The organism is Streptomyces sp. NPDC012794, from assembly GCF_042901085.1.
Taxonomy (GTDB): Bacteria; Actinomycetota; Actinomycetes; order Streptomycetales; family Streptomycetaceae; genus Streptomyces.
In genome coordinates this window covers 113118-214993 of sequence record NZ_JBIBCI010000013.1, presented here as the reverse complement: position 1 = coordinate 214993, position 101876 = coordinate 113118, and the positions used below count along the sequence as shown (strand labels likewise).

Annotated in this window: 90 protein-coding genes, 1 tRNA gene, 14 pseudogenes and 1 riboswitch (1 of these 106 only partly in view); of the genes and pseudogenes, 49 read left to right on the top strand and 56 right to left on the bottom strand. The window is 69.3% G+C overall.

Annotated features, from left to right (window positions below; genetic code table 11):
- Positions 1-2007 precede the first annotated feature (2007 nt).
- A pseudogene (locus ACFY7H_RS24025) lies at positions 2008-2375 on the top strand (transposase); the annotation flags it as partial.
- 349 nt (positions 2376-2724) lie between these two features.
- Here ACFY7H_RS24025 and ACFY7H_RS24020 read toward each other — a convergent pair.
- Positions 2725-3594, bottom strand: coding sequence for an RICIN domain-containing protein (locus tag ACFY7H_RS24020; RefSeq protein ID WP_388941253.1), 870 nt, complete (start codon positions 3592-3594; stop codon positions 2725-2727).
- A gap of 737 nt (positions 3595-4331) precedes the next feature.
- Here ACFY7H_RS24020 and ACFY7H_RS24015 point away from each other — a divergent pair.
- The gene (locus ACFY7H_RS24015) at positions 4332-4793 is read left to right on the top strand and encodes a hypothetical protein (protein ID WP_388941237.1); all 462 of its coding nucleotides are present in this window, start codon (positions 4332-4334) and stop codon (positions 4791-4793) included.
- 127 nt (positions 4794-4920) lie between these two features.
- On the opposite strand, the pseudogene ACFY7H_RS24010 reads toward ACFY7H_RS24015, so the two are convergent.
- Both ACFY7H_RS24010 and ACFY7H_RS24005 read right to left on the bottom strand, forming a co-directional pair.
- Positions 4921-5241: pseudogene (locus ACFY7H_RS24010) on the bottom strand (hypothetical protein); the annotation flags it as partial.
- Between the two features lie 258 nt (positions 5242-5499).
- A complete protein-coding gene (locus ACFY7H_RS24005) occupies positions 5500-6075 on the bottom strand; it encodes a hypothetical protein (RefSeq protein WP_388941234.1) in 576 nt (191 codons plus the stop codon).
- Between the two features lie 189 nt (positions 6076-6264).
- On the opposite strand from ACFY7H_RS24005, the gene ACFY7H_RS24000 reads away from it, so the two are divergent.
- Positions 6265-7109 (top strand): IS5 family transposase gene (locus tag ACFY7H_RS24000; RefSeq protein ID WP_388941232.1). Its coding sequence is split into 2 segments (ribosomal slippage): positions 6265-6595 and positions 6595-7109, totalling 846 coding nucleotides; the frame shifts between segments, so codons are not numbered across the junction.
- A gap of 16 nt (positions 7110-7125) precedes the next feature.
- Here ACFY7H_RS24000 and ACFY7H_RS23995 read toward each other — a convergent pair.
- Positions 7126-7860 (bottom strand): hypothetical protein, encoded by a 735-nt coding sequence (locus ACFY7H_RS23995; RefSeq protein WP_388941229.1) that lies wholly within the window; start codon positions 7858-7860, stop codon positions 7126-7128.
- Positions 7861-8001: 141 nt separating this feature from the next.
- Between ACFY7H_RS23995 and ACFY7H_RS23990 the strand changes: the two are divergent.
- Positions 8002-8785 (top strand): annotated as a pseudogene (locus ACFY7H_RS23990) (IS5 family transposase).
- Positions 8786-8876: 91 nt separating this feature from the next.
- Here the strand turns inward: ACFY7H_RS23990 and ACFY7H_RS23985 are convergent.
- A complete protein-coding gene (locus ACFY7H_RS23985) occupies positions 8877-9449 on the bottom strand; it encodes a hypothetical protein (RefSeq protein WP_388941227.1) in 573 nt (190 codons plus the stop codon).
- Between the two features lie 545 nt (positions 9450-9994).
- On the opposite strand from ACFY7H_RS23985, the gene ACFY7H_RS23980 reads away from it, so the two are divergent.
- Entirely contained in the window at positions 9995-10165 is a 171-nt protein-coding gene (locus tag ACFY7H_RS23980) for a hypothetical protein (protein WP_388941224.1), read from the top strand.
- A gap of 116 nt (positions 10166-10281) precedes the next feature.
- Here the strand turns inward: ACFY7H_RS23980 and ACFY7H_RS23975 are convergent, their stop codons facing one another.
- From ACFY7H_RS23975 to ACFY7H_RS23930, 10 genes are all read right to left on the bottom strand, one after another.
- Positions 10282-11328: a hypothetical protein gene (locus tag ACFY7H_RS23975; RefSeq protein ID WP_388941221.1), complete on the bottom strand. Its 1047-nt coding sequence runs from the start codon at positions 11326-11328 to the stop codon at positions 10282-10284.
- 30 nt (positions 11329-11358) lie between these two features.
- Entirely contained in the window at positions 11359-13848 is a 2490-nt protein-coding gene (locus tag ACFY7H_RS23970) for a tyrosine-type recombinase/integrase (RefSeq protein ID WP_388941218.1), read from the bottom strand.
- A gap of 225 nt (positions 13849-14073) precedes the next feature.
- Positions 14074-14727 (bottom strand): hypothetical protein, encoded by a 654-nt coding sequence (locus tag ACFY7H_RS23965; RefSeq protein ID WP_388941215.1) that lies wholly within the window; start codon positions 14725-14727, stop codon positions 14074-14076.
- Positions 14724-17141 (bottom strand): site-specific integrase, encoded by a 2418-nt coding sequence (locus ACFY7H_RS23960; RefSeq protein ID WP_388941213.1) that lies wholly within the window; start codon positions 17139-17141, stop codon positions 14724-14726. Before ACFY7H_RS23960 ends, ACFY7H_RS23965 begins: the two co-directional genes overlap by 4 nt.
- The gene (locus ACFY7H_RS23955; protein ID WP_388941210.1) at positions 17138-17479 is read right to left on the bottom strand and encodes a helix-turn-helix domain-containing protein; all 342 of its coding nucleotides are present in this window, start codon (positions 17477-17479) and stop codon (positions 17138-17140) included. The genes ACFY7H_RS23960 and ACFY7H_RS23955 overlap by 4 nt, the downstream gene beginning before the upstream one ends.
- The gene (locus ACFY7H_RS23950; protein ID WP_388941208.1) at positions 17479-18633 is read right to left on the bottom strand and encodes a tyrosine-type recombinase/integrase; all 1155 of its coding nucleotides are present in this window, start codon (positions 18631-18633) and stop codon (positions 17479-17481) included. Before ACFY7H_RS23950 ends, ACFY7H_RS23955 begins: the two co-directional genes overlap by 1 nt.
- Positions 18634-18663: 30 nt before the next feature.
- Complete coding sequence (locus tag ACFY7H_RS23945; RefSeq protein WP_388941205.1) at positions 18664-19860, bottom strand: tyrosine-type recombinase/integrase; 1197 nt, start codon at positions 19858-19860, stop codon at positions 18664-18666.
- A gap of 44 nt (positions 19861-19904) precedes the next feature.
- Complete coding sequence (locus ACFY7H_RS23940; RefSeq protein WP_388941202.1) at positions 19905-20285, bottom strand: hypothetical protein; 381 nt, start codon at positions 20283-20285, stop codon at positions 19905-19907.
- Positions 20286-20479: 194 nt separating this feature from the next.
- Complete coding sequence (locus ACFY7H_RS23935) at positions 20480-21658, bottom strand: hypothetical protein (protein WP_388941200.1); 1179 nt, start codon at positions 21656-21658, stop codon at positions 20480-20482.
- A gap of 249 nt (positions 21659-21907) precedes the next feature.
- Positions 21908-22069, bottom strand: a complete 162-nt coding sequence (locus ACFY7H_RS23930) for a hypothetical protein (protein ID WP_388941197.1) — start codon at positions 22067-22069, stop codon at positions 21908-21910.
- Positions 22070-22335: 266 nt separating this feature from the next.
- Between ACFY7H_RS23930 and ACFY7H_RS23925 the strand changes: the two genes are divergently transcribed.
- The 4 genes and pseudogenes from ACFY7H_RS23925 (at position 22336) to ACFY7H_RS23910 (ending at position 25330) form a co-directional block, all read left to right on the top strand.
- Positions 22336-22638 carry a DddA-like double-stranded DNA deaminase toxin gene (locus ACFY7H_RS23925; protein ID WP_388941194.1) on the top strand — a complete coding sequence of 101 codons (303 nt, stop codon included), beginning with the start codon at positions 22336-22338 and terminating at the stop codon, positions 22636-22638.
- A complete protein-coding gene (locus ACFY7H_RS23920; RefSeq protein WP_388941191.1) occupies positions 22635-23132 on the top strand; it encodes an Imm1 family immunity protein in 498 nt (165 codons plus the stop codon). The genes ACFY7H_RS23925 and ACFY7H_RS23920 overlap by 4 nt, the downstream gene beginning before the upstream one ends.
- 196 nt (positions 23133-23328) lie before the next feature.
- Positions 23329-23925: pseudogene (locus ACFY7H_RS23915) on the top strand (transposase); the annotation flags it as partial.
- Between the two features lie 367 nt (positions 23926-24292).
- Positions 24293-25330 (top strand): hypothetical protein, encoded by a 1038-nt coding sequence (locus ACFY7H_RS23910; protein WP_388941251.1) that lies wholly within the window; start codon positions 24293-24295, stop codon positions 25328-25330.
- Between the two features lie 736 nt (positions 25331-26066).
- Here ACFY7H_RS23910 and ACFY7H_RS23905 read toward each other — a convergent pair.
- Positions 26067-27566, bottom strand: coding sequence for a hypothetical protein (locus tag ACFY7H_RS23905; protein WP_388941188.1), 1500 nt, complete (start codon positions 27564-27566; stop codon positions 26067-26069).
- A gap of 230 nt (positions 27567-27796) precedes the next feature.
- On the opposite strand from ACFY7H_RS23905, the gene ACFY7H_RS23900 reads away from it, so the two are divergent.
- The gene (locus ACFY7H_RS23900; RefSeq protein ID WP_388941185.1) at positions 27797-27994 is read left to right on the top strand and encodes a hypothetical protein; all 198 of its coding nucleotides are present in this window, start codon (positions 27797-27799) and stop codon (positions 27992-27994) included.
- Positions 27995-28026: 32 nt separating this feature from the next.
- Here the strand turns inward: ACFY7H_RS23900 and ACFY7H_RS23895 are convergent, their stop codons facing one another.
- The gene (locus ACFY7H_RS23895; protein WP_388941182.1) at positions 28027-28560 is read right to left on the bottom strand and encodes a CbrC family protein; all 534 of its coding nucleotides are present in this window, start codon (positions 28558-28560) and stop codon (positions 28027-28029) included.
- Positions 28561-29268: 708 nt separating this feature from the next.
- On the opposite strand from ACFY7H_RS23895, the gene ACFY7H_RS23890 reads away from it, so the two are divergent.
- The 3 genes from ACFY7H_RS23890 (at position 29269) to ACFY7H_RS23880 (ending at position 32473) form a co-directional block, all read left to right on the top strand.
- On the top strand, positions 29269-29694 hold the full coding sequence (locus tag ACFY7H_RS23890) for an IS5 family transposase (protein ID WP_388941179.1): 426 nt from the start codon (positions 29269-29271) through the stop codon (positions 29692-29694).
- An 862-nt stretch (positions 29695-30556) separates the two neighbouring features.
- Positions 30557-31711: a hypothetical protein gene (locus tag ACFY7H_RS23885; protein WP_388941176.1), complete on the top strand. Its 1155-nt coding sequence runs from the start codon at positions 30557-30559 to the stop codon at positions 31709-31711.
- A 129-nt stretch (positions 31712-31840) separates the two neighbouring features.
- Entirely contained in the window at positions 31841-32473 is a 633-nt protein-coding gene (locus ACFY7H_RS23880) for an IS5 family transposase (RefSeq protein WP_388941174.1), read from the top strand.
- Between the two features lie 356 nt (positions 32474-32829).
- Here the strand turns inward: ACFY7H_RS23880 and ACFY7H_RS23875 are convergent.
- Positions 32830-33483 (bottom strand): annotated as a pseudogene (locus ACFY7H_RS23875) (DNA polymerase III subunit alpha); the annotation flags it as partial.
- 137 nt (positions 33484-33620) lie between these two features.
- Between ACFY7H_RS23875 and ACFY7H_RS23870 the strand changes: the two are divergent.
- The 3 genes from ACFY7H_RS23870 to ACFY7H_RS23860 all read left to right on the top strand — a co-directional run bounded on the left by ACFY7H_RS23870 (position 33621) and on the right by ACFY7H_RS23860 (position 35901).
- On the top strand, positions 33621-34136 hold the full coding sequence (locus tag ACFY7H_RS23870) for a M23 family metallopeptidase (protein WP_388941171.1): 516 nt from the start codon (positions 33621-33623) through the stop codon (positions 34134-34136).
- 805 nt (positions 34137-34941) lie between these two features.
- Positions 34942-35376 carry a hypothetical protein gene (locus ACFY7H_RS23865; RefSeq protein WP_388941168.1) on the top strand — a complete coding sequence of 145 codons (435 nt, stop codon included), beginning with the start codon at positions 34942-34944 and terminating at the stop codon, positions 35374-35376.
- A gap of 186 nt (positions 35377-35562) precedes the next feature.
- Positions 35563-35901: a hypothetical protein gene (locus ACFY7H_RS23860; RefSeq protein ID WP_388941165.1), complete on the top strand. Its 339-nt coding sequence runs from the start codon at positions 35563-35565 to the stop codon at positions 35899-35901.
- 29 nt (positions 35902-35930) lie between these two features.
- Here ACFY7H_RS23860 and ACFY7H_RS23855 read toward each other — a convergent pair.
- A pseudogene (locus ACFY7H_RS23855) lies at positions 35931-36383 on the bottom strand (ATP-binding protein); the annotation flags it as partial.
- Positions 36384-36671: 288 nt separating this feature from the next.
- Between ACFY7H_RS23855 and ACFY7H_RS23850 the strand changes: the two are divergent.
- The 3 genes from ACFY7H_RS23850 to ACFY7H_RS23840 all read left to right on the top strand — a co-directional run bounded on the left by ACFY7H_RS23850 (position 36672) and on the right by ACFY7H_RS23840 (position 38847).
- Positions 36672-36866 (top strand): hypothetical protein, encoded by a 195-nt coding sequence (locus tag ACFY7H_RS23850; RefSeq protein ID WP_388941162.1) that lies wholly within the window; start codon positions 36672-36674, stop codon positions 36864-36866.
- 239 nt (positions 36867-37105) lie between these two features.
- Positions 37106-37627, top strand: a complete 522-nt coding sequence (locus tag ACFY7H_RS23845) for a GNAT family N-acetyltransferase (RefSeq protein ID WP_388941159.1) — start codon at positions 37106-37108, stop codon at positions 37625-37627.
- Positions 37628-37755: 128 nt separating this feature from the next.
- The gene (locus ACFY7H_RS23840) at positions 37756-38847 is read left to right on the top strand and encodes a transposase family protein (protein WP_388941156.1); all 1092 of its coding nucleotides are present in this window, start codon (positions 37756-37758) and stop codon (positions 38845-38847) included.
- Between the two features lie 523 nt (positions 38848-39370).
- Here ACFY7H_RS23840 and ACFY7H_RS23835 read toward each other — a convergent pair.
- Both ACFY7H_RS23835 and ACFY7H_RS23830 read right to left on the bottom strand, forming a co-directional pair.
- Positions 39371-39907 carry a hypothetical protein gene (locus tag ACFY7H_RS23835; RefSeq protein WP_388941153.1) on the bottom strand — a complete coding sequence of 179 codons (537 nt, stop codon included), beginning with the start codon at positions 39905-39907 and terminating at the stop codon, positions 39371-39373.
- Positions 39908-39915: 8 nt separating this feature from the next.
- On the bottom strand, positions 39916-40617 hold the full coding sequence (locus tag ACFY7H_RS23830) for a hypothetical protein (RefSeq protein WP_388941150.1): 702 nt from the start codon (positions 40615-40617) through the stop codon (positions 39916-39918).
- Positions 40618-40736: 119 nt separating this feature from the next.
- On the opposite strand from ACFY7H_RS23830, the gene ACFY7H_RS23825 reads away from it, so the two are divergent.
- Both ACFY7H_RS23825 and ACFY7H_RS23820 read left to right on the top strand, forming a co-directional pair.
- The gene (locus tag ACFY7H_RS23825) at positions 40737-41957 is read left to right on the top strand and encodes a sensor histidine kinase (RefSeq protein ID WP_388941146.1); all 1221 of its coding nucleotides are present in this window, start codon (positions 40737-40739) and stop codon (positions 41955-41957) included.
- A 4-nt stretch (positions 41958-41961) separates the two neighbouring features.
- A complete protein-coding gene (locus tag ACFY7H_RS23820; RefSeq protein WP_388941143.1) occupies positions 41962-42669 on the top strand; it encodes a response regulator in 708 nt (235 codons plus the stop codon).
- A gap of 409 nt (positions 42670-43078) precedes the next feature.
- Here ACFY7H_RS23820 and ACFY7H_RS23815 read toward each other — a convergent pair whose 3' ends face one another.
- From ACFY7H_RS23815 to ACFY7H_RS23805, 3 genes and pseudogenes are all read right to left on the bottom strand, one after another.
- Positions 43079-43303, bottom strand: a complete 225-nt coding sequence (locus ACFY7H_RS23815) for a hypothetical protein (protein WP_388941140.1) — start codon at positions 43301-43303, stop codon at positions 43079-43081.
- A gap of 670 nt (positions 43304-43973) precedes the next feature.
- Positions 43974-45053, bottom strand: coding sequence for an NAD-dependent epimerase/dehydratase family protein (locus tag ACFY7H_RS23810; protein ID WP_388941248.1), 1080 nt, complete (start codon positions 45051-45053; stop codon positions 43974-43976).
- 543 nt (positions 45054-45596) lie between these two features.
- A pseudogene (locus ACFY7H_RS23805) lies at positions 45597-46356 on the bottom strand (transposase).
- Positions 46357-46895: 539 nt separating this feature from the next.
- Between ACFY7H_RS23805 and ACFY7H_RS23800 the strand changes: the two are divergent.
- Positions 46896-47198 carry an ArsR/SmtB family transcription factor gene (locus tag ACFY7H_RS23800; RefSeq protein WP_388941137.1) on the top strand — a complete coding sequence of 101 codons (303 nt, stop codon included), beginning with the start codon at positions 46896-46898 and terminating at the stop codon, positions 47196-47198.
- Entirely contained in the window at positions 47195-47587 is a 393-nt protein-coding gene (locus ACFY7H_RS23795) for a VOC family protein (RefSeq protein WP_388941134.1), read from the top strand. The genes ACFY7H_RS23800 and ACFY7H_RS23795 overlap by 4 nt, the downstream gene beginning before the upstream one ends.
- 1999 nt (positions 47588-49586) lie before the next feature.
- Here the strand turns inward: ACFY7H_RS23795 and ACFY7H_RS23790 are convergent.
- Entirely contained in the window at positions 49587-49904 is a 318-nt protein-coding gene (locus ACFY7H_RS23790; protein WP_388941132.1) for a hypothetical protein, read from the bottom strand.
- Positions 49905-50436: 532 nt separating this feature from the next.
- On the opposite strand from ACFY7H_RS23790, the gene ACFY7H_RS23785 reads away from it, so the two are divergent.
- The 4 genes from ACFY7H_RS23785 to ACFY7H_RS23770 all read left to right on the top strand — a co-directional run bounded on the left by ACFY7H_RS23785 (position 50437) and on the right by ACFY7H_RS23770 (position 53753).
- Positions 50437-50721, top strand: coding sequence for a hypothetical protein (locus tag ACFY7H_RS23785; RefSeq protein ID WP_388941130.1), 285 nt, complete (start codon positions 50437-50439; stop codon positions 50719-50721).
- A gap of 95 nt (positions 50722-50816) precedes the next feature.
- Entirely contained in the window at positions 50817-52139 is a 1323-nt protein-coding gene (locus tag ACFY7H_RS23780) for a UDP-glucose dehydrogenase family protein (RefSeq protein WP_388941127.1), read from the top strand.
- A 60-nt stretch (positions 52140-52199) separates the two neighbouring features.
- Entirely contained in the window at positions 52200-53198 is a 999-nt protein-coding gene (locus tag ACFY7H_RS23775; RefSeq protein WP_388941124.1) for a glycosyltransferase, read from the top strand.
- A gap of 87 nt (positions 53199-53285) precedes the next feature.
- Positions 53286-53753, top strand: coding sequence for a DUF5959 family protein (locus ACFY7H_RS23770; RefSeq protein WP_388941121.1), 468 nt, complete (start codon positions 53286-53288; stop codon positions 53751-53753).
- On the opposite strand, the pseudogene ACFY7H_RS23765 reads toward ACFY7H_RS23770, so the two are convergent.
- The 6 genes and pseudogenes from ACFY7H_RS23765 to ACFY7H_RS23740 form a co-directional block, all read right to left on the bottom strand.
- Positions 53733-54515 (bottom strand): annotated as a pseudogene (locus tag ACFY7H_RS23765) (IS5 family transposase). The gene ACFY7H_RS23770 and the pseudogene ACFY7H_RS23765 overlap by 21 nt on opposite strands.
- Positions 54516-54569: 54 nt before the next feature.
- Complete coding sequence (locus tag ACFY7H_RS23760) at positions 54570-55118, bottom strand: GNAT family N-acetyltransferase (protein ID WP_388941118.1); 549 nt, start codon at positions 55116-55118, stop codon at positions 54570-54572.
- 107 nt (positions 55119-55225) lie between these two features.
- Positions 55226-56028, bottom strand: a pseudogene (locus ACFY7H_RS23755) (IS5 family transposase).
- Positions 56029-56401: 373 nt separating this feature from the next.
- A complete protein-coding gene (locus ACFY7H_RS23750) occupies positions 56402-56800 on the bottom strand; it encodes a hypothetical protein (protein WP_388941116.1) in 399 nt (132 codons plus the stop codon).
- A 481-nt stretch (positions 56801-57281) separates the two neighbouring features.
- Positions 57282-57434, bottom strand: a pseudogene (locus ACFY7H_RS23745) (CBS domain-containing protein); the annotation flags it as partial.
- A gap of 190 nt (positions 57435-57624) precedes the next feature.
- Positions 57625-58026 carry a hypothetical protein gene (locus ACFY7H_RS23740; protein ID WP_388941113.1) on the bottom strand — a complete coding sequence of 134 codons (402 nt, stop codon included), beginning with the start codon at positions 58024-58026 and terminating at the stop codon, positions 57625-57627.
- A 197-nt stretch (positions 58027-58223) separates the two neighbouring features.
- Between ACFY7H_RS23740 and ACFY7H_RS23735 the strand changes: the two are divergent.
- A pseudogene (locus ACFY7H_RS23735) lies at positions 58224-58715 on the top strand (transposase); the annotation flags it as partial.
- A 10-nt stretch (positions 58716-58725) separates the two neighbouring features.
- Here ACFY7H_RS23735 and ACFY7H_RS23730 read toward each other — a convergent pair.
- The 3 genes from ACFY7H_RS23730 to ACFY7H_RS23720 all read right to left on the bottom strand — a co-directional run bounded on the left by ACFY7H_RS23730 (position 58726) and on the right by ACFY7H_RS23720 (position 61437).
- Complete coding sequence (locus ACFY7H_RS23730; protein WP_388941110.1) at positions 58726-59655, bottom strand: GNAT family N-acetyltransferase; 930 nt, start codon at positions 59653-59655, stop codon at positions 58726-58728.
- 132 nt (positions 59656-59787) lie between these two features.
- Positions 59788-60738 (bottom strand): EamA family transporter, encoded by a 951-nt coding sequence (locus ACFY7H_RS23725; RefSeq protein WP_388941105.1) that lies wholly within the window; start codon positions 60736-60738, stop codon positions 59788-59790.
- A 57-nt stretch (positions 60739-60795) separates the two neighbouring features.
- The gene (locus ACFY7H_RS23720; protein ID WP_388941102.1) at positions 60796-61437 is read right to left on the bottom strand and encodes a disulfide bond formation protein DsbA; all 642 of its coding nucleotides are present in this window, start codon (positions 61435-61437) and stop codon (positions 60796-60798) included.
- A gap of 259 nt (positions 61438-61696) precedes the next feature.
- Here ACFY7H_RS23720 and ACFY7H_RS23715 point away from each other — a divergent pair, with 259 nt between their 5' ends.
- Together ACFY7H_RS23715 and ACFY7H_RS23710 are read left to right on the top strand one after the other, a co-directional pair.
- A complete protein-coding gene (locus ACFY7H_RS23715; RefSeq protein WP_388941099.1) occupies positions 61697-62572 on the top strand; it encodes a LysR family transcriptional regulator in 876 nt (291 codons plus the stop codon).
- A 407-nt stretch (positions 62573-62979) separates the two neighbouring features.
- Positions 62980-63112, top strand: a pseudogene (locus ACFY7H_RS23710) (IS5/IS1182 family transposase); the annotation flags it as partial.
- 59 nt (positions 63113-63171) lie between these two features.
- Here ACFY7H_RS23710 and ACFY7H_RS23705 read toward each other — a convergent pair.
- Entirely contained in the window at positions 63172-63582 is a 411-nt protein-coding gene (locus tag ACFY7H_RS23705; RefSeq protein ID WP_388941096.1) for a VOC family protein, read from the bottom strand.
- 218 nt (positions 63583-63800) lie between these two features.
- Between ACFY7H_RS23705 and ACFY7H_RS23700 the strand changes: the two genes are divergently transcribed.
- The 4 genes and pseudogenes from ACFY7H_RS23700 to ACFY7H_RS23685 form a co-directional block, all read left to right on the top strand.
- The gene (locus ACFY7H_RS23700; protein ID WP_388941093.1) at positions 63801-64511 is read left to right on the top strand and encodes a DUF4241 domain-containing protein; all 711 of its coding nucleotides are present in this window, start codon (positions 63801-63803) and stop codon (positions 64509-64511) included.
- Between the two features lie 624 nt (positions 64512-65135).
- The gene (locus tag ACFY7H_RS23695; RefSeq protein WP_388941089.1) at positions 65136-65870 is read left to right on the top strand and encodes a dienelactone hydrolase family protein; all 735 of its coding nucleotides are present in this window, start codon (positions 65136-65138) and stop codon (positions 65868-65870) included.
- Positions 65871-67545: 1675 nt separating this feature from the next.
- Positions 67546-68061, top strand: a complete 516-nt coding sequence (locus ACFY7H_RS23690; protein ID WP_388941086.1) for an RICIN domain-containing protein — start codon at positions 67546-67548, stop codon at positions 68059-68061.
- Positions 68062-68114: 53 nt separating this feature from the next.
- A pseudogene (locus tag ACFY7H_RS23685) lies at positions 68115-68512 on the top strand (transposase); the annotation flags it as partial.
- Between the two features lie 1879 nt (positions 68513-70391).
- Here ACFY7H_RS23685 and ACFY7H_RS23680 read toward each other — a convergent pair.
- Entirely contained in the window at positions 70392-71504 is a 1113-nt protein-coding gene (locus tag ACFY7H_RS23680) for an ROK family protein (protein WP_388941083.1), read from the bottom strand.
- Positions 71505-71559: 55 nt separating this feature from the next.
- On the opposite strand from ACFY7H_RS23680, the gene ACFY7H_RS23675 reads away from it, so the two are divergent.
- Together ACFY7H_RS23675 and ACFY7H_RS23670 are read left to right on the top strand one after the other, a co-directional pair.
- A complete protein-coding gene (locus ACFY7H_RS23675; protein WP_388941079.1) occupies positions 71560-72675 on the top strand; it encodes a Gfo/Idh/MocA family oxidoreductase in 1116 nt (371 codons plus the stop codon).
- A gap of 109 nt (positions 72676-72784) precedes the next feature.
- On the top strand, positions 72785-73990 hold the full coding sequence (locus ACFY7H_RS23670) for an ALF repeat-containing protein (RefSeq protein ID WP_388941075.1): 1206 nt from the start codon (positions 72785-72787) through the stop codon (positions 73988-73990).
- Between the two features lie 92 nt (positions 73991-74082).
- On the opposite strand, the gene ACFY7H_RS23665 is transcribed toward ACFY7H_RS23670, so the two are convergent.
- The 4 genes from ACFY7H_RS23665 to ACFY7H_RS23650 all read right to left on the bottom strand — a co-directional run bounded on the left by ACFY7H_RS23665 (position 74083) and on the right by ACFY7H_RS23650 (position 77100).
- Entirely contained in the window at positions 74083-74940 is an 858-nt protein-coding gene (locus ACFY7H_RS23665; RefSeq protein WP_388941072.1) for a fumarylacetoacetate hydrolase family protein, read from the bottom strand.
- 140 nt (positions 74941-75080) lie between these two features.
- Positions 75081-75728 carry a YidC/Oxa1 family membrane protein insertase gene (locus tag ACFY7H_RS23660; protein WP_388941069.1) on the bottom strand — a complete coding sequence of 216 codons (648 nt, stop codon included), beginning with the start codon at positions 75726-75728 and terminating at the stop codon, positions 75081-75083.
- A 110-nt stretch (positions 75729-75838) separates the two neighbouring features.
- Entirely contained in the window at positions 75839-76186 is a 348-nt protein-coding gene (locus ACFY7H_RS23655) for a DUF6412 domain-containing protein (protein WP_388941066.1), read from the bottom strand.
- A 74-nt stretch (positions 76187-76260) separates the two neighbouring features.
- A complete protein-coding gene (locus ACFY7H_RS23650; RefSeq protein WP_388941059.1) occupies positions 76261-77100 on the bottom strand; it encodes a class E sortase in 840 nt (279 codons plus the stop codon).
- A gap of 74 nt (positions 77101-77174) precedes the next feature.
- On the opposite strand from ACFY7H_RS23650, the gene ACFY7H_RS23645 reads away from it, so the two are divergent.
- Genes ACFY7H_RS23645 through ACFY7H_RS23635 form a run of 3 tightly spaced genes read left to right on the top strand, consistent with a single transcriptional unit; the run spans position 77175 to position 79523 of the window.
- Complete coding sequence (locus tag ACFY7H_RS23645; protein ID WP_388941056.1) at positions 77175-78191, top strand: SEC-C metal-binding domain-containing protein; 1017 nt, start codon at positions 77175-77177, stop codon at positions 78189-78191.
- Positions 78188-79087, top strand: coding sequence for a NaeI family type II restriction endonuclease (locus ACFY7H_RS23640; RefSeq protein ID WP_388941052.1), 900 nt, complete (start codon positions 78188-78190; stop codon positions 79085-79087). The genes ACFY7H_RS23645 and ACFY7H_RS23640 overlap by 4 nt, the downstream gene beginning before the upstream one ends.
- The gene (locus ACFY7H_RS23635) at positions 79077-79523 is read left to right on the top strand and encodes a very short patch repair endonuclease (RefSeq protein ID WP_388941049.1); all 447 of its coding nucleotides are present in this window, start codon (positions 79077-79079) and stop codon (positions 79521-79523) included. Before ACFY7H_RS23640 ends, ACFY7H_RS23635 begins: the two co-directional genes overlap by 11 nt.
- On the opposite strand, the gene ACFY7H_RS23630 is transcribed toward ACFY7H_RS23635, so the two are convergent.
- The 4 genes from ACFY7H_RS23630 to ACFY7H_RS23615 all read right to left on the bottom strand — a co-directional run bounded on the left by ACFY7H_RS23630 (position 79520) and on the right by ACFY7H_RS23615 (position 84865).
- Positions 79520-80716 (bottom strand): DNA cytosine methyltransferase, encoded by a 1197-nt coding sequence (locus ACFY7H_RS23630; RefSeq protein ID WP_388941046.1) that lies wholly within the window; start codon positions 80714-80716, stop codon positions 79520-79522. The two genes, ACFY7H_RS23635 and ACFY7H_RS23630, sit on opposite strands and share 4 nt — an antisense overlap.
- A 121-nt stretch (positions 80717-80837) precedes the next feature.
- Positions 80838-82676 (bottom strand): DEAD/DEAH box helicase, encoded by a 1839-nt coding sequence (locus ACFY7H_RS23625; protein ID WP_388941043.1) that lies wholly within the window; start codon positions 82674-82676, stop codon positions 80838-80840.
- Positions 82673-84088 carry a transcriptional regulator gene (locus ACFY7H_RS23620; RefSeq protein ID WP_388941040.1) on the bottom strand — a complete coding sequence of 472 codons (1416 nt, stop codon included), beginning with the start codon at positions 84086-84088 and terminating at the stop codon, positions 82673-82675. The genes ACFY7H_RS23625 and ACFY7H_RS23620 overlap by 4 nt, the downstream gene beginning before the upstream one ends.
- A 93-nt stretch (positions 84089-84181) precedes the next feature.
- On the bottom strand, positions 84182-84865 hold the full coding sequence (locus ACFY7H_RS23615; protein WP_388941037.1) for a hypothetical protein: 684 nt from the start codon (positions 84863-84865) through the stop codon (positions 84182-84184).
- 301 nt (positions 84866-85166) lie between these two features.
- On the opposite strand from ACFY7H_RS23615, the gene ACFY7H_RS23610 reads away from it, so the two are divergent.
- Positions 85167-85940: a hypothetical protein gene (locus ACFY7H_RS23610; RefSeq protein WP_388941035.1), complete on the top strand. Its 774-nt coding sequence runs from the start codon at positions 85167-85169 to the stop codon at positions 85938-85940.
- On the opposite strand, the gene ACFY7H_RS23605 is transcribed toward ACFY7H_RS23610, so the two are convergent.
- Positions 85877-86938, bottom strand: a complete 1062-nt coding sequence (locus tag ACFY7H_RS23605; protein ID WP_388941032.1) for a hypothetical protein — start codon at positions 86936-86938, stop codon at positions 85877-85879. The genes ACFY7H_RS23610 and ACFY7H_RS23605 overlap by 64 nt on opposite strands.
- A 29-nt stretch (positions 86939-86967) precedes the next feature.
- Entirely contained in the window at positions 86968-87507 is a 540-nt protein-coding gene (locus ACFY7H_RS23600; protein WP_388941029.1) for a GNAT family N-acetyltransferase, read from the bottom strand.
- 158 nt (positions 87508-87665) lie between these two features.
- On the opposite strand from ACFY7H_RS23600, the gene ACFY7H_RS23595 reads away from it, so the two are divergent.
- Positions 87666-87833, top strand: a complete 168-nt coding sequence (locus tag ACFY7H_RS23595; protein WP_388941027.1) for a hypothetical protein — start codon at positions 87666-87668, stop codon at positions 87831-87833.
- Positions 87834-87895: 62 nt separating this feature from the next.
- Positions 87896-88195 (top strand): hypothetical protein, encoded by a 300-nt coding sequence (locus tag ACFY7H_RS23590; RefSeq protein WP_388941024.1) that lies wholly within the window; start codon positions 87896-87898, stop codon positions 88193-88195.
- A 388-nt stretch (positions 88196-88583) separates the two neighbouring features.
- Here ACFY7H_RS23590 and ACFY7H_RS23585 read toward each other — a convergent pair whose 3' ends face one another.
- The 3 genes and pseudogenes from ACFY7H_RS23585 to ACFY7H_RS23575 form a co-directional block, all read right to left on the bottom strand.
- Positions 88584-89945: a DUF445 domain-containing protein gene (locus ACFY7H_RS23585; RefSeq protein WP_388941021.1), complete on the bottom strand. Its 1362-nt coding sequence runs from the start codon at positions 89943-89945 to the stop codon at positions 88584-88586.
- A gap of 126 nt (positions 89946-90071) precedes the next feature.
- On the bottom strand, positions 90072-90839 hold the full coding sequence (locus ACFY7H_RS23580) for a DUF1707 domain-containing protein (protein WP_388941018.1): 768 nt from the start codon (positions 90837-90839) through the stop codon (positions 90072-90074).
- A gap of 131 nt (positions 90840-90970) precedes the next feature.
- A pseudogene (locus ACFY7H_RS23575) lies at positions 90971-91505 on the bottom strand (ABC transporter permease); the annotation flags it as partial.
- A gap of 249 nt (positions 91506-91754) precedes the next feature.
- On the opposite strand from ACFY7H_RS23575, the gene ACFY7H_RS23570 reads away from it, so the two are divergent.
- Positions 91755-94214, top strand: a complete 2460-nt coding sequence (locus ACFY7H_RS23570; protein WP_388941015.1) for a transglycosylase domain-containing protein — start codon at positions 91755-91757, stop codon at positions 94212-94214.
- A gap of 29 nt (positions 94215-94243) precedes the next feature.
- Here ACFY7H_RS23570 and ACFY7H_RS23565 read toward each other — a convergent pair whose 3' ends face one another.
- The 3 genes from ACFY7H_RS23565 to ACFY7H_RS23555 all read right to left on the bottom strand — a co-directional run bounded on the left by ACFY7H_RS23565 (position 94244) and on the right by ACFY7H_RS23555 (position 95449).
- Positions 94244-94564 (bottom strand): multidrug efflux SMR transporter, encoded by a 321-nt coding sequence (locus tag ACFY7H_RS23565; protein ID WP_030158619.1) that lies wholly within the window; start codon positions 94562-94564, stop codon positions 94244-94246.
- A 32-nt stretch (positions 94565-94596) separates the two neighbouring features.
- Positions 94597-94671: riboswitch (guanidine-III (ykkC-III) riboswitch) on the bottom strand.
- A gap of 50 nt (positions 94672-94721) precedes the next feature.
- Positions 94722-95063 carry a GroES family chaperonin gene (locus tag ACFY7H_RS23560; protein WP_388941012.1) on the bottom strand — a complete coding sequence of 114 codons (342 nt, stop codon included), beginning with the start codon at positions 95061-95063 and terminating at the stop codon, positions 94722-94724.
- 68 nt (positions 95064-95131) lie between these two features.
- Positions 95132-95449, bottom strand: a complete 318-nt coding sequence (locus ACFY7H_RS23555; RefSeq protein WP_388941009.1) for a DUF3618 domain-containing protein — start codon at positions 95447-95449, stop codon at positions 95132-95134.
- 116 nt (positions 95450-95565) lie between these two features.
- On the opposite strand from ACFY7H_RS23555, the gene bcp reads away from it, so the two are divergent.
- The 4 genes from bcp (at position 95566) to ACFY7H_RS23535 (ending at position 97754) form a co-directional block, all read left to right on the top strand.
- Positions 95566-96033 carry a thioredoxin-dependent thiol peroxidase gene (gene bcp, locus ACFY7H_RS23550; protein WP_388941006.1) on the top strand — a complete coding sequence of 156 codons (468 nt, stop codon included), beginning with the start codon at positions 95566-95568 and terminating at the stop codon, positions 96031-96033.
- Positions 96034-96174: 141 nt separating this feature from the next.
- Positions 96175-96801 carry an HNH endonuclease gene (locus ACFY7H_RS23545; RefSeq protein WP_388941003.1) on the top strand — a complete coding sequence of 209 codons (627 nt, stop codon included), beginning with the start codon at positions 96175-96177 and terminating at the stop codon, positions 96799-96801.
- Entirely contained in the window at positions 96798-97667 is an 870-nt protein-coding gene (locus ACFY7H_RS23540; RefSeq protein WP_388941001.1) for an HNH endonuclease, read from the top strand. Before ACFY7H_RS23545 ends, ACFY7H_RS23540 begins: the two co-directional genes overlap by 4 nt.
- Before the next feature lie 12 nt (positions 97668-97679).
- Positions 97680-97754, top strand: a tRNA-Leu gene (locus ACFY7H_RS23535).
- 56 nt (positions 97755-97810) lie between these two features.
- On the opposite strand, the gene rdgB is transcribed toward ACFY7H_RS23535, so the two are convergent.
- The 4 genes from rdgB to ACFY7H_RS23515 form a co-directional block, all read right to left on the bottom strand.
- Positions 97811-98413: an RdgB/HAM1 family non-canonical purine NTP pyrophosphatase gene (gene rdgB / locus ACFY7H_RS23530; protein WP_388940998.1), complete on the bottom strand. Its 603-nt coding sequence runs from the start codon at positions 98411-98413 to the stop codon at positions 97811-97813.
- A 7-nt stretch (positions 98414-98420) separates the two neighbouring features.
- A complete protein-coding gene (locus ACFY7H_RS23525) occupies positions 98421-98807 on the bottom strand; it encodes a hypothetical protein (protein ID WP_388940995.1) in 387 nt (128 codons plus the stop codon).
- Positions 98808-98904: 97 nt separating this feature from the next.
- A complete protein-coding gene (gene rph / locus ACFY7H_RS23520; protein ID WP_388940993.1) occupies positions 98905-99639 on the bottom strand; it encodes a ribonuclease PH in 735 nt (244 codons plus the stop codon).
- A gap of 105 nt (positions 99640-99744) precedes the next feature.
- Positions 99745-100053 carry a glucose PTS transporter subunit EIIB gene (locus tag ACFY7H_RS23515; RefSeq protein WP_388940991.1) on the bottom strand — a complete coding sequence of 103 codons (309 nt, stop codon included), beginning with the start codon at positions 100051-100053 and terminating at the stop codon, positions 99745-99747.
- 157 nt (positions 100054-100210) lie between these two features.
- Between ACFY7H_RS23515 and ACFY7H_RS23510 the strand changes: the two genes are divergently transcribed.
- Positions 100211-101512, top strand: a complete 1302-nt coding sequence (locus ACFY7H_RS23510) for a PTS transporter subunit EIIC (protein WP_388940988.1) — start codon at positions 100211-100213, stop codon at positions 101510-101512.
- Between the two features lie 241 nt (positions 101513-101753).
- A protein-coding gene (locus ACFY7H_RS23505) for a PTS transporter subunit EIIC (protein WP_388940986.1) crosses the window boundary here: on the top strand, positions 101754-101876 show its beginning. It continues 1134 nt past the right edge of the window; only the first 123 of its 1257 coding nucleotides appear in the window; its start codon is at positions 101754-101756; its stop codon lies off the right edge, out of view.

Sequence of the window (101876 nt, the reverse complement as noted above, 5' to 3'; positions counted from 1 at the left end):
CCAGAGCCGGCCCTTCGGGCCGGAGTCCTGCGCTTCGCTCCGGACAGGTTCGGGTTCCGCTGCGCTCCACCCGAACGGCCCGCTTCGCGGGCCTAGTTGACTCCGTTCCACGGCGTCCGAACCTTCGGCTCGTTGGGGTGTCCGCTCCGCTCCCACCCCAGGCCCGCTCCGCGGGCGGCCAGCAGCAGTAAAAGGGGCTCTGTCTCTGCTGCCCGGGGACGGTCGATCGGTCCAGGCAGCCTCGCCCCAGGACAGTGCGAGCTGCTCCATGGCGCGGCCGGCTGTGTGAACAGGCACGCCCAAGACAGACAGCCATGATCACTACTTCCACTCCCGTCCTGACGCCAATCCAGCGCCCGCCACCACACCCGTCCACAGGCGCCTTCCGATGCCCGCTGCGCGGGAGCCCGCCCGCTGACCTGCGGAACATTCCCTAGCGTTGCTTTTCAGCAAGAACTACTAGGACCCCGAGATGCCACACACATGCCACAGTGAGAACCTAGCCATGAGGGCCGTCACATAGTGGCCCGACGCGAGGCCTGAGGCCGCGACGTAGTGCGATGAAACCCAGGTCACCAGCAGGCCCCTTCGAGGCGTGCGACGCCGGGACCTGAACCCGCAGACTCCGCTGACTGAAGGACGGTGGGAAGCATGGCTGCACTGGTACTACGACGGATGACGATAGTGCTCGCCTCCTGCGCCGTTGCCGCCGGAGGCCTGATGGCGCCGACGGTCACCGATGTCGCTGCGCGAGGGTGCTACGTGGATGCCTACCCGCCTGGTGGCGGCACGAACATCGGCGGATCTCCAAACAGGTACAAGTGGGCTAACACGCCTTATATCGGAGCACGGTACGACCGGTGCACCGGGCGGGTCTCTGTCATCTACGGCGGGTACCGCGCCACGCACTACAACGTCCGCTGGGTCGCGCCGAATGGACCTTGGGAGCAGGGCGAGCTGGATGCAGGGAAGGGATTGTGGTCGTGGCCTGCCCGCCACGGCGACTACAACCTCACGATCCAGGCGTGCACCCGCCAGACCTTCGCACCCTCGAAATGCACCAAATGGGCTCCGCAGCTCTACCTCAACACGCGGTGACGGCCTAGGCGCTGTCGGCGAGGCTGGCCAGAGCGTGGACCCCCACCGAGCCAAACGCACTCGGTTCGGTTAAAGACCAGCGGCCTCGGGGTGGGCGTCGGCCTCGTCGACGCGCTGGCGGCGATAGGTGATAATCAAGGCCGCCGCAGAAATGTTCACCACCAGCGAGCTCCGGTTCGCTCCTGCGCGCAGGAGCGAACCGGAGCTCGCTGCGCTCGGCTGGCTCGGCTTCGCCGAGCCAGGGCCGGCCCTTCGGGCCGGTGTCCTTCGCTTCGCTCCGGACGGTTCGGGGTTCCGCTTCGCTTCGCCCCGAATGGCCTGCTCCGCAGGCCTGGGTGACCCCGTTTCACGGGGTCCGGGCCTGCGGCCCGTTGGGCGGGTCCGCTCCGCTCCCCCACCCGGTCCTTCCGGCTCCGCCCTTCAGGACCAGCCCGCTCCGCGGGCGGCCAGCAGGGTGGGGGGTGGCCTCGGAACGCTCCTGCTTGCGGGGCTGTCCCTGGGCTGGTCAGGGGCGGGGGCTCTCCGCGTGGCTGGTACTGCCGCTTGGATGGCGAGGTCCCCTGTCGTCCGCATGCCGATTCCTGTCAGTCGGGTGACGAGCATCCTGGGGTGGGCGCTGCAGTCTCGTGGTTCATGGAGGTCGGCCGGTTCCTTCTGCTTCATTCTGGTGGCTGGATTGAAACTGGATCTAGGGGTATCCCGCGCTGGTGCCTGGCTCTCCGAGTGGACTTCGCTTGACGGTGTCAGCGAGGGAGCCGTATATGACCATTGTTCAGCCTGCTACCGGTAGTGGGCAGTTCCACCGTAGGACATGCCCAAGGCCGCCGAGAGCTGCTTGACGTCGAGTTCGTCGGCAAGGGTGAGCAGCCGTGGGGAGCGCAGGATCCGCGGGAGGAGGCCGACCGGTGCGAGGCAGTCCTCGGCCGATCCCGAGGAGGCCTGACCAGCAAAATCTACCTCGCCTGGGCCGGCCCCGATGCCGCCCGGATCACGTGATCGCCGACAAGGCCTACAGTTCACGCGGATTCCGCTCCTACCTGCGGCGACGCGGTATCGGGCACACGATCCCGGAGAAGAACGACCAGAAGCAGCACCGCCGCAACCGAGGTCGGCGAGGCAGTCGGCCCACAGGATTCGACCGCGAGATCTATCGCCGCCGCAACACCGTCGAACGCTGCTTCAACCAGCTCAAAGGCTTCCGCGGCATCGCCACCCGCTACGAGAAGACCGCCACCTCCTTCGAAGCAGCGGTCACACTCGCATCACTACTGCTCTAGGCAAGATCAATTTGAAGACGGACCCGAGAGGTGCCCCGACGAGCATCAACACCCAAGAGAGTCACTGTCTCTCACCCCACCACCCCCAAACCGAGAGATCGCAGCCGACGCCGCCGCATCCTCGGGTAGGCCGGATACATGAGCGGGTCCGCCGGTTCGGTGGACGAAGCACCGTGTCAGGGCGTGGACCGCCCGCCCTACCCATGTACGGCCCGACCGTCCTACCGCGTGGAGTACGTGGCTCAGCAGGCGGCCCTGTGTCGGGGCATTGAGCGTCAGGACGAAGGCTGCGGGGCTGCCGCTCCGTCACCCCACCGCGTTCGTCCAAGCGGCAGCTCTTGCTGGCGCGTCACATCAGGATGCGCCAGGCCTGATTCTTGTTGCCGAGGCAGGTCCACTGCTGAAGATAGGTTCCTTGCGGAGGGGCATTTTTTACGTCCGGGTTGTGAGCATCTAGGCACTTGTCGCTGTTCCAGTTGCGAATCTGCCACTTGTTGTCTGCGCGGCGCTCAAGATACCACCGCTGATTTGTATTACCAGTGCAACCATACTCAACGACCCTAGCCCCGTCATTAGTCCGAGCCCCCACCACGTCCAGGCACTTCCCGCTACCCGCTGCCACAATCTCAAATCTGTTTCGGAAGGCGCTCCCGTCCCACGTGCGCTGCGTCCTAAATCGATATCGAGTGTGATGCGATGCCGAAGGTGAAAGAATCACACTTGCCGCATCCCCGAATCGTCCTCCAGTGTCCACCGCAAGTCTGCGCTGACCATTTCCTTCACGAGTGTAGTCACTGTGAATCGAATAGACCCTGTCCCACACGAACGGGATCGGGACAAGGTTTCCCCAAATGACACGATCTGCCGTTGCCCGCCAGTTACTGGGTGCCCGTTCGGCATCCCGTTGGTTTTCATCCCGCTCAACAGGCGTGACGCAGACCTTGTCGCCAGGCACTGCATCACGGGGCACATAGCCCGCCTTACATCCGTTGCTGGTACTCGCATCGCGTCGGAATGGGCCCAGATAGTTTTCCCAACCGAAGAAGGTTTGCCGTGACGCCCCGATGCAGACATGATCGACGGGCGTGCTCAGCCTCCATTTGGTTCCCTCTACACAGGTGTCGGGCCCGCGCGCAGGCCGACTGCCAGCTGATGATGTTGAGCCTGCAGCATCGCTCCATGGAGCGACTGCAAGGGAAGTGGCCCCTGCCAGGAGCATGAAATACTTAACCGGGGACCGAAGGGTGAAGGAGTTCCCCTTCTGCTTATTTCCCGTCATAACTATACCTACTATATGACTTCCGGCCCGTGAGGGCGGGTAAGACTGGAAAACAAGTCGCGCGAGGGACTGCAAGGCTTTGGTCACATCGGTGCGACTGAGCTTGCATGGGTGAAGCATGTTTGCCTGGGGGATAAGCAGGTGCTCGGCCGACGAAAGTCGGCCACGCAGTAGAAGTGGCCCTTTACCTCGCCCGGCAATGGACCTTCACGGGAGCACGTGGACCATCATTGGTCGGACTCCTCATGAGTCCGGGCCACTTCCAGAGTCTCACTTCATGCCGACTTCGCAAGTCTGCATTGAAATCACTCGGATCCCATTCGGCTCACCTTCGCCAACCGGGTCGACAACCGCAGCAGCATGCCCGGCCATTCCAGTCGCTCACCATGCGTTTCAGGGTACCCGGCCACCAGCTCGTTGACCGGTCCACATTGTAGTGTATTTATCATTGAAATGTGTCCGATTCGAGGTCTCCTGCACTTGCGATCAGGATCCAGGAGTGCTGGTCTTGAATAGGCGGCGGCAGGCGGCGATGGCAACGGCAAAGACCCGAACGCGTAGCGTTCGGCTGCGAAGGGGAATGAATGCTGCGCCCTCCCGTGGCCCGTCAGTAAAGGTGGCCGGACGCGTCGTGATCGCTAGACCCCGTGTGCTGCCGCCCGCTAGGGAGGTACACGATGACACACGTCTCTTCTGCCGGCAGTCCACTGCGCCGGATTATTGCCTTGTTCGTAACGGCCGCCTTGACGCTTTCCCTCTCGGTCACGGTTACGTTCGTCTCGGCGGAACAGGCATCCGCCCTGTGTGTCGCAAACAATTTCTCGGGAAGGTGGCGTTCATCCGATGGCAGGCTGAGCCGTATCGATGTGTGGCATGGAGAGAACTGCCAGCTATACGCGAAAGCCTGGTCCCGCTGCAAAGGCGACCCGTCCCGCGACTGTAGCTGGGACAGGAGGGGGAAGGTGCTGCAAGCCACCCCGGACAGGAACTTCCGGTTCTTCTCTTACGAGTGGAACGACGCGACCGAGGTGGTGCAGCTGCGCCTGAAGGACAGGTCCCACTTGGCGGCGTGGGACCACACGGATTACAACTCCGGTAAGAAGGAAAGCTTCTGGGTGCAGATGGTCAAAGACCGCTGATCGTGCCTGACAGACCGAACATTCCTGCAGCAGGGCCTCGGACCGTGATTGGGCGGGGCCCTTCACCGTGTGTCCCGGCAGGATCGGCGCGCCCGCACCTCCGGCTCCGCGGCCGGCCATGCCCGGTCTACCCCCGCATCGGCCGGGAGCACTCCTCGTCGTAACCATCGAGGCAGTACGGCTCCGGTCCATCCCCGCGTCGGCGGGGAGCATACCTCGCGGCCCCTCCTATCTCAGACGGTCGGTCACGGCCAGCGCGGCTTCCGCCAGCCTGGCGGCCCAGCATGTTCGTCGGATGACAGTGGGAAAGCCACACCTCGAGCTGCCGGGCCGTCTCCAGGTGCCCGAGATACTGGCAGGAGGCTTCGTCGTCACGCCACGCGATCACGAAGTCGCCATCGTCCGGTGTCCCGAAGCCGCCGCTGAGGCAGTCAGCGAATGCATCGAGCGGTGGCATTCCAGCGGTGGAACGCGAGTGCGACCCCGCCTGTGAGGAGGCCGCGATCGCGCTCGAAGACGGCGATCTGCCTGTTCGCCGAGGCGGACACTCCACGAATCACGGGGGTCCGCCGATGCCGTTGTGGCGTCGCGGCAGCTACGCTCTGATCTCGCCCGGTGACCGGCGAGGCATGAACACTTCCAGGAGAAAGACGCTGAGGCGTCCGACCCTAGGAGCTCGTAACACGATCTTGATGGGGCGCTCTGGTCAGCCGTGACCGGTGTGACGATTCGGCCGTTCATGATGGTGTGAGTACTCGGCCGTGGCCCTCCTGGCGGGCGGTGCGCGCCTTGCGGACATCGTTCCGGGGGTGACATGGCACGCGAGGACATCGGCCGGTGGACGGCCACACAGCGCAGTGACTTCCGCCGACTGAACGAGGAGCAGCAACGCCGCCTCGCCGAACTCGGGGTGAAGCCCGCGCGAGCCGTACGGGCCCGCACGGCCGCCGCGGAGCCGGGCACGACCACCACGTCCGGGCGCGGTGCGGAAGCCTTCCACAAGGGCGTCCAGGCCCTCACGCAGTACATCAAGCGGGAAGGCGGCCTGCCCGGACGGGCACACGTCGAGCACCTCCCCGACGGGACCGATCACCGTACCGGCGTGTGGATCGCCAACCAGAAACAACGCCGCGAGCGGCTCGGCCAAAACCAACTCGCCGCCCTGGCCGCCCTCGGGGTGGAGCTTCGCGCGCTCGGATGCATGCTGCTCCGGAGTCACGTGGTAGGGGCACGGCTCCTCCCGGGTGAGCCAGCCGCATGGGGAGCCGTCCTTCTTCGGCATTCCGCACCGGTCTGGGTTCCATCGCCACCGTCCCAGAGCCGTTCCTTGCTCCCACGGCCTGGTGTACGGGGACTCGCAGCAGGAGCACACTGGCGTCGCCTCGGGGCCGAGCGGTACTGCGGAGTACTGGTAGCCGCCGATCAAGACGACTAGGGCGTTTCCTTCGGATCATCTGATCGTTGGTCTGGGGTGTCGTTGACTGATGCCCAGTGGGCGAGGATCGAGCCGTTGCTGCCGGACCGGACACCTCGGCGGGGTGGGCGGTGGCGTGATCACCGGCAGGTGATCGACGCGATCGCTTTCAAGTACCGCACTGGGACTCCGTGGATGGACCTGCCCGAGCGCTTCGGGTCGTGGAAGGGGGCCCACAACCGGCTGCGGAAGTGGGCGGCCGACGGGACGTGGGAGAAGGTCTCTACCGCTCTGCTCGCCCAGGCCGACGCCGAAGGCGACCTCGACTGGGTCGTTTCGGTCGACTCCACGATCGTCCGGGCTCATCAGCACGCCGCCGGGGCTCGTCAAAAGGGGCTCCGGCCGGCGAGCCGGACCATCATGCCCTTGGACGGTCCCGCGGCGGGCTGACCACCAAGATCCACCTCGCCGCCGATAGCCGCTGCCGCCCGCTCGCGTTCGTCCTCACGCCCGGCCAGGCCGGCGACGCACCGGCATTCCCCGAGGTCATGGCCCGCTTGCGGGTGCCGCGGCCGATCGGCCGGCCCAGGACCACACCGGAGGCGGTCCTGGCCGACAAGGCCTACTCGTCCCGCGCGATCCGGACCCATCTTCGACGGCGCGGAATCCGGGCGGTGATCCCGCAGCCCGCCGACCAGACCGCCAACCGCAAGCGACTTGGCAGGCTCGGTGGCCGACCGCCGGCCTTCGACCGCGAGGCCTACAAGCAGCGCAACACGGTTGAGCGGTGCATCAGCAAGCTCAAGCAGTGGCGCGGTCTGGCCACCCGATACGACAAGACCGCCACCATCTACCTCGCCGGACTCCACATCGCCTCCATCTTCACCTGGTCGGCAAGATGATCGTCAGAAGCGGCCTTCAGCTGCAGTCCCACATGAACCGGCCTTCAAGGTAGTCGGAGCTGAGGAAGAGGAAGCCACTCCCGTAGCCGAAATTGAGGAAGAACGGGTCTGACTCCGCCTCGCCCCGGTCCTCGAACTGGCAGAGGAACAGCCAAGAGGAATCGATGCCGAAGACCCGATGGTTTGGGTAAAGGGCCTCGCCCCCCAGGAAGTCCTTGGGTCGCTCCTCGTAGGGGTATTCGACCTCTGGTCCCTCGCTTCGCAGCCACCGGGACCAGGAAGCGGCCTGGCTCGCCGCCTCGTCGAGTTCCGGTGGCATCGGCGTCAGGTCCGTCAGCCATTCGACGGGAACCTCCGTATCGTCCGGACCCCAACGCCACAGGGTTCGTCCCTGAGTGCTGGGAGACCCGATCGACGCGAAGGACGGTATCCGCCCGCCCGGCTGGACCAGAACGACGGCCTCACCGTCCTCTGCTGCGTTGCCGCTCATGTCCATGCCTTCCTCGTGCAGGAACAAGTAGGCGAGGCGTACCTCGTTCCCTGGCACCCGGAACTGGCCGATGAATACAAGCGGCTCTCCCGCACGCGGATGCACCGGCCACGCCGGACCGTCCAGCCACACCGGCTGCCCGCCGAACTTCGACACCGGATCCGTGACCGGCTCGGGTGCAGCCCGAAAGGACATACGCAGCCGCGGCAGGAAGGCTGCATCGTAGGGGCCCTTGGCCTGGCTCGTCGGCTCGGAGATCATGCTGCCGACGCTACGGCACCCCACCGACAGGAACCCAGCTTGGGCCGTCTTCTTTGCATCCTGCCTGACCTACAAAGATCCGGAAGAGACGGCCTAGGGTCTGTTGCGAAAGTGGATCTTGTTCGTTGATGATCATGTCCTGTGGGACGTGGGGATCTGACGAACGGGCAGTGGGCCCGGCTGGAGCCGTTGCTGCCGGCGGGCATCAAGCCGGGTCGTCCGCAGGTGTGGGCGCGGCGGCAGCTGATAGACGGCATACGGTGGCGGACGCGGACTGGTGCCCCGTGGCGGGACGTGCCCGAACGCTATGGGCCTTGGGAGCGGGTCTATGACCTGTTCCGGCGCTGGCAGCGGGACGGCACCTGGGCGAGGATCCTCATCGAGCTGCAGGCCGAGGCGGACGCGAAGGGGCTGATCACCTGGGACGCCAACGTCGACTCCACCCTCTGCCGGGCTCACCAGCATGCCGCCGGGGCGGCGAAAAAGGGGATCTCCAGAAGGAACCGCCCGGCGGGTCTTCGTCGAGCCGGCCGATCACGGCCTTGGGTGCTCGCGCGGCGGACTGACCAGCAAAATCCACCTTGCGGTCGAGCAGGGGCAGAAGCCCTTGTCCGTGGTGATAACGGCTGGGCAGCGGGGTGACTCGCCGCAGTTCGAGACGGTCCTGGAAGCTATCCGGGTGCCGAGGCTGGGGCTCGGCAGGCCGCGCAAGCGACCGGACCGGGTGCGGGCCGACAAGGCGTACGACTCCCGCAAGAACCGCTCCTACCTGCGCAGACGCGGGATCAAGGCCACCATCCCCGCTCCGGCGGACCGGGTCCGTAACCGCCTCAAGCGCCACCGTGCGGTTGCTACGAGATACGACAAACTCGCCGTCCGCTACGAAGCGACAGTGCTGATCGCAGCTATCAACGAATGGCTGTGACCAGCACTGTCGCAACAGGCCCCGGCCGGGGACCCGCTCGCAGCCGGCACCCTGGATGCGGGGAGGGATCGTGCAGTCGGTTCTCGGCGGCTCAGGCTTCGAACTGTACCCAGGTGTCGCCGCCGCGGATCCAGAGAACACCATCGCGGCCCTGGACGCAGCGCCTGGTCACCGACTCCGGTAGTAGCAGTTGTTCCTGAGAGGTGATCACCCAGGCATCGTCGACGAGTTCCGCGCGGTTCAGTTCGACGCCGGGCCGGTTGTGGAACTGGTGGCTGAGAAGCATCCGGGTGCCGCGGACGGCAATGCCATCGGTGTTTCTCAAGGGGTGGCGGTAGCTGGTGATGCTGCCGGCGGCGGGATCGACCCGAGACAGGAAGGAACCTTCATGGCTGTACCAGCCGAGCCAGACCACGTCCTCCTCGGTCGCGCCCGCAATCCCGCCGAGGGGCAGTACAGGGAGTCGTTCTCGTCCCAGAGGGCCCCAGGTCTGGCCACCGTCGGTGTTCCAGCGGGCCAGGCCCTCACTGGACGCAGGATGGCTTCCATAAATGCCCTCGTCACCGTGCGAGGTCCAGATGCCGCCGTCGCGGTCGGTGATGATGTAGTCGATGTCATCGCCGATACAGATATGACTTATCGGGTATCCCCCCGGGGAGTACACAACCGCGTTGCTCTCCCAGGTCCCGGTCCCGTCCCGGGATGTACGGTATGACGCCAGCAAGAACCGTGACCACGAGAGTAGGGCCAGGTGGCCAGTACTCGCGGTTATGCCGGTGACCGGAGTGCGGTGTTCCGCTCCGTCCGAGATCACAACCAATACGCCGTCGCACGGAGCCGCGACGCGCCACCCGACCCATCCTCTGATGTACGGGGAGCGGTAAAGGTTTCGTTTGTGGACCAGCATCACCGCGAGTTCGTTGCTCGGTCCGACGGTCCACCAGAGGGCCCGCCATCCGGCTCGGGCGTCCTCGGGGGGCAGGCTCCACACGACAGGCAGTTCACCAGGCGTCATCGGCATACCTTTTGGACTCCAGGCCCCAACGGTGCCCGAAGAAACGTACGTTACCGAACGGTGGCTGCAGTGCTTTAACAGCCCTGTGCCGGATGCACTCAGCAGGCCGACGCGCTACTTGCGGACGGCCCGGCTTGATGTCTGCGGCTCACGCCGGGCTACCGGCAATTTGTCAGGATCACATCCCGCAGGACGTGATCCTGACCGAACAAGATCCGTTTTCGCAACAGACCCTAGCCGGCTGCGGGCAGGACCGGGTGATCGATGTGGTGGTGCTCGACCTCGACGCCGCACTCCCCGCCCCATGCCATCCAGACCCGACGGGCGACCGCCTCCGCGACCGCCACGCACCTTTTCCGGACTAAGAGAACGATCAAGGTTCAGTCCTCGACATGAAAGCGGCCCCGTCTGTGACGGGGCCGCTCGTTGTGACATTGGTGTTGGGGCCCGTAGGGGTCGTGCGGAGGACTTCCGCACGCGCTCACTGGAGCAGTTCGAAGTGGGGGTGGTAAGGGGAAGACGGGCAGACGTGGAGCTGCAGGTTGTTGCCGCCGGTGATGTCGATCAAGGTGAAGTTGCCGTCCCGGGCGCCCAGGGGCGGCGGGCCCGGGGTCGGCCGGTCCTCCGTGGCGATCCAGGTTGTGCTGCCGCCGTCCCATTCCGATGAGGCGATGGTGAGGAGCGGGACCGCCTCGGTGCCGCACTCCGGGCAGGCGCGGTCGACGGGGTCGGTGGGGCTCCAGCGGGTCCAGCCGCCGGTCTTCCAGCCGGGGGCGGTGCAGAGGTTGTTCAGGTAGAGCTCGCCCGGATCGTAGGCGTACGCGTTGTACTGCGCGGGGTTGATCGTCTCCCAGCGGCTCCTGTCGTCCAGCTGGTCCCGGATCTCCTTGTCCAGTTCCAGGGGGTTGGGAAACTCGGTGACCTGCTCCGGGGAGAACAGGCAGGGCTCCGGGAGGTACCAGCCGTCCTGGACGATCGGCGGCTGGGGCGGTGCGTCGAGGACGTCGAGGACGGTGGCGGAGGACCGCCAGAAGAGGGCGGTCTTCGGGTGTGCCATCTCGTGGTCGAAGGGGCACCACAGGACTTGGAGCAGGTCCGCGTCTGGCGGGCAGGGGAAGGGGATGTCGCGGGCGTGCAGCTGGGCGACGGGCACGAGAGGGATCGGGCCGTCGAACCATGGGCGGCCGGCCCTGATCAGATCCAGGCTCTCCTGTTCCTCGGGGGTCTGTTCGGGTGCCTCGGGGTCGAGGTGAAGGCGCTCGGCCGCTGCGGCGAGGACACGGCGCTGGAGGCGGATGTCGTCCGGGGAGTTGATCCTGAGCGCCGCATGCCTGTCGTGCGGTTCTTCGCAGTACGGCCACGGCTCGTCGGCGGGCCACAGGAGCGGCCCGCCGACGGAGCTGTCGTGCACGGTCGGCGACCCGGGCCGCGGGTGCAGCCGGGTCGCCGTGCGCGCCAGCGGGGCCAGCTGAGGGAAGAGCGCGGTGACGTCGAACGGCCGCGGTGGGGTGGCAAATATGGCGTTCATAGCTGTGATGCTGCCAGCAGCCACTGACGGTCAGTCTTGGAGTCCGGGCTCACCCATGTCCGGACACGGTGACGGTGCGTCGTCGGTGAAGACGGGAATGCCAAGGTCGACCAGTTGGGGACGCCCGTCGGTGCGGCTGTTCTTGAGGCTGTTGAGCTTGGCCATCGCGGCGTCGAAACTGACCTGGAGTCCTTCGACCTCGCCGAGCCAGCCGTTCCCGCGGGCTTCGGTGATGCGCTCGCGGAGGTTCTGGATGATCTCGATGAGGCGGGGCCGCTGGCGGGGGTCCAACTGGAGAACAGGGCAGCGAATGCAGGCATGTTCGTGCTTGCAGGGGGTGCCGTAGGGGCGCCCGCAGGTGCCGAGGGAGACCTTGCGGAGCTCAAAGTGCTGCTGGAAGTCGTGCCACTCCGCCGCGGTCGGCTCGCGATATTCATCTTGGGGGCGATCGGCCCGGCGCCGGTCGAGGAAGCCTCGGTAGGTGCGTACCAGGTCGTCCTGGAAGACGGCGAGGTATGCCTGGGTGGTGGTTAGTGTTTTGTGGCCGAGGATGCGGGCTGCGATGTGAACGGGCAGTCCGCCGGTGACGGCCTCGGTCGCGAACATCCGTCGGAAGTCGTGCGGTGTGTAGCGCAGTGGCTCGCCGGCCTGGTCGCGGAGTCCGGTGGCCTCCAGGGTCCGGTCCAGGGCGCGCTTGATGCCGGCCTCGCTCATGACCTGCGGCTGCCAGTAGGGGCGGCGCTGGAACAGGTGCGGCAGCTGGGGGCCCGTGATGCGCTCGTGTGAGTCGTAGCGGGAGATCAGCGGGACTTTGCCGCCGTTGGCGTCGCGCAGGCGCTTGATGATCGTGGCCAGGACGCTGGCCAGTTCGGGGCTGACCAGCAGTAGCCGTTCCTCGTTGCTCTTGGAGGGAACGATCTGGAGGAGCGGGACGACTTCGTTGGTGTCGGCCAGTTTGTAGGAGACCAGCGCGAGGTGGGTGAGCTCGGTCAGTTCTTCGGCGCGAACTCCGGTGTGCCGTAGCGTCTCGATGATCGCCCAGGCCCAGAATGCGTCATCCTCCACGAGGCTCTGGTTGATCCTTCGTTCGGTGCTGTCGACCTCCTTGATGAAGACATGCCGTGAGCCGTGATCGAGGCGGCTGGGCACCTGGTTCACCTTGGGAAGGACCCGCAGGTAGCGCGTCTCGCCGTGCTCGAAGGTCTCGTTGAACGGTGTGGCGCGGGCGGCCTCCAGTAGAGCGACGGCCTCTCGGTGTACTCGCCCGGCTGTCTCCAGCAGCACGGGAAGATGGGGCAGCCGCTCGCGGACTCGCTGGTGCATCCGGGAGGTGGTCTGCTTGTAGATCTTGTAGTTCCCGGCGCCGTCGCCCCGGGTGATCGGGCTCGGTACTGCCCACTGGACCCAGAACGGGTCGTCGTGAGCCCACTCCTGAATGTCGAGGTAGAAGCCGCGCACCCGCATCATGACGTCGATGCGCGAGCGGCGCTCTTTGACCTCTCCGCTCTTGTTGACATAGGTGACCAGGCGTTGTTTCCAGCCGTCGACGACCTCGTCGGGCAGACGGAGGGTGTCGATGCCGGGGTGGTGTGCCTCGATGTCCGCCCAGAACACGCCGGCCAGTTCGCGTACCAGTCCTCGGAAGGTGCCGTAGTCGATCCCGGGGCGGCGTTCTTCGAGGTAGCGGACGAGCAGGTTGCGGACCTGCGTGGACTGGATGTTGTAGGCGTCGACCAGCTCGGCGGTGGGCCGTTGCCCGTGCCGCAGCGCGTCCCTGAGGGTGTCCTTCGAGTCGATGACACCGGCGCCCCGCAGCAGGTCCCAGGCGCTGTGGGTGCCCACGTATGCCTCACCGGTCTCGCGCCGTCCGACGGCCCGCAGGTAGAAGACGTCCTCGGCGGTGAGCTGAGCGAGGTCCCGGCCCGTGTGCAGGGTGATCGAGGAGATGACTCGCAGGCCCTCGTCGATGTGTCGAGGCGTCATGCCGATCTCGGCACCGAAGTCGCGCATTCGGTCCAGCTGCCCGGCGGGGAACATCTGCTGGACATCCTGGAAGAGCCGCATCGCCTTGTAGCCGCGCAGGAAGACGTAGCGCGGGAGGACCACCCGGCTGATGAGCAGGCTGTTGAGGCCCATCATGAGCTCGTTGCGCCTGGACTCCTCGCAGCGCGGATCGTCCTGGTTCAGGGCCAGGATCAGCTCTTTGCCCTGGTCCGCCCCGGATGCCAGCCACCGTCCCTGCCACCCGTCTTCGGGGAAGGTCAGCAGCCAGTCGAGGATCTTGGCTGCCCCCGCGAGCCGGATGGTTCCGGGCCACATGCCGCGGCTGTACGTTCTCTGCGGCCAGAGCAGCGAGGTCGGCAGCAGGGCCAGAACCTCCTGTCGGGTGAGGTGGTCGTGCGGGCCGACGCGTTCCTTGTCCGCTTTGAGGTCGTGCTCGATGAACAACGGCTTCGCCGGCGCGGGGCCGGTTCCGGCCCGGCGGACGGAGTTGGCTCGGCGGCTTCCTTGTCGCGTCACGCCTGGCCACCTCCGAACAGCACGGCCAGGTCGCTTGCCGCGTAACCGGTCGCGACGGCGGTCGGCACGGGGTGCTTCGCGCGTTCCTCACGGTCGGCGAGGTACTCCTGAACCCGGGCGATGACCTGCTCTTCTTCCTCGACTAATGGTGACGTCGGGTATTGGAACTGTCTGAATGTCTGCCTCGCTGATCGCCACCACCGGGCCGTTCGCAGTGGCTGGAGCTCATGAGTTCCACTGGTCGCAGTACTCGATGTGGATCTCCCGGGCGTCGCCGAGGATGCCGTCGTTCGAGTGCAGCTCTGTGCAGAAGTGCGGGTAGCTGGGGTGCACTGGGACGTAGCCCGGTCCCTTGCGGGCGACATCGAGGAAGTGCCGCGCGGTCTCTCGGAACACCTTCGTGCTGCCGGTCATGAACAGCGTCTCGGCATGAAGGTGCTGGTGAAACAGGTCACGGTTCTCCCGGTAGTGACGTGACGCGTAGTCGGCCACCGCAGCATCGTCATGTTCTGCCTCGGGCAAGCTCACGGTCTGGGGGCGGCCGGGGCCGAGGCGGCCTCGCACCTGCTTCCAGTGTGAGGGAGCGAACTGCAGCGAATGGTGCAGGAGCACGAGGTCGAGCTGGACGCCGACGTCGTCAGGCACCTCCCGGGCCGGCGGGTGGTTGGCTCGCATGGGCAGATGAATCAGCGAGCGCGGCGAGCGTGCAGCGAGCATCCACAGTCCGGCAATGCTTCGGGCGGCGTCCTGGTCGAGGTAGGCGTCCAAGTGCCGGTCGTGGTCGATGAGCACGGCACGGGTCAACGGCTGGGCAGGTCGGATGACCCTGAACTCATCGACTCCCAAGCGGGCCCGGTGTATGACGACAGGCAGCTTCATGGTTTCTCCGTTGCGGTGCGGCGGCTGACTTCGTTGGCGTAGGTGGTCCAGTCGCCGGCGGAAAGACGTTGCCAGGCGACGGCGACGTCGGTGTGGATGCCGAGGGTGCGGGCGAGGATCGCGGCGGGGATCTCGGTGGCGAGCTGGAAGAGAGCGGTGCTACGGGCCTGGTTGGGCCGGATCCGGAGCTGGTTCAGGCGCTGGGTCAGCTGCGTTGTGCTGATCGGGCGTCCGGGCTGGCCGCCGGGGAAGAGCCATCGAGACGGAGCCAGGGCGCCGATGGTGGCGTGCCCCTTGCGGTTCGCGGCGACGGTGCGGGCCAGCTGGGCGACGGGCTCGGGCAGCTGAACGGGTGCATTACCGAGGTGGAGACGTACCTCTTGAGCGCCGACCTCGACGTCCTCGATGGTCAGTCGGTGGATTGCCGATGGCCCTTGTGCGTAGAGGAGGAGAAGCAGTCCTGCGAGGCGGTCTTCGGGCTTGAGGGTGTCGTCGTGGAGGAGCCGGCGTGCGACGTTCCACCGGTGTTCGTCATCGAGTGGCTGGGTGGGGCCGTGCCAGCGGATGGCGGGGACGTGGACGGTGGTGAGCTTGTTGGTGCGAGCCCAGCGGACGAAGTGCCCGGCTGTGTGGCGGTAGGTCGCGGAGTCGTCGGTGAGCCACTGGTCGAGGTTGGCCTGTCGGCACGTCTCCAAGGTGAGGTCGTGAGCCTGAAGCCAGGTAAGGAAGGCGACGGCTGCGTGGGTGCGTTGACGCGCGGATGCGAACTGCTGCGGGGTCAGGGGGCGGCCGTTGCTGCGTCGGCGTAGTCGACGGACCAGGTGCCATATCGCGTACTGGTGCAGAACTTTGCGCTGTTCGGGGTCCGGCTGTGATGCGAGAAGGCTGGTGAGGAAACGTTCGAGTCGGACCATGTACTCGTCTCGCTCGGGCAGGGCACCGACGCCGACGAGTACTTGGCGGAGGTGGGCGAGGGGCGGGCTGTCGGGCAGCTCGTCGAGGGCCTCGTGAGTCAGGGCTCGTCTGCCGGCCGCGAGGTCGGCCAGGACCGGAGACACGGACGGTTTGTTCAGCCACCGGTTGGCGGTGAGTGGGTGCTCGGTGGTGGCGATGTTGTTTCGCAGGGCTTGGAGACCGGGGTGGAGGGCATCGGACGGAGGGCCCAAGAGCTCGTTGAGGCGCCGGTTGATGAGACAACGAGCGCACTGACCAGGGTGCGGGTAGTCGGGATCGCTGCAGGTGGGGCAGGTGTGCCAGACCTCAGGCGCGGTGCAGCCCAGGCAAAGGGGCTGGTCGAGAGTGCCGGAGACGATCGCCGCGACGATGCCGCAGGCCGAGCACGGCGCGGAGTGACCCTGGCAGTCCAGGCACCACGGCCGACCCGTGGCCCGGGAAGTGCCGCAGGGTTTCGTCGCGTCGCAGATACTGCAAGTCGCGGTGGGCAAGGAGGGGCAGCCTTGGCAGAGCGGGCCGTCCGGTGTGCGGGTGTTCACGACTCTTCGTCGGCCGCAGTTGATGCAGGTCTCCAGGTTCGTCGGGTCACTGACCAGGCAGTTCGAACACACTGGCCTGCCTTGGTCGTCGCGGGTGGCGGGCTCTCGGCGTGCTCCGCATCCCGAGCACTCCTCGATGCGGGAGTGGGAGATGCACATGCGGCAGACCCGCTTTCCATCCAGAGGCTTGTCGATGCGTACGACTCTGTGGCAGCCGGGGCAGGACGGCCGGACGATCCCGGCGATGCCAGCCTCGTGCAGCAGGTCGATCAGCTTGAGGACCGCGGGGTGGGGTGCGAGGTGACCGTCGCCGGTCAGCAGAGCTGGGTGGGATTCCAGGGCCCAGGCAAGTTTCCGCTGGTAGGAGGGACCAGGTGCCGATCGGCGGACCGCGTCGGTGACCGTCTCCCGTTCGGCCTGCGGATCCAGTGCAGCGATCAGGGCGCCGATCACGGTGATGGGGTCGCGTCCGTCGTCGTCCGGGCACTTGGCGCATCGCGGCCGCCCGGTCCGGTCGCGTGAAGTGATCCGACGGGTGTTTCCGCAGGCAGCACATGGTTCGGGCTGTGGCCGCCCGCAGTTCCAGCAGTACCAGTCCTGGCCGCGGCGCTGGAGCGTTCGTATCTGCCTGCCGCATTCGGCGCAACATGGCGGCGAGACCGTCTGGGCCCCGGCCTCACGCAGGGCGATGAGCAGGTCGCCGACGGCCCTGGGCGCCGGCGAGCGACCGTCGTTCAGCACGCGAGGATGCTCAGTGAGATGTGCCGCGAGGAGGCGTGACTTCGAGCGTCCGCCCGCGACGCTGGCGACCACGGCACAGATCCGGTCCGGCTCCAGCTGATGTTCGATGGCCGCGACCAGGTCCGCAATGAGCCCGATCGGGTCGGAGACGGCCCGCTCGGGGCGCCCGGGTGCGGTCACGGCCGCTCGAAACCACGGATGCGGGCTCGCTTGGGTCGCAGGTCACCGACACCTGCCTCGGCCCCGACAGCCTTCTTCGTTCGGGTAGCGGTTCCGGCACTCGCCGCGGCGGTCGGCTCGATGAGGTCGTTCATGGTGCAGTCGAGGATGTCGAGCAGGGCCATGAGGATCTTCAGGCTGAGCCGCTCGGGGCGCTCGACGACGAGCCGGTAGACCTGGCTGGACGACAAAGTGATGCCCCGCTTGTCCAGTAGCGGAATGAGGTCGGTGGTGGAGAAGAGCCCCCGGTCGGCCATGACCTTGCGCAAGTGCCAGTGGTAGTCGAGCTTCGCGGCCATCAGCGGTCCTTGTTTGCGGGGAGCGGGGCGAGCGCGGGCGTGAGTGCTCTGTGCAGCATGGTGTTCATGAAGTCGTCGCTAACGTGGGTGTAGATAGCGGTGGAACTGTCATTCTCGTGACCGACTTGCTGCTGGAGAAACCGGCGGTCAACCCCGTCCTCTGTGAGGTGGGTGACGTAGGAGTGGCGAGCGGAGTGAACGGTCAGCGCCTTCGGGAGCTTGAGCGCGTCGCGGTAGGCGACGAACCGGGCGTTGATCTCGGCAGGCTTGACCCGGCCGCCCCGCTCGGTCACCCACAGGGCGGGGTGATCCTGGCAGCCGAACCGCGGCCGTACGTTCTCCACGTAATCGGCGACCGCGTCCACCGCCCAGTCCATCACCGACAGCACGTTCCGACGGCGCGGCGGCTGCCCTTTCTTCGCTTTGCCGTAGCGGACGTTGAGGGTGCCATACCGGCCGAACTGCGGCGCCTTCGCGTTCCGCCCGAAGTCGACCACATCCAGTTTCGACGCCTCCGTCCGGCGCAGACCCCACCCATAGATGACCTTGAAGAGGGTGGCATCGCGGTAGGCGGCGAGGGCTCCCTTGCGCTTGGCCCGGACCGCTCGATCGACCTGGTCGTCGGCGTAGTCGAGGAAGCGCTGGATCTCCTCGCGGGTGAACGGCCTCGCCTCGGGACGCCCCTCGTAGTCGTTGAGGTGTGCGATGGTGTTCCACTCGTGGCAGATAGCCACAGGGTGAGTGCCGAAGGCGTCCTCGCAGGCCACCGACCAGCCGTAGCGGCCGTCGGTCAAGAACTCGCTGAACAGGCGCAGGCTGCCCTGGTAGCTGCGGATCGTGGACGGCGCGAGGTGCTTCTCGCTGGTCAGCCAAAGTGACCACTCGTCCACGTGGCCTGGCGTCCAGGCCCACGGATATTCGTTGGTGTGCTCCAGAAACCGCCGTACGAGCCGTTCCCGGGCGGTGACCGTGTCCTCACGGAGCCCGCGAGCGGTTTGTTGGGCCCGCCAGCCCCGCACCATGGCTTCGACCATCGCGTCCTGCGGACGCAGCTGGGTCACCCCGGAGACCAGTTCCAGGTGAGCTGCCCCCGCTAGGTCGGCGCGTCGCTGTAGACCCACTTCACCCTCCCCTTCAGAGGGCAAATCCTGCATCAGATGGGATCTGATCGCCAAACTCCCAGCTCAAGCCGCCAAGCCGCAGGAGGGTAGAGTCCTCGTCGAACCCTGGCCTGACCTCGTGACCTGCAGTTTCTCGCCCGTCTGATGCAATTCCTGAGAGTTGAGATACACGTCGGCGGTGGTGCTCAGGTTGGCGTGACCGAGGATGGTCTGCACGTCCCGCAGCGACAGCCGCTTGTCCCGGGACATCCGCAGCGCGGCGGTGTGCCGCAGGTCGTGCATCGACCAGTTCGTGCCCAGCAGGGTGTTGGTCCGGCGGAACACCGCGCGCAGGGCCTCGTAGTTCATCGGCTGGTAGGCCAGCCCGGCGCCGTGGTCACGACGCCGGAGCGTCCACCACAGCGGGGCCTGTGGGTCCAGGGGCGGGCCCTCACTCTGGTAGAGCCGCAGCCAGATGAACGACTCGGGGCTGGAGGGAAGCCACTGTTCGGCCTGGGATCCTTTGCGTTCGACGCGTACCAGCTGGTCGCCCCAGTCGACGTCGACGCCGCGGACTCCGAGGAGCTCGGAGGCGCGGGCGGCGTTGCTGATGCCGAGGGCGAGGATCGCCCGGTCCCGGTTTGAGCGCAGGGCCGCGAACAGCTCGTTCCATCGCTCGTCCGGCATCTGCCGTGGGCGCCGGCGTGGAACCTTGGGGTTGTAGCGCAGTCGGCCCTCGCCGCCGTAGGGATCCAGCGGGTTTTGATGGGCGTGCGGGCGGCGCCTCGCGCTCCGGGCCAGCGGCACCGGGTTGACCAGCGGGCCGCTGCCCGACTCGATCCAGAATTCGTAGAAGCTGCGGAGTACGGCGTTGCTGTGCCGGATCGTGCGCGGCTTGTAGAGGTCGTCCAGGTACGGCTTCTTCGTGATCGTGTTGATCGTCCCCGCGGTCGCCGCCGAGTGCGTCCGCGCCGACGTCCGAGGTTTCGTGGTGACCCGCAGCCACAGCACGAAATCGCGCACCTCCGCGGACGTGGCCCGGTCCCATTCGACCTGGACCACGCGAAGCCATCGCCACCAGCGCAGGAGATCGAAGGCGTAGCTGCGGACGCTGCCCGGCCGGTTGTCCCGAGCGACGAAGTCGATCAGGAACCTGCGAATCGGCTCCACCGCTCTTCCCTCCTCATCGAAGACCAGCCAGGGCACCGCCCCGGCTCCCACGGCTACCCGCCCCCATCGCGGCAGGCGGATCAACTGGATGTCACGAGATGCTGCGTCCAACTTCGTTGCGCTCCTTCGTCGTGCGGATACGCAACGTCTATCGACTAGGCCATGCGGGGGATGCGCTCACGTCCGGCGTGTCGTGCGGTAGTCCGGTCAACACCTCGATGCCTCCCCCCTTGACACGCCACGGTCAAACGGACCAGCCGGCCCGCCTGGACCTCATCCGCCAACGCGCGCAGCTGAACGGCGGTCCGGGCAACCAACTCCCTGGCCCCGGGGGTCGCAAGGACGTGGGCGTACACCTCGGCGTCCAGCCCGGTCCGAAAGCGCATCCCCGGGTCGGCGGCCGGATTGTGCAGAGCCTTCCGCAGGTCGAGATACAGCCCGTCAGTGACGAGCTGGTGCGCGCCATCATGACGTACGCCGATCGAGCGGATGACTGCGGTGACGGGACCCAGCCCGTCCAGGTGTGTGATCTGCATGCCCACCACGATCCCGCCCCCGCCCACGCGGCGGAAGGAGTTGTCCGTTGCGTATCTGCACCCCGCCTCACCCCCTGCCGAGGCTTCTACGAGCCAGCCGCCGCCTGCCGCTCCTGCGCCTGGCCCAGCGCGCGTACGCGGGCCCAGGGCGCCCCGGGCACGCGTGCAGGACTGCGTGGTCAGCCAGTCCGGCCCTACCGGATGGCGGTGCCCCGCAGGCCGGCAGGCCAGGCCAGCGTCACCCGCAGACCACCCGACCCCGAACGGAACCGCTCCACCACCCGCACCCGACCTGCCACCGTCAACGGCACCGAGCCCGGCACCGTCAGCCGGCCCACCGCCGCCCCCGACTCCCCCGCCATCAGCACCGCCAGTTCGTCAGCGTCCTCATCGGTGGACCACCCCGACAACTCGTCCTCCCCCTCGGCGTCCTCGGCGAGGACCAGGTGCGGACCGTCGAGCCGGAACGTACGGCGCCCGGCACCGGCAACGGTCAGCGACGCCGACGGCATCCCGATAGGCACCTCGATCTTGTCGTGAGCGAGCAGCCACGCCACCACCTCCGCCCGGTCGAACAGCGGGCGCACCTCCGTACCGCCGGCCGGGGCGGGGAAGTCGGGGTGCCTGCGGCGCCAGTTCACCACCGCGGCCCGGCCCACCCAGGCCATCCGCGCCACGTCACCGAGCTGCACCCAGTCGCGGCCCGGGACAACCGGGGCGAGACCGGCGAGCGGGGAGCGGGCGCCCGCCGGGGCGGCGTACACCGCCCGCCAGTCCACAAAGGGCCGCACGACCGGGAGCAGGGCGACGTCCTCGGCGGAGTACAGCGGGACCGTGGTGACGCCGCCCTGTCGCTTGTAGTCGATCTCTACCGAGCCAATCGAGGAGACCCAGCCGAGGCGCACAACGGCGTCGAAGTCGGTGCGGCGGACGCCGAGGCGGCGGGCGGCCTGGTCCGGGCCGAGGGGAACGTGCCGGTCAAGCAGCACCGGCAGGTCCCGGCGGCGCGCGAGGGCGTCCACCTGGTCCGGGTGGACGTCGGGGAACTCGGGTGCTCCGCCGAGGTAGACGAGGAAGCCGGCGCGGACGAGGTGGCCGACTGCCGAGGCGGTCACCCGCGGCCGGCACCGCAACGGCTCCCCCAGGGCCGCCGTCAGCCGGTCCGCCGCCACCCCCGCGCCCATCGGGCCCCGCAGCGCCGCGCGGACCTGCTCCGGGTCGGCGGCCTCCACCGCCGCCCGCGACCACCGCCCCGGCCCGGCGTCCGCCGGCGGGACCAGGCCGGTACCGGCCGCCCACCGCCAGGCCGCCACCGGCACCCGCAGCCGGCCCGCCACCGCGTACTCGTCGTAGACCTCACGCCGCACAGCCATCACCAATCGCACCCCAATCGCACATCGGCGCGGCCCGCCGATCGGACCACGCCCGAAACATGCTGAAAGATCCAGTTCGCTGTCAATAGCCGCAATTCTGGGGCGAGTTGGGGGCGCACCGCACAAGCCGCGTACGCGTACGCGAGGCACTCGCATCACCCGGAGGGGTGAACAGCGGCCCCCTCGGGGGCGTCTCGGCGCCCCGGGTCCCGGCCGGCCCCGCGGGGCCGGCCGGGACCCGCAGGGCCGCTAGCCGCGCGGGCGGCCGCTCCGGCGACGATCCAGGGCGGCGTACGCGGCGCTCGCGAGGAACCCGGCGGCCTCCGACCACTGGGGCGCCCACACCGACACCACGGCCCGGACCCCCTCGACTGCGAGCGTCTCGACCGCCCAGCCCGCCAGCCGGCCCACGACCGGGCTCCGGCGGCGCGGGACAGGCTCGCCGGAATGGAGGTGCTCATCGCGGAGGCGGTGGAAGCGCCGGAGGTCGGGCCCCCTGGGTATCCGGCATCCAAGACCAGCTGCCTAAGTGGACCAGAACTAACGCAAGTAAAGCTGACAAGACTGTGGGACAGCTCCGCGCTCCGGACGGAACTCACTTCCCTAATATCCCGAAAGAGCTCCGCGAAGTAATCAGCGGGGAAGTCCTTCCGGACGGCAGTCCTGACCCTTGGTACATGAAGGCCAAGAAATTGATTTACACTTCGGATGCCGGTGACTTCAAGAGGCCCAGCAAGGTCATCCCAGGGTATCCGCCAGCATCGCACGTGGAAGGAAAATACGCGGCCTGGATGGCAGAAAACGGAATCAGCGAAGCGTCCGTCGTGATCAATAACAGCGAAGGTGTCTGCAATAAGGCTCTCAACTGCAGCATGGCGATCGAGGCGATCCTGCCCGACGGACACAAGCTGCACGTGTACTACCCTGGCGACAACTCGCCCAAGACACTGGTCGGCAAGAGAAAGAATCCGGTGCGATGATCTTGTTTATTCATGTCGATGAACCCCTCGTCCTTGCTGACGAGCCCGAGGCGCTCGAGGCGGTCAACCGTGTGCTGACGGAACGGATCAGCAGTCTCGGCTGCGATACCGCCTCCTTCCTCTACAGGGAGGAGACCAACCTGTCACGCACTGAAGCTTCACTTACCGTATCGGTGAACCACGAAAACGGATACGGCGGCCTTGCCTGGTTTGCCGACGGAAACACCGCCAAACGCTTGATGGATACCAAGGGCGAAGAGTTCGCTGATTCCATCTGGGTCTCCATGAACCCCACCCCCCCAGAGTTCGATCCGGAGATTCTTAGCGACCCCTGGGCGCCAACATACATTCATCGAATCAGCGCTCTCCCGATCCCGACGCTACGTGCAGCTTTGGAAGAATTCTGCAAGGCCGGGACCGGCGATCGACCGGAGTGCGTCAATTGGGTGGAGGGCAACTTCAATGGGACACTGCTCAATCCTCCCGTTGAATAGCTCAAATCCTGTGGCTTGAGTTAGATGCGGGGAGCCGCCTCGGTGGCGGTACCCCGCACGCGTGTCTACCGCAATCAGATGAGTTCCAATCCTCTTCGGGCCACCGGCCGTCTAGTGCTGCGACCGCATAGGTTCACCGGGTTGCTCGTTGTGCTGGTTGGAAGCGATCTCGCTTCCAACCAGCAGGGGAGGCGGGATGGCACCACCGGTCAAGGTCCGGAGGCTGACAGAGCAGGAGGGGCAGAAACTCCAGCAGATCGTTCGGCGGGGCAGTACGAGCTCGGTGCGGTTTCGGCGGGCGATGATGCTGCTGGCCTCGGCCGACAACAGCACGGTCCCGGTGATCGCGCAGCTGGTCCAGGCGGACGAGGACACCGTCCGAGACGTGATCCACCGCTTAAACGAGATCGGGCTCGCAAGCCTCAACCCTCAGTGGGCGGGAGGCCGTCCCCGCCTGCTAAGCAGTGACGACGAGGACTTCGTCATCCAGACGGCCACCACCCGCCCGACCGTGCTGGGCAAACCCTTCACCCGCTGGTCGGTCCGCAAACTTGCCGACCACCTGCGCCGGAACATAGCCAGGCCCGTCCGGATCGGCCGCGAGGCCTTGCGGTGCTTACTGGCCCGCCGGGGGATCACTTTCCAGCGAACAAAGACCTGGAAGGAGTCCCCGGACCCAGCATCCGACGCCAGGCTGGCCCGGATCGAGTACGCGGTCAGCGAGCGTCCAGACCGCACGTTCGCCTTCGACGAGTTCGCGCGTATCTCACGTTCAACGCCTACCAAGCCGTGGTGCCGCTGTCGCGCAGGAGGGCATTTGGGCGCTGGTCAAGCGCGACATCGGCAACCTCGCCGCAGCCGACGTGGGCCAGATCACACGGGTCGTGAAACGTCGGCTCAAGCAGATCCAGTACCGCCCGGACCTGGTCGACGGCTGTCTCGCCAGCACAGGCCTGATCATGGACGGCTGACCGACGGTACGAATCACTTCAGCGGCTCAGTCGGACGCGGCTTCCGGCTTCCTGAGGCTGCGACCGGGACGTCGAGGCCCGCTCTGCCTATCGGTGGGGCGTTTGGCGTCGTCTGAAAACCCCTTGCTCCCCGATCCGCTTGCTTGGTGGGATGCAGGGGCTTCGACGGCGGGAGGGGACAGCTTGGCGGTGTTCGGGTGCTCGGGCTGCGGTGCGGTCCTGACGGCGGCGGTGTCGAAGGTGGCGTTGCCGATCCACCTGGCCGACACCCACTGGGAGACGCTGCACCCGCCACTGCTGGAGGCCGGGTCCTACGCCGTCGACCCCGCGCCGTACGGGCCGCCGTGGCGGCAGTGGGACGAGGTCGGGGCGCGCGAGGCGGCGGAGCGGGGGCGCTTCGCGCCGTCCGGCGCGCTGTCCAACGGACCGTCGGACACCATCCTCCTCGCGCCCGGCGATATGCGTGGCACCAGGCTGATCCTCGAGCGGGCCGGCGGCTACTGCATGGGGATCGACGGGAGGGACGGGCCGAACCTTGCCTGCCTGGGCTGCGATCTGCCGGTCGGAACGAGGATGGACGACTGCGGGTGCTGGCAGGTCGTCCGGCTCGTCCCGCAGGCGGTAGTGCGGCTGCCCGGCCCGCCAGAACGGCCGATCATGGACTGGGCGGAGCTGCTGGCGACCGGCGCGCTGTGGCACCGGCTGAGCGAGTACCGGGACATCCCGGCGGGCGTGGCACTCGCCCAGGTGGTGGTGGCCGCCGGGGGCGCTCCGGTCGAGGTGGCGCCCGGGCCGGTCGCGGAGCTCCTCGGCCGGGCACTCGGCGCGCTGCTGCCCGCCGGGGAAGGTGCGAAGCGGCTGAACCTGGCGGGACCGGGGTTCGGCGAGCCGGCCACTGACCTGGTGCTGGTGCCGGTCCATCCGCAGACCGGAGACATGTGGCAGCCGCGCGCCGGGGCGGTGCCGGTACCTATGGATGCCGCGCTCTGGGCCGAGCTCGCCTTCCCGCCACATCGCACCCGGCTGCCGGTGGTCGGCGGGCTGCCGGTGGTCGGCGGGCTGCCGGTGGTCGGCGGGCTGCCGGCAGGTGTGGAGCGGGACGACCCGCTGCCGCCGCACCCGTGGTACCCGTTCCAGCCGTCCAGGGAGGCGTTTCGGTACACGCTCGCGCGGACGCCCGCCGTCAGGGAACCATGGCTGCGGGCGATCTACGACCGAGGATGCTGACCCGTCAGGGGTAGTGCGGACCCAGATGTTGGGCTCGACGTAGACGGCGTAGTCATGGACCGAGTCGTGACCAGGGACGCTCTCTGATCACACATGGCTGACCGACATCACACATTCAACTTCAGTAGTAGTCGCCAGTTCTCTCACAGCCGACGTCAGCCAATCCTGCCCCTTGGTGTGCCGTGGTAGTAGCGGCGGGCTGCGTCGAGGTCGGTGGTGAGGGATTAGTCGGCCTGCAGGGCCGGGTTCAGGGCGGCGGGAACGCTCCACCACCCGCACCCGGCCTGCCACCGTCAACGGCACCGAGCCCGGCACCGTCAGCCGGCCCACCACCGCCCCCGACTCCCCCGCCGCCAGCGCGGCCAGCTCGTCGGCATCCTCATCAGTGGACCACCCCGACAGCTCGTCCTCCCCCTCGGCCATCCTCAGCGAGGACCAGGTGCCGACCGTCGAGCCGCAACGTACGACGCCCGGCACCGGCCACGGTCAGCGACGCCGACGGCATCCCGATAGGCACCTCGATCTTGTCGTGAGCGAGCAGCCACGCCACGATCTCGTCCAGCGCGCAGCGGGCGGTCACCCGGCCGTTGGCCCCGGGGGCGGCCCGGTGGTACTGCCCCCAACACGCTGGGCACAGGGCCTCACCCGTACACGCCCTGTCGGTACGGGCTACCCGCACCCTACGGGTGCGGGCCCAGGCCCGGAGGGCCGGCTGCGTCTAGGAGCGCGTCGTCTCTCAGTGTCCGCCCGACGGCAAGGTGGCGGCGCCGTTCAGGCAGCGGTCGAGGAGTGAGTGCATGCGGGGGACGGGGAGGGACGGGTTGGCCGCGGCGCCCTCTGCGGTGCGGGGGTCGGCGAGGAGGGCCTCCAGGCGGTCCGGTGTCAGGGTCGGGTTGGCGGCGGCTGCCCGGCGCACCGACTCGTCGGGGTCTTCGACCGGGGGTGCGGGCAGGGTGGGGTCGGCTGCGGCCAGGGCGCGCACCTCGGGGTCCGGGTGGCCGATGAGGTGGATCCGGCCGGTGCGGGGGAACGCGGGCAGGGTCAGCAGGTGCGGACGGTGGGCCGGGCGAGTGACGAACACGTCCAGGAGGAGGTGTGGCGGAGCCAACGGGTGGTGGCAGGCCAGCCGGATCCGTACCTCCTCGTCCTCGTCCTGTGCGAGTGCTTCGACGAGTTTGGCGGGCAGGCCGGGCCAGCTCGCGGCGACCCGGCGGAGCACCGGTTCCTCGGACGCTGCGCAGGCGGCGAACCAGTCGGGGGCCGGCTCGGTGGCGAGCTCGGTGATTGGACAGGTGCAGTCCGAGCCATGCCCGAAGACTCTGTCAATCGCCCAGTACTCGGCCCACGTCCGGGGGAAAGGGTGCAGGCGTGCACGGAGCCGTACGAACTCGTCAGGGTCCTCGCTCAGCTCCGCCACCAGGTCCGCTCCCAGGTCGGGTCGGGCGGCGACCATCTCGCGGACCTTTGCATCGGGGTGGTGGGCGAGGCGGGCGACGGCGTAGGGCGGGGTATGGCGGTTGCGGGTCAGGGGGTGCACTGTGCCGTCCGCGAAGCACTGCTCCACGAGGGCGGCAGACACGGCGCACGTACCGAGCACGAACGGCTTGCCGTGGGAGCCGATGGACGGCAGCTTGGCCTCCACCGCTTCCGGGTCCAGCTCCCAGCAGCTCTCCCGGGCCGCTTCCCGTACGGCAGGCTCGGGGTCTTCGAGCAGGGCCTCCCGCTGCGCGGGGGTGAGCGACTGCCACCTGTAGGTGGCCTGTACTCGGAGCTCGGGACGCTCGTGCCCGGCCAGGGAGCGGTAGAAGGACAGGGGGATCTGCCTGGAGAAGCTGAGCTCCTGGACGATCTCATTCTCGGTAACCACGCCGTCCTCGCCCCCGTTCTGAGCGGTCAGGAAGGTGACCAGGATGTCGTTCGGCAGCGGGCGGACCCATCGGGGACTGGGCCAGAGACCGCCGGCGAGTTGCGCGCGGACGATCCCCGACGGGTCGGTTGCCAGGGGAGCAAGTCGTGCGGGGTCGAGGTGCAGGTTACCGGCGAGCGCGTGGCGGATGCGCACGGCCGGGTGACGGAGAGCTTCGTCGATGACGGCGTCGGGCAGGTCACGGCCCTCGCACATCAATAGGGCGGCCGCGCCAGCCGCGCGATCCAGCAGGCGTATCAGTACGTCGGGGGGCGCCGCCGGATTGAAGGCGATGCCGAGCAGCCACGGTTCATGCAGAGAGTCGGACACCGTGTCATCCTGCCACCGCGGTCTTGGACCGGGCCGCCGCCCGACGGCTACCTATTCGGCACTGACCGACGTCTCCGGCCGCAGGACTTTGGGACTATGTAGCGAGGGCCTTGCTTAGGCCTTGTCAGGCTGTGCGGTCCAAGCCGGCAGGTCAGGGCGCGGCCGGCTCAAGTCAGGTGGTACGCGGCGGTTGCGATCGGCCGGCCGGGCCCACGGCTTACGGCGCGGGCGTGAATTCCACCGTGCCCGCCACAGCGCGCCGTGATGTCCAGCAGCCGCTCCCGCTCCAGTTCGTCGACGGCCCGCCGTCGCCGGATGCGCTCTGCCGGTACGGCGCGGAGTGGACCGCGACGAAGCTGCGCTGGAGACTGCAGCGTCTCGTCAGCCTGGTCGATCATGACCATCAGCCGCGGGTGCGGTTCCTTTGAAGGGAGAGGGCGTGTGCTGAGCTGGGCCGTGACTATGAAGCGTCGGCGTAGGCGAGGTGGGTGCCGCAGACGGTGCAGCGGAAGAGCATGGCGCTTGCCCCCTGGCCGAGGTGGATCAGGAAGCTCTGGAGCTGGGATGTGTCGTGCCAGCCGCCCATCCGGAGGTCGAGTCGGAGCTGGTCGAGTGCCTCGGGGTGGGCCGCCAGCTCGGTGTATCCGACCTCGCCGATGAAGGCGGCCGCGTCGTTGCAGTGGACAAGCCAGTGCGGATCCTGCCAGGCGCGGAAGCCGGGGGTGCGGCGGGTGACCTGCACCAGGGTCTCCTCGCTGACGCCGTCGAGCCCGTGCGTGTCGGTGAATTCACCTTCGAATCGTTCAGCAGCACTGCCATCAGCGATGCACCAGGGGCAGAATCTCCCACCGACATCCTGGGCCGTGTAGAAGGTGGCGGTGTAGATCCACCCAGTTCTGCGGTTGCAGCAGACGCAGGTCTCGGCGCTCTCGCGGACGGACCCGCTTGCAGCGGGGTCGGGGTGGTAGCGGAATTGGGGCAGGTCGGTAGTCACTGGTGCGCCTGCCGGGGCATGCGGAGGTCCGCTTCGGCGCCGGTGGCCTGTGCGTCGGCGGGCATGCTCCTGGACCTCATGAGTCGAAGTCTGTCCGCAAGCAGTCTCGTGATTAAGCGGTGAGGCTGAAGTCCTGCTGGTCCGGGGTGGGGTAGAGGCGCTCGTGCCCGCGGGCGGTGTGGTAGCCCCAAGAGCCTGAGCAACCGCACGCGCGTGCTCCGTGGCAACTCTCCCCGGGAATCGAGGGGCTCAGCTGATAGGTGTGCTTGATGTGGGTCCAGGCCCTTGGACTCGTAGGTGAGGACGGGATTCTGGCACAGATTTTGGGGAGCGATCACGGATCGCGACGAAGCAAGATGTGCCGATGTCAGCGGGCCCACGTAGCTTTCGGTTGACCGCCCGGCCGGGTGGCGAGGAGGGAGTCAGACATGGAGTGGGTCGGGGACGCGCGGCTGGCAGCCGGGCCTGAGGCCACCTGGTACTTGGATGCGGCCTTTACGCCCGGTGCTCACCTTGGGACGGTGTACGACGATCCGACGACGCCGGTAGTCGTGACCGGCATCGAGGAGCTGAGGACGATTCGCGTACCGAGCGGCCGGCTCGTCGTCGATGCGCCATGGCACGACGACCAGGTCTGGGAGTACCAGGAGGGGCTGCCGGCTAGGGTCTGTTGCGAAAGTGGATGTTGTTTGTTGATGATCATGTCCTGTGGGACGTGGGGATCTGACGAACGGGCAGTGGGCCCGGCTGGAGCCGTTGCTGCCGGCGGGCATCAAGCCGGGTCGTCCGCAGCTGTGGGCGCGGCGGCAGCTGATAGACGGCATACGGTGGCGGACGCGGACTGGTGCACCGTGGCGGGACGTGCCCGAACGCTATGGGCCTTGGGAGCGGGTCTATGACCTGTTCCGGCGCTGGCAGCGGGACGGCACCTGGGCGAGGATCCTCACCCAGCTGCAGGCCGAGGTGGACGCGAAGGGGCTGATCACCTGGGACGTCAACGTCGACTCCACCGTCTGCCGGGCTCACCAGCATGCCGCCGGGGCGGCGAAAAAGGGGATCTCCAGAAGGAACCGCCCGGCGGGGTCTTCGTCGAGCCGGCCGACCACGGCCTTGGGTGCTCGCGCGGCGGACTGACCAGCAAAATCCACCTTGCCCGCGCCCTGTCCGACCTCCCCCGTTATGTTTTCGCGTCCCTGCAATGGGGCCGCTAACCTCCGGGCTCGGTATGACTGTGTCCCCTCTGCCGAACGGATGACCTGGGGGTGGTGTCGCCGGGTCCGGCAGGTGCCGTCGGAGACGCTGATGAGAGACCCGGCCACGCCCGGCCCGGCGCAATGCCGGGCAGTTCGCGGGCGGCAGGTCTGCATAACGTGGATGCGCGAACACGGTGCCCACCTCGATGCTGATCAGCTGTCCCTTACCCCAACGGTGCCGCAGTTGCAGGTCGAGGCGCCCGGTCCGGTTCTGCCGAGTGGCGGTGGGCAGCTCTACCTCCCGCTGGACTTCATACCCCTGGTCGGACGCCCAGTCGGCCACCGAATCGGTGAAGAAGGCGGTCACCTCGGGGGTAGACAGGTCTGATCCTTGAGACCCCGGATGCTGTTGAGTCAACGAAGGTCGTCCACGAGTCGGAAGAAACGTTCTGGCGACGGCTCACCGAGGGTGATCACATCGTTTTGGAGCGTGCCTGAGCTGCCGTAAGCCCTCAACCCGATGGCAGCGCTCGATGCCCTGAGACCCGGCCCGGCACCATGGCATGCACCGGGCGCGACGCCACCGAAACCCTGCTGCCGATCCTCCGCCACGGCCAGGACACCGTGCCCAACCCCGGCAACTGAACCGGCGTTGCCGGTGAGTAGCTCTCCAGAATCATCACGAGGTCCCGTCCGGTTGAAAGACCGGGCGGGATCTCGGCGTTTTCGGAAAGCATGGCGGCCGTGGTCGAAAAGCGACTCTAGGATGATCAACTGATGATCGCTCAACGGGGAGAAGAATCGTGAGATTTGCCTGGCAGGACACACCTGGGCAGATTCGGGACGCGGCCACCTTCATAGGTCTGCCGAACCCCGTGCTGTGGTCCGGGCCCCCGGTCCGGGAGGGCGACCTCGCCGGATGGATGGGCGAGGTCAAATACTTCACCCGGATCGAGATCGACTCCGTCATCACCCTGCACAGCCGCTCCGGCACCCCCTTCGAGCTGTACGGGCGGGGCAGCGAGTTCCTCAACCCGGTACGGATGGCGCGCTATGTGCCCTGCGTGATCGAGGCGGAGAACGCCGAGGAGAACCCGAAGGTCCTCGCCCTCGCACGCACCGCGTGGCGGGAGCACGTTGACGCCGTCGCACAGCGCTTCGGTGCTCCCGTCCGCGTCGCGGAGGACGACGACGAGGACTTGGAGGCGATCTGGCGTCTGGCCGGCGCCGAAGGCCCGGACCTGCGTCTGTGGTTGAACGCCACGCAGGTCCTGGTCCCGGACAGCCCGCTGTACACCCGCCTTCCCGGCCGCGCGCTGATCCGCCTCGACGCGCACGCCCCGGAGGACATGGCCGGCGTCACACCCCGCCCGGTCGACAAGGCCAACGACGTGCCGGAGTGGATCCCGGACTGGTACCAGCAGCACGCGGTCGATCTGGCGCGGGCCGAGTACGAGGCGTTCGAGGACGAGGAGCGCGTCGTCGACCGGGTTCGGCACGCCCTTGGCGGCGCAGTCGCCGACGGCGGATCCGTCCTCGACCTCCTCGGGACCCTCGTCGACACGCCCTTCGAGGTCCGGGCGGAGACCGACTCTTACAGCTCGCAGCACATCTTCCGGCACCCCGACGCCCCCCAGGGCCGGCTGCCCGCCCTTCACGTGGCGCACGTGATCAGCGTCCTCGCCAACCACGAGCAGGCGGGCTCCGCCCGTACGGCGCAGTCGGTGGAGCCGGGCCTGACCCTCCACCATCTCGACCTGTTCAATCCCCGGGTGCAGAACTCCCTCGGCGTCACCGGCCGGGAGGCCTGCGGGCTGTGGCGACTGACCCGCGCCGGGTTCGAGAAGTCGATCACCGGCAAGGCGTACATGATCACCCCGGCGGACGTGCTGGAGCGCCTGCGCGCCGCAGTGCTCGCAGCCGGGACCCCCGAAGAGGGTGAGTCGCCGTCAGAATGACGGATGACGGGCCATGACGGTGGGACGGTCCAGGCGTGGCAGGCGCTGGGCGGGGCGGCGGAAGCGGTCGGGCGGGGGCGCTAGGGCGCGTATCGAAAGTGGATCTTAGGCTGTGAATGATCATGCTTCATGGGTCGAGGAGATCTCACGGACGAGCAGTGGGCGGTGCTGGAGCCCTTGTTGCCGAAGGGCACGAGGGCGGGACGGCCGCCCGTCTGGCCTCGGCGGCAGCTGATCGATGGCATACGGTTTCGGGTCCGGACTGGGGTTCCGTGGCGGGACGTGCCCGTCGAGTACGGGCCGTGGGGCCGGGCCTACGATCTGTTCCGCCGGTGGCAGCGGAGCGGCACCTGGCACCGAATCCTCACCCGGCTCCAGTCCCTGGCCGACGCTCAGGGCGCAATCACGTGGGACCTGAGCGTCGATTCCACGGTCTGCCGCGCCCACCAGCACGCGGCCGGGGCCCGCAAGCAGGGCAACCTGCAGAAAGAACCACCGGGCGGCGTCTTCACCGAGCCTGATGATCACGGACTGGGGAGGTCGCGTGGCGGGTTCACTACCAAGCTCCACCTGGCCGTCGAGCAGGGGCAAAAGCCCATGTCGATCGTGATCACGGCTGGGCAGCGCGGGGACTCGCCGCAGTTCGAGCCGGTCCTGGAGAAGGTTCGCGTGCCGCGCATCGGAGCGGGCCGGCCACGCGTCCGCCGCAGCTTTCCGCGATCGGCATGCGATGGACGTAGCTGGACCGGTCGTCTCTACTGAGCTGGGGCATCGCCGTCCTGGACGACATGGACGCTGCCCGGGTTGCCGACCATCGCCGGTGATGGGCACCGGGTGCAGTGGCGGCCATCGCGCTCGCCCAATGAGGTTCGGCCGTTCGTCGCCCGGGAAGGTGGAAGTGACGGGACGGGCGGCCCACCACATGGGCTTGCCCCTTCACCGTCCCCCACTTACGCCGACGACCGTCAGCTGCCCGAGGCTGCTGTCCTTCGCCGGTGCAAAACTACTTCGCCGCCGTCTGGCACAGGACGTAGACCCGGACCTTCGGGCCACTGCCATCGCCACCCACAGCGGTCCACCAGCCGGTCCCGTCGGCGGTCGGGCCTCCGTGGATGAAGTGCCAGGTCCACGAGACCGGAGCCGTCCTCCAGGGTGACGAAGATGATGCGCTTGCCGGAGGGGATCGGCGGGGTCTGGGTGGAGGCGCGTACGCCGGCGACGAGGACCTGCTGCCCAGGGTGCATGGTCTTCAGGTGGGCGGCGTCGATGGCTCCGGTCTCGCGCACAGGAGCCGGTGGTGGTGGCTCATCAGATGCTGGGACACGTCGATGGACAGGATGCTGATCTCGGCGGACATCGTTTCGCGGCTGGTCATCTCCGGCAGCCCGGCGGGCTGCGTGGTGATGAGTTCGCCGCCGAGCGGGAGCTGTCCGTCGGTGGGTCGCGCGCGGGTGTGGGTGTGGAGCTCGGCGGCCTGGAGGAGGAGGTCGCGCCGGGTGAGCGAGCCGCGCATCGCATCGAGGGCGCCGATCTGGATGAGGCGTTCGCAGGACGGCAGGGCGGGGCGGGCGCGCTGCCAGAAGTCCTGGAGCCCGGCGCACGGCTGGCCCGCGGCGATCCGGGTGACCTGGTCCTCGCTGATGCCCTTCACCGAGGACAGCGACAGCCGCACCCCCCACACCGCTGTCCGCCTGCTCGATGCGGTGCTCGGCGGCGGAGCAGTTGATGTCGACCTGCAGCACGGGAACACCGTGGCGCCGGGACCCGCCGACGAAAGAACTTGCTGCAAGTTTTTTTCAACAACCTTGTTGAAAGGGTCAGTTGGTGCCAGTGTTGTCCCGTCTGGATCAGATCCGCAGTGGGAGGCACAGTGCGCAACGCGAGACGACTTCTCCTCAGATTCGGCGCCATGGCAAGCTCAGCGATCACAGCAGCAGGGATCGGACTCATAGCAGCCCCGCCGGCCGCGGCCGTTGACTACTACTACGAACTTCCCTATCCGTCGGGCGAGTCCTACCTCGTCACCCAGGGACCCGAGGGCACGTACTCGCACACCGGCCCCTACAACGAGCACGCCTGGGACTTCGGACTGCCGGCGAACTACGAGGTCTCCGCCGCGCAGGGCGGCACCGTTCTCGTCTCGGACTGGTCCCCGTACTGGGAGAACGGCATCGAGGTCATCATCCGCCACTCGAACGGCCAGTGCACCCACTACGCGCACCTCAACCGTGCGATCTACAACAAGGGCGACTGGGTACCGCAGGGGCGGATCATCGGCTGGTCGGGAGCCACCGGAGCGGCCAACGGCGCGCACCTGCACTTCCAAGTCATCAACTGCAGCACCCGAGTCGGCATCTCGGCCACGGTCCAGGGATGGAAGCCGCCCACCGGATCAAGGCCCGTGAGCGTCAACACGCGCGCCTGACACCAGGCCCCCCGGCCACTCCTGGCGTCAGAAACGACCGGAGTGGCGAGGACCTGCCCCGGTCGGCTGTGTACGGACGCCCCGACGAGACCAAGGCCGCCCCCGGCCAGCCCGGCAGCGGCTCGACGGACCACGGCAGGATCCGGGCCCGCAGGGACATCGACGGGCTCCGCTCTCCACAGAGAGGACGGAGCCCGTCTCCACGGGGCTATTGGCCTGTAGCACACCGCGGCCGATGAGCCCTTGAAGACGGGGCGGCCCGTCCTGCTTCCAGGCTCGTGATGATCGCAGGCATCCCACGCACGAGGACGGGCCAGCCCTCCCCACCGGCAAAGCCGACGGCGGACGACTGACCACAAGACACCACACCACAGAAGAAAAAGCCCACCCCGCAGCGCGCTCCCTCAGCCCTGCCGGCGGAGCCGCGGCATGTGGCGGGATGTCGATGCCGCACGGCGCGCCCCCACCGGCTCGCAGCACGTCCCCGGCGGCGCGCCCCGGTACTCCCCCGCTTCCGGCCCGTAGGCGTCCAGGAGCGCCCAGCCCTCTTCCGCGCGGCAGGCGACAACCTCCGAAAGGTCTTTGGTTTCGGGGGCCTTCGGGGGCTTGAGACGGTGCGTCAGGTGGTGTGAGCGGCCACGAGACCGGTGGGACGGGGCTCGGTGATGCCGGGAAGGAGAGGGCTTCCAGGTGAGGTGTACGGGTGGAGGCGGCGGGTGACCGTGCGCCATCCTTCACCGTCTTCCCAGACGAGTACGGCCGCCAGCGCTACGGGGGTGAGGAGGACTGCGGCACGCAGTGTGTCGTGGCTCTGCTCGACGTCCGGCGCGCCAGGAGTGCCGGTCAGGCCGGCTTCATGCAGGGCGGCTGTGACCGCCAGATAGGCCCCGGCCGCACGAGCGCGGAGTTCGGTGAGGGCCTGGCGCGCGGCGTTGCGCACCAGCCCCGCGAAATAGCCGAGCACGGCGGCCTGCTGCGGAGTGAGAGCGGAATCGGTGGTCAGGCGATCGGTGATCCGGCTGACGCGCAGGTGGGTCAGGGCGCGCTGTGCGGTGTCGCGGTGGACGCCGAGGGCTTCGGTGACACGGGCCGCGGTGATGGCGGGGTCGGTGTCGAGAAGCGGCGCGACAAGCGCGAGCAGCTGATCGCGCGGGATCTGGTCACCGGTGGCTGCGTAGGTTTCAAGCGAGAGCGCTTGTTGGTGGGTTTCGGCATCACGCGTTGCTCGGAGAGCGCGTGAATGTTGTTGAGAAGTAAGAGCACCCGAGGTGGCGGGGAGTTCGATCGTGCGTGCGGAGCCAGCCCCGTTCGTGGCAGGATGACCTCATGTTGGTCAGAAAGGGCGATGCCGCGTAGGCGCCCGAAGGCCGTCCGCACTGAGCGATGGCGGCCTCGCAGACATGTCGTAGTTCGGAAGATCCGCGGCGTGTCCGCGAAGACGCGTGTAGCAGTCCGCCGTGTTGAGGATGAGCGGATGTGGCCTGACGCAGTTGCTAACGCACTCGCCTGTTTCGAGTGGGCGTTCCAGCAACCCGGCCGTTATCTGAACGCGTTCCAGGTCTGGCAGCCCGGACTGGAGGTGGAGTATGCCCGCGACAATCTGGAGGAGGCCATGCTTCACCTCCCTTGCGGTGCTCGGCGTGATCTCGGCCTGCTGATTGCTCGCATCGACGACGAGTTCGAGCGTCGCACTCTGCCGAGCCCTGGACCGGTGAACGACTTCACGGAAGGCGGCTGGTGGTGGTCAAGGATCCGCGAGCGCTGATTCCGGTCACGGAACCCCATGTGTCCTGATTAGTTCGTGGACAGTTGTTGTTCTGCGCGGGCGCGGGTTGTGGCGAGGCGGTAGGAGTCGGTGCCGGTCTCGATGATGTTGCCGCCGAAGGTGAGGCGGTCGACGATGGCAGCACAAAGACGCGGGTCGGTGAAGGTCTTCGTCCAGCCGGAGAACGACTCGTTGGAGGCGATGGCCACGCTGTTCTTTTCTTCCCGCTCGGTCAGAACCTGGAAGAGCAGTTCGGCGCCACGACGGTCGAGTTCCATGTAGCCGAGCTCGTCGATGCACAAAAGATCGACTCGGCCGTAGCGGGCGATGGTCTTGGTCAGCTGCTTCTCGTCGGCGGCCTTGACGAGCTCGTTGACCAGCTTTGTCGCCAGGACGTATTTGACGCGGTAGCCGGCCATCGCGGCTTCGGTGCCGAGGGCGATCAGCAGGTGTGACTTGCCGGTGCCAGAGTCGCCGATGAGTACGCAGGCCAGACCGAATGGTGAATTCCATACCCCCGGGGATGGTTTGACCGAAGATTCGATACCAAATCCCACCTGGAAGCGCAATCAAATTGATCTGCGGAGCCGCTATCCAGGCACTCCACCGATGCAATCATGCGTCCAACGGCGCCGTCAAGATCAGGTAAATCACCCCCCATCCACCACAAACCTACCTAGGCTGGAAAGGTCGGCGGCTGGCCCGCTTGGGACTCCACCGATCCCAGCTCACAGCCCTGCTCCGAGTGCGGTACCGACATGGAGGTCCTGATGACCGTCGCCACGTTCGAGGAGGGGGACGACGCCGGGAACAGCTGGTCTCCGCTCCCCCACCCAGGTGCTGGCCCGTACCCCGGCCACCGCGGCTACAACGCGACCGGGGTCCCGATAGGCAGCGGCTACCGGCAGCACCTGTTCGTGTGCCCGGCGGAGCCCGAGCATCCGCACATCGAGTTGATGATGTAGCCCGTCTGCAGTGTGGAGCCGGGGCGTCACGGTGCGGGCGGCGACATCAAGATCATTTACAGGATAGCCCTTACGGCTCGGTTCGCGATTGATGGTGGGAGTAGCTTCGTCTCGGGGGCAGCTGATCTGGGTGTTGCGACGACCGTTGGCCAGCTCTGGGTGTTGTGATGGGTGGTGCTCGGTCGGGATATTCGATGGTCCCCGCTTGTTGATGGTGATCTACTGCCGCGGTGGATCCAGTGACGCTTGAGACCGACCGTCTGGTGCTGCGCGCCTTCATGCCTGCCGACGTGGATGCGGTGTACGAAGCCTGCCAGGACGAGGACATTCAGTTCTATACGCCGGTGCCGGTGCCATTTCGGCGTGCGGACGCGGAGAAGCTCGTCGGCGAGACGTTGCCCGCTCAGTGGGCCGAGGACAGGGACTACACCCTCGGCGCGTTCCGCAAAGACAGCGGCGCCTTGGTGGGCTCGTACTGCCTGACCCTCGTCAGCCGCGGCGTCTGGGAGCTCGGATACTGGGCAGTCAAGGAACAACGCAGAGGCGGGTATTCGGTGGAGGCCGCTCGGGCCCTGTGCGCCTGGGGCTGGGCCACCCTCGACGTCCACCGCATCGAATGGTGGGCCATGGCCGGGAACACCGGCTCGCGTGCCGTCGCCGAGAAACTCGGCTTCACCGTCGAAGGGACACTGCGCAATCGCAGCATCGCCAACGACGGCAAGCCGCACGACTGGTGGGTGGGCGGACTGCTGAGGCCCTGATGCTCAGACCGATGCTACGCCGGCTGCGTTAGCTCTTCTGTAGGAAAGTTCCCAGCTCGGACTGCCGCAGAAGATCCACACCCGGCGGGCAGCCGTGACGTGGCAGTGGCCGCACGGGTTCTTCGAGCGTGACCAAGAAGTGGGCCCGTGCGGCCTTGGCCCACCCTGCCTTCTGCGGCATCTCGCATGCACATCTCGGCATTTTGATCGAAGGGTTGGCCGATCCGTGGCTCGCCCGGTGCGAGTCGGAGCGTCGTGAGCGGCGTGGTGTCGAGCGGCAGCGAGAGGCCGGTGCCGGCCCGAAGCACGACCTGGTCTTCACCGACCGCCTGCTCGTCACCCTGGTCTACCTACGCACCGGACTCCCGCACGCCGCGCTCGCCGAGCTCTTCGGCGTCGCCCGCTCCACGATCTCCCGCGCCATCGGGGAGATCCGCCCGTTGCTGGCCGTGTGCGGCTTCGCAGTCCCCGACCACTCCGGCGTGCGACTTCGGACCCTGGCGGACGTGTTCGCCTACGCCGAGGCCGCAGGGACCCGGTTGCGGATCGATGGCGCCGAGACCCAGGTCCGCCGCCCGAAGGCATCCGGCCCCGGACGGCGGGCCTTCATCTCCGGCAAGGCTACACCCGAGGGTCGCGTCCACGAGCCGCCCAACCGTGGCGGAGGACGGGCCGTCCTGCCAGGAGGTATCGGCCCCCAGGCGGGCCAGGTGCGCGGCGAGGAGACCGGTGCCGCCCTGGTCGCGGATCTGGTCCATGCGGGCCGCGAGCAGGGGCCACTGGCGCGAGCCCACCAGGAGACCCGCCTGCGTCTCGGGCAGGACGTCCTTGACGACGCCGACGGTCGCGGCGTGCGCGAGCCGGTTCACGCCGAGCTGCTCCAGCGCCTTCGCCCGGTCGCCGAGGTCCAGGTCCCGGGGCATCGCCAGGCCCTCGGTCAGCGGGCCCCAGGAACGCTTGGCGTCCACGCTGGCGGGTGGCGTCCACGGGTCGGCGGCCTCCGGCACCGGTGCCGCAGGGGCGGGAGCGGGTGCGGGTACGCGTCCCGCCGCAGGTGCGCCCCACGGGTCGCCGGAGCCGCCCATGCGCGAGGCCAGCCCGCCCCGGGCCGGCGGCGCTACAGCACCGGGAGCAACGGCGGCAGGGCAGGAGCGGGGCGGCAGCGGGCGCCGGGGTGGCCGGGGCGGGCGCGGGTGCTTTGGCGGCGGCCGCGGTGGTGACCGCGGCCACGGCCCGCCCGCTCCGGCCGCGTGCGCGTCCCGGGGGATCCGGGTGATATCGATACCGCGGGCGTCGAGCTGGCCCATCGCGGCCGCGATGTCCGGCCAGGCCGGGGAGGCGAGAATCGCCTCGCGCACCAGGCCCTCCGGCATCGTGGACTTCAGCAGGTCCCAGGCCGGTGGCGGTGAGGCATCCGTCGATGAGGCGGGGGCGAAGCCGGATGTGCCGTCGGCCCCGGCGGAGGGTGCGCCGTCGGGCCGCGTCGCACGAGCGGGGGATGGCCTACCTCCGGGTGCTGTAGGCCTTGAAGATCTGCCCAGCGGGCTGGCTGAGTGAGCAACGCGCTGCCGCCCACCCCGCCCTCGGCTCGCCTGCACTTCTCCGACCAGCTCCAGCACCCTTGGGAACGCCAGAGGTCGGGTCCCGCTCTCAGAAGTGTTCGGACTGGGCGAAGAGCCTGCTGGCAAGGGGCCACAGGGCGGTGCCGTAGCTGTAGGCGGCGTCGCGGGACCTGAGCAGGTGTTACGCGGTGACGAGCCGGGGGCCGGGCGCGGCGGCCCTTCGGCGGCGGTGGTAGGCGACGGTGACGACCGCCAGCATGGGGCCCCAGGCCACCAGGGGCATGTAGCAAGCCGTCATCACCCAATACGCCACGCCCGTCGGGGAACCGGGGGCGCCCATGTTCCCCGGGTCGTTCCAGCCGATGGACCCCATGGCTCCCAGCAGGGTGAGCACGGCGGCCCCCAGACCGGCGGGGATCACGGCGGCGGGCGGCGGGATGCGTCTGCCACCGATCAGCGGCAGCCAGCGCGGGACGACTTCGCCCCAGCGCTGCACGAGCCCCAGGGTGAGAAATCCCAGCATCTCGGCAAACACGCTCAGGCCGATCATGTAAAGCGAGAACCCGCTGCCGAACCTGACGTCCGCCAACTGATCTTCCCCGGAGAAGCCGAGCGGAACTCCGAACGCTCCTGCGATCCGCCACAGCCCCGTGGGCAGCGGGGCGAGCGCGGCGAGACGGGCGAGCCGCACCACTCGGCGGCTCGGTTCGCATTCCATGGCCGCTTTCATTCGTTGTTCTCCGAGTTCTCCGACGGGTTTGCCGGGAGCACGTGCTCGACCTTGAAGTCGCCGCTCTCGACGGTCTCGTACGGTGCGGCGCTCAGGCACTTCGGTACCTCCATCCCGTCGAAGCTGGCCACGGCCCAGCTGTAGCCGACCCGGTCCTTCCTCCCGTCGCCCTTCCCGTCGTAGACGGTAAAGCCGACGCGCTTGCCGACCGCGCCTGCGGGCAGGTCGGAGCGCGTGATGATGCCGGTGGCGGTCGCGACCGGACCGCCGGTAAGCAGGCAGTCGATACGGCCTTCGGCGTACGCACCCTGCTTCCCGTCGGCGGAGTAGTGGCTGAACCGGAAGGTGCCGCGCGAGGTGCCGGCCGGGGCGTCCGGCTCGTCGGGCTCGGCCGGCGCGAAGCCGTGTGCGTCGAAGGAGAAGCGGACTTGCTGGCCGTCCGCCCGGTACATCTTCGCGGAGCCGGTGAGACTCGATTCCTTCGGCGCCTTCTTCGCCTCGTCCGAGACAGAAGCTGAGGCGGAACCCGGACCAGAGCCGGAAGCAGAAGCGGAAGCGGCGAGGCCGCCGATGACCGCCAGTGCGGTGATTGTGATGACGGACGTACGCAGGGTGGTATTGAGCAGCATGGCGAACTCCTTGGCTCCGGCGGTCGGTTGAGCCGCTGTCGGTGTGACATCAGCCTCCACCGCCGGCACCGTCCGCGACCATCGGCCGATGGGGAGATCCGCTCCGGGCCCGACGGATCCTCTATGCCGTTCGGCAGAGGCCACCGGCCCGGACAGCCCCTAAGGTCGTGGGCGTGAAGATCATGGGCATGGCACACCGGCATCGTGCCGTCGTCAGCGTCGTGACCGCCGCCTGCTGTGTCGCCACGCTCTTCCTGGGCGTACGGCCGGTGCCGGCGCTCGCGGCTGTCGGAGTCGCTCTCGGCACCTTCGGCTGCTGGCCGCGCTCGCGCGCGTGGTCCGGGGCGGCCACGGGCGCCACCGGCGTACTGCTCCTGGCCGCCACGTTCGCCTGGCCCGGACGCGGCACGACCGAGGGATCGGTGTGGCACATGGTTGCCGTAGGAGCGGTGTTGCTGCTGCTGACGGCGGCGGTGCGCTGGTCGCCCCGGCGGCAGCTCCTGGCGGGCGGCGGGCTCGGCGCCGTGGCCGTCGCCGTATGGACCGTCCCGCTCGTACCGGACGCCTCCTTCTTCGAGTGCCTCGGCCTGATGTCCTTCTGGTCGGCTCCGATCGTCGGCTCGGCCGTCGTCGGCGGCTATCCCCGCCTGATGGAGGACCGCCGCCGACAGGCGGTCCTCGCCGCGCGCCGCGCCCAGCAGCTCGAACTCGCCCACGATCTGCACGACTTCGTCGCCCACGATGTGAGCGGCATCGTCGTGCAGGCCCAGGCGGCCCGGTTCGTGGCCCAGCACGATCCGGTGGCGGCGATCCAGGCTCTGGAGCGGATCGAGCGAGCCGGGCTCGCGGCGCTGGCCTCAATCGACCGTACGGTCCGGATGCTGCACGCGGCCGAGAGGAACACCGACGGCAACGGCAACAGCGGCGACCTGACCGGAGACGAGACCGCAGGTGGCGTCGCCCGTACGATCCTCCCCGGCACCGACCAACTCAGCGAAGTGATGGACCGGTTCAGCGAAACAGAACAGATTCGGGCCCGCCTCGACGTGGCCCCGGGCGTCACCGATGCGCTCTCCCGCGAGGGGGCTGCCACGGTTCACCGGGTCGTGGTGGAGGCGCTCACCAATGTCCGCCGGCACGCGCCGGGAGCGGCCGGTGTACGAGTCGCGCTCAGCACGGACCGTACGACCGTCGAGGTCAGCGTGACCAACGACGGAGGCCGCGGCCGCTCTTCGCACCTGCCCTTGCTCCCCCGCCTCGATCGGGGCGCCAGGGGCGGCGGCGGACTGCTCGCGCTGGCCGAACGCGTCCGCACCTGCGGCGGCACCTTCGCCTGTGGCCCGTACCAGGACGGCTGGCGCGTGACCGCGACCCTCCCCGCCACCAGACCGGGGGCCACGGCATCATGATCCCGTGACCATCCGCATCCTGATAGCCGACGACCAGGAAGACGTACGCAACGGCTTCCGGCTCATCCTCGACTCGCAGCCCGACATGACCGTCGTCGGGGAGGCCGCCGACGGCGCGGCAGCGGTCGAACTCGCCCGCACGCTGCGGCCCGACGTCGTCATCGCCGACATCCGGATGCCTCGCCTGGACGGCCTGGAGGTGACCCGGCTATTGGCGGGCCCGACCGCCGAACATCCCGTCCGCGTCGTCGTCGTCACGACTTTCGACCTCGACGACTATGTGCACACCGCACTGCGCAACGGCGCCTGCGGCTTCCTGCTGAAGCGCTCGGGTCCCAACCTCCTGATCGAGGGCGTACGAGCGGCGATGGCCGGAGACACCCTGATCAGCCCGCAGCTCACGGTCCGGCTGCTGCGCAGCCTGTCCGCGCCGCAACTCCGACCGCAGCCCGCTCGGGAGCGGCAGCCCGCAGCCGAGGACCCCCTGACCGCGCGGGAACGTGAGATCGCCCTGCTCGTCGCACGCGGACTGACCAACGCCGAGGTCGGCGCCGAGCTGTTCATCTCGCCGGGCACCGCCAAGACCCATGTCGCCAACATCCAGGCGAAGCTGGCGGTGCGCAACCGAGTGGGTATTGCCGCGTGGGCCTGGGAGACCGGTCTGGCGAGCGGCACATCTGACACCGCACGGACACGGACCCCAGAGACCTAAGGCGCGCCCGACAGTTGGACCGGATCCGCCGCGACTCGCGCGCCGAGCCTCACCGCAGCCTGGGGTCCGGGCCGAGGGGATGCCGCCGGCCGTGGCAGGTCCGCCCCGCTGACCGGCGATGATGGGTGCCGGCGCCGCGGTGGCGTCCGGTGGATTCTCGGGGGTGGAGCGGTGATCGAGGTCGGGCGGGATAGCGCGGTCGGCGTGAACGGTGTCGGTCGGGATCGGATACGGCTTTCGAGGCAGCCATCATTGCGTTGAACCGAGCGGCGAACTCACCGGTGTCCATCATACAAGCAGAGTAGTGACGCAGTAGCACCGCGTCACTAGGAGCTCTCGTGACCCGGGGACGAGGCTGGCTGCGAGTTACGGGCCTCCATGCCCTACGGCGTCGGCCGGACGTCGCGCGTCAGATGTTGGGCGTCCACACTTCGGGCCCGCCGCCTTCCCAGCGGATCGGCCCGTCCTCGGACAGGTCGACATCCTCCAGGCCGGCCCGCCGGAGGAACTCCGCCACGTCGAGCGGCGAGAACGCGCGACCGAGGTCCGCGTCGACGCCGTGAACATGGGCCGTCACCTTCCGGCCGCCCTGCGACGACACGGGATGCACGACGATCTCTGTCTGGTCCGCCATGCCTCCAGCCTGCGTGAGCCCGGTCAGTCCAGCACGCCGAGCACCCCGTGTCCGGCCGGCACTGCGGCCCTACCGGGTGGCGCGGTGCCCCGCAGGCCGGCGGGCCGGCGGGCCAGACCAGCGTCACCCGCAGACCACCCGACCCCGAACGGAACCGCTCCACCACCCGCACCTGCCCCGACACCGTCAACGGCGCCGTGCCCGGCGCCGTCAGCCGGCCCACCGCCGCCCCCGACTCCCCCGCCGCCAGCACGGCCAGCTCGTCGGCATCCTCATCGGTGGACCAGCCCGACAGCTCGTCCTGTCCCTCCGTGTCGTCGGCGAGGACCAGGTGCGGACCGTCGGGCCGAAACGTACGACGCCCGGCACCGACCACGGTCAACAACGCCGACGGCATCCCGATAGGCACCTCGATCTTGTCGTGCGCGAGCAGCCACGCCACGATCTCCGCCCGGTCGAACAGCGGGCGCACGTCGTCCCCGCCCACCGGGGCAGGGAACCGCAACGCCTCCTCGTCGGCCGCCTCCACCGCCGCCCGCGACCACAACCCCCGGTGACCTGTCGCACCGAAGTTTGTCGCCCGAAACCGTGTTTACCTGCGTCGACCGGGTTGAGTGAGACGGGGTCTTTGGACGTTCTGATGGAGCGTTTCAGCTGGCCGCTTTCGCCATCACCTCCGCTCGGCTGCCCACCCTTGAACGTCAGGCTCGAGGACGGCCCCGGACTCAGCCGCCTCGTTGTCGTTACGCGCCGCGAAGCTTCCGCACTCCAGCGCTTTCAGGAGTTCGCGCTCGCGTTCGACACTCAGGCCGGCTCGGCGGGGCCGGTCCAGGCCCTGCTCCTGTTCCCAGCGCAGGGTGTCGGCCAGCAGTTCCGCCCGGGGCCGGTGCCGCAGGCCGGCCGCGCTGGCCGCAGCGCCGTTGCGGGCACCGAATCCGGCCCACTCCGGGTCCGCCACCCACAGCGCGAGCGACTCCGGGCCCATGGCCTGACCCACCTTCTGCCCGAGCAGCCATTTGTCGTCCGCCTCCACCACCGGGCCGGTATGCCCGCCGATCTCCCTCGACAGTGCGACCCATTCCCCGAAGGGCACGATCGGGCCGACCGCGTTGTACGTTCCGGTCGTCCCCCTCTCCGCACAGTCGAGCAGCCACGCGGCGAGGTCCCGCGCGTCAATCACCTGCGTCGGGATGCCAGGGGAAGCCGGCACCAGTAGCAGAGCCAGCGGCTCCCGGGCCGCGCGTCCGACCCAGTACCCGGAGCGGCCGCTGTGGTCACCGGGGCCGCCGATCAGTCCGGCCCGCGCGATGAGGAGCCGGTCTCCCACCGCGGCCGTTGAGGCTTCCTCGCAGGCCACCTTGGCCTCCCCGAACTCGGCGTGGTCGACCTCATCCCGCTTGGCAGCCGAGAGAAGTTCCGCCGACTCGTCCGCGTCCGGCTGCGCGTGCGAGGCATACGCGCTGACCGACGACACATACGACCAGTGGCCCGCCCGCTCGCCGAGCGCCGCCAGTGCCCCGCGGACAAAGCCGGGCTGCCACGACACCTCGAACACGGCGTCCCAATCCTGGCCCACCAGGCTTTCGTACGCCGAAGGGTCCCGCCTGTCCGCAGCGACCAGCACCGCGCCCTCGGCTACCTCGCCACTCTCCCCGCGGGCCAGGCACGTCACCCGATGCCCACGTTCCAGCGCCTGCCGCGAGACCTCACGGCCCACCCATGCTGTTCCGCCCAATACCAAGATCTTCATCATGTCACTCAAACACGGACTGCGAGCCTGCGCCCCGCTACTTCACCGACGGCGTAGCGGACATCCACAGCCATCAGCTATCCAGCGCCCCGTGGACGTCCACGCACACGCCTAGGGGCTGTCCCGCAATGGGCTTGGAGGGACAGGGCTGCTTGGGTCAGGCGGGACTGGTGTAGGCAGATTGTGTGAAGCGGTGCATCGGGGTGGCGGTCGTGGGGGGGGGACGAGTGGGACGCAGCAGGCTGCCTGTGGAGAAACGCAGGCACCAGCGATCTCTGCCTTTCCATCGAGCCGTACGGCGAGGGCTTCTACCTCAAGCCCGGGGAGGTCTTCACCGTCGCGCCTGAAGGGATTGACGTCTGGTTCTCCACCGTCGTCTGGGAGGAAGGCATCACGGTGTGGCCTTATGAGGACGGCGACCCGACCAAGATTGTCCTGGAGTACACAGTGACTGACGCCGACGGAACCCGGCTGGAGTGCGGGCACCGGAGGCCCCCAGAGCCTGCCGGCTGTGACGCGGCTGAGCTGGGTTGACCCTCTCGGTCACTGGGTCAGGGCGAAGTTCTGCAGCTGGGCGATGCCCAGCATGGCGTGATGAACGCCGTCGCCTCTCAGGCGGCAGTCACGGAGGATCTTCCACATCTTCATACGGGCGAAGACGTGTTCGACGCGGGCTCGGACCTGTTTGTGCAACCTGTTGTGCTCCTCCTTCCAGGGCGTGAGTTCGTCCTGCCCCCGCTCACGGCGGTGAGGGATCACAAGGCCGGTCCCTGGATAGCCGCCATCGGCAATCGTGACTGCGTTACCAACGGCGGCCTTGGCGCCCGACTCCTCCCAGGCCTTGCAATCGTTGCGGTTTCCGGGTAACGGCCGGCCGACAACGACGACCCGGCAGGTGTCCGCGTCGATGACCACCTGGTTGGTGGAGTAGCGGTAGTTCTTGGATAGCTGGGCGCGAGTGTGATCGCGAGTGGGCACGAGCGTGCCATCCACGATGAGAACAGTGCCCTTGCGGAAGCGTTGCCGCTGGATCAAGGCCAGACGCGGCCCCAGGCCATCGACAACGCGGTCGACCGTGGACTTCGAAATGCCGAACAGGAGTGCGAGCTGCCGCATCGTCAGGTTGGTCCGCCAGTACTGCAACGACCAGCAGCACGCGGTCCTCGAAGCAAAGCATCCAAGGACGTCCCGGGCGCGCTACATCTGCACCTCGCCGCCGCAGAGCTGTGACCAGCTTGCTGAACTGCCGAGGGGTGAGACCGCTGAACGGACGTATCCAGGACGGTTCAGACGCAGTGATCACACGGCGAGGCGGCCCGTGGTGCAAGCGACGCTCGGCCAGCAGGACCTGTTCGACACTCACCGCTGCCATCGCACACGGCCCCGCGGATGGCGGTGTCGGATCGGCCGGAGCGTAGGTTCCGGCGGCGGGGAGTGCACGAACCGGAACCCGTCGTGGCGCGCGTCTACACCGCCCTGCCAGGCCCGGCGCGCGGGTCGACGTGCTCTGCGCAGGCGGTGAGCCCGTGGGAGACCGGGAGTGCGGAGTGAGAGCCATTGGCGGCGCCAGCTGCGGCGGCGGCTTCGCGCAGCAGCTTGTCCGGCGTCGGCGGCGGCCTTCGCCTACGCGCGATACTCCTGCGTCTCATGCCACCGGCGGGAGGCGGCCACCGTCTCCACGAGCGCCACCAACAACTGGATACCGACCTCGCCCACGCTGCCCACCTCCTGCGCGCTCTGCTCGTCCGACGGCCTTCGAAATAGACCGCTGCCGGTCGCTCTCCTCCGCAGGGCGTCGCCCTCAACTTGATAGGCAAGTTAACACTTGCCTATTCTGTGGTTGTGTCCGCCGACCTTTTCAAAGCCTTGGCCGACTCCACCCGCCGCACCATCCTCGACGAGCTCGCGGAGAAGTCCGGGCAGACACTGTTCGAGATCTGCTCGCGGCTGAGTATGAAACACCAGCTCGGCAGCTCGCGCCAGGCGGTCTCCCAGCACCTCGCCGTGCTGGAGGCAGCCGGGCTCGTCGAGACCAGGCGAGAGGGCCGCTACAAGTTCCACGACCTGAACACGGCTCCGCTGCGGCAGATCACCGAGCGATGGCCCGTGCCCAACACATCCGGACCAGAGGAGAGCACCCCATGAAGATCCACCTGACCAGCGTCTTCGTCGACGACCAGGCCAAGGCCCTGGACTTCTACACCGGAATCCTCGGCTTCGTGAAAAAGCACGACGTCCCGCTGGGCGGCGAGGCCCGGTGGCTGACCGTCGTCTCACCCGCCGAGCCCGGCGGCACCGAGCTCCTCCTGGAGCCCGCCGGCCACCCGGCCGTCAAGCCCTACCGCGACGCGCTCGTCAAGGACGGTATCCCCCTTGCCCAGTTCGCCGTCGACGACGTGGAGGCGGAGTACGAGCGCCTGCGCGGCCTCGGCGTCCGCTTCACCCAGGAGCCCCTGGAAGCGGGCCCCGTCACCACCGCCGTCTTCGACGACACCTGCGGCAACCTGATCCAGATCGCGACACAGCCTCAGTAGGCGGACAGCCTCGCGCGGGGCCCGGCCGCCGCCGCGACCGGCCCCTGGCTCAGGAACCCGTCAGCAACGCGGCGTCACAACCGAGGACGACCGCCCATCCGGTAACCATGTACCGTCACTCATCTTCAGCGGCCTGTAGGGCCTGCGTGGGCTATTGCCGTCGGCTGGGCCCGCCCATTCCGCCCCGTGGTGCGGTGACTTCGGGCTCGCTGTGCGGCTGGCGACTGCCGTCCGCACAGCGGGCTTGTGCGTCAGGTACGCCGCGGAACCAGCCGCAACCCCTGTTCAGCCGAAAACCGGCTCGCCCGACTCCGCCGTACAGCCGCCAATCCCTCCCGCGCGGCGTCCATGGCCCGGCCACTACCCCGACCGGCTGCGGCCCGGCAGACTCGTCCAGGCCGCGCGGCGCCGGCACCGTCGTCAAGCCGGAGGCGCGCGAGCCGGCGCGTCCACAGGTTCTGTGTATTTCTCTACGCGAACGCTCGAGCCACAACTGGGGGATTCGGTCATCCGGCCAAGCCGTCACCTTCACGCCCCAAACCGAGGAAGAGTTCATTCTCGGCAACTTTTCCACGACTCCGTCGATGAAATCTCGCTCACCACCTGCTCGACTTCGAAGCCCTGGCCAGAGGCATTTCCGGCGCACCGAAGGCCAGTGCCTGACCGTGAAATCCTTCCCAGGCGCTGGGAGGGTTTCCGCGCCGGAGTCTGATGAGCAGGTCCGCCGGAGAGCCGGAACGCTGATCGAGTCGCGGGTGGTTGCCGGGACCGGCCAGCCGTCGGGCAGGGCTCAGCGCGTGACGCCGGGGCCAGACAGCCCCCCGCCCCGGACCGGACGGCACCCGACTTGGCGAATATCCAGATGTACAAATCAAACCGCAAGAAATGTGAAGATCCCGTCCTTCCCTTGTCCCGGATTCGTCAAGGAAATTCAGTTGAGTTGACACTCAAGGATCTCTCGAAATAAGTTCCTCTTGCGCCGGTAATTTACTGGGGCGCTCATCGACGAAGGGAATACGATGGCTCGGAAATGAGTCAAAAAGGCATGGGCGGCCACCTTGGCTGTTACCGCCCTTACCGCAATGTCCGTTGCGGTGGCCGGTCCGGCGGCAGCCGTGGAGACGGATGCCAGGCCCCCTCAGTCTGACTGCTCCTGGGCCCCCTGGGACTGGGACGACTGTGTGATCGACGTCGTCACGTAACGTCCGCTCCGCCATGCGGTTGCCGGAGAGGCTCAGCATCTCCGACAGCTACATGCGCCCACACCGGTTGCTGTGTCATCAGCTATGGGGGACCGGGCCGGCGCCGCTGCACGCGCGGGCATCGACCGGCTCCGGCCCCGCGCGCCCCACACCGGGAACTGCTGCAGGGGGGAAGCCGATGGTCCGACTCCTCGCCCCCGGCCCCCGCCCGCGGATTCTCGTCATCGGTGCCGGATTCACCGGCGTGGAGTGCCTGCACCGGCTGGAGTAGCTGCTCAAAAACGTGTGCGCGATACGGGGTACCCGCTAACCCCCTCTGCGAGACGTGCCGCGCGCAGCGACGGGCGCAGTACGGAAACTGATCACGAAACCGTCCAGCGCCAGCCTGCTGGACCTGCTGCGCTTCCTTGAGCGTGTCCAGGTCCAGGACCTCCGGCGGACCGGGACTGGATAGCCACCGAGGAGCAGCTGATCGCTGCCGGTGCCGGGGCGCGGCCCGCGGCGCCGCCCCCGGAGTGGCTGACCGAGCACGGGATCGGCACCGGCCGGCCAGCCGTGCGGGTACACGTGGAGCGCGCCTTCGCCCGCGCAAGGTGGGGAACGGCCCTGAGGTCCTCGCGGCAGCGGACACGGTGCTGCTGCCCCCCTTCGACATCTCCCCGCTCTCGCGCGAACTGCCGCCGGAAGCGGCCGAGGCCCTCTCGACGGTCAGGCCCTGGACGCGGATCATGTCCAACTGGAGGACAGCACCTCGCTGCCACCACACCGCTTGTTCGAGTGCCCTCGGGTCGGAGGGGTTACTGGTAGCGGCTCCAGCCTCCGAACCGGGCCAGCAGGGCCCGGGTCTCCTCGACGTTCAGGCCGAGAGCGGCAGCCACCGTCTCGGGTGCCTGGGCGCGGGCGTCATGGGCGGGCCAGTGGGCGGTGCGTGCGGCGATGATCTCGATTTCACGGGCGGCCTTGACCGCGGCGACCGGCGATTCCTCAGCGAGCGTCTCGATGGCGGCGGTGACGTTCTCCAGAAGGCCGCGCAGTTCGGCGGGGAGGGAGATCGTGCTCTCGCCCACGGTTGCGGTGTGCTTGTCCCAGTCGTCCAGACATTGCCCGGCTGTCATTGCCCCGTGTTCGCGGAAGCGGAGGTCCCCGGCCGACTCCCAGTCCACGGTGCGCGTCTGCCCCGTCCAGCCGCAGCGCGCACTCCGCGCGCAGAGCGTCGGCCCGGGGCCGGCGGGGGGTGCCCGGAGCCGTCATAGACACTCCAGTGGCGCACCGTCGTACCGATGCTGGTGTTCCCGTCGAAGTAGACCGGCTTCGGGGCCGTGCCGTCGGCGAGGAGTACCCCGACCCGACCCTCGTGCGACCGGCCGTACTCGTCGCTCGTCCACGTCTCGTCCCTGTCCACGCGTTCCCTCCCGCATCCCAGGCCCACTCGTATCGCGGGCTCCTGGAGCGACGATTTCGCACCGCCGCCCACGCCGTTCGCGAAACGGCAGAACTGCCTGCCGACGAGGCAGCAACCGCGGCATCTCTCGCGTCGGTAGAGGCCGTCTCACGAATCTGTGGGCGAGGAGGCCGGGCACCTGGTCGGCCCGTTCATCACGAACAACTTCGACGGTCTGGGCGCGCGCCGGCTTCCAGGAGCAGTTCATGCGCCGCTACGACCAGCGGACCCCGCCGGTCACCTTCCACCCCGACGCGAAGGCGCTGGTCGTGATCGGGCTGCACGCCGACCGGCGGTGGGTGGCCAAGCGGGCCCGCGTGGCCGGGCTGAAGGTGTTCCTCGTCGACCCGGAGGGATTCCCCCGTCCGGACGGCACCTGGTTCGACTACCCGCTGGAGGCCCCACAGACCGGTGACGTGGTCGTACGGCGGACGGCCGCCAGCGCGATCAGCGACCTGGAGAGCCTGCTCAACATCAACACGAACGAGTGAGCGAACTCCGTTTTTCTCGGGCAGAGTTCGGCACCGATAGCGTCAGGGGGGCACACCGTGCCCGGCGTGCCCCCCTGACGAGACAAGGATCTGCAATGCGTGTTTCCGTGATCGGCTGTGGTCACCTCGGCATCCCCCACGCTGCGGCCATGGCCGAGCTCGGCCACGAGGTCATCGGCGTGGACGTCGACCAGGCCAAGGTCGACCGGCTCAACGCCGGCCAGTGCCCCATCTACGAAACCGGCCTCCCCGAGCTCCTCACCCGCCACACCGCAAGCGGACGCCTGCGGTTCACCACCGACATCCGCGAGGCCGCCGACTTCGCAGACCTGCACTTCATCGGCGTAGGCACCCCCATCGACGCCGACGGCCGCTCCTACGACACCGCACAGGTCTACGGCGCCGTCCGCCAGCTCGCTCCTCTGCTGACGCGGCCGTGCACGATCGTCGGCAAGAGCACCGTCACCGTCGGCACCACCGCTCAGGTCACGGCTCTCGCCCAGCGCCTGGCCCCGGCCGGCCAGGACGTCGATGTCGTGTGGAACCCGGAGTTCCTGCGCGAAGGGCACGCGGTGCAGGACACCCTGCGCCCCGACCGCCTCATCGCCGGCGTCACCACCGCCGAGGGAGAAAAGGCGATCCGTGCCGTCTACGCGCCCATCCTGGACGCCGGTGTCCCGATCTTCGTCACCGACCCGCAGACCGCCGAACTCGCCAAGGGCGCCGCGAACACCTTCCTCGGCCTGAAGATCAGCTACATCAACGCCGTCGCCGACATGTGCCAAGCCGCCGGCGGCGACGTCGCCCAGATCGTGGAGATCCTCGGCATCGACCCGCGGATCGGGGCTGGTGGCATGAGGCCCGGCATCGGCTACGGCGGCGGCTGCCTCCCCAAGGACGTCCGCGCCTTCACCGCCTCTGCCCGCCAGCTCGGCGCCACCCGCGCCGCCGACCTCCTGCGCGCCGCCGAGAAGATCAACGAGGACCGCACCGACGTCGCACTGGACCTCATCCGCCAGGCTCTGGGCGACCGTCCCCTCAAGGGAACCCGGGTCACCGTGTGGGGCGCCGCGTTCAAGCCCGGCACCAACGACGTCCGCGAGTCCCCAGCGCTCGCGCTCGCCCATGCCCTTCAGCAGGCCGGTGCCACCGTCGCCGTTCACGACCCGCAGGCTGTGGCCTCCGCCATGATCCGCAACCCGGAGTTGGACTACACCGACGACCTGGCCGCATCCGTCGACGGCGCCGACCTCCTCGTCCTGGCCACCGAGTGGCCGCAGTACCGCCAGGCCGACCCCCAGGCTCTCGTGAACCGTCCGGCCAGCCCCCTGCTCGTCGACTGCCGCACCACCCTCGACCCCGAGCCCTGGCGCACGGCCGGCTGGACTCTCCACCAGCTCGGCCGACCCGGCAAGTAGACCGGTGGTCCGGCGAGCAATAGGCCCGCAACCGCCCTGGAAAGCCGGTGGTGCCCTGCCATGACCAGTGACGACGTCCTTCTCCGTCGTGCCGAGGACTCCGACGCACGCCCCGCGCCCGATCTGTGGCTGCGCTTGTTCGCCGCCGCGCTGCCGACCGTGCGCTGCGCCCACGACGCAGCCGACGTACACGACTGGTTCACCCGCGTGCTCGTGCCCCAGTACGAGACCTGGGTGGCGGTCACCGCGCACACGGTAGTGGGCCTGATGGTGCTCAACGGCGGGGAGCTGAAACAGCTCTCGTCCGCTACGTCTGGCATCCCTCACCAGCACGCTGACAGTGAAGGCGGTCAATCGACAGGGCCGCGGAAGTCGGACCAGACCTGCCCGGGTGCGGCACGGCTCCGTGTCGCCGACAGCCCGCCGCGGCGGCGGACCGGCCGTCGAAGCGCTGCTGAATTCACCGGTGATCAGCAGCAGGATGTGGTGACCCTGCCCTGCCTCGGCGTCTACACCGCCGCCCACGCCATGATGCTGCCGCGTCTGATGCTGCCGCGTCTGATGGCCGCCGTCCCCTGGCCACAACTCCCCATCACCGACACCCTCGTCAAACTCATGCTCAGCCCGGCCTACGCACCCGCCCTCACCCAACTGCGCGCGGCCCTCGCCCTGCCCACACACCGCCCCCACGCCGACACCGACGACATCCTCACCATCGGCTCCTGCCCCCACGACTGGCTCTTCCCCCGCATGCGCGCCGCCGTCCACCACGCCGGCACCGGCACCACCCACGCCTCGATCACCGCCTCCACCCCCACCCTCCCCATCCCCATCCCCGCCGCCCTCGACCAGCCCTACTGGGCCCGCCGACTCACCACACTCGGCCTCACATCCACCGCAATCCCCATCCAGCACCTGACCACCCGAAAACTGACAGCCGCCCTCGATTCAGTACTCCATCAAGGCGGCTACCACCACAGAACCAGAGCTGCCGCCAACTCCCTGCAACAGCAATGCGGCATCACCAACCTCCTCACCCAGCTCGACCGCCTCGTATAGCCCTAAGAACTCCTAACGGAATACCGACCGGGGCCGGTTCGTGACTCGTGCATGATGATCGGGAACGTCGGGGGCTCAGGAGGGTGCGTGGACGAGGGCGAGGGCGTGGACCTGATCTGCCTGATCGACTCGGGCAGCAGTGTCCGGGTACGCATTCTGGGGCGGAACAGACCCGGGAATACGCCGTACAACGACTACCTTGATGCCGAGCTCATCATCACGGCCGCCTTCGTCAGCGGGCGCCTTGAATTGTGCTTGTCACCGGAAGTCATGGACGACTGGTCAACGGCCCTGAACGAGCTTCCCGACAGGCATGGCGTCCGCTGGACGGCCATGGGCGACACCGAGATCCGAATCGAGATCGACAGGCACTTCTCGGTGCCCCGTCCCATCGTCACGGTGGACAACGATGGCGAGTCCGGGGTTTCGGTCCGCGTCGTGCTGGATCCGGGGGACGGTTGGGTGGACGAGCTGCGCGAGCAGCTCGGACGGGTCCGGCAGATGTGGCCGAACGAGGTGGTGACGACGCCTCGGTCAAGGGACTGCTGGCAGTGAGTTCAGGCGTCGCCAGCAGATGAGTGCGCATCCCCAGGGCGAGGAAGGCTTCGTGGATGTCGTCTCGTATCTCCCAGCGGATCCGCAGGCGGCGGAACCAGTGCAGATGGGCGAACGTGCGCTCCACGACCAAGCGTTGGGTGCCCAGGCCGGAGCCGTGTTCGGTGCCGCGGCGGGCGATCAGTGGCTTCACCCCGAGGTCCCAAACCAGGCGGCGGTACTTGTCGTGGTCGTAGCCGCGGTCCGCGCTGACCACGTCCGGGCGGCGCCGGGGCCGGCCGCGCTTGCCCCGCACCGGCGGCACCACTTGAAGCAGTGGGATCAGCTGGGTGACGTCGTTGCGGTTGCCGCCGGTCAGGGTGACGGCGAGCGGGATACCCGTGGCATCGGTGACCAGATGATGTTTGCTGCCGGTTCTGCCCCGGTCGACAGGACTCCGTCCGGTCTTGAAGCCCCCTTCAACGCGCGGATGTGGGAGCCGTCGACGGCCGCCCGGGAGAAGTCCAGGGCGTTGTTCGCGCTGCGGAGCTTGGCGAGCACGACCTCGTGCAGCCGGGACCACACGCCGACTTCGGTCCACTCGGCCAGTCGCCGCCAGCAGGTCATGCCCGACCCGGAGCCGAGTTCCTGCGGGAGGTGTTCCCAGGCGATCCCGGTGTGCAGGACGAACAGGATGCCCTGGAACACGAGCCGGTCCGGATGCCGCTTGCGTCCCGGATGCCGGGTCGCAGCGTGCCGGACGGGGGCGGGTCTCGCAGCAATCTCGGATGCCCTCGCCCACCGCCCGCAGGCAGCCCTCTGAGACCATCTACGCCGTTACGCGGGGTTCGCCCATTCCTCGCGGAGCATCCCGAAGAGCACGCTGTCGTAGCGCTCCCCGCCCAGCAGCACGGCCGACCGGCGGCGGCCCTCCTCACGGAAGCCCAGTCGGATGAAGGCGCGCACGGCACGCTCGTTGCCGCTCCAGGTGTCCAGCTCCAGCCGCCTGAGGCAGTACGCGCCGAACAGGTGGTCCACGAGCAGCCGCAGCGCGTCACTGCCGTGGCCGCGACCCCAGAACTCCCGCTCGCCGATGGTCACTCCCAGCGTGGCCACGCCGGCGTACGGGTCCAGGTCCCGGTAATCGGCCATACCGATCACGCTCCCGCTCGACAGGTCCTCGACCGTGAACACGGCCGACTCCCTCGGGTTCAGGCGCAGCATGGTCTCGAAGCCGAGACCTATCGCCTCCGTCGTAACCGGGCCGAAAGACGGGTCACCGGCCGTGGCCCAGCGCACCACCTCCGGGTCGTTGCGCCACCGAAGATGATGCTCCGCATCCTCGGAGCGCAGCGCACGCAGCCTTACCAGCTTTCCTTCGAACATCGCGTCACTGTAATCGACCGCAGCACCCCTGAAGCCGACGATGCCCACGTGAACGCCCTCCACCCAGCCCCGTCAATCGGTCCCGCTAGAGCCTGTCTGAGAAATGATCATCTGGCGGGTTCGCGGAGCCACAGCATCAGAGCCGCAAGGACGATTCCAGCCCGATAGCGATCCGCGAGCTTGTCGAACCTGGTTGCGACCGCACGGAACTGCTTGAGGCGGGCGAAGCATCGTTCGACCACGTTGCGGTCGCGGTAGATGACGATGCCGCGGCGCCGCAGCAGGTGGCGAATCGCCCGGCTGGAATACGCCTTGTCGCCCAGCACCCGCACCGGTGTCGTGCGAGGCCGGCCCGCAACGGCGCGCGGGACACGGATGCCGTCGAGGACGTGGCCGAAGACGGTGGCATCGTTGACGTTGCCGGGCGTGAGCACGATGGACAGCGGAAGGCCCCGGCCGTCGACGGCGAGGTGGACCTTGGTGGTCAGCCCGCCCCGGGACCGGCCGAGCGCGTAATGCTTCTGCGAGCAGCCCGGACCTTCCGGTTCGTCCCCGTCCGGGGCCCCTTTTTGCGGGCGCCAGCCGCGTGCTGACGGGCCCGGTTGATCGTGGAGTCGACGGAGACGGTCCATTCCACCCGGCCCACCGCGTCGTCGCAGACCTGCGCGTGTTCCAGCAGCTTCGTCCAGGTCCCGTTCGCTTCCCAGCGGGCGAACCCCTCGTAGACGGTCTGCCAGGGCCCGTGCCGCTCGGGCAGATCGCGCCACGCAGCCCCGGTCCGCAACCGCCACAGCACCCCGTCGATCACCTGCCGGTGATCACACCACGGACGACCACGTCCGTCCACCCGCGGCAACAGGGGCTCTCTGCGCCCCCACGCCGCATCCGTCAGCCCACCTCGACCTGCCACAAGATCAATGATCAGAGTGCTCGTGCCCGGACTGCCGTGCAGGGTCCATCACCAAACGGCTCAGCCGGTAGGTGGTCGGGAGCGCCAGGCGCCCGCACAGCGTGTCGATCCGGATCGTCGAACCATCGACTCCCGCCTCCCGAAGACGGCGCAACCGCGTACGTATCTCCGCCTGGTCCCGAGTCTCAACGACCACTTCCCACTGCCCCGCGTCCGGCGCGGTACGAGCAGCAAGCCGCTGCCCCGCGTCCTGCTGCCGCCGCCTTCTCTTCCCCTGTCCTGGCACTTGCCCAGAATCACCGGCCCGTGCCGGGACGGCAAGGCAATTGGACCGAGCACGTACACCGCTCGGTGATCATTTGTCAGACAGGCTCTAGTTCGCGGCCTGTGGCCACACGTACAAATTGCCGCTGACCGACACGTCGGTCGTTGCCCCTCCGCTCATGTGGTCGATCAGCGCCATGGCGACCGCGCCGTCGGCGGTCACTGCGCACACGGCGGCACCGACGGTGAAGCCTCGTTCGTTGGTGTCCCGCCTTTCGGACAGGGGCAGCGCGGCGAAGCCGGTGCCCGCGGCCGCTTTGCAGGCCTCGGCGGTGCGGGGAGCACCTGCCCGCAGGAGGCCCACCCGAGTGTTCGGCAGAGCCCGTAGCACGTAGTCCCCGATCCCCGTGCAGGTGTCCGGCCAGTACAGCAGTTCAGCGCCGCCAGGGTTCGCCACTGCCCCGTTGTTTTCCTGCTCGACGCGGCTCTCACCAGTGTCGAGGTCCACCAGCTGCTGCTCGTGCTGCGTGCACGGAGCAGGCGCCAGGCCCCATGTCGCCTTGCGCGCCGGGCCATATCCGTCCGGGGGCGTGAGGTCGGGGCCCGCCGGTGGTGTGGTGATCCCGCTCGGTCTGCGAGTCACAGTCGGGCTGACAGACACAGTCGGGCTCAGAGCCGGAGGCGCTGGGTCCGTACGGGGCGGTGTGGCGACGGCCTTCTGCGAACCGGGGACGGATATAGATGCGGGGTCTGCGGTATCACGGCCGCCGCTCACGATCACACTGACCACGATGCCCAGCAGCGGAATCGCGATCCCCCCGACCCACCATGCCCATCGGGGAGGCGCTGAGCCCGGCGCCGACGGCGAGTGTGACGGAGGGTACGGAGGTGGCGGAGGAGGCGTGGCCCCCGTCTGACCCTGTGCTGCCATTACGCTCAAGTCCCCCGGATATCAACGAACTTCGCCTACAACACCACAGTACCCGCCGCAGGCGGCGGACTTGTGTGAGGGGCATGGTGCGCAGGATCTCCTCGGCCTCATCGTCGGTGCCGATGGTCCCAGCCTCGCCCTGCGGGTCGCCGGCCTTGACCTGAGCGGGGTCCTTGCCGACGCCGAGGATCTTCACCACGATGTCCCGGTCGCGGTGAGCATGCCCTTGCGAAGAGGGCCGGCCCAAGCCGCTGCCCGACCGGGGAAGGCGTTCGGTCAGCCTTCGCTGCCGCGAAAGAAAGCGAGGGGGCGAGCAGGGTCATGCACCTCACGCGTTCGGCTTCACCTGCCGCCAGGCGGGCCCGCACACCATCGACGGCCTCCGGATCGTCGAGCTGGGGCTAGGTGCCGGGTGTGGTGGTGAAACGGACGAACCCCGCGATGCGCGGGCTGAACGTGAGCGCACACTGGTCGCCCAGTGCCGACTTCATGCCTGCCACCACATCGGCGTCCGGTTCGCCGAACACCTCGAAGTACTCCACCTGACAGTGTTCCATCACCTCTTGGATGTACGGGTCTGCCGACTTCCAGTGGGTGCGGACCGCGTCGGAGCCCCGGTAGAGCTGGAAGCTGTGCGCGAGCATCCGCTCCTCGTCCACGAAGGTCTGCACCATCAGCTGTGGCCCGTTCCGCTCCGCGAACGCCACCGCCCTGACGATGGCGCTGCGGAAATCCTCCAAGTGCCCGTCGGTGATACGCATGGTGTTCCGGAAAAGAAGAACCGTCGTCTCGTGAGTGCTCATGCCACAAAGCTCCCCCCACAACCAAGGTTGAGGTCAAGCGTTATTTTCCCATCGAATGACCAGCGGCCATGAGCACCGCGCTTATTGGCACCGGTGAGTACGTGGATCCGCTGGCCGCTGCCCGTAGGCCTGCGGCGGTCTTCTCGGGCAGGAGGGCGGTGCGGCACGTGCGGAGCGGGCTCGAGGACGCTGAGCCTGTCGACCTCCTGCCCGGCGGCGGAGACACGCTGTCGCTGTGGCTGTGGTCCTCCCCCACCGCCATGACCGGCGCCGACGTCGATCTGCGCCGGCAGGTGTTCCTGCGGCGCTTCGATCTGGAGCACACCTTCCACATGATCAAGCAGACGCTCGGCTGGAGCCGGCCCGAAGTTCCGCAGTCCGGCAGCGGCAGACCGGGAGACGTGGAGATCATCACGCACATCAGCTCCGTCTTGTCCGGCCGCCCGCCGAGGATTCGCCGGCCCTGGGAGCGACCCACGAATCCGAACAGGCTCACCCCGCAGGCCGGGTCCGCCGAGGGTTCAGAAACCTCCGCCCGGCCTTTCCCTGTCCGGCCCCGAAACTGTCGCGGCCAGGCCGCTCGGCTCGAAGAACCAGCAGCCGGCCACCCGCTACGACGTAGGCAGGTCGTCCGGCGCCCCGACAGCATCATCGAATGCGACCGCATCAGACCAAAAGGAACCAGCTAGCCGCTGGTTGTCACAGGGTGGCGGCGTGCAGGTCCCGGGTGTACCAGTCGAAGCGCGTGCCGTCTGTGCCGCGCGTCGACTTGCAGGGGGCGAATCCTGCTCGCTGGGCGACCGCGGCAGATGCGCTATTCTCCGGTTCGACTTGGATCACCGCCTTGGCCCCGCCCTCGCTCGCCGCGTACTGGGACGCCAGAAGGACCGCGCGGGTAGCCAGGCCGCGCCCCCGCCAGCACGGATAGAGGCCGTAGGCGATATTCACCTGACCGGGCGCCAGACCTTCTCCTGCGAACCGCAAGTCGATCGTGCCCGCGAGCACCTCGTCGGGACCCGTCCGGATGCCGAACGCACGAAGTGGCCCGGCGGTGTCCCACTGCTCCTGGCAGTGCCGCACGTACGCTTCGACGCCCTCCCGCGTGCCGGGGCCGCCGTTGAGCCAACGAACGAGCAGTTCGTCCTCCCCTGCGAGGTGCGCCTCGACATCGTCCAGGCGCAGTGGGGACAGAGTGATGGTCCCGTCGGACAGCTTCATTTCGTGCATCCGGTGATTCTTGATGGCAGAGCCCAGCCGCACCAACGGATTCCGCGCGACAGCACGCGGGGCGCGGGCCATAGGGCTGGTCGTCCGAACGACCGCCAGGGCAGGCTCGTCATCGGGGCCGGGGAGTTCGACAACCCGGTGGTCGAGGCTGCCTGTGATCATCACCGCCAGCAGTGCGAGGTACTCGCGCTGCATCTCCGGGCTGAAACCTTCCTCCCCCGGCATCGCTACCAGCGCCTGATGGCCCTGGACAAGAAGCCCGCAGGTGTCCTGCACCGCCCGGACAACAGCCTCGAACCGCGCCGGGGAAAGCCGGGCACGCGCCATCTGCAGGTATAAGTCCAGCACATCGGCACCACCGGCCTCATCCCGGCCGCCCGCATCACGTTCGATCACGAGCACCAGCCTTCCCGACCCCCGACCACTCACACCCCCTCTTTGGGGAGGTCGCCCTGCGGGCTGTGGTGATGAGCGCGGTCGCAATGCCTCGCCGCGCTATTGGAGGCGGATCATGCGAGGCGGCAGGCCTTGGCGTTATCCGCTGCGTTCGTGTTCCGGAGCGGGGTGGTCGGTGAGGTGTGGGTCGGCGCGGGCCGGGGCCGTGGGGGTTGCCCCGGACGTCGGTCCTGGTGGGCGCGGCTGGCCGAGCACGACCGCCAGGGAGATGACGGCCATGCCGACGATCTGCAGGGCGGATAGCGTCTGGTCCTTGACGAGGTAGCCCAGCAGGGTGGCCACGACCGGGCTGCCCAGTGCGAGGAAGGACACTGCTACGGCCGGCAGGCGTTCGATGCCCCGGAACCAGACGATGTAGCTCAGGACCGCGCCCAGGGTGATGAGGTAGGCGAACCCGATGACGTTGGAGCCGGTGAAACGGTCGGGCAGGTTTTCCAGCGACAGCCAGAAGGGCAGCAGGACCAGGCCGCCCGCCGTGAGCTGCCACCCGGTGAACGTGAGCAGGCTGACGCCCTGCGGCCGGCCCCACCGTTTGGTCAAGGTGATGCCCGTCGCCATGCACAGGGCCCCGCCGGCCGCGGCGAGGACTCCGATGGTGTCCAGGGATGCCGCGCCCTTGAACACGAGCAGCACCACACCACCGGTGCCCATCGCACAGGCCAGGGCGTGGACTGCTCTGATCCTGTCGCCGAGGAACAGGGCGGCGAGGATGACGACGAACATGGGCTGCGCCGACATGATCATGGCGGCGATGCCGCCCGGCAGTCGGTAGGCGGCGACGAAGAGCAGGAAGTTGAAGGCGCCGATGTTGAGAACGCCCAGTACCAGCGCGCGCCACCACCAGATGCCGGCCGGAAGCTTCCGGCCGAGGGCCAGCAGGATCAGGCCGCCTGGCAGGGCCCGCATGGTGGTCGCCAGGAGCGGCCGGTCCGGTGGCAGCAGCTCGGTCGTCATCAGGTAGGTGCTGCCCCAGATGGCCGGAGCCAGGCCGGTCAGGGCCGCCGTGAGTCCGTTCTGTCTGCTCGTCATCTTGCCTCGAATCCGTAGTACAGCGTGGTCATGACGTTCGTTAGTCGTCCGGCCGGCTCAGTCGAAGATCGGGTCCCGGTCCCGGCCGCGCTTCAGCTCGAAGAAGCCGTCGGTGCCCGCCACGGCGAGCGCTCCGTCCCAGAGCGTGCCGGCGGCTTCGCCACGGGGGGCGGGGGTGAGCACAGGGCCGAAGAGCGCCAGCGGCTTGCCGTCGGGGCCGGGCACGTGGATCACGGGAGTGCCGACCTCGGAACCGACCGCGTCCATCCCCTTGTGGTGCTCGGCCCGCAACCGCTCGTCCCAGGAGGTGTCCTCCGCGGCCTCGATCAGGTCGGCGGGCAGACCCGCCTCCTCCAGGGCCGCGCTGATCATGTCGTGGCCGAGCCCGGCCTTCTCGTGGTGGATCAGATGGTCCATGGCCTGGTAGAGGGGGCGCAGCACTTCGTTGCCGAACCGGTGCTGTGCCGCGACGCACACGCGTACGCAGGCCCAGCCGTCGATCATGGCCTGGCGGTACTTCTCCGGGACTTCTCGCCCCTCGTTGAGGACCGACAGGCTCATGAGGTGGAAACGGGTCTCCAGGGGCCGGACCTGCTCCACCTCCAGCATCCAGCGTGAGGTGATCCATGCCGAGGGGCAGCGGGGATCCACCCAGATGTCGGCGATCGTCGTCTCGGTCTGCGGTGGCGGGGTGTTCATGTCGCTGGCTCGTCCTTTTCGGTGTCGGGGGCGAGGGAGTGCGTGCGCACGCCGCGGCGGTGTGCCCAGGTGCTGGAGAGGCAAGAGAGGCGGGGAGCGGCTCCCGGGGCATGCCGAAGAGGCCTCTAATCGAGGCCCCGCCCGCCGTAGTTGGCCCGGGAGTGTCCTGCCGTGTGCGCTGTCACCAGTGTCAGGGCCGGGGTATCGATGAGTCCAACACATGCTTGTCACGTGATGAATCTCGAATCATGATGGATCTATGGAGCTCCAGCAGATGCGGTATGTCATCGCGGTGGCAGAGATGAACAGCTTCACGAGGGCTGCCCAGCGCTGCCGGGTGGTCCAGTCCGCGCTCAGCCACCAGATCGCGCGCCTGGAGACAGAACTGGGTGCGAGGCTCTTCGAACGCACCTGCCGCCGGGTCCGGTTGACCTCGGCGGGCGCGGCCTTCCTGCCCGCCGCCCGCCAGTGCCTGGACGCGGCGGAGCGGGCCGCAGCTGAGGTCGCGGCGGCCGTCGGGGAGGTTCGCGGACGCCTCACGGTCGGACTGATTCCCACCGTCGCCGCCGTGGACATTCCCAACATCCTGAAGGAGTTCCACCGGCGGCATCCGAAGGCCCGGATCGGTCTCAGCGTGGGAGCGAGCGACGAGCTGGTCGAGCGGGTCAGGCAGGGCGAGCTCGAGGTGGCCTTCCTCGGTGTCCCGGTCACGGGCCGCCCCCGGGGCGTCATGGCACGGGAGCTGGCCCGCGAGCGGCTGGTCGCCGCGGTCTCCCCGGACCACCCGCTCGCCGGCGAGACCTCGGTCGACCTGCGCCGGCTGTCATCGGAGGTGTTCGTGGACCTTCCCGCCAAGACCGCCGGCCGGGCCCAGTCCGACCTCGCCTTCACCGCTGCCGGCCTCGCCCGCGAGGTCGCCTTCGAGGTGACCAACGCGGACTACCTGGCCCGCCTTGTCCAAGCGGGCCTCGGCGTAGCCCTGCTTCCGCCCGGGTACGCCGCGGGCCTGGCCGGGGTGACCACGATCGAGGTCACAGACGCACCGGCCCGCGCCGAGTACGTGGTCTGGGGCCGGGAGAACCGCACCCCTGCAGCTGCGGCCTTCCTGGAGCTCTTGGGCAGCGAGGAGGAGTGAACGCAAGCGCCCAGCTCCTCCCCCGACCATTGCGGCAGTGGCTCAGGCCCGAGCCGCCGGGGCGCGTGACGGCGGGCCGCCCGCAGGCGGCCGGCATGTCGACGCAGGACGAAGGAATGAGGAGAGCACCGGCCCGGGGGCGGGGCCGACGCCATGCGAGCCTGATCGACCGCGCATCGACGGGGCCCGGACCCACGAACCGCGCGGGGGCCGGCCGCGCATGACGGCCCGTGCATGGGCGATGGCTTCGGGTGTCACGCCGGCTGCGCGGGCGGCGGTGATGCGGCGCGCGACATCGGGCCGTGCACAGAACAATCGCCACCTGGCCGGTCTTCGGCGTTGGAGCAGCGATCGGAATGCTGGGCGAGATGATCCGCGGCCGACGCCCATGTCTGGAGCGAGTTCCCCGGGTCCGTGCCGCGTCGAGCACCTTCGTCCGCAGGAGGAACTGGAAGAGCCTGCGCGACTGCCGCCATAGGGGCGACGGCCTCTGCCACGCCGTCGAGGCCGCTGCCCACCGTGCACAACCTCGCCCTGGCAGGAAAAAACAGGCCAACCGACAGTCAGGCCTGCGCGAGACCAACCTTCTGCAACACCCTTCAGTTCCGCTCGGGCCAGACGGGGCCTTGATCGGTCCAGATCACACCCCTGTTGCGGCAGAGGCAGAAGGGGTGGCCGATGGGGTCGGTGTAGACGCGGAAACCGTAGCCGTCGGGTCCGGCACAGTCCCGCTGCAGGGTCGCGCCGAGGGCCAGCACGCGACGCTCTTCTGCTTCGATGTCGTCGACTTCGAAGTCCAGGTGAAACTGCTTGGGGTGCTCGCCGTCGGGCCACTGCGGGGCGCGGTAGTCCTCCACCTGGATGAAGGCCAGTTCGATGTCGCCGAACTGGATACCGGCCCAGTGCTCGTTACTGCCCTCCTTGACCGGGCGCCCCGTCACCTCGGAGTAGAAGGCCGCCAGCTTCATCGTGTCCGGGCAATCAATGATGAAATCGGTGAGGCGTAGCATCCCGCGATCTTGCCACCAGACCAAAGCCGTTCGGGAGCTCCCCCACCCCACGGGAACGTCAACGGAGTAGGAGCCGGGGAGTTCGTCCGCCGGACAGGCCTGAGTAGCTGTCGTCGTACTGAGACGCTTGGCGGTCGAGCGAGACTTCCCTGCTGGGTGTCAGTACTACCACGTATGTTCGGGCACTCCGGTTGTTGATGGAGATGCGGGGGTGCGCGATGGCCTGGGTGGGCAATGCACGGTTGATGGCAGGACCGGAGGAGGCAGGGTTCCTGGAGGCGGTCTTCGTGCCCGGCTCGCGTCTTGGGGTGCGGGCCGACGACCCTTTGGCCTTTGTCGAGGTGGCCGAGGTGGAGGAAGTCACCACGATCCGTGTCCCCAGCGGTCGGTTGATCGTCGACTCTCCATGGTCCGAGGATCATGGGCGCGAGATTGCGGCCCGCATTCCCCCGGGCTCGTACCGCGTCGAGGCTGCGTGGACGGAGGCGCCGTACGAGCATGGCGGCGAGTACTTCGACGGACGGGAATGTGCCGCCACCCGCTTGCGCGTCAGCGACGATCCGGTGGTCGTCTGGGAGGCGGGTGTAGGGGTAAACGACGACATCGGGGAAGCGGACGTCGCGGCAGCTGGGTTCTACTCTGACAACGGTGCCACGGGAGCTATCGCCGATGCCGAGGCCTGGGAAGCGCTGACGGCGCCATTCCACGACTTCGTGGCCCCGTGGGGAATGACGCCCGTCCTGGACCGAGACACTGAAAGCCTTTGCGATGGCTGGTTCGAGAAGAGCAGCAACGAGGGGTTCAAGGCCGATCTCATCGCTTTCGACGTCCCCGAAGGAGGGGCCCCGGTCTGGATCGGGCGTACTCGGACCGGCACCGTGGCCTCGATCATCGTGCCAGGCCAAATGGCCACGACTCCTCTGGCCTGAGCTTGGCGTGCAGAGGCCGTTGGCGCACGGAGGGTTCGCTTGGCGGTCGAACGGGGGTTCCCGGTCGGATGGTCTTCGGGCGGCACGGGCGTGAAAGCAGAGCCTCCTGCGGCTGGTGGGTGTCGCGTCCAGGCGTCGCCTCCGGCGGCTGTTCGGCCTTCGGCTGCGGCGCGGGCAGGGCCTCGGCCAACTCCGTGCGGGTGATGGCCCGCCGCTCCAGCACCGCCTCCGCCTCTGCGAGTTCGGCCTGTTCCAGGCCGGCGAGCGGGGATGGGGCGCGCAGGGGCGGCGTACACCGCCCGCCCATCACCGTGGGCAGGCCGACGGGAAGCAGCACGATGTCCTTGGCGGATTCCCTGCAGGTTCGGTGGGGTGAAGGCCATGTGTTGGAGGTGGGTTGGGAGCTGGTGATGCTGGCTTCGGTCTTGTTCCGTGGTCTATGTTGTGGGCATGACTACCGGGACGGCATCGCGCCATACACGGATTGGTGACCCGGTGCTCCTCTGAGCACCGTGCGGGATGGCATGGTCCCGCCGGCCGATCGGGGATCTTGCGCTGTCGCGCGAGCTCCGCCTCTGTCGTGTTGATCAAGGGTTCGCCACATCAACCACGACAGGAGCATCCATGTCCACCAAGACGCTGCAGATTCCCACCGCGGACGGCCGGGCCGACGCGTTCGCCGCCTTTCCGGACCACGGCACCCGTAACCCAGGGGTGCTGATGTATGCGGACGGCTTCGGCGTCCGGCCCGCGATTCGGGAGTTGGCCCGCGAGCTGGCCGAGCACGGTTACTACGTGCTCGTCCCCAACCTCTTCTACCGGCACGGCCCGGCACCGGTTATCGAGCTTCCCGAACACATCGGAGAGCGGGACCGCCCTCGGATCATGGCTCAGCTGATGCCCTTGATCCAGGCGCACACAGCCGAGCGTGTCCGCAGCGACGCCAACGCCTACCTCGACTTCCTCACCACCCAGCCCGAGGTCGGCGCCGGCCCGGTCGCGGTGACCGGCTACTGCATCGGCGGGCTCCTGGCGATGCGCACCGCCGCTGCCCATCCTGACCGGGTAGCGGCCGCCGCCTCGTTCCACGGCCCCGTGGGAGCCGACGGGCCCGACCTCTTCTCGAAGGTCACCGCCCAGGTGCATCTTGGCCATGCCGAAGGCGACCTGACGCCCGAGGCCCTCGGGGAACTCAACCGCGCCCTGGACGCCGCAGGTGTCCGCTACACCTCTGAAATCTATCCGCGCACCGTCCACGGTTTCACCATGTCCGACACCGACGCTTTCAGCGCCGCCGGGCTCAGGCACCACTGGGACCGCCTGCTCCCCCTCCTCGACCACGCCCTGCCCAGCCGCTGAGGCCGCGATCCGCCAGCCCACCCACCGACTCGGCACTGTCCAGACGGGGATCAACAAGGACACGGGCGGGGCCGCGAACGGCGAGCCCGTCGGCGCCGTCCCGACTAAGGGCGGCACAGGCAGGCGGTGCTCGCTGATGGGGTCAGTCAAAAGACCATTACCGCGCTGGGCGCCTTGTCCAAGGCACTGGAGATGACCGAGCGGGCCCGCGGGCACCTGTACGGGTTCCATCAGCTGACGGGGACCGCGGAGTTCCAGGTGGACGACGCCGTCAGGCTGCTGCGGGAAGCAGGCCACGAGGCGCAGGCCCGCCGGGTCGAGGAGGAGATCCTGGGCCGCAACGTCATCCCGGGCCGCTGGGCCTTCCAGATCATCGACGCCTACAACGACAACGTCCTGGACCCGCGCGAAGATCTCCTGCGTCTCCGGCTTGTCGTCGGCCCGGACTCCCGCGTACAGGTCGATCACGGCCTGAGCGACTGCCGCGCTCACGCCCACCAGCCCGGCGACCGCGCCGGCCCCCGCTGTCCGCCGCCGGGCAGGTCCCGCCGAAGCGGCCGCCGTGCTTCGCAGCCCCTCGCAGGCCACTCCGAGGAGAAAGGCGCAGTGACCGACGACCCACGCGGTGCCGGGCTCCTTGGCCCCCTCCCCCAGAAGGCGTACGGACCCGTAGACAATGAGGAGTACGGGTGCCGCGACGAAGGAGAAACGGGTGAGTGCTGCCGTTCGCTGAGTCTTGCCCCCACCCCTTCCGCTCGTTCCGCCCAGCCACCATGGGTGATGACCCGGACACAGCCCTACCCGGCAGTCAGGCTGACCTGGGGTCACCCTGAGGGGCGGCGGGGCCACGGTGTCGAGCAGCCGGTCCGCCTCCGCCTCTGGGCGCCAGGCGCAGCTGACTCGGTCGCGATCCGCTCCCCCCGGTACCGGCACAGCGCGCCAGACCACGACGGGCTCCACTCAGCCGGGCCGGGCTGAAGCGTGGGCTCGCCCCGGTCGAGGTGCCCCGCAGGACGGTGGGGTGTTCCGTCCCGGAACGGCCCGTGGTCAGCTGTAGGAGGCCGCCAGTGCGCCCGTCAGCTCTTGTTCAGTGAGGACGGTGGCCCGGAACCCGGCCCCGGCCGGCCGGCTGGTCTGCCGCTTGCACCACGCAGCGCTGCGCCCCGCCAGCCCGCCTCCGCGCGGCGAAAGCTGAAGCCGCACCCGCCTCGACAGGGGGCGCCCCCCGGGCCGGGATGTACGTGCCGCGGCCTCGAAGGAGGCTCCGGGAGCAGCCCGCGCGCGAGGGCGCGGCCTGTCGGTCCGGTCACACAGACTGCGGGAAGACGGTTGTGGCGGGACCGCGGCCCCCGGCTCCCTGGCAGTGACGTGGGCGTCAACACGCAGGGCGGCGAGCGCGACCGGTGATCGCCGGGGACGGTTGCCCGTCCACACCCATCGCCCTCCGGGCCTGGCGGAGGGCGAACCCGTGGAACTGCAGAGCCGTCTCCTGCTGGAGGACGGGCGGCGAGCGGGGGCCAGGCCCGGGTACTCGCCAGCAGCGCCGTCTCCCGATCGGAGTCGGCGTAGTCAGCAACGACCGAGGCATGAGACGCCTTGGTGACAGCGTCAAGATCAAGTATGGTCAGCGTCGATTTCGTGCGGGCCGTAACCGGCCCTATGGGGGGAGTTCTTCGTGCGCCTGAACATCATCAAGTCCGTCCGCCGCGCCCTGGGCCCAGCTGTCGGCGCCGTGCTCATCTCCGTCGCCCTGCCCGCCTCCCCCGCCGCCGCCGTGGACCTGTCCAAGTGGGACCTGCTGCTCAACCTCAACAGCAGGCTGTGCCTGGAAGTGAGCGGCTGGTCCACAGCCAACGGCGCCGGGGTCGACCAGTGGGACTGCCATGGCGGCGCCAACCAGCAGTGGTACGGGGCCTCTTACGGAAACGCCAGGCTCATCTACAACGCCCAAAGCGGCAAGTGCCTCGAAGTCAAGGGCTGGTCCACCGCCAACGGCGCGGCCATCGGCCAGTGGGACTGCCATGGGGGCGCCAACCAGCTGTGGCAGCTGCGCGCCACGAGCGACTACACGGTGGCCCTGGTCAACGTGAACAGCGGAAAATGCCTGGAGATCGGCGGCTGGCGCACCGACAACGGTGCCCCGGCCACCCAGTGGGACTGCCACTGGAGCGAAAACCAGCGTTGGTACTAGTACCGCAACGGTGTTTGCTATGACGGTTGGGCAGGTCGGTCGTTTGTCAGGTCATGGGTGGGGAACTTGCTGATGCCCGGCCGTGGGCCGGTGAGGTGAAGGCCTTGCATGAGCGGGTCATGCACCGTTTTTCCAGGTCGGAGTCGCGGGAGTCGGCTCTTGCCTATATGCGGGGGCTGATACTCCGCTGGAGCGGAAGAACGGCTGGACACTAGCCGAGGAGGCCGGGCACGGCGGCCCGGACCGGATCCACCGGCTGCCGAACCGGATCGGCTGGAGCGCGGACGAGGTCCTGCACGACGTGCGGAACTACGTCATCGAGCACCTCGGCGATCCGGATGCGGTGCTGATCGTGGACGACACCGGGTTCCTCAAGAAGGGTGCCCGCCCGGCTGGGGTCCAGCGGCAATACTCCGGGACCGTCGGCCGGACACCGGGTCACCGGACGGGTCGCGGTGCGCAACGGCCACTTCGGGATGCAGGGAGGGGGAAGGGGCAGCTCACCCCGACCCACGATCGTTCTGTACGCCCCCTCGGCACCCGAACTCGGCGGTGTTGTGGACTACTCCGGCCAGATCGGCCGGTACACGGAGACGGGCTCCCCGTTCGCGTTCTCCCTGCCGCCCTATCTCACGGTGACCGCCTTCGTGCCCGGCGGCGTCCTGTTGTTCGTCTGGTTGATGCGCGTGATGTCGCACGCCCCGAAGACCGACGCTGGCGCCCGGACCCTCCGCGAGGAGGCGGCCGGCGGATCGGCCCTGCCCGCCGTCCGTGCACGGATCATTTCGGCCCGGCGCGGCGACCTCGTGTCGCTGGGAGACGTCGACGGCCCCGTCCGCGTGACCTCGGACCGCAAGCTGCGCTTCGCACTGGAGGACGGCTCCGAGGTACTGGCCGCCAACCGCGGCGGCCCGCCCCACGCGCTCGCGCTGCTCGCGGCCACCATGGGCGAACGGCCGGGCTGGCTGTGCGGCGCCCGTAACTGGCGTCTGATCAGGAACAACCAGCCGGTCGTCTTCGTCACCGACGAAGACGAGGTGGCGTGGCTGGAACTGGGCCGCGGCGACTTCGAGCGAATCCTCGCCCCCGCGACCCCCGTACAGCCCGACTCACACCGCAGTACCGTCCTCGCCCCCACTCCCACCACCGTGCTGCCGGGCGCCCACTGGCCCTGGTTCGGTGGCCTGCTGCTGTCCTATGCACTCGCCACCTACGTCCTGATGGTCCCGATGTCCTGGGGCGCCGCACTGTCCACGACCGCAGCCGCCGCAGCCGCCGCTGTCGCCGCCTTCGTCTTCCTGGCCCGCCGCCGACCGGCGCTCAGCGCCTGGGCCACTGGGAAGTCCACGAAACCCGCGACCCGGAACTCGGTGCGGCCTGATACTGCAACTGCGGTTGAGGTGCCGAGGTCGCAGCTTCACGGGGCTGCGGTCTCGGAGAATGAGCAGACGACGGACAGCCGTCCGTCGCGCCAGCACGAGGTGCTCCTGAAGGCAGCGACCAGCGTTTCCACGGTCGCCAGGTCCTCGTCGCCGGCCCGGTACGGCGGGTGTTCGTCGAACCTCCGGGATCTCGTCGAAGGTGTCGGGAAGGAAGGACGTCGAGCAGGCCCCCGGATCTGTTGGCGACGCGTGCCGGCAGGCCTCCACGCGGCCGACTCTGCGGTGAGGGTCAGGCCTGGGGCATGTGGCGCAGCCGCGCCCCAAGCGGGTCGCCCAAGGGAAGTCGCCCGGGGCGCGGCCGGGGTGGAGGGCGGTGTCGTCACGGAGTTCCAGGTCGCGTCCACGAGCCGCTGCCCTCCCGGTGTGCCTCTCCCTCGTGCAGTCCGCACGTGGGGCGGTGGGGGGGCCCCCCCCCGGGGGGGGGGGGGCCCCCCCCCCCGGGGGGGGGGGGCCCCCCCCCCCGGGGGGGGGGGGGCGAAGCCCGGGCCAAGACCGGAACACCGGGGATCCGGGGAACCGGCCCGGGGATCCAGGCACCCCGGGGATCCAGGCACCCCCCGGGAATCCGGGCACCCCCCGGGAATCCGGGCACCCCCCGGGGATCCGGGCACAGCCCGGGGACAGGCACCCCCCAAGGAGGGTCGGGGTCCGGGGCAGAGTCTCGGGGAACGGTGGAAGCGGGGAGGGGCATTACCCAACGCCGCCGTGGCCGCACGCTCCGGGCGGCCGGCCCCGGCCAGGGGGCCGGTCCCCGCCCCGTCGCCCGGAAGGGCCCGGCCGACTCCGCCCCCCGCCTTCCGGGTCAGGGCGACGGCCTGGCGGATTCACCCGTACTCCGCCCGGCCAGGGCACCCGTACCCCGCCCGGCCAGGGCCACCGCGGCGCCGGTCAGGTCCAGCCGAAGACGCGGCCGCGGACCAGGGCCGCCGCGCCCTCCGCCACCCCGGCCGGGGCGCGTGCAACCGACGGGGGGTGCTCCAGCAGGACGCGGGAGGCCAGCGCCGCGCGGACCCCGTCCACGAAGGGCTCCGGGTCCGCGTCCACGACGCGCCCGCCGAGCAGGATCCGGTCCACGTCCAGCAGCGCGGCCAGGTTCGCCGCACCCTCCCCCAGGATCCGTGCCGCCTCCGCCATGTCGCCCCGGGCCACCGCCGCCAGGCAGAGAGCCTCGAGGCAGCCGCGCCCCCCGCACCGGCAGGGCGGGCCGTCCAGCCGCAGCACCTGGTGGCCGAACTCCCCCGCCGACGAGCGCGCGCCCCGGTGGACCGCCCCGTCCAGCCGGAGCCCCGCCCCGAGCCCGGTGCCGACGTGGAGGTACACGGAGGTGCCCGAGCCGGGCCCGCCCGGAGCCCCCGCCGCGACCCCGGCGTTGGTGTCCTTGTCCAGCACCACGGGCAACCCCAGCCGCCCCGCCAGTACCTCCCGCAACGGGTACCCCGCCCAGTCCGGGAACCCCGTCACCCTCCCGAGCACCCCGCTGCGCCAGTCCAGCGGGCCCGGCGCTGCGGCACCCACCCCGAGCAGCGGCGGTGCCGCCCCGGGCTCGCCGGAAACCCGCGCGACGGCTCGTACGACCGAATCCACCACCAGTTCGGGGCCGGCCCCGAAGTCCAGCGGCCCGCTCCACCGCGCGACCACGCCGCCCGCCAGGTCGACCCGGACGGCGCTCAGCTCGTCGCGGTCCAGGTGGAGCCCCACCGCGTGCCGGGCGCCGGGCACCAGTCGCAGCAGCGTGCGCGGCTTGCCGCCGGTGGAGGCGCCGCGTCCGGCCTCGGCCACCAGGCCCTCCGCCGCCAGCCTGGCGGTGATCTTGCTGACGGCCTGCGGGGTGAGCCCCGTCCGGGCGGCGAGCTCCGCCCGGCCCAGCCCCGGCGCCCCCGCGGCGCGCAGCAGGTTCAGCAGTAGCGCCTCGTTGTGCCCGCGCAGTGCGGGCAGGTTCACCCCGGCCCGCCCGCCGCCGTCGGCGGTGCCGTTCTCGCCGTCCCCGTCACCCCTGTTCACCCGGCCATTGTCCACCCTCCTTGCACTTACGCAACGCTGTTGCCAAAGTGGTCCCATGAACGCCTCCCGCGCCTCCGTCTCCTCCTCGGCCCCGGCCCCCGCCGCCCCGCTGCGCGTCGCCGTCATCGGCTACGGACTCGCCGGCTCCGTCTTCCACGCCCCGCTCGTGTCCGCGACCGACGGCCTCCACCTCGACACGGTCGTCACCTCCGACCCCGGCCGGCAGGCCCAGGCCCGCGAGGCCTACCCGGACGTCCGCATCGCCGCCTCGGCCGACGAGCTGTGGCAGCGGCCCGACGCCCCGGACCTGGTCGTCGTCGCCTCCCCCAACAGGACCCACGTCCCCTTCGCCACGGCCGCCCTCACCGCCGGCATCCCCGTGGTCGTGGACAAGCCGCTCGCCGCCACCGCCGCCGAGGCGTACGAACTGGCCGCCCTCGCGGAGCGCGCCGGCACCTTCCTCTCCGTCTTCCAGAACCGCCGCTGGGACAACGACTTCCTCACCCTGCGCCGCCTCCTCGCCGACGGCGAGCTCGGCGAGGTCCAGCGCTTCGAATCCCGCTACGAGCGCTGGCGTCCGCAGCTCAAGGGCGGCTGGCGCGAGTCCGGAGCCCCGGAGGAGATCGGCGGTCTGCTGTACGACCTCGGCAGCCACGTCGTGGACCAGGCGCTGGTCCTGTTCGGCCCGGCGGTACGCGTCTACGCGGAGACCGACGTGCGCCGCCCGGCCGCCGAGGCCGACGACGACACCTTCATCGCGATCACGCACGCGAACGGGGTCCGCTCCCACCTCTACGTCAGCGCGACCGCGGCCCAGCTCGGCCCGCGGTTCCGCGTACTCGGCTCGCGCGCCGGCTACGTCAAGTACGGCCTGGACCCCCAGGAGGCCGCCCTGCGCGAGGGCCTGCGGCCGGGCGCCGGGGAGCAGCCGTGGGGCGAGGAACCCGAGCACCTGTGGGGGCGGCTGGGCTCCGGCGAGTCGCCGCTGACAGGCGGCGGCCTCCCGGTGCCGACGGTCCCGGGCGACTACCCCGCCTACTACGCGGCGGTCGCGGCGGCCCTGCGCACGGGCGGTCCGGCGCCGGTGACGGCCGAGGAGGCGGCGCACTGCCTGGCGGTGCTGGAGGCGGCCCGCAGGTCCTCCCGCGACGGGGTGACCGTGGAAATGTGACCACTGACCCCCTAGCCCCTTGTCGGAAAATCGATGCATTGAGCACCGAATTACGATCTATCCTGCAGGCTGCCGATCATCACACGTGTGAAGAAATGGAAACCTGCCTGTGAAGCTGCCCCGGATCGCGTCCGTCGTGGCGACCGCCGCGATCGCCCCGGCCGTCCTGCTCTCCTCGCCCGCCTTCGCCGCTGACTCCTCGTCGGCCGCCCCGTCGTCGCCGACCGCGCCCGACCAGGAGCCGCAGGCCGCGAAGCCCGCGCAGACCCCGGCGACGACGCCGGAGAAGACCCCGTCCGAGAGCCCGGAGGCCGCGAAGGACCGGGCCGAGATCGAGCTGATCCTGAAGGACCCGGCGAACGGTCGCGGCGTGCGCGAGGCGGCCGAGAAGGCGCTCAAGGGCACGGCCGAGGACATGCGGCGCTTCCTGACGGTCGAGCGTGCCCAGCAGCAGCTCGAGGACGACCGCGTGCGGGTCGCCCAGATCAGCGAGGCGGGCGGCAGGTCCGTACGCGAGGCCGCGCGCGAGGCGCTGCGCGTGAACACCCGCGCATCGATCACCGCGTTCCTGCAGGAAGGCCAGCACACGGCCCGTCTCCAGGACGACCGCGTCGAGATGATGCGCATGCTGAACGGCGCGGGCAGGGGCATCACCCAGGCCGTCAACGACCTGATGAGCAACGGCACGCGCGAGCAGATCCGCGAGTTCGTCGCCACCGGCCAGCACAAGATCCGCGCCGTGGACGACCGGGTCGCGCTGTTCTCGATGCTGAACGGCGCCGGACCGGGCCTGAAGGAGGGGATCATCAAGCTCCTCGAGGGCAACGCGACCCCGGAGCAACTGCGCGAGTTCGTGAAGAACGGACAGCACGTGCTGCGCGACGACGACAACCAGGTCGACATCTCGAGGATGGTGAACGGCGCCGGCCCCGAGCTGAAGAAGGCCGCTCTCGCCGCCCTCAAGGGCACCCCCGAGGACCGCGCCGCGTTCCTGAAGACCGGCCAGCACGTGGCGCGGGCCAAGGACCAGGCTGCGGGTCACACCGGCAGCGGTAACACCGGCAACACCGGCGGCTCGGGCAACACCGGCACCGGCACCGGCACCGGCACCACCGGCGGGGTCCAGCCGGCCGCCGCCAAGGGCACCGGCGGCAACGGCAACGTCACCCCGGCGGGCGGCTCCGGCTCCGGCTCGCTCGCCAGCACGGGCGCCGGCTCGGAGACGTGGATCGCCGGCACCGGCGCCGCGGCGCTCGCCGCGGGCGCCGGCCTCGTGGTGGCCAACCGCCGCCGCCGGGCCTCCGCCGAGAGCTGACCCGCACCGTCACGCACACGGGCACGGGGAGGGGCGGGCTGCCACCGGCAGCCCGCCCCTCCCGCACTCACGCCCTACGCGCTCAGAGCGCCCTACGCGCCCTTGAACTCCTGGCGCTGCCGCCCGAGCTTCTCGATCTCCAGCTCCACGACGTCACCGGCCCGCAGGTACGGCTTCGGCTCCGGCTGCCCCATGGCCACACCGGCCGGGGTGCCGGTGACGATGACGTCACCGGGGTACAGGGTCATGAACTGGCTCAGGTACCGCACGACCTCGCCGACCGGGAAGATCTGGTCCGAGGTGTTGCCGTCCTGCTTCAGCTCGCCGTTGACCCACAGCCTGACGTCCAGGACCTGCGGGTCCGGGACCTCGTCGGCCGTGACCAGCCAGGGCCCGAGGGGGGTGAAGGTCTCGCAGTTCTTGCCCTTGTCCCAGGTACCGCCGCGCTCGATCTGGAACTCGCGCTCCGACACGTCGTTGACCAGCGCGTAGCCGCCGACGTGCGCGAGGCCCTCAGCGGCGGAGCCCAGGTAGCGGGCGGTGCTGCCGATGACGACGCCGAGCTCCGCCTCCCAGTCGGTCTTCACGCTGCCGCGCGGGATGAGCACGGTGTCGTCGGGGCCGACCACGGTGTCCGCGGCCTTCAGGAACAGGATCGGCTCGGCCGGCGGCTCCGCGCCGATCTCGGCCGCGTGCCCGAAGTAGTTCAGCCCGATGCCCACGACCTTGCCGATGCGGCCGACCGGCGGGCCGATCCTCAGCCCTTCGGCGTCCAGGACCGGCAGCTCGCCGCCCGCCGCGGCCTCCCGCACCCGGGACAGCACGGACTCGTCGGACAGCAGGGCACCGTCCACATCCGTGATCAGACCGGACAGGTCCCGCAGGGTGCCGTCCTGGTCGAGGAGCGCGGGGCGCTCCGACCCGACGGGTCCGACACGCAGCAGCTTCATGGGCATTCTCCCGTGGTCGTGGGTGGTCGGCCCATGGGCATGCCGGTGGACGGGCACGCGGCACGGGCCGGCCGATGGGTTGCGGCCATCGGAGGATTGGCTGATCCTCCAAGATGCCCGCCCCATCCGCAAGACCCTGTTCACAGACTGGAACGCGCTGCTCCGTCCTTGCGGTGCTGGAGCCAGGCCCGCTCCCCGACCGACCAGGCGGTGGTCGTCAGCAGGTACAGCCCGGCGGCCAGCGGGACCACCGCCGCCGTGACCAGCGTCCCGAACGACAGCAGGGGCAGTACGCCGCCCAGCTTGCGCATCGCCGCCAGCTGCTCGGCGCTCAGCGCGGCCTGGCCGCCCACACCCTTCCCGGCAGGCAGTTCAGGCACCGGTGCGGCCGCGGCGGCGCGCCGCCCCCGCACCGCGCTCCACGCGGCCACGACAGCGATCGCCGCGAACAGGGCGAGGAACACCAGCCCCTGCGCCCCGAACGGCCCGCCCTCCTCCAGCGCTCCGGTCCAGCGGATGCCGAGCGGCGCGCCGAAGAGCCGGTGCCCGAGCAGCTCACCGCCCGAGGAGAAGGCCTGGTACATCAGGAAGAACACCGGCAGCTGCAGGAGCATCGGCAGGCAGCCGGCCGCAGGGGTCGCCGCCCGGAACGCGGCACGGCCCAGCGGGTACAGGGCCAGCCGCACGAGGACGGTGAACAGCACGATCGCGGCAGCGGTCGCGGACTCGGCCAGCACCGGCTCCAGGAGCCGGCCCAGCTCGACAACAAGATCAGCGAAAACGGACACGCGGGCCCTCCGAGGGGTCTCGTCAAACGTCGAAAAGGTGCATTTCGGCGTGACGACCCGCGAGGGGCGACATCAGCGATCGGTCAGAAGGCAGGAAGCGCTGCGCACCCCTACGCGGCCGTCAGGACGAGACGGCCGGGCGCCCTGGGCCGCGACCGGCCCGAGGCATCGGGATCGCGCTGCGGCAGGAACGCCGTGCGCTGCTCGCGATCACGGATCGCGGTACGTATTCGGTGCGGCGGCACGGGCCGCACGAGGCACGCGGCGAGCGCGGCGGCCCCGACGGCGACGGCGGCGGCCAGCACCACCACACCGGCGGCCAGCCCGGCGTCCCCGGACACCAGCCCCAGGAACCCGCCGAGCACCAGCAGCGCCACGAGCAGCCGGAACACCCGCGAGGAGGACACCACGGAGGAGGAAGAGGAGAACCACGCACGGACCCGCCGCACCAGCACCATCCCCACCCCCTCAATTCCCTCGGCACCAGCGATCGGAGCGGACCCGCATCGGAAACGGGAACGCACGACCGATACTAACGGCCCGCACTGACAACGGTCTTGAGGGTCCCCCACACCACCAGCCGGTACGTGGAGGAGTACTCGGGCGTGCACGTGGTCAGCGTGATGTAGGAGCCCGCCGCCTCGTAGCCGTAACCGGGCTTCACCCCGCTCCGCGGCACCGGCGCGATGACCCCCACGTCACCCGCGGTCGTCTCCCCCAGCACCTTCCCCACCACGTACACGTACCGCCGCCCCCGCACGTCGACGAACAGCTCGTCCCCGTCCCGCAGCCGGTTCACGTACCGGAACGGCTCCCCGTGCGTGTTCCGGTGCCCGGCCAGCGCGAAGTTCCCCTGCGCGCCGGGCTGCGCCGTCCCCGGGTAGTGCCCGGCGTACCCCTTGTCCAGCACGGCCCGCTTGCCGACCCCCTCCGCGACCGGCACGGCCAGGCCGAGCCGCGGGATCCGCAACACCGCGTACGCCTCGTCGCGCGCCGGCGCCGCACCCCCCGCCGGCGCGGGCCCAACGGGGGGACGTACGGAGGGACGTACGGAGGGCGGCGCGGCAGAGGGAGCCGCCCCCGCATCCGGCACGGGCGTCGCCCCGGAAGGAGAAGGAACGCTCGATTCCCCCTCGACGGCCACTGGATCCCCACCCCCGTCCGCGACGGCCCCGGACCCGGCCCACCCCTCCTCCAGGACCCGGACCTGTTCCCGCGCGGCGGCCGCGGCCTGCCGGTTGGTCCACCACACCTGGTGCACGACCAGCAGCGCCACCACCACACCCACGGTGGTGATCACCTCGGCGGTCACCCACAGCAGCCGCGCGAGACCGGCCCGGCGCTCCCGCCGGCCGCCCCCCTGAACCACCACCCGCACGCCATCCCGCACGGGCCGCACCCTAAGACCTCCCCCCTCAACTGACCAGCAGCAGTACGGTGTGAACCATGCGCCCCGATACGCCTGCCGAGCACATCGCCGAAGCCGAGCGCCTCATCCGCACGGCGACCCGCTACCCCGAGGACCAGGAGCCCTTGCTCCTCCAGGCCGCGGCCCACCTCGAACTGGCCGACGCCCGGGAGCGCGCGAGCGCCCTCTACGACCAACTCCTCTCCGCCTCCCCCGCCGACCCCCACCTGATCAAGGCCCTCCAGGCCGCGAACCTCTGGGAGTACGGCCACGAGGCCGAGGCCCGCGCCCTGATCTCCGGCATCCGCGCGGCCGGCCCGACCGACCCGGCGCCGTGGGAGGTCATCGCGGAGGCCCTGGAGGCCCACGACGAGCTGGAGGCCGCGCACGAGTGCTTCACCGAGGCGGCGACCCTCCTGATCCCGGAGTCCGCCCCCCTCACCCGGGCCACCACGGCCCTCCTCACCGGCCGGCACCGGGTACGCCGGCTCCTGGCGCTCCCGCACGACGACTGGGACATGGTGGCCGACACCCGCCACATCGGCCCGATCCCGCTGGACGAACTCCACGACCCGAAGCGCATCTGGGCCCTGGGCTCCGACGACCCGGCTGAACTCCGCGCCGAGATCGCCCGCCTGCGCGCCGAACTCGGCGACCGCCGCGCCGCCCTGTCCCGCCCCTTCCCGGTGGCGATCCTCCACTGGCCCCAGCGCGAACTGGCCGAGCTCCTCACGAGCTACCCCACCCTCGGCGCGGAGTACCCCTCCCACGACGCCCACCTCGCGGCGGTGGAATCCTCCCTCCGCACCCTGGCCGCCTCGGGCACCACCAACCTCGGCATCGTGACGGGCAGCGTCCCCTCGTACGAAGCCTTCGCGGCCTCGGAGAAGACCTCCCCGGCCTCCCCGTCGCTCCTGGCGGAATACGCCACCACCCTGGCCGCCCGAGGCAAAGCCACCCCCTGGCCCCCCACCCCCACATCCCCCTGCTGGTGCACCTCGGGCAAGCCGTACACGGAGTGCCACGGCGAGAGTGCGGGGGCCGCGCGCGCATGAGGAAGGGACGTCTCGTCCTCCAGGGACCGGGCGAGATCTGCACGAACACCGACGCGGGTGAGCACGTACTCCTCGCCCCCGGCGACGATACCGACGCTCAGACCGTCCTGGACTGGCTGCAGTCCTTCGATGTGGCCGGCCTGTACACGGGCGCCATCGCGAATGCCGTCGACTACGTGCTGGACGGAGCCCGGACCGGCCGTTACAGCCTGCTGGCTCCCGACGTGCACCCGGGTGAAAGGGCCTCTGTCGGAGCGAAGCTCGAATACGAGGTCCTGCGTTCGTTCGGCCTTCCGAAGGAGGCTCCGCTCGACACGCTCATCGAGAAGGTGCCGGTCGACATCAAGGCGACCGTCGGTGCGAACTGGGCGATACCGTCAGAGGCCCACTGCCAGCTCTGCATCTGCACCCAGATACAGCTGGGGAAGAGCCGGCACCGCTCGTGGCTGGTACGGGCGCACCGCTCGTGGCTTTACCGCGGCAAAGGCAATAAGGACGGCAAGCGAGGCCTCGCCGTCGACGCACGGGCCCTGTGGAGCATTCCGCTGTACGACTGGACACCGCTGCCGGTCAACCCGCTGACCCTCCTCACCCCAGAGCAGGCTGGCAGGGTCCTCGCAAAGCGCCCCGGTCAGGAGCAGCGGTTCACCATGATGTTCCGCTACCTGGAAGGGCACATCATCCCGCGCAGCGTCATCTCGACGGTCGGCGCGGGCAAACTTGACCCGCTGCGCCGGGCCCGCAACATCAGGAGGCATCTCGCGCGGGATGGTCTTACCCTGCTGTGCGGGAAGTGGCGCGACCAGCAGGATCTCGCCGCCGCACACAAGATCACGCTGGGGCCCGAGGACTGGGTGGCGCTGCGGCTCGAGGGAGGGCTGACCCATGACGGGTGAGGGCCCCTGGCAGCCTCCTGAGGGCTCCTGGGCTTCGTCAGCTGCCCGGCGGCGCAACATGCAGGCGATCCGCAGCCGCGACACCAAGCCGGAATGGGTGATCAGGCGTCTCGTGCACGCACGAGGACTGCGCTACCGAGTCGCCACCCGGCCGCTGCCCCAGCTCCGGCGGACCGCTGACCTCGTCTTCGGGCCGGCGAAGGTGGCGGTCTTCGTGGACGGCTGCTACTGGCACGGATGCCCCGAGCACTACGTGCCCCCCAAGACCAATCAGGGCTACTGGTCGGAGAAGGTGGCCCGGAACATCGCGCGTGATCGCGACACGGACCGGCAGCTCGAGGAAGCCGGCTGGCTCGTGCTCCGGTTCTGGGAGCACGAACGGTCGGAAGCCTGCGCGGCGGCGATCGCCGCCGCCGTGCAGGAACGCCGCCCTTAGTTTCCTGACGGCACGCCTTCCGGACGTGCGCCGCGCAGAACCTCGGCGATGGCCTCGCCGACCACGCGGGCCACAGGCGGCGGGAAGGCGTTGCCGACCTGACGGTACTGGGCGGTCTTTCCGGGGAGCTTGCCTTCGGACGGGTCACCCTCGAAGTCCCACTCGGGAGGGAACCCCTGAATGATCGCGGCCTGGGTGACCGTCAGCATCGGGCCGGCGCGGAAAAGGTCGCGGTCTGCGCTGTCCTTCTTCTCCACGTCCTTCGGGGAGTTCGCAACACCAAGGGCGTTCACGCCCAGCTTTGCCCAAGCCGCCTTGGCCCTGCTCGGCCCGAGGTCGGCGCCCCCGTGCTTCTTGGATCCTCCGACGAGGGTGGGCGCGACGCCGGTGGCGGCCTTGCGCCACTGCTTCAGCGCCGTTTCAGCCTCTCGGCCCTCTCGGCCCCCCTTGGCGATGAACGGCTGGTACCGCTCGGCCATCGTGGCCTCGAGAGCTTCGCCGACCGTCGTAACTCTGGCGTCCGGGACCGGCCAGTTGAATTTCTGACCGCTGAGAATATCTTTACGAATGGCCACCAGGATCGCACGCGGCCGCAGCTGCGGCACGCCGAAATTGGCGGCTTCGAGCACCTTCCAGCCGCATACCTCATATCCGGCACCCTCATACATCTGCCGGATACCCGTAACAGGGTCCGTCGCCATTCCGCCCTGCAGGCGCGCCATGACCCATTCCCGGTATTCGCCGAACTTGTCGTCCTTGATTCCCCGGACGTTCTCGATCATGACAGCCTTGGGCAGGAGTTCATCAACGAGTCCCAGCATCTGCGGGAAAAGATCACGCTCGTCGTCCTTGCCCAGTTGCTTACCCGCATGCGAGAAAGGAGGGCAGGGAACGCCGCCCGCGAGAAGATCCAGTCGCTTCTCCCGCAGGGGTCCTTCGAGGAACTTGACCGGCTTGTCCAGCTGCACCATCGGCTTGAAGTCGTTGACATCCCCCTCGATGACGTCGCAGAAATCCCGCTCGAATTCCCAGCCGTCTCGGTGCGCGATGTTGCGCCGCAGGGTGGCAGCGGCGTACTGGTCGATCTCGACGAGTGCGAGGTGCTTGAAACCAGCCTGGTGGAGGCCGATGGCCTGCCCCCCGGCGCCAGCACAAATCTCAATCGAGGTCAGCGCGTCGTCGCGGGCGCCCATCGAGTCCTCCTGGTGTAGCAGATGCAGACAGGCAAGTGTCGCATCTGCCGCTGACACCCAGGGCCACTCGGCCTTCGCGGATGTGCCAGGCATCATCCGGCACACCCGCCACCCGCCCTCTTCAGCAGGCTGCCGCAACCTGCACGTGCTCCAGCACGGCCCGCATGTCGGCTTCGTCCATGCCCGCGGTCACTGGCCGCTCCTCCTGCAGATCACCCAGTTGCCGCACCGAAGGATCGTCCAGGATGGCTCCCATGAACTCCAGCTTGGACGCCAGGCGCAGTGCGACCACCTCATCGATCGTGCCTTCCGAGGCGAGCACGGTGACACGGGTCTCAGCATGCGGGTCGAGGCCGAGCCGGTGGATGCGGTCCAGGCTCTGCAGGAACCGCCCGGCCATAAAATCCCGGTCCACGTAGACCGCGTCATGACAGTGGCGGTGCAGGCTGATGCCCTCACCCAGCGTGGCGGGGTTGGAGATCAGTACAAGGCAGTCCGGATCATTCCGGAACCGGCTGATCTGGTCCTCCCGGTCCTGTGTGCCGCCATGGACCACGGCGGGCTGGAACTCACTCAGCAGGAGTTCGAGACTGGTGATATTGCGAACGAACGTCGACCACACGAGGGTTTTCCGGCCTGCCGCCGCGTTGCCAGAAACGATCTCCCTCAGTTCCTTGTACTTCGGCGGCATCTCGTACTGAGGAAGCTTCTGCAGCAGGCCGTAAAGCGGTTCATCCGCAGGAATGTCCAGCGGTGGCACCTGGAAATTTATGGCTTCGTGCCTGCTGCTTCCCTCCACCAGCAGTGCGGGACTGGTGGCAGCCATCAGCAGCCGGAGCATCGCCTTGCCCAGGGCGTCGAAGTCGTCCCTGGACAGTTCGGCGCGCGCGGTGAACCGCCCCACCAAGGCGTCGTAGATCTCCCTGTGGAGCCCTTGCAGCGGGAGAGTCCGGATGACCGGCTGGAAGGGAGGCAGTCCCAGCTCCTTCTTCGTCGTGCGGGTGAACAAGGGGCGGAGCACCGAACTGGCATGGGCCAGGTCTCCGCCGGCCACCGCCTGTGTGACCACGCGGCGGCCGTGACCGGGCCACACGAAGGACAGCAGGTTCTCCAGGTCGCGGGCACCGTTGGGAGCTGGTGTGCCCGTAAGGATCAGGCGTCGGCGGCTCAGCGGGCCGAGCGCCATGCAGGCACTTCCGTACGTACCCTCGGCGCCGAGTTTCATCCGGTGCGCCTCGTCGAGGATCACCATCGACGGCGCGGCCCGGAGCCAGCCGGCGAGTCCTGCGAGCGAACGGTCCAGCCGCTCGTAGTTCACCACCAGAATCTCGGCGTGCGGATCAGGGATGCCGCCCATGACGGTGGTGACTGGCGGACTGTCGAAGCACTCGCGGCTTTCAGAGAGCCAGGACTCATAGGCTGACTTCGGGCTCACGACGAGCAGGCGCCTGGCAGTGCCCCGCTCTTTCATGGCCGCGTAGACCGCCAGGCCGACCCTCGTCTTGCCGGCACCGGGGACGCTGAAGTTGGCGCCGTGCCTCATCGCGAGGAGCCTGGAAATGTCCCGGCGCTGGAAGTCCGTGAGGGCCCCACGCCAGCCATCACCGAGGAGATCCACTACGGCATCGGCATCTGCTGCACCGGGGCCGCCGAGGCCACCGGCCCCCGGCGTCTCGTCCAGATAGGCGGCCGCCTGGTCCGCGTCGTCGAAGACATCGTTGACCAGCGCGAGCAGGTCTTCTTCCCACTCGACCGAATCCGGCGCCGGCCAGTCGGACAGCACCTGCAGCCCTGCAAGGAAGTCGTCGAGCGGTACTTCCAGCAAGTGAGGCCCGCGCTGGCCACCGACGGGAAAGCCGGTGGCCGCATGCGTCAGGGCAGCGCCGAACGGCTCAGCAGCACGGAGCACGGCCTTCGTACGGGAGACGTCGAAAGCCAGGTGCAGCGAGGGCTCGGTCACACCCCCTCCTGCTGCATGGCACCGAGCAGCCAGACGACACCGTCGCCGGGCTCGTCAATCCGTGCTGCCTCGCGGGCGAGCTTCGTGAGGCTGGCCTTGAGCGCCAGGATCGCCTCGTCGAGCGTTTCCTCGTCCAGGTTGCGGGAAGCGCGGGCGAGAGTCATGTCGGTGACGCACTGTTCAATGTCCTGGACGGCGTCGTGCAGGCGGTCCGGAGCGGCCTGCTTGCGCTTACGGACACGGGCGTCCTTGCCCGCCGGCACGAGTGCCTCCTCGACCGCCTCCTTTGCCTCCCGCCACAGCTCGGCTGCCTCCTCAGACTGCTGCTGGTCCACCGCCCCCGGCGCCCTCTCCACCGCCTTCGCCTGAAGGAGCGTGTTCGTGAACGCCTTCGCTGCAGCCACGTGAGGGTCGTCGGCCGGGAGGGACCGGTTGAGGCCCGGAATGACGCGCCCCGCGGCGGGCTGAGCGGGAACCTGCTTGAGCCGCTCCGGAAGGTGCCGCTGGAGGTACCGGCTGCGGAAGTCCACGTCCGCCAGACGGACATCCGTCTTGGAGAACTCAAGAACGATGAGCGCGAGCCGGTTCTCCTTCAGGAGGTCAGCCTGCCCGGGGTTCTGCCGGGACGCCTTGGCAAAGGCGCGGTGCAGCTCGCGCAGCTTCTCCTGCTGGTCCTCAAAATCCATCAGCTTGAGCTGTGCCGACGCGGTCTTCGACCGCGCAACGAGGTCGTTGAGCGTGGACAGCACCCAGCGGTCCTGCTCAGCGGTCTCCGTCCGGATCCGGAAGTCCTTCGCGATGTCAGCAAGCGGCCGGCCCGCCGCGGCCTGCTCCTCGATGGTGAGCAGGCGGTTGATGTACGAGTACGGCCGACGGGTGTCGTGACGCAGCTGCAGGGACAGTTCGACCGCATTGATGTCGGACCAGGTGCACGACTCCGGCAGCACGCCCACCCTGACGCTCGCCACACCGAGTTCCCGCAGGGCAGCGACCCGGGTGTTGCCGTTGACCAGGATCCCGTCACGCGTGACGAGACCGGGTTCGTTCTGGCGGTACTCCTTGAGGCTCGCCTTGAGATCGTCGAAATCTCCGTCCCGCTTCGCCGGGTTCGAAGGGAGCGCCTGGAGCAGATACCGCAGATAGTCCTGGCTTTCCGGCGCCCAGGGGTCCTCGGTGAGCAGGCGGTCACGCTCCAGGTCAAAGCTGCGCTGCGCACGGATCCGGTGCGTGGAAGGGTTGAAGTAGAGCCGGTCTACCGGCAAGTCGATGACCTGGACCACCAGCGGCTTCAGGCGCCATTCGACCGTCAGCGTCTCCTGCAGTCCGTCACCGGCGCTGACTTCCTTGAGACGCTTCTCGATCAGCTCCTCGTTCTCAGCGGCACGGGGCGGCCGGCCGTAATCCTTGCTCACGGTGCGTTCTCCTCTGGCTGCATGCCTATTGATGCGTAGTTGGGCGATTTAGTGGGGGCCGCCGTGCCACACGGCCCCCATCTGTACCTATTGTCAGACCGGCGGCAGCGAGAGAGCCGCACGGACCTGGTTCCTGGCCTCGGCCGGCAGCGTACGGATATCTGCCCAGAGACGCTCCACCTCGGCGAACTCGCGGGCGTCAGCCGCAACCCACGCCGTCAAGGTCTTGCGGTCCAGCCCTGCGAGACGGCTCACCCGGGTCAGGACCGCGTCCACATCGGCCGTCAGGCCCTTGCCCCCCACGCGGCACCGGTTGCACTCGGCGACCAGTTCCACGCTGGTGGTGCCGTCCGGCTGGGTCACCGGCCTCCTGGCGATGTCCAGCTGGGCGGATACGAAGGTGCCGGCATAGATCTCACCAGCGGTGATTCCGCACGAGCGGCAGTGGTGCCCGTCCCGGGCGAGGATCTCGCGGCGCCGCGTATCGGTGATCGACGAGGCCGGCCGGGTCCCCTTGCCCGGTTCCCAGACCGGCTCGCCCCGGGAAACGAAACGCTGCTCGTGCTGGTTCAGGCCCAGGTCTTCACGGTTGGTGTCGATCCTCCACCCGAAGTCGCGCAGATCACGCACCCGGCGGTCGGCCTGGCTGACGCCCGGGAAGGCCTGCTTAACGTCTTCCTTCGTGAAGACATTGCCCTCCCCCACCACCGTGACAAGCCACAGCGCTGCCCGCTTCATCGTGCCGAACTTCTCATCCTTCCACGAGGGAAGATTCATGCCCGTCTCCTTATTTCTGGCCAGGGTTGAACTGTCCGGCTGTCCCCTGGGGCAGTCGAGCAACCCCCCACCGGCACCTCAGCGGACGGCTCAACTGTTGCTCAGGCGTCGCTTCTATGACCAGAGTTGACGGAATATCGAGGGCAGATGAAAACTACGAGCGGTTCACCTCAGGCGCTTCTGCCGGAAGACTCGGGGGATATCGGAGGCCTGAACGAATGGAGTGGTGATGCCGCGGCGGACTGGAAAGTGGAAGGCGCTGCCCTCGGATCTGTCGGCGGCACACCGGGAGTTCGTCCAGATGCTGCGCAAGCTGCGCGACTGCAGCCCAAGAACTCAGGCCGAGATCGCCAAGTCCGGCCACCTCGTGCCAAGCAGTCTCTCCAACCACCTCAACGGCGGACGGATCCCGGATGAGTCGCAGGTCCGAGCCTTCTTCAAGGTGCTCCTGAAAGAGTGCACGGGGCCTGACGGAACCGGGACGGAGCTGCCCTGCTCGCTCGATCACCTTCTGGCTATGCGAAGGCTGGCCCGCGTCCAGCACTGTGCGTGCGTCCCCCACACCGGGCAGAAAGGCGAGCCGGTGGCAGCTGACGTATCGCCGGCTTTTCCGGACTCCCGTCCTTCCGCGGCCTTCACTGCTCCTCGGGTCCGCCGCATGAGACGGCCTTCTCCGCAGGGAAAGGCCGCGTCGCGCCGCGCTCTGAAGAGGGCTTCGGCCCCGCGTCAGGTGCCGGTCCCCCTCACGGATGGGGACCGGCCGCCTGCCGGACTCCCTAGCGCCGGGCACTGGACCGAGCTGGAGACCCTGACAGCCTTCCTCGCCGACGGCCGCCACCGGGACGCGGGACTGCTGTTGTGGCGGGCTGGGCGGACGCTTTCCCCGGCGGAACTTCTGGAAGCAGTGGGCGCGTGCCGGGCGGCAGGACAGGCCGATGCCGCGGACGCCGTGCTGAGCAGCGTGAGCGAACGCTCTGACAAGCAGGCCGTCTTGAACATCGTGGCCGCGTTTCAGCACGCCGGGCGGGCCGAGGATGTGGCGTTCCTGCTGGCAGCCGCCCGGTCCGCTAACTGAACGGCAAATCCAGCTGTTGGTGGCCCCGGGCCCTGGCCGTTGGGGGGGGTGGGGCGGGTTGCGGTCAGGGTGAGGAGGGTGCGGAGGGCCGCGAGGACCTGGTCCGGGGTGTCGCGGATCATCGACGGGGTCGCGCTGACGACCAGGATGCCGTGGGACTCCAGGCGCAGGCGGCGGCGGAGGGTGGCGTGCCAGGCGTCGCGGGTGTAGTGGTACTCCGCGGAGTCGACCTCCAGGGCCACGCCCTCGTCGGGCCAGTAGGCGTCCGGGGTGGCCAGGAAGGTGCCGTCCGGGGTGTAGAGGCGGGCGTTCCACAGCGGGGTCGGGAGGTCGGTGCCGGTGAGGGCGTCGCGGGCCCGGGCTTCGGCCACCGAGCGGACCCCGGCCAGGAGTTCCGCCGCGGCGGCGCGGACGGCGGGGCGGGCCAGGAGGCGGGAGGCGCGGAGTTCGGCGTGGAGGTCGTGCGGGTGGCACCAGCCGGCCTGGACGACCTGGGCCAGGACCGAGCGGACGCGGTCGGGGTGCGCGTCGGGTCCGGGGCGGGCGGCGAAGTCCGCGGCCGCCCGGACCGGGCGGGCGCTGGGGACGCCCGCGACGGTCATGGTGGGCGGCCAGCGGGAGGTCGTCAGGGGCCGGACCTCCGGGGTGCCGGTGAGCCGGCGCGGAGCGCGGATCAGTACGTCGGCCGGGGCGGGCGGGGTGTCGCGGATGCCGAGGAGGGCGAGGGCGGCGGCTCCGGTGAGGGCGGCGGTCGCGCCGGAGAGCGGGTCCGCGTCCGGTTCGGCGGCGTAGAGGACCGCGGCCAGGGCGCGTTGGCGGTGGTCGGGCGGGCCCGTCTGGAGCAGGTAGACCCGGGGCAGCAGGCGTTGCCAGGGGCCGCCGGGGCGGGTGCGGGAGGTGACGGTGCCGTCGGGGATCCCGGCGGTGGTGGTGAGCTGGTGGCGGGTGGCGAGGCCGAGCTGGCGGCGGGCCACTTTGGCTGCTCCGGGCGTGATCACGGCCCGGGTATGCCCGTTCCGTGACGGGTCTAGCTGTGGCCGGGGTGGTTCGGGGACAGGAAGACGACCACGCCCGACTGCGTCCCGGGCAGGGCCGGCACCTCGTGCCAGCCGAGACGGCGGTACGTGGCCACCGTCTCCGTGGCCAGCCGCGAGGTCAGGAGCCAGGCGCGCCGCTGCGGGGCGTCCTCGGTGATCTCCGCGAGCAGGGCCCGGCCGGTGCCGCGGCCGCGCGCGTAGGCCCGTACGGCGAGTTCGTCGATCTCCAGCGCCCCGACGAGCAGGTCCCGCACCCGGTCGGGCCCGAGCTGGGCGGCGACCTGCGGGTACGCACGGTGCTGCGGGAAGGGGGACCGCGTCAGCCAGCCGGTGGCGAACCCGTCGACTCCGGCTTCCGACTGCGCGAACGCGATACGGAATCCCGGGCGCCGGACATCGGTCTGGAGGCGCGTCGAGAACTGACGAATGGTTTCTTCGCATTCGTTCCAGGGCGCGGCGGAGAAGACGTCGGCGTAGGCGTCGACCAGCTCGTCCTCGAGGTCCAGGACGGTGCGTCCGTAGGAGATCACTGTGTCGACTCCCGGTGAGTTGGGCGGTTTTCCTGCTGGAAGACCGAATTTACGCCCAGGGGGTTCCGCGGCCCGGCGATGCGCAGAAACGGCGAGTGTGCGACAAATCGCCTCCGCCTGCTCCGTGTCGCGGGCCCGGGTGGGGCGTTGAGCAAGCCGTGAACACGGACAGGCTGCTGCGGGTGGCGGGGCGGTGCGCGCTCGCCTTCCTCCTCGTCCTCGGGGTCGTCGCGCTGTTGCCGCGCACGGTGCGGGAGGCGGTGCCGGACGCGGTGGTGGGCGGGACGGTGCTCCTGCTCGGGGCGGTGGGGGTCCGGCGCGCGTAGAGAAGGCCGCGTTAGCTTGGGGGCGGAGACATCCGAAGACAAGACGTACGAGGGAGTTCGACATGGCACGGGTACCCAGCTCCGCGGTGGCGGCGGCCGGTCTGGTCGGCGGCTACGCCGTCGCCCGCTGGACCAAGAAGCGACCCCTGGGCGGTGTCGTGCTCGGCGCCGCCGGGCTCGTGGCCGGCCGGGAGTGGCACAAGCGGGGCGGTGTCCCCGCCGCGGCCGGGCTGGGGGCGCTGTACCTCGCCGGCTTCGCGGGGGCGCACCCGCTGGCGAAGAAGGTCGGCGCGTGGCCGGCCGTCGTGGGGGCGGCGGCGGTCGTGGCCGCGACGTCCTGGGCGGTCGCCGACCGGGGCTGACCCCGCCCTCCGGGCCGACTGGGGAGCGGACCCTTGCCCTGGCCGGGCTGGGGGACGTGCCGCTCCCCTGGCCGGGGATGCCGGGGTGCCGCCGTGCGGAGCGTTCCCCTACCCGCCCTTCCACCGTTCCCCGGGCTCCGCCCGGGCCCGCGCCTCAAACGCCGGCGGGCTCAAAGGCGTCTCGAACGCCAAGCCGCGCGGCTGGGGGCAGCCAGAAGGCCGTCGGACGCTGGTCGATGAGGAGCGCGTGGCGATCTGCTGGGTTCGGGTGCTTCGCAGGCGGGATCTGGTCGGCGTCCGAAGCGGGCAGACGCGCCCCCAGCGCCGGATGTCCGCATCTGGCGGCCCGGATCCCGGCGGGCCGGGGCCCAGCCCCGAAGCCCCGCCCCTACCCCCCCAGCACCCGCGACACCGAATAGATCACCAGCCCCGCCAGCGCACCCACCACCGTGCCGTTGATGCGGATGAACTGGAGGTCGCGGCCGATGTGGGCCTCGATCTTGCGGGAGGTGTGCTCGGCGTCCCAGGCCGCCACCGTGTCCGTGATCAGCGAGGTGATCTCGGCCCGGTACGTGGTGACCACGTACACCACCGCGCCTTCGATCCAGCCCTCCACCTTCCGCTGCAGACGGCCGTCCGTGGCGAGCCGGGAGCCCAGCGACATCAGCGAGGACCGTACGCGCAGGCGCAGCTCGCTCCGCTCGTCCTCCGCCGCCGAGATGATCATCGTACGGATCGCGGACCACGCCGAGGCGATCACGTCCTGGATCTCGTCGCGCGCCAGGATCTCGGACTTCAGCCGCTCCACCCGCGCCCGCGTCTCCGTGTCCGACTGGAGGTCCGCCGCGAAGTCGCGCAGGAAGCGGTCCACCGCCCCGCGCGCCGGGTGGCCCGGCATGTCCCGCATCTCGGTGACGAAACGCAGCAGCTCCTTGTACACCCGGTCGCCGATCTTGCGGTCGACGAACCGCGGCGTCCAGCCGGGAGCGCCGCCCTGGACGGCGTCCATGACGGAGTCCCCGTGGGTCACCAGCCAGTCGTGCGCCTTCGCGCACACCAGGTCCACGGCGCGGTGGTGTCCCCCGTCGGCGACGACCCGTTCCAGGGTCTTGCCGATGCCCGGGGCGATCTCCGCCGCCTCCGCCCGCCGGGTGATCGCCTCGCCCACCACGGCCTGTACGTCGGAGTCCCGCAGCACGGTCAGGGCCCCGCGCAGGGCGGTGGCCAGTTCCGCCGTGACCCGGTCGGCGTGCGCGGGCTCGGCCAGCCAGGCACCGAGCCGGCCGCCGATGCCGAGGGCGTGCAGCCGGGCGCGCACCACGTCCGAGGAGAGGAAGTTCTCGCCGACGAACTCCCCCAGGGAGACGCCGAGCTGGTCCTTCTTGGTCGGGATGATCGCGGTGTGCGGGATGGGAAGCCCCAGGGGCCGCCGGAAGAGGGCCGTCACCGCGAACCAGTCGGCGAGCGCACCGACCATGCCGGCCTCGGCCGCGGCGGCGACGTACCCGGCCCAGGCTCCGGCGCCCCATGCGTTCCGCGCGAACGTCGCCAGGACGTAGACCAGCGCGACCAGGGCCAGCAGCCCGGTCGCGGTGGCCTTCATACGGCGGACACCGCGCTGCCGCTCCTCGTCCGCCGTGCTGAAGACGAACGCCCCGCGGGCGGGGGGTGGGGCGGCCCGCACCCCGTCTTGGCTGTTCACGTGCTGCTCCTGCCCTTCCCCCGACGGCCGGTTCTGTCTGCATAGCATCCGACTCCCGGGAGGTCCGGGGAGTTCCCGGCGCGCCGCCGGTACCGCGGGAGCTCCGGGGTGTCCGGCGGGTCAGGGCCCGGCCGGCCCTGACCCGCCGGACACCGCCAAACACCCCCTGGAAAACTAGAGCTCCTTGCGCGGGCTCCCGCCGTCCAGCGGCGTCTGGCCCTTGGGCGGCTTGACCTTGACCGCCACCCCGCCCCAGAGGGCGAAGCCGTTCACGACCACCCGCGGGGCGCCCGGCTCCGGGAGGTTCTCCTGGGACGTGCCCTGGTCGAAGCCGCCCATGACGCCGATGCCCCGTACCTCGACCTCCACGCCCGGCGGGACGGTGATCTCGATGCCGCCCATGACGGCCGCGCAGGTGATGACGACCTCGCGCTCCGCGAAGTCCGCCTCGCGCAGGTCCAGCTGGCCCCCGCCCCAGACGGCCACCGCCTTGAAGCGGGCGGGCACCGTCCAGCGGCCCTTGCGCTGGAAGGCCGACATGACGGCGACGCCCGTGGCGGAGGTCCCCGTACCGCCGATCCGGTCCGGCCAGGACGAGGAACGGGACGAGGAAGGAGACGGGGAACGGAAAGGAGCAGCGGCGGAGACCGGAGACGGCGGGGAGGACCCGGGGGCCGGGAGGTCGCGGGTCAGGGGTTCGAGCTCCGCGTACGTACGGGACGTGTACGCGGCCTCCAGGCGCTCCTCGAACTCATCCATGTCGAGCCGCCCCTCGGCGACCGCGTCCCGCAGCCGGTCCACCACCCGCTCGCGGTCGGCGTCCGACGCCCTCAGCGCGGGCGCCCCGGCCGCCCCGGCCACAGGCGCCCCCGCCTCCCCCTCCGCCGCCTTCTCCAGCGAGGCCTTCTCCGGCAACGGCTTCTCCGGCCGCTCGTCACTCATGTGGACCACCCTATGCACAGACCGGGCCCACCACCCCGGCCCCGACCCTGATTTGTCCCTACCCCCAGGCGTGCAGCCCGCCGAGCGCACCGTCGTACATCAGCCGGCCGTGGTCGATCACCATCACCCGCGTCGTCGAACCCGCCCGGCAAGACGGCCAGCGGCAGAAGGATCCCGGAGCAGAAGACGGTCACGACGGTGGCCATCATGTTGACGCCGGCGCCGTCCATCAGCCAGAACGCCGCCGGCGGCAGCAGGCCGCGACCCAGCAGCCGGAAGCCCGCCCGGCCCAGGTCGGCCGCGAGCCACCACGCCTGGAGATCCGCCGGGCGGTACAGGTCGACGGCGATGTCACCCGTACGGATGCGCTCCTGGAGCTCCTCCTGGAAGCCGCCGCCGATGAGGGAGCCGGCCGCGAGCAGGGACCGGCTGACCCACACGAAGGTCAGGGCCTGCGCCTGGTCGTAGCCGCCGAGGTGGGGGGCGCTCGTCCCACAGCGCCACGTACGTGCAGGCGACGACGAAGCCGAAGACGGTGTTGGTGAACACGCCGGCGGCCGTCGCCGTCCCGTAGGCGGCGTAGCGCCGGAAGCCGCCGGCCGCGACGGCCAGATGGAGACGCACCGTATCCCTCCCTTTCCCGCGTCGTTCCCAGGCCGGAACCATCGGCTCCGGCCTGACCGGAAACCGTCGGTACCACGCCGGCCGGAACCGTCGGCGCCACGCCATCCGGAGCCGCCGGCCCCGGTCTGACCGGAGCCATCGGCGCCACCTCGGCCAAAGCGCGCGAGCTTAGTGCGGAGGGGCGAGCCACGCGGCCGTTTTATGCCCGTCCGGGGCCAAATCACCGGCCATCGGGTAGACACCATGAGGTACAGATGTGGATATTTCCCACGGTCCCGAGGAGCCCCGGAGATGAGCGACCCGTCACCACCACCGGGCTGGGCCCCCCGTGACCCCGACTCCCCGGGCCGTCCCCCCGCGCGCCCGGCCGCGTCCCGCCCCGGGGCCGGCCGCACCCGCACCGGAGGCGGGCGCCGGCGCACCGGGTGGCGCCGCTTCGTGCCCACCTGGCGCGCGGTCGTCGGCACCCTGCTGCTGTGCGCCCTGCTGATCGGCGGCGCGCTCGTCGCCGGGTACCTGCTGGTCGACATCCCCCCGGCCAACGCGGCCGCCACCGCCCAGTCCAACGTCTACCTCTACGCCGACGGCTCCCAGCTCGCCCGCGACGGAGAGGTCAACCGCGTCAACGTCCCGCTCTCCCAGATCCCCCTCGGCGTCCAGCAAGCCGTACTGGCCGCCGAGGACCGGGACTTCCACTCCGAAAGAGCGGTGGATCCCAAGGCGATGGTCCGGGCCGCCTGGAACACGGCGACCGGCAAGGGCACCCAGTCCGGTTCGACCATCACCCAGCAGTACGTCAAGAACTACTACCTGGGCCAGGAACAGACGATCAAACGGAAGGTCAAGGAGTTCTTCATCGCGATCAAACTCGGTCGTGAGAAGTCGAAGGACTACATCCTCGAGGGGTACCTGAACACCAGTTACTTCGGCCGCAACGCCTACGGCATCCAGGCCGCCTCCCAGGCCTACTACGGCAAGGACGTCACCAAGCTGACCACCGCCGAGGGCGCCTACCTCGCCACCCTCCTCAACTCCCCCAGCGCCTTCGACGTCGTCTCCCACCCCCGCAGCCGCGACCGTGCCGTCGCCCGCTGGAACTACGTACTCGACGGCATGGTCAAGAAGAAGTGGATGACCGCCGGCGAGCGCGCCGCCGTACGGTTCCCCGAGCCCGGCAAGGTGCGCGGGGCCGCCGGCCTGTCCGGGCAGCGCGGCTACCTCGTCGAGGCCGTCAAGGACTACATCACCGAGCACGAGATCCTCGACGACAAGACCCTCGCCGAAGGCGGCTATCGGATCACCACCACCATCGACAAGCGCCGCCAGAACGCCTTCGTCGACGCCGTCCAGAAGCAGCTGGTCGACAAGCTCGACCCGGCCGCCCGCCCCGCGGACCGCCTGGTACGGGCCGGCGGCGCCTCCATCGACCCGGCCACCGGCAAGGTCGTCGCCCTCTACGGCGGCATCGACTACACCAAGCAGTACGTGAACAACGCGACCCGGCACGACTACCAGGTCGCCTCCACCTTCAAGCCGTTCGTCTTCGCCTCGGCGGTCGAGAACGACTCCCGCACCCAGGACGGCCGCCGCATCACCCCGAACACCCTCTACAACGGCGACGACAAGCGCCGCGTCGTCGGCACCCGCAGCGTGTACGCGCCCGAGAACGAGGGCCGGCAGTCGTACGGGGACATCACCGTCAACACCGCCACCGACCTCTCCGTCAACACCGTCTTCGCGCAGATGGTCGTCGACGTCGGCACCGAGAAGGTCAAGCGGACCGCCATCGACCTCGGCATCCCCGAGAACACCCCGAACCTCGTCGTCGGCCCGGCCATGGCCCTCGGCACCATGCAGGCCAGCGTCGTCGACATGACCCAGGCGTACGCGACCCTCGCCGACCACGGCCGGTACACCCCGTACACCTTCCTGGAGAAGATTTCCAAGGACGACGAGGACGTACCCCTCCCCGACCGCACCCCCCGACAGGCCATCAGCCGGGAGGCCGCCGACACGACCACCTCCATGCTGATCAGCGTCGTCGACAACGGCACCGGTACGGAGGCCCTGGCGGCCGGCCGCCCGGCGGCCGGCAAGACGGGCACCGCCGAGCTGGACCGCGCTGCCTGGTTCGCGGCGTACACCCCCGACCTGGTCACGGTGGTCTCGGTCATGGGCCAGGACCCGGACACGGGCACCCTCCAATCCTTGTACGGGGCGCTGGGCGAGACCCGTATCGGGGGCGGCGGCTACCCGGCCCGGATCTGGGCCGCCTACACGAAGGCGGCCCTGGAGGCCACGGACCCGGAGGAATTCGACCTGGAGCTCCAGCCCGGCGCGGCCCAGCTCCCGCCTCCCCCGCCCACCACGCCGCAGCAGCCCGGGGGCAGCCGCCCGCCGTGGCAGCGGCCCGACCGGCCCACCCCGCCCGGACCGCCCACCCCGACGACCCCGGCGAACGGCGGCCAGACCCAGGGCGGGCAGACGCAGGGCGGCCAGACCAACGGCGGACAGACCACCGGCGGCGAAACGAACGGCGGCCAGACGCAGGGCGGCCAGACGAACGGCGGCCAGACCACCGGAGGACAAACGAACGGGGGCCAGACCACCGGTGGCCAGACCACCGGGGGACAGACGAACGGGGGCCAGACCACCGCAGGCGACACCGACGGCGGCCAGACGAACGGCGGCGGCACCGACGGCGGCACCACCCAGGGCCGCCGCCGCCCGCCCGCCGAGTTCCTCGAATGAGCCGCCGAACGAGCCGCCGAACGAGCCGGTCAGTGCCCGGACGTGGCCTTCAGCCCCACCACCGCCACCAGCAGCAGACAGATGAAGAAGATCCGGGCGGCGGTGACGGGCTCCCCCAGCACCGCCATGCCGAGCACGGCCGCACCGGCCGCACCGATACCCACCCAGACGCCATACGCCGTACCGATGGGCAGGGTCTTGGCCGCGTACGACAGCAGCACCATGCTGGCGACGATCCCCGCACCGGTGAACACCGACGGCCACAGCCGCGTGAAGCCCTCGGTGAACTTCATGCCGATGGACCAGCCGACCTCGAGCAGACCGGCGACGAGAAGAAGAACCCAGGCCATGACAGGCACCTCCGGGACGAGAACGGCAAGGGGGTGCGTCGTCTTTGCGTCCTGCCACCCGGTACGGCGCGTCTCGTCGGGGATTCCGCTCCACCGTAGCAAAGGGCATGCGAAAGGGCCGGTGACCCCTGTCACCGGCCCTCCCCCGCAGAACGGATCAGAGGTACAGCCCGGTGGAGTCCTTCGACCCCTCCAGCCGCTCCGAGGCCACCGCGTGCAGGTCCCGCTCGCGCATCAGCACGTACGTCGCCCCGCGCACCTCCACCTCGGCCCGGTCCTCCGGGTCGTACAGCACGCGGTCGCCCGTCTCGACGCTGCGCACGTTCTGCCCGACCGCGACGACCTCGGCCCAGGCGAGCCGCTTGCCCACCGCGGCCGTCGCCGGAATCAGGATGCCGCCGCCCGAGCGCCGCTCGCCCTCGGGCGTGTCGGACTTCACGAGGACGCGGTCGTGGAGCATGCGGATGGGCAGCTTGTCGTGGGTGGTGTTCTCGCTCACGCCTCGAACCTACCTGCCGCCACCCGCGCCGCGTGCCGGAGGGTGGTCACCGCCCCGTCACCGCCCCGTCACCGCTTGCGGCGCGAGGAGGCCACGAGCAGCCCCACCACGCCGACCGCGAGGAGCACGACCGGCACGATCCGCTCGAGGCGCGGGGCGCCGTCCTCGTGGCGCAGGCCGTCCTTCACGTCGGTGACGAGCCGGTTCACCGCGACGAAGGCGCGGCCGGCCGTGTGGTCCACCGTCGAGGCGACCCGGGCCTTCGCGTCCCCGATGATCGTCTGCGGGTGCATGCGCACGCCGATCTCGTCGAGCGTCTCGGCGAGCTGCTCGCGGCGGCGGACGATGTCCGCCTCGATCTGTGCGGGGGTCCTGGCTTCCGGCACCGCGCTGCCTCCGTCGTCGTGTCGTCACGTATGGGCTTGATCCGTCATGGACAGTCTGTCAGCTAGGTCAGCTTAGGCTCATGCCGTACGGATCCCCTCCCGAGGAGAGCACTGACATGAGCGAGCGACTCCAGCCGGGCGACATCGCCCCCGCCTTCACCCTGCCCGACGCGGACGGCAAGGAGATCTCGCTCGCCGACCACAAGGGCCGCAAGGTCATCGTGTACTTCTACCCGGCGGCCCTGACCCCGGGCTGCACCAAGCAGGCCTGCGACTTCACGGACAACCTGGACGCCCTGGCCACGGCCGGCTACGACGTCATCGGCGTCTCCCCGGACAAGCCGGAGAAGCTCGCGAAGTTCCGCGAGAAGGAGCACCTGAAGGTCACCCTCGTCGGGGACCCGGAGAAGGAGACCCTGACGGCGTACGGGGCGTTCGGCGAGAAGAAGCTGTACGGCAAGACGGTCACCGGAGTGATCCGCTCCACGGTGGTCGTGGACGAGGAGGGCAAGGTCGAGCACGCCTTCTACAACGTCAAGGCCACCGGCCACGTAGCGAAGATCATCAAGGACCTGGGCATCTGACCCCGCCCCTTCTCCCCGGATAGTCCCGCCCCAGAAGTGGTGCGGGACTTTCCGTTTATCGCATGAAAAGTCGCGTAACGGTCCGGCTATCCGCCCGTTACTCCGTATGAGGGCCGCACACGCGGCCGGAAGCGGAGAACCATGCCAGTCCGATACACACGAGAGTTACTGGAAACCGCAGCCCGCGAGACGAGTAACTGGGACGACGCCGTCCGATGGTGCGGCGGCACCCCGAGCGCCGGAAGCAGGCGCTATCTGCGGGCGAAGATGCGAGAGGCCGAGATCGACTGTTCGCACTTCCCTACGAAATGGGCACGGCACACGGAGGAACGGCTCCGGGAGCTGGTCGCCGAGTCCACGTCCATCTCGGAAGTGGTCAGTCGCCTGGGCATCAGCAACGTCGGCGGCAACCACACGCACATCGCCCGGCGGATCGCGTCTCTCGGCATCGACACATCACATTTCCTCGCCCTCCGGAAGCCGCGCCCCAAGGGGGCTCTGGGACCGACGCTCTCGCTCAGGGACCCGCAGGACGGCCGTGTCCCCGGCGAGCGCCTGCGACGACAGCTGCTGAAGGCCGGCGTCCCTGAGAAATGCGCCGAGTGCGGGGTGGGACCGGAGTGGAACAACAAGCCGCTTCGACACGAGGTCGATCACATCAACGGCAACTGGTGGGACAACCGGCGGGAGAACTTGCGGCTCCTGTGCCCCAACTGCCATGCGGCAACGGACACCTACCGCGGACGCAAGGCGAGGAATGCCGCATGAGCCGGGTCAGGTACCCCAGGGAACTGCTCAGCCACACCGCGCCGCTGGCCACCAGCCTGGTCGACCTCATGAAACGCCTGGGCACCCCGCTGCTGTCCGGCCCACACCGGTACCTGCGGGACAGGCTGGCTCACTACGGAATCGACACGTCCCACTTCGTCGACGAGCCACTGCCCGTCCGGCTCCGGGAGCGCTACACGGAAGAGCGGCTCCGGGAAGCGGCCGCCCGCACGGACAGCATCACGGGGATGCTCGCCCACATGGGCGTCGAGCCGTACAGCAGCGCCCACTCCCATATCGCAAAGCTCCTCGACCGGTTCGGGATAGACACGTCCCACTTCTCGCGTCCGGATGCTGCCGCATCTCGACGCTTCTTCGCCCGCGAAGAGATAGCGCCTGCTGTCGCCGACTCGAAGAGCATGGCCGGGGTCATGCGGGCACTCGGCCACCACCCCTCCGACGGTGCCGCACGCGCCAAAGCCAGGCGGAGCATCGAGGAATACGGGCTCCCTACGGAGCACTTCACGGGCCAGGGGCACGCCATCGGCCGCCCCTCCCCCGCGCGCAAGTCGCCGGAGGCGATCCTGACGCGACGCGGAGTCGGCTCCTCTCGCACGCAGACGGCGACGCTGCGCCGGGCCCTGGAGGACCTGGGCGTGCCGCACCGATGCGCGGAGTGCGGTACGGGAGACACTTGGCGGGGCCGTCGACTCGTCCTGGAGATCGATCACATCAACGGCGACAGGCTCGACAACCGGCGGGAAAACCTCCGCTATCTGTGCCCTTCGTGCCACAGCCAGACGCCGACCTTCGCCAAGCGATCAAGGCTGCCGCTCCCTTCACAACGAGCATCCGGGGACCAGTAAGGTAGTGAGCGCGGGTCCGTACCCCAGCTGGCCAGAGGGCGCCGGTTTAGGTCCGGTGTGTCGTGGGTTCGAGTCCCACCGGGCCCACCGCATACGGCCGATCACCTCGTCCAGAGGTGATCGGCCGTTGTGTTGTCGGGGCCTCAGCCCAGCAGTTCCCGGATCACCGGGGCGAGGGCGCGGAAGGCCTGGCCGCGGTGGGAGATGGCGTTCTTCTCGTCCGCGGTCAGTTCCGCGCAGGTGCGGGTTTCGCCGAGGGGCTGGAGGATCGGGTCGTAGCCGAAGCCGCCGCCGCCCGCCGGGGTGTGGCGGAGGGTGCCCAGGAGGCGGCCCTCCACGACGCGTTCGGTGCCGTCCGGGAGGGCGAGGGCCGCCGCGCAGAAGAAGTGGGCGCCGCGGTGTTCCGAGGGGATGTCCCCGAGCTGGGCCAGGAGGAGGTCCAGGTTGGCGCGGTCGTTGCCGTGGGCGCCCGCCCAGCGGGCGGAGAAGATGCCGGGGGCCCCGTTCAGGACGTCGACGCAGAGCCCCGAGTCGTCGGCGACCGCGGGCAGGCCGGTGGCCCGGGCCAGGGCGTGGGCCTTGAGGAGGGCGTTCTCGGCGAAGGTGACGCCGGTTTCCTTGACGTCGGGGATCTCGGGGTACGCGTCCGCGCCGACCAGTTCGTGCGGCAGGCCGGCGGCGGACAGGATGGCACGGAGCTCGGTGACTTTGCCCGCGTTGCGGGTCGCGAGGATCAGGCGGGTCATGCGGCCATTATCCCGGCGTGCAGACCTTGGAGATCTCGGCGGCGGCGTCGGCGACGGGCTGGACGTCGGGGGTGGCGTCACCGTTGTTGACGGCGGTGCGGACGTTCTTGACGGCCGTGCTCATGGAGTCGACGGCCTTGCCGAGGTCGGCGTTGCCCGTCGTGTCCTTGATCTTCTTCAGGTTGGTCTCGACCTGGTCGAGCGCGTTCTGGGTGTCCTGGATGCTGTTGCCGGCGTTGGAGACGGCCTGCTGGAGGTCGCCGACGCTGTCCGCTATGGCGACGGCCGTGTTGGCGCAGTCCATGGCGGTGGAGATGGCGTCGCAGGACGTCAGGGCGGGGACGGTCAGGACGGCCGCCACGGCTACGGCGGCGATGCGGAATTTCGGCTTCATGGATTCCCCCGGGAAAGGCTCGGATGCGTGGACGGGCGCACGGTGGTGAGACCGTGCGCCCGTATCCGCGTAGACGCGTGGCCGCGGCCGGCGGTTGCTACGGGACCTGGAGGTCCAGGGCGCCGAGCTGGAGGGCTTCCAGGTCGGCGCAGCCGCCGGCGGCGAGGTCGAGGAGGGCGTTGAGTTCCTTGCGGTCGAAGGGCTCGCCCTCGGCGGTGCCCTGGACCTCGACGAAGCGGCCGTCGCCGGTGCAGACGACGTTCATGTCGGTCTCGGCGCGCACGTCCTCCTCGTAGCAGAGGTCGAGGAGCGGGACGCCGTCGACGATGCCGACGCTGACGGCGGCGACGGTGCCGGTCAGGGGCTTGCGGCCGGCCTTGATGAGCTTCTTCTTCTGGCCCCAGACGATGGCGTCGGCGAGGGCGACGTAGGCGCCGGTGATGGCGGCGGTGCGGGTGCCGCCGTCGGCCTGGAGGACGTCGCAGTCCAGGACGATGGTGTTCTCGCCGAGGGCCTTGTAGTCGATGACGGCGCGCAGCGAGCGGCCGATGAGGCGGGAGATCTCGTGCGTGCGGCCGCCGATCTTGCCGCGGACGGATTCGCGGTCGCCCCGGGTGTTGGTGGAGCGGGGCAGCATCGAGTACTCGGAGGTGACCCAGCCTTCGCCGCTGCCCTTGCGCCAGCGCGGGACGCCTTCGGTGAAGGAGGCGGTGCAGAAGACCTTGGTGTCTCCGAAGGAGATGAGGACGGAGCCCTCTGCGTGCTTGCTCCATCCGCGTTCGATGGTGACCGGGCGGAGCTGTTCGGGCGTGCGGCCGTCGATGCGAGACATGGTGTGAGCCTAGTCGGTGCGGGGGTACGCGTGGACCCCGTCCGGTGGGCCGGTACGGGGTCCTCGTTGTGCCCCGTGGTGGGGCGGGTGAGCGGTGGGTTCAGCTCACATCATGTCTTCGATCTCGCCGGCGATCGGGTCGGCGTCGGTGCCGATGACGACCTGGATGGCGGTGCCCATCTTGACGACGCCGTGGGCGCCGGCGGCCTTGAGGGCGGCTTCGTCGACGAGGGAGGGGTCGGCGACCTCGGTGCGCAGGCGGGTGATGCAGCCCTCGACCTCTTCGATGTTCTCGATGCCGCCGAGCCCGGCGACGATCTTCTCAGCCTTGGTGGCCATGTGTTTCTCCCTGAGTGTTTCGAAGAACGGGTCTGTGCGGCCGTGCCCGGCTACCCGCTGCGTCCGCTTTGTCACGGTAGCTCAGGTGGCTCACGGTTGGCCTATCTGTGCGGGCGCGGGCCGGGTTCCTGTCGAATGATGACGATCAGCAGCAGCCTGCCCACAACTGGTCTACACCAGTGTGCCGCACGGGCTGCGCGTGCCAAAAACGGGCCGGCCGAGGGAGACGCGGATGAGCGCGAGCAGCGCAGCGGCGGTGCCGCGCGGGCAGCGGTGGAACGGCTTGTTCCAGGGGTTGCAGAAGATGGGGCGCAGTCTCCAGCTGCCGATCGCGGTGCTGCCCGCCGCGGGCATCCTGAACCGGCTCGGGCAGCCGGACGTGTTCGGTGCGGACGGGCTGGACTGGACGGCCGTGGCCAAGGTGATGGCGGGTGCGGGCGGGGCCCTGCTGGATGCCGATCTGGGTCTGCCCCTCCTGTTCTGCGTCGGCGTCGCGATCGGCATGGCGAAGAAGGCGGACGGTTCGACGGCGCTGGCGGCGGTGGCGGGGTTCCTCGTCTACCGGGGTGTGCTGCACGCCTTCCCTAAGCCGTGTCCGTCCGGCACGAAGGACGTCGGGGGCGGCTGCCTGACTCCGACGGACACCTTCGCCGGGTACGCGTACCAGAATCCGGGGGTGTTCGGCGGCATCGTCATGGGGTTGCTCACGGCCTGGTTCTGGCAGCGCTACCACCGGGTGAAGCTGGTCGACTGGCTGGGCTTCTTCAACGGGCGCCGGCTGGTCCCGATCATCATGTCGTTCGTGGCGATCGCCTTCGCGGCGCTGTGCCTGTGGGTGTGGCCGCCGGTCGGTGACGCGCTGGAGGGCTTCTCGGACTGGCTGGTGGGCCTGGGTGCCTGGGGAGCGGGGATCTTCGGTGTCGCGAACCGGGCGCTGCTGGTGATCGGCCTGCACCAGTTCCTGAACGTGCCGGTGTGGTTCCAGTTCGGCAGTTACACCAAGCCGGACGGGGCGACGGTCCATGGTGACATCAACATGTTCCTGGCGGGCGATCCGGATGCCGGGCAGTTCCTGAGCGGGTTCTTCCCCATCATGATGTTCGCCCTGCCGGCGGCGGCGCTGGCGATCGCGCACTGCGCGAAGCCGCAGCGGCGCAAGGAGGTCGGCGGGCTGATGCTGTCGGTGGGCCTGACGTCCTTCGTCACGGGGATCACGGAGCCCCTGGAGTACTCCTTCCTCTTCGTGGCGCCGGCGCTGTACGTGGTGCACGCGGTGCTGACGGGCGTGTCGATGGCGGTGACGTGGGCGCTGGGGGTGCACGACGGGTTCAGCTTCTCGGCCGGTCTGATCGACTACGTCATCAACTGGGGGCTGGCGACGAAGCCCTGGCTGATCATTCCCATCGGGCTGGGTTTCGCGGTCGTCTACTACGCGGTGTTCCGCTTCGCGATCACGAGGTGGGACATCCCCACGCCGGGCCGGGAGTCGGACGAGGAGATCGCCGCGATGCAGGCGGAGAACACCAAGGCGTGACGCACCCGCGACACGGGGCCGGGGCCTTCGGATCCGTTGATCCGGAGGCCCTTCCTCCTGTGGCGCAGGCCACAGGAAATCGAAGGTTCCTTATCTAACCCCGACCGTGCTACAACTGGTCTACACCACCCAATGGTGTAGACCATGCGGCTGCCGAGCGGCCTGTGGTCCCCCTTTTCCGAGACGCCGCCACCCCCGCTTTCCATGTCCCCAGGCAGCGCCTTGTCCTCTGGAGGAACCCATGTCCACAGCGACCGCTGCGGAGAAGAAGAAGGGCGCTGGCGTGATGGCCGTCATGCAGCGCATCGGCCGGAGCCTCATGCTCCCCGTTGCCGTGCTGCCCGCCGGCGCTCTGCTCATCCGC

Bases quoted from the DNA above. Each gene is read 5' to 3' on its own strand.
- ACFY7H_RS24020 (WP_388941253.1), bottom strand. From the start codon at position 3,594: ATGCTCCTGGCAGGGGCCACTTCCCTTGCAGTCGCTCCATGGAGCGAT.
- ACFY7H_RS24015 (WP_388941237.1), top strand. From the start codon at position 4,332: ATGACACACGTCTCTTCTGCCGGCAGTCCACTGCGCCGGATTATTGCC.
- ACFY7H_RS24005 (WP_388941234.1), bottom strand. From the start codon at position 6,075: ATGCCGAAGAAGGACGGCTCCCCATGCGGCTGGCTCACCCGGGAGGAG.
- ACFY7H_RS23995 (WP_388941229.1), bottom strand. From the start codon at position 7,860: ATGATCTCCGAGCCGACGAGCCAGGCCAAGGGCCCCTACGATGCAGCC.
- ACFY7H_RS23975 (WP_388941221.1), bottom strand. From the start codon at position 11,328: ATGAACGCCATATTTGCCACCCCACCGCGGCCGTTCGACGTCACCGCG.
- ACFY7H_RS23965 (WP_388941215.1), bottom strand. From the start codon at position 14,727: ATGAAGCTGCCTGTCGTCATACACCGGGCCCGCTTGGGAGTCGATGAG.
- ACFY7H_RS23955 (WP_388941210.1), bottom strand. From the start codon at position 17,479: ATGGCCGCGAAGCTCGACTACCACTGGCACTTGCGCAAGGTCATGGCC.
- ACFY7H_RS23950 (WP_388941208.1), bottom strand. From the start codon at position 18,633: ATGCAGGATTTGCCCTCTGAAGGGGAGGGTGAAGTGGGTCTACAGCGA.
- ACFY7H_RS23940 (WP_388941202.1), bottom strand. From the start codon at position 20,285: ATGCAGATCACACACCTGGACGGGCTGGGTCCCGTCACCGCAGTCATC.
- ACFY7H_RS23935 (WP_388941200.1), bottom strand. From the start codon at position 21,658: ATGGCTGTGCGGCGTGAGGTCTACGACGAGTACGCGGTGGCGGGCCGG.
- ACFY7H_RS23925 (WP_388941194.1), top strand. From the start codon at position 22,336: ATGAAGGCCAAGAAATTGATTTACACTTCGGATGCCGGTGACTTCAAG.
- ACFY7H_RS23920 (WP_388941191.1), top strand. From the start codon at position 22,635: ATGATCTTGTTTATTCATGTCGATGAACCCCTCGTCCTTGCTGACGAG.
- ACFY7H_RS23880 (WP_388941174.1), top strand. From the start codon at position 31,841: ATGGGTCGAGGAGATCTCACGGACGAGCAGTGGGCGGTGCTGGAGCCC.
- ACFY7H_RS23870 (WP_388941171.1), top strand. From the start codon at position 33,621: ATGGCAAGCTCAGCGATCACAGCAGCAGGGATCGGACTCATAGCAGCC.
- ACFY7H_RS23850 (WP_388941162.1), top strand. From the start codon at position 36,672: ATGACCGTCGCCACGTTCGAGGAGGGGGACGACGCCGGGAACAGCTGG.
- ACFY7H_RS23835 (WP_388941153.1), bottom strand. From the start codon at position 39,907: ATGGAATGCGAACCGAGCCGCCGAGTGGTGCGGCTCGCCCGTCTCGCC.
- ACFY7H_RS23825 (WP_388941146.1), top strand. From the start codon at position 40,737: ATGGCACACCGGCATCGTGCCGTCGTCAGCGTCGTGACCGCCGCCTGC.
- ACFY7H_RS23815 (WP_388941140.1), bottom strand. From the start codon at position 43,303: ATGGCGGACCAGACAGAGATCGTCGTGCATCCCGTGTCGTCGCAGGGC.
- ACFY7H_RS23810 (WP_388941248.1), bottom strand. From the start codon at position 45,053: ATGAAGATCTTGGTATTGGGCGGAACAGCATGGGTGGGCCGTGAGGTC.
- ACFY7H_RS23795 (WP_388941134.1), top strand. From the start codon at position 47,195: ATGAAGATCCACCTGACCAGCGTCTTCGTCGACGACCAGGCCAAGGCC.
- ACFY7H_RS23790 (WP_388941132.1), bottom strand. From the start codon at position 49,904: ATGACAGCCGGGCAATGTCTGGACGACTGGGACAAGCACACCGCAACC.
- ACFY7H_RS23785 (WP_388941130.1), top strand. From the start codon at position 50,437: ATGCGCCGCTACGACCAGCGGACCCCGCCGGTCACCTTCCACCCCGAC.
- ACFY7H_RS23780 (WP_388941127.1), top strand. From the start codon at position 50,817: ATGCGTGTTTCCGTGATCGGCTGTGGTCACCTCGGCATCCCCCACGCT.
- ACFY7H_RS23775 (WP_388941124.1), top strand. From the start codon at position 52,200: ATGACCAGTGACGACGTCCTTCTCCGTCGTGCCGAGGACTCCGACGCA.
- ACFY7H_RS23760 (WP_388941118.1), bottom strand. From the start codon at position 55,118: ATGTTCGAAGGAAAGCTGGTAAGGCTGCGTGCGCTGCGCTCCGAGGAT.
- ACFY7H_RS23740 (WP_388941113.1), bottom strand. From the start codon at position 58,026: ATGAGCACTCACGAGACGACGGTTCTTCTTTTCCGGAACACCATGCGT.
- ACFY7H_RS23725 (WP_388941105.1), bottom strand. From the start codon at position 60,738: ATGACGAGCAGACAGAACGGACTCACGGCGGCCCTGACCGGCCTGGCT.
- ACFY7H_RS23720 (WP_388941102.1), bottom strand. From the start codon at position 61,437: ATGAACACCCCGCCACCGCAGACCGAGACGACGATCGCCGACATCTGG.
- ACFY7H_RS23715 (WP_388941099.1), top strand. From the start codon at position 61,697: ATGGAGCTCCAGCAGATGCGGTATGTCATCGCGGTGGCAGAGATGAAC.
- ACFY7H_RS23705 (WP_388941096.1), bottom strand. From the start codon at position 63,582: ATGCTACGCCTCACCGATTTCATCATTGATTGCCCGGACACGATGAAG.
- ACFY7H_RS23700 (WP_388941093.1), top strand. From the start codon at position 63,801: ATGGCCTGGGTGGGCAATGCACGGTTGATGGCAGGACCGGAGGAGGCA.
- ACFY7H_RS23695 (WP_388941089.1), top strand. From the start codon at position 65,136: ATGTCCACCAAGACGCTGCAGATTCCCACCGCGGACGGCCGGGCCGAC.
- ACFY7H_RS23675 (WP_388941079.1), top strand. From the start codon at position 71,560: ATGAACGCCTCCCGCGCCTCCGTCTCCTCCTCGGCCCCGGCCCCCGCC.
- ACFY7H_RS23665 (WP_388941072.1), bottom strand. From the start codon at position 74,940: ATGAAGCTGCTGCGTGTCGGACCCGTCGGGTCGGAGCGCCCCGCGCTC.
- ACFY7H_RS23655 (WP_388941066.1), bottom strand. From the start codon at position 76,186: ATGGTGCTGGTGCGGCGGGTCCGTGCGTGGTTCTCCTCTTCCTCCTCC.
- ACFY7H_RS23645 (WP_388941056.1), top strand. From the start codon at position 77,175: ATGCGCCCCGATACGCCTGCCGAGCACATCGCCGAAGCCGAGCGCCTC.
- ACFY7H_RS23640 (WP_388941052.1), top strand. From the start codon at position 78,188: ATGAGGAAGGGACGTCTCGTCCTCCAGGGACCGGGCGAGATCTGCACG.
- ACFY7H_RS23635 (WP_388941049.1), top strand. From the start codon at position 79,077: ATGACGGGTGAGGGCCCCTGGCAGCCTCCTGAGGGCTCCTGGGCTTCG.
- ACFY7H_RS23630 (WP_388941046.1), bottom strand. From the start codon at position 80,716: ATGGGCGCCCGCGACGACGCGCTGACCTCGATTGAGATTTGTGCTGGC.
- ACFY7H_RS23615 (WP_388941037.1), bottom strand. From the start codon at position 84,865: ATGAATCTTCCCTCGTGGAAGGATGAGAAGTTCGGCACGATGAAGCGG.
- ACFY7H_RS23610 (WP_388941035.1), top strand. From the start codon at position 85,167: ATGCTGCGCAAGCTGCGCGACTGCAGCCCAAGAACTCAGGCCGAGATC.
- ACFY7H_RS23590 (WP_388941024.1), top strand. From the start codon at position 87,896: ATGGCACGGGTACCCAGCTCCGCGGTGGCGGCGGCCGGTCTGGTCGGC.
- ACFY7H_RS23585 (WP_388941021.1), bottom strand. From the start codon at position 89,945: ATGCTATGCAGACAGAACCGGCCGTCGGGGGAAGGGCAGGAGCAGCAC.
- ACFY7H_RS23580 (WP_388941018.1), bottom strand. From the start codon at position 90,839: ATGAGTGACGAGCGGCCGGAGAAGCCGTTGCCGGAGAAGGCCTCGCTG.
- ACFY7H_RS23570 (WP_388941015.1), top strand. From the start codon at position 91,755: ATGAGCGACCCGTCACCACCACCGGGCTGGGCCCCCCGTGACCCCGAC.
- ACFY7H_RS23565 (WP_030158619.1), bottom strand. From the start codon at position 94,564: ATGGCCTGGGTTCTTCTTCTCGTCGCCGGTCTGCTCGAGGTCGGCTGG.
- bcp (WP_388941006.1), top strand. From the start codon at position 95,566: ATGAGCGAGCGACTCCAGCCGGGCGACATCGCCCCCGCCTTCACCCTG.
- ACFY7H_RS23545 (WP_388941003.1), top strand. From the start codon at position 96,175: ATGCCAGTCCGATACACACGAGAGTTACTGGAAACCGCAGCCCGCGAG.
- ACFY7H_RS23540 (WP_388941001.1), top strand. From the start codon at position 96,798: ATGAGCCGGGTCAGGTACCCCAGGGAACTGCTCAGCCACACCGCGCCG.
- rdgB (WP_388940998.1), bottom strand. From the start codon at position 98,413: ATGACCCGCCTGATCCTCGCGACCCGCAACGCGGGCAAAGTCACCGAG.
- ACFY7H_RS23525 (WP_388940995.1), bottom strand. From the start codon at position 98,807: ATGAAGCCGAAATTCCGCATCGCCGCCGTAGCCGTGGCGGCCGTCCTG.
- rph (WP_388940993.1), bottom strand. From the start codon at position 99,639: ATGTCTCGCATCGACGGCCGCACGCCCGAACAGCTCCGCCCGGTCACC.
- ACFY7H_RS23510 (WP_388940988.1), top strand. From the start codon at position 100,211: ATGAGCGCGAGCAGCGCAGCGGCGGTGCCGCGCGGGCAGCGGTGGAAC.